Source organism: Neptunicoccus cionae, from assembly GCF_014643735.1.
Classification (GTDB): Bacteria; Pseudomonadota; Alphaproteobacteria; order Rhodobacterales; family Rhodobacteraceae; genus Amylibacter; species Amylibacter cionae.
Window position 1 is genome coordinate 1 of the sequence record NZ_BMKA01000010.1, and the last position, 81,796, is coordinate 81,796.

The following is an 81,796-nucleotide window of genomic DNA, read 5'->3' on the forward strand; positions in this document are numbered from 1 at the left end:
ATCCGAAGGTCGCCGAAACCTGTGGACATATCCTAAATAGAGGCACAGAAATCGCCAAAATAGGCCAGAAGCGGTAATTTCTCTTTTATTAGGGTACTACGACACAAGGAGACCAGATCGAAGCCGCCGTCACGGCGGCCAGGATTGCGAGCAGCAACGGAAACGGTGCTATATTTGCGCCGCTCGCCATGGGTGGAGCAGGGGGGCTGCGTGCATCTGGTTCTCCGGACGAACGATTGGCCCGTTGGTTGGCGGGGATGGAGAGCGCTGTTCTAACGGCGATGCGGCATCTGGATCAGACTGAGGCTTGGACGGTTCAGGCAGAGGCTGAAATGGCGCCACTATCCGGCAAAACCCCTCCCGCCTTACGAGCTCTCTTTGCAGAATGGCCCCTTGTGTCTGCTCCAATGGCTGAGTCCCAGATTGGTTCCAGCCGCGCAGCCGTGCAGCGAAACCTTGCCTTGATGGAGGAAAAGGACTTGGTTCGTGAGGTGACAGGGCTGGGGCGGTTTCGAATGTGGCGGATTGCAACTTAGTATTTGCCTGGAATGTGGGCAGAAACACGCATAAGCGCGCTTATGGCAAATAATGCGCAGGGACCCGCTGTATGTTGTAAAAGCGAATTTTACGTCCCAGCACTTTGTCGATTGTGTTTTAGAGCTAGCTCCATCCATTCGCTTCCAAATTATGGGTGTTTGCATCAACCAGCCATCTATTTGGTCGGTGCGTTGGGTTTCGGGATCACTTTTTGAAATTCAATTCATTGGCGAGCTTTGAGGTTTCTCGTAATTCTGCCAGAGCTTCCTCTCTTTCTTTTATCTCGGCGCGAAGCTTATTTTCGAGGATTTTTGATATCCTTGCCCATTCGCGAAGCTGCGCTCTTGAGCCCCTGTTTTTATATATTTCTAACCAAACTCTTATATCTTCAAGCTTCATTCCGAACCGACGACCTCGCAAGATCAGCTTGAACCGCGCGATCTGTTTGCGATCATAACTTCGTTCACGCCCTTGTAGCGTGGGTTTGAGAAGTTCGAGATATTCGTAATACCGCAGGGTTCGGGGGGTGACGTCGAATTTCCCGACCATCTCTTTGAAGGTGAGCGTTTCGTCATCGGACTTGTTCATGGCGTCACTCCGTTCTGATATATGGTCGTGTTAGCGTCTCGTCGTCTAATCCTAACGTGAACTGGCGAATAACCCTTTGCTGGTTTTTCGATATGCGGACGGCGAATCCCCTGAAACCCGCCGGAAAAATCGCGACAGGCTGGCAGTTTCCGAAAAACCGAGGCGATCTGCAACTTCAGCCAGCGGTAACTCGGATGTATCAAGAAGCTCCCGTGCGCGGCGCAAGCGCACGCTATCGATAATCTGGCGATAGCTCATCGACTGACTGGCAAGTTTTCGATGTAAAGAGCGTTCTGACAAATGAAGCGTTTCGGCCACTTCCGGCGCATTGGGAAAAACGCCGCGCACCTGCATCAACACCTGATAAACCGAATTTGCTGTTCCGGTATGCTTGGGGCCGGTTTCAAGCATATTCTCGCACAAAACACGATAGTTTACCGCAAGAAGGGCATTCGCCAGCGGCAGTTTCAGCGCGCCTGTTCCAGGATGAAAGTGAATGCAACTGCGCGGTGCGCGATACACGATTTCGGTTTGCCAGCGCGCTTCTAGGTTCATCCAGCCTTTCGGGCGGTCCAACGGGCATTCGATCAGACGGATGGGCAGGTTTTCTTGACGCAGGTCCCGGAAGAAGGTCGGGCCGGACCCAAGCAGCCGTTCATGAACAAAATCCAGAAGATCGGGCGGTACATACTGGTCGTCGGCAACAAACCCTGTTGCAAAACCTTCATCGTCCTCTGTGATGTCATATGCCAGCAGTGCGTATCCCAGCCCCTGCATTTGCGTGAAAACCCTCAGCCCCGCTGTCACATTCTCTGAAACTAGCGTGGCAAGCCCGATAGGGCCATACGAGATCAGGCTGTAACGCAGACCGGTGACAAAAGCGACACCTTCAATATGCGCTGTACTCCGGCAAAAGGCACGCAGGAATGTGAGTTCCTGAATACCGTCCAGCGTGCCCCATGGATCCGAGAGAAGGCTGAGCTGCAAACCTGCTTCTTTGAGCAATGGGTCAGGATCAATGCCGTGTTCGATCAGCACGTCACACATGAACTGGATGCTATGTTTGGGAAGACGCAGGTTTTGGAGCAAGCCCACCTTCATGACGATGACCTCAAAATTCTACTGATGGGTAAATAATATCGATTTGGCAGAAAATGTCAAATTTGTGGCGTTTTCGGACATTCCCTGCCAGTCCTAACCCTGCGATGCTTGATGCAAGAGATGGGGGAGGGTTAGGGACACGGTCGCGATCAGATGCACTTTTGCGCCATTTGCAAATCCATGATTTGTTACCGCCCGATTGCTGATCCGACGTATGATAAAACCCGCCAAACTTGCTGATAGTATTCTGCTTTTCCGGGAACGATTTATCCCGGGCAGCGCATCATTCGCCTTGCAGGAGAAACTTCTTGGGGCGTGAAACCGGGAGGAAAACTATGAAACGTCGGAATTTTCTACGCAGCGCCGGGGCGCTAACTTTGGCCAGTACCTTGCCTGCGCCAATGGTTCTGCGGGCCGCAACGCCCGAAGATTATCACATTGCGGGCATTCTGTCTTTCTCGGGCGCATACGGCTTGATCGGCAATGACATGCGCAAAGGCGCGGAACTTGCCGTGGCCATGCGGGGTGGCGAATTGTTGGGCAAAAAAGTCCGCTTCAGCTGGGAAGACGATGAAACCAAACCCCAGCCCGCCGTACAAAAAGCAAGCCGGCTGTTGGCGGAAGGCACGCAATTGATGTTTGGCGCGGTCAGCTCAGCGTCGACTCTGGCACTGCAAAGCCTGTCCACACAGCGCAAGGTGCCGCATCTGGTCACGATTTCCGCAGACGACAGCATTACCAAGATGGACGGTGCGCGTTACTCATTCCGTACGTCCAACACGTTGGCCATGGAAATGAACATGTGTGTTGAATTCGTAAAGAAACGCGGGATCAAGAGAGTATACGCGGTCACGGCTGATTATCAGGCCACGCGCAGCGCCTTTGACGACTTTGCCGCAAAAGCAAAAGCCGCCGGTGTCGAGATCGTCGGGAATGACTTTGCCCCGCTTGGCAACCGCGACTTTTCGGTCATCATCGACAAGATGGCGCGTTCGGACGCCGATGGTATTCTGGTTGTGGCAACGGGCAATGACGGCGTCACCTTCTGCAAGCAGGCAGGTCAGGTTGGGATGGGTCAGAACAAAGTGCTGTTCGGCCCCGTGCTTCAGGATGAAATCTTTGCAGCCGCGACAGGCGAGGCCGCATTGGGCGTGAACTCCGGCGTGCGTTATCACTTCTCGCTCGACAATCCGGCAAACGCCGAATTCGTGACGGCCTACCGTGACGCAAACGGTGACTACCCTTCGGCCTTCGCGGGCGAGGCATTTGACGGTCTTCGCTGGTGGATGGATGTCATCGAAGCGACTGACAGCTGGGATGTGGAAACCTGGGTCGATGCATTTGAAACATCGGTCTATGAAAATTCGGTCGAAGGGCGCAAGGAAATGCGCGCTTGTGACCATCAGGCCAAACAGGTCGGTCTTTGGGGTGAAGTTGTGAAGGGCGAGGCACCATTGCCGGACCTCACCATGAAAATCACCGAAGAGTTTTCGGCAAATAGCCTGTTTAGCGACTGTTAATCGATCCTCCCTGAACTGGGCGGCGCTGTTCCCTCGCGACATGCGTCGCCCGCTTTTTTGGGGTGAAACTGAGGAACCCTGAATATGTCCATTATCGTGATCGGGCTGAGTCTCAGCTTTCTGCTGTTTCTGCTGGCAGCGGGCTTGACCCTTATTTTTGGCATGTTGGGGGTGATCAACTTTGCCCATGGCGCGCTTTATATGCTTGGCGCGTTTGTCGGGTATCAAATTGTTCATATGACCGGATCGTTCTGGTTGGGACTGCTGTTTGCGCCGCTGATCGTCGCCTGTGTTGGTGCGCTGATCGAAATTTTGGCGCTGAAACAGGTCTATGACCGCGACCACATTTTTCAGCTTTTACTCACTTTCGGATTCATTCTGGTCATCGACGACGCGACAAAGATGATCTGGGGATTTGACTATAAGCAAGTGCCGACACCAGAAATCTTCATGGCACCGATTTCCATGTTTGGCAGTCAAATACCGTCATACCGGCTTTTTGTAATCGGTTTTGGTGCAGCGGTTTCTCTGGCACTGTTCTTGCTGCTGGACCGTAGCAAATGGGGCATGATTATTCGCGCCGCCAGTTCCGATCCGGAAATGGCTCAGACACTCGGTGTAAATGTAAACCGGGTTCGCACCGGCGTCTTTGCGCTTGGTGCGTATCTTGCGGCTCTTGGTGGCGTGGTTAGCGCACCGTTGGTGCCGATCGAACTGGGCATGGGATTCAGCGTTATCATCGACTGTTTTGTCGTGGTGATCATCGGCGGGCTTGGGAACATTCGCGGCGCAATCCTTGCGTCGTTGCTGTTGGGCATGACGCGGGCGGCCGGATATACCTACGCAACTGAATGGGTCGAACTACTTACCTTTGCCCTGTTGATCGGAACGCTGATGTTCCGGCCTGCGGGCTTGTTTAGCACAAAGGGGCGTTCGGCATGACACGCAGGATTATCGGTCAGGCCCTGATGGGCATTATTATCGCAGTTATGATTATCGTTCCGTTTTTTGTGCAGGATGAGCAATGGGTGAACCTTGTCAGCCTGATCCTGATCTGGGCCTTGTTCGCAATCGGCTTTGATCTGGTCTTCGGGGTGACAGGTATGCTGTCATTCGGCCATGCGGCGTTGTTCGGGGCAGGGGGTTATGCGCTCACAATCCTCACCCTCAGCTATGGCGTCGGTTTTATACCGGGCCTTTTTGCAGCGGCGATTGTCGGAGCGGTGCTGGCTTACCTGATGGGGCTTTTTGCGCTTCGGGTTTCGGGGCTTTTTTTTGCACTGCTGACACTGGCCCTGGCGCAGATGATGTACATCCTTGCGTCCAACAAGCTGCGCGCAATCACCGGCGGATTGGACGGTATTCCAGGCGTGCCGCGGCCTGACTTGTTCGGGATCAATTTCTACGACAACCACAACTATTATGGGTTTATCGTGGCGGTTTTCCTGATCGGACTGGCGCTGATGGCATTGCTGCGTGGGTCGCCATTCGGGCGGGCATTGCGCGCGGTACAGGCGAACGACGTGCGCGCCGCGCAACTCGGATACAACGTCCATAGCTTGCGCCAATCGGCGTTTATCGTTTCGGGTGCGTATGCAGGTGTTGCAGGAGCCCTGCTGGCATCGTTGATCTTCTACATCTCTCCGCAAATGCTGCATTGGTCCACATCGGGCGACGTTTTGATCATGACCGTGCTGGGCGGCAAAGGCACATTGCTAGGTCCGATTCTTGGCGTGGCCTTGTTTGAATTACTGAAAGAAGAACTGAGCCAAATCACCCAATATTGGTACGGCATCCTTGGTCTGGTGTTCATTTTTGCCACCATCTTCCTACGCAACGGTATTGCCGGAATGTTCCAAGGTGATCAGGACGAAGGAGACATGCAATGACTGCCGGATCATTGAGTTGCAACGATATTCAGGTCTCCTTCAGCGGGTTGAAAGCTGTCAACGGTGTGACGTTCGACTTCCAGCCGGGTCAGCTTTACGGGATTATCGGACCTAACGGTGCGGGCAAGACCACGTTGATGAATGCGCTTTCGGGTCATGCCAAGCTAAGCGGTGGTCAAGTGATGCTGGACGGGCGCGATGTAACGGGCCTGTCGGTGCATAAACGGACCCGCATCGGTCTGGGCCGCAGTTTCCAGATCACCAAGATCTTCGCCGGCATGTCGGTGCTTGAGAACCTTCAACTTGCTGCTTTTGCGCATCTGTACAGGTTGCAGCCCTTCTGGCTTCCGGCGGGCCGCTTTCCTGCAGTCAGGGAACGGGCCGAAAGCGTTCTCGAAGAGATCGGCCTGACGGTGATGGCGCACCGCCCCGCCGAAACCTTGTCTCACGGCGATCAACGCGCATTGGAAGTCGGGCTGGCATTGCTGAGCAACCCATCGGTCCTGTTGCTCGATGAACCATTGGCCGGTGTTGGACATGACCAGATCGGGCCTGCGATGGAGCTGATAAAACGGATCGTCAAGGGCCGCACCGTGCTGCTGATCGAACACAACATGGACGTTGTAATGCGGGTCTCCAGTGCTTTGGTCGTGATGGTTCAAGGGCAAATTCTGGCGTCTGGCAGCCCTGAAGAAATCCGCGCAAACGCCGAGGTGCGAGCGGCTTATCTGGGAGAAGAGGAATGAAGCTGCTTGCGTTGGAAAGCTGCAATGTCACTTATGGCAAGGCGCAGGCGTTGCATAGCGTGTCGATCGAAGTCGCACAGGGCGAAGTTGTTTCGCTGATCGGGCGCAATGGCGCAGGCAAAAGCACCATTCTCAAGACGATCATCGGTTTAAAGCAACCGGTTTCAGGGCGCAGAGTCTGGAAAGGGGACGACGTTACCGCGCGACTCCCGAACCAACTGGGCCGTCTGGGCATTGGGTATGTCCCCGAAGACAGGCGCATTTTTGACAATCTGACAGTGCATGAAAACCTGCGCATCGCAACCGTCATGGGACGCACTGGCGCATGGACCGAAACCCGGATTTTTGAAATGTTTCCGGTGCTGCTTGATCGCGCGTCACAGGCGGGAAACACGCTTTCGGGCGGCGAACAGCAAATGCTGGCGATTTCGCGCGCGCTTTTGACTAATCCGGAACTGTTGCTGCTGGACGAACCGACTGAAGGCCTTGCCCCGCTGATCGTTGATGAATTGGTCGATTCGATGCGGCGGATCAACGAAGAAGGTATGACGCTTTTGCTGGTTGAACAGAACCTGCGCGTGCCGATGAAATTGGCCCATCGACAGTACGTTGTCGACAACGGGACCGTCCAGTGGAGCGGCACGACAGCAGATTTGCTGGCCAACCGCGAAGAGATCGAAAAGCTCATCAGTGTATGAGTTCAGACTGGCAAGGCGGGAAAATCCCGGAAACCAAGATAGGAAACCGTTATGCGTGTGATCGATTTCTTCGACAGGGGTGTCGCAATCAACCCTAACGTGATCGCTTTGGAAGATGCTAAAATCGGCCGGAGTTACGGCGAAGTTCAGGAACGCACATATCGTTTCGCCAATGCCATCACTGCCGAAGGGTACGGACGCGACAAGATGGCCGGCGTTTACAGCCCCAACTGCGTGAGCGGCCTTGAAGTTATGCTGGGCTTGTTTCGTGCCGGCACGATCTGGGTTCCCGTCAATGCCAAGAACGGCGTAGAAGAAAACGCGTATATCCTGGATCATAATGATGTGGAGATTCTGTTTTATCACAGCGATCTTGCACCGGCGCTGGAACAATTGCGTGAACTTTGCCCAAAGATACAAAAATTCATCTGTCTGGATAAACAAGACGGCGCGGCACCATGGCTGGAAGACTGGATGGCCGCGGCCCCTTCAACCGATCCCGATGTGCCGCTTGGCCCTGATGATCTTGTCGGAATTTTATCCTCTGGTGGGACAACGGGGCGGCCCAAGGGGATCATGCTGACGCAGTTGAACTGGACCACGCTAATCGCGAACTATTATGCCAGTTTTGATGCCGGACCTGACCCTGTGCATTTGCTGATCACGCCTATGACCCACGCGTCAGGGGTGCTTGCCATTGCGTTGATGGCCGCTGGTGCGCGCAGCGTCATCCTGCCGGGATTTGATGCCGCCAACGTTCTAGACACAATTGAAAGCGAGGGAGTGACCCATCTGTTCCTGCCGCCGACCGCCGTTTACATGCTGTTGTCGCAACCGGAAGTTGCGCAACGTAGCTTTCCGTCATTGCGGTTCTTTCTTTATGCCGCCGCACCTATGGCCATTGACAAGCTGCGCCAATGCCTGAAGATTTTTGGGCCGGTCATGGCGCAGTGTTTCGGACAAGCAGAATCGCCGATGTTCTGCGCGCTGCTGACGGCAGAGGATCACAATGTTATCGGAGATCCGGCCCGCGAACACCGGCTTGCAAGTTGCGGCAGGCCCGCACTTTTGACACCGATGGCGATCATGGATGATGACGGTAACATTATGCCGCGTGGTGAGCATGGTGAAATTGTTGTGCGCGGAAATCTGGTGATGAAGGGGTATTACAAAAACCCCGAAGCAACCGCAGAGGTTTCCCAGTTCGGTTGGCACCATACCGGCGACATCGGGTATCTGGATGACGAGGGTTACCTTTATATCGTGGACCGCAAGAAAGACATGATCATTTCGGGCGGCTTCAACGTTTATCCCTCGGAAGTCGAGCAGGTGATCTGGTCGCATCCTGCCGTGCAGGATTGCGCGGTGATCGGTGTGCCTGACGAAAAATGGGGTGAAGCGATCAAGGCGGTGATCGAACTCAAACCCGATGCAACGGTGGAACCCGAAGCAATCATTGCATTGTGCAAGGAAAACCTTGGCAGCGTAAAGGCCCCCAAAACGGTTGACTTCTGGGATGAACTGCCGCGCAGCCCCGTTGGGAAAGTGCGCAAAAAGGACATCAGGGATACGTTCTGGCAGGGGCAAGCGCGCAGAATTTAGGGAGCAGAATTATGAACATCGCGTACATTTTGACACAGTCCGCGCGCGCCTATTGCGATCGACCTGCCGTCTGCTTGGGGTTGTCGACGTTCAGCACCTACACCCAATTACAGGACCGCAGCGCGGCCTTGGCCGCTGCGCTGAAACAGCGCAATCTGGTAAAAGGTGACCGTGTTCTGATCTTCATGGGCAACCGGCCCGAATATATCGAGATCCTGTTTGCCATCTGGACTGCCGGATGTGTTGCCGTTCCGTTGAATGCCAAACTGCACCCTAACGAAGTGACCTATATCCATGCTAACTGTGATGCCGCACTTGCCTTTACCGACCGGCCGGAAGACGTCGAAGGGTTTTCAGCAGTCATTGCGGTCGGTGGACCGGAATATAATGCGGCGTTACAAGCGTCAGCGGATTTGCAGCCTGCACACGCTGCGCAAACCGATCCGGCATGGATTTTTTATACCAGCGGCACGACGGGCCGCCCGAAAGGGGCGATACTGACCCACCGCAACCTCTGGACCATGACCACGAGTTTTCTGGCCGATATGTGTCCGGTTACGGAAATGTCGGCGGCGCTGCATCCGGCACCGCTGTCTCATGCGGCAGGGCTGTTTATGCTACCGTTTGCGCAGCGGGGCGCGGCGAATGTTGTGCCGCAAAGCGGTGGATTCGATCCGCATGAAATCGTGACGTTGCTGCATGAATATCCCCATTCATCTTTTTTTGTCGCACCCACGATGCTGACGCGTCTGACGGCCTGTCCTGCGCTTGACACGGCGGCCATCGAAAACCTTGATCTGTTGTTCTGCGGCGGTGCGCCGATTTATGTCGCAGACCTGCGCCGGGCGATGGCGCTGTTGGGCAACCGCATCTGGATCGGATACGGACAAGGCGAGGCACCATGTACGATCACTTATCTACCACCGCATATATTGAGCTGGGAAATTCCGGATAGTTGGCTGGGATCCGTCGGCATTCCACGCACCGGCGTCACGGTCTGTGTGGTGGATGAAACAGGCACACAATGCCCCCCAGATGTCGCGGGCGAAGTGATCGTCAGTGGCGATGTGGTGATGGCGGGATACTGGGGCAATGAAACGGCAACGGCGTCAGCCTTGCGGGACGGCTGGCTCCATACCGGCGACATTGGCAGCGTGGACGCCCACGGTTTCCTGACGCTCAAGGACCGGTCCAAGGACGTGATCATTTCTGGCGGGTCAAATATTTATCCGCGCGAGGTCGAAGAGGTGCTGCTGCGTCATTCCGGCGTGGTCGAAACTAATGTTGTTGGCCGCGAGGAGGCCGAATGGGGCGAGGAAGTCATCGCGTTTGTCGTGGCAGAGCCGGGCGTGACCGCACAGGCGCTGGACCGTTTTTGTCTGGATAACATAGCGCGGTTCAAGCGACCCAAGGCCTATTGCTTTGTTCTCGAACTGCCCAAAAGCAGCTACGGCAAAATACTTAAGACAGAGTTGCGCCAGATGCTGACCGACCCCGATACACAATTCGAAAAACCATAAAAAAGGAGACCCAAAATGACTGCCATTATTGCCGGTGTCGGCATGATCCCTTTTGCAAAACCGGGCGCATCGGCACCTTACGACGAGATGGGCGAGGTGGCGATCCGTCTTGCACTGGATGACGCCGGTATCGCGTTCGAAGACGTGCAACAGGCCTATGCCAGCTATGTTTACGGCGACAGCACAAGCGGGCAGCGTGTGATTTACCGCGTGGGCATGACGGGCATCCCGATTATCAACGTGAACAACAATTGTTCGAGCGGTTCAACAGCGCTTTTCCTCGCACGGCAGGCTGTCGAAAGCGGTGTGGCAGAATGTGTGCTGGCGGTGGGTTTTGAACAGATGGCCCCCGGTGCGTTGGGTGTTGTCTTTCCCGATCGCCCGTCACCGCTGGCGGAATTTGATGCCGCCACGGACCGGCTGATAGGGGACGTCGATCTGCCGATGACGCTTCGGTATTTCGGCGGTGCGGGCAAGGCGCATATGGAACGATTTGGTACGAAGATGGAGACATTCGCCAAAATTCGGGCCAAGGCTAGCCGCCATGCCGCGAACAACCCACTCTCGGTTTTCCGCAAGGAGATGACCACGCAGGATGTAATGGGTGCGCAGGTGATCTGGCCCGGTGTAATGACACGGCCAATGGCTTGTCCGCCCACCTGCGGCGCTGCGGCGGCGCTTGTGGTGTCCAAAGGGTTCGCTGAAAAAATGGGCCTTGATACAACTGTACAAATCCGCGCGCAGGCAATGACAACGGATAAACTGCTGGACCCTGAAACCGGCGACATGATCGAAGTGGTTGGCGCCAGGCTGAGCCGTGATGCCGCGCGCATGGTCTATGAAAAGGCGGGCGTGGGTCCTGACGATATCGACGTGATCGAATTGCATGACTGTTTCGCGCAGAACGAATTGATTTCCTACGAGGCCCTGGGGCTATGTGCCGAAGGTGATGGCGAAAAGTTGGTCGATGATGGCGACAACACCTTTGGCGGGAAATACGTCACGAACCCGTCTGGTGGTCTGCTGTCAAAGGGGCATCCACTGGGTGCTACGGGGCTGGCACAGTGTTTTGAGTTGACCAACCAACTGCGTGGAAAGGCAGAGAACCGGCAGGTCGATAATGCGCGGCTTGCCCTCCAGCATAACGTTGGGCTGGGCGGTGCGGCGGTTGTTACACTTTATGAAAGGATTACAGCATGACAAAACCACCAATGAGAGATCGTGACGATTTCGGCGTGGCACTTGTCACCGGTGCAGGTTCTGGCATCGGACAGGGGATTGCTTTGCGGCTGGCGGAGTTGGGCGCGAGGGTTGTTGTCACTGATATTGCCGAAACAGGCATAGCCGATACGGTCAAGCAGATCGAAGCGGCAGGTGGTACAGCGCTTGGGCAAAAGCTTGATGTGTCGGATCCGGCATCGGTGAATGCGGCATTTGACGAGACGGAACGCTGGGACAAATGCGTGGATGTGCTGGTGAACAATGCGGGTATCGTCGGGATTAATCCGTTCCTCGATTTTCCTTTGGAAGACTGGAACCGCGTTATGGCTATCAACCTGACAGGCAGCATGTTGTGCGCGCAACTTGCTGCGCGTGAAATGGTTCGTCAGCGATATGGCAGGATCATCAATATCACGTCGGTCAGCGGCATCCGCGCAGGGGTCGGGCGCACGGCTTACGGCACGTCCAAGGCGGCCTTGGTGGGGCTGACACGCCAGATTGCGCTTGAAGTTGCGGCGCATGGCGTCACGGCAAACGCGATTGCACCGGGCGCCATTACAACTCCGCTCACCGAAAGCACCTATACCGAAGAAACTGTTGCGCGCCTGTTGCCGATGATTCCGGCGGGTTACATGGCCGACCCTGCGGATATCGCGGCGGCAGTTGCCTATCTGGGCTCGCCTGATGCGCGATATGTGAACGGTGAAACACTGGTCGTTGATGGTGGATATGTCTGTGGCGGCATGATGCAGACTGGCTCGCTGGATCTGGGCACAAAAAGTTCGTCCTGAACACAAGGTGTCGCGCGGCGAGGCATTTTTTCATGTCGCGCGCATCATCGGGGAACGCACTATCTTGATGTCGCCGGATTGCTGATTCTCCGATCAAATCGGACGGGAGAAACCGACAACCTACAAGCCTATGTAACCTAACGTAAATTAGTTCTTGATTTGATTATATATTTTTGATTACTTACTGGTAAGTAAATAGAAAGACGCACGCATGACTCAAGCGAATGTACTGGTCGAATACCGTGGTCCGGTTGCGTGGCTGACGTTGAACAGGGCCAACAGTCTTAATGCACTTTCTGTCGACCTCATTGGGGAACTGCGCGCCGCGATAAGAGAGATCGCTGTGGCAAAACAGGTGCGCGCAATTGTGCTGACGGCTGCGGGGCGTGCGTTTTGCGCCGGTGCCAATCTGAAGGAAGTCCTCGCTGGTCTGGATGATGCCGATACGCAAAAGGGTGATTTTCTTGACGCTATCGGCGCGACGTTTCAAGCGCTGCGTGATTTGCCGAAACCGGTGATCGGCGGGCTGAATGGCATTACCGTTGCGGGCGGGCTGGAACTCGCGATGTGTTGCGATGTGCTGATTGCGGGCGAGAGCGCCAGAATTGGCGATGCTCATTCGAATTTTGGTGTGTTCCCTGGCGCAGGCGGCGCTGCTGTCTTGCCGTGCCGGATCGGACTCGCAAACGCGAAATACCTCTTGTTTTCGGGCCAAAGTCTACCAGCGCGCGAATTGATGCGCATGGGGCTGGTGCAGGAAGTGGTTGGTGATGACGCGCTTGAAGCGCGGCTGCACGAGTTCAGCCAGTTGCTGGCGACCAAAAGCCCGCTGGTCCTGTCGCAGATGAAGCGGGTAGCCAATGCATCCATCGAAATGACGCAGGTGGAGGCGCTGAAACAGGAACTTGCCGTGCTGCGCGAACATCTGAAATCCAACGATGCGGCCGAAGGACTTGCCGCATTCGGTGAAAAACGAAAGCCGGTTTTCACCGGCACATGAGCGGAGATTGAAATGACAAAAATTTACATTGCCGGGGTCGCGATGACCAAAATGGGACGCCTCGACGGGGCAACGGTAAAGTCGCTGACCTGCGAGGCTGTCGATGGCGCGATGGCGGACGCCGGCATTGGCAAGGATGACATTCAGGCTGCCTACTACGCGAACACAACACAGCGACATCTTGAGGCGCAGTTGATGATCCCGGGCCAGATCACCCTGCGCGAGATGGGATTTGAGGGCATCCCGATGGTAAACGTCGAAAATGCATGTGCCAGCGGGTCAACCGCGTTGAACCTTGCGGCTCAATTTCTCAAAGCAGGCGAGGGTGACGTGGCTTTGGCCGTTGGGGCCGAAAAAATGTGGACAGGTGACAAAGCTAAGATGTTCAGCTTTTTCGATGGCGCGTGGGATGTGTCCACCGTTGAGGAAAATACCGAAAAACTGATGGCGCTGGGCAAAGGCATCGACGTGCCGAATGACACCACTTCGGACAAGCCGTTTTCAGTCTTTATGGCGATTTACGGAGCGTTCGGGCTGGCGCATATGCGCACGTTCGGCACGACCCAAAAACAGATTGCTGCGATTGCAGCAAAGAACCACATGCATTCGGTTGAAAATGAAAAGGCGCAATTCCGCGCGCCTTATACCGTTGACGAAATATTAAGCGCACCACCGATCACTTATCCTTTGACCCTGCCAATGTGCGCCCCGATGAGCGATGGCGGTGCCGCTGCGGTTCTGATGACCGAGGCCGGATTGAAAAAGTTCGGGATCAGCCGGGATCGTGCCATCGAAGTGCGCGCCAGCGTGATCCAGACCGGATCAAACCGCGCGCCGGAGGATTATGAGAACCACCTGACCGCGATTGCGGCACGGCGGGCATATGAAATCGCCGGTATCGGTCCCCAAGACGTATCAGTTGCCGAAGTGCATGACGCAACAGCGGTGGGTGAGTTGATCCAGATCGAAAACCTTGGGCTGTTCCCATTTGGCGAAGGGGGTGCTGCATCCGAGCGCGGTGACACCTCCATCGGCGGGCGGGTGCCGGTGAACCCGTCGGGCGGGCTGGAATGCAAAGGCCACCCGATTGGCGCGACTGGGTTGGGCCAGGTTTACGAACTGGTATCGCAACTGCGCGGTGAATGTGGACCTAGACAGGTCGAAGGTGCGCGGATCGCCATCGCGGAAAATGGCGGCGGTTTGATCGGTATCGAAGAGGCCGTGGCCTCCATCCTTATTCTCGGGCGCTAGGAGCGAAAGATGTTCAAAACCGAAGAGCAGATAATGGCTTGCGATTCCTTGCGCCGGTTTCTGGATGACCAGATCGAACCGGAATACCTGAAGGTTAAGGATGCGCCGTTCGAAAAAGAAGTCATTCAGGGTTTCATGACGCGACTTGCCGAGTTCGGTCTGACATCGGCCCCGCATCCCGAAGAAGCGGGCGGTATGGGGCTGGATTGGACCACCCACCTGATGCTGTTCGAAGAGGTTGGTGTTACGGCAATAGATATCGCGCTGCCCATTCTGATCAACGTGGTGGCAGGTGAGATTCTGCTGAAGCTCGGGTCTGATGAGATTCGCAAAAAATATATCGGTCCGTTGCTTGCCGGTGAAATTACCGCGTCGATGGGCATATCGGAACCAAATGTCGGGTCCGATGTGGCCGCTGTCAAAACCCGAGCGCGGCGGGACGGCGATGACTGGGTGATCAATGGCGAAAAGACCTGGATCACCAATGGTCGCTTTTCGGATTTCCTGATATGCACCTGCGCCACCGATGAGGGCCTGACCCATATTCTAGTGGATCGCAAAGAGCATGGCTATGAAACCCGCGACATCAAAAAAATGGGTCTGAACGCACAATCCACGGCACAGATCTTTCTTGATGACGTGCGTGTGCCGATTGCAAACACGATAGGCGAGGTCGGCCGCGGCTTGCAGCAAACGCTTGTGGTGTTTGAACGGGCGCGCGTTCACATGGCCATGTGGGGAATCTCCCTGGCACGGCGCGCGTTGGAAGAGTCGATCAGATATGCGCAGGAACGCAACCAGCACGGCAAGCAGATAGCGGGTCACCAGCTCATCGCAGACAAGATCGCCGTAATGGCCACAGAGATTGATGCTGCGCGGCTTTTGACCCTCCGTGCCGCTGGCATGATCGACCGCGGCGAACGCTGCGACAAGGAATGTGCCATGGCCAAATGGTACGGCACGGAAATCGCAGTGAACGCAACGCGCCAAGCAGTGCAGATCCACGGTGGCAATGGTGTCACCACCGATTTTATCGTCGAACGGCTGGCGCGCGAGGCCATTATCGGGCCGATCCCGGACGGGACTACAGAAATACAAAAATTGCTGATCGCACGGACGCTTACCGGCGTGCAGGCATTCAAATAGGAGCGGTCATGGAAATCGAAGGCAAGACAATCATCGTCACCGGCGGGGCATCGGGTCTTGGCGCGGCGACGGCGAAATATCTGCGAGCACGCGGTGCCAAGATTGGTATTTTCGATATGTCGCAGGGCGCTGGCGATGCGCTGGTCAAGGAACTGGGTGCTTCAAACGCAATGTTCTGCAACGTCGATGTGACCGACGATGAAGGCGTGGACGCGGCAGTTGACGCCGTGGTTTCAAAATTCGGTGCGCTGCATGGGTGCATCAACTGCGCCGGGGTCGTCAGCCCGATGAAAGTGATCGACCGTGACGGCAAGGCCGCGTCGCTCGACACATTCCGCCGCACGGTTGATATCAATCTTGTCGGCACATTCAACGTAATGAGCAAAGCTGTTCAGCGGATGTTGTTGAATGAACCCGAAAACGGCGAAGAGCGCGGTGTTGTTGTCAACGTCTCCTCTGGTGCTGCGATGGAAGGGCAAATCGGCCAGCCGGCTTATTCGTCGTCAAAGGCGGGGGTGATGGGCCTTAACCTGCCTGCCGCGCGCGAACTGGGTGCCAAGGGCATTCGCGTCAACGCGATTGCACCCGGCCTGTTCGGCACGCCGATGGTCATGTCGCTGCCCGACAACGTGATCGCAAACCTCGAAGCCTCTGTCGAAGCGCCCAAGCGTGTCGGCCGGATGGAAGAATTCGCTCATTGCTGCGCCTTTCTGATCGAGAATTCATATATGAACGGCGAAACCGTGCGGCTTGATGCTGCCACGCGCCTGCAGGCGAGATAGGGCGATGCTGCAACGCTCAGGTCCCCTCAAAGGTGTACGCATTGTTGAAATGGCAGGTCTTGGCCCTGCGCCGTTTGCTGCGATGCATCTGGCTGATCTGGGCGCTGAAGTGGTGCGCATCGCGCGGCCCGGTCAGAAATTTCCGTTGCCGATTGATGCGAAATACAATCTGTTCAACCGCTCGCGCCGCAGCCTGACACTTGACCTGACAAAGGCCAGAGATGTCGACCGGCTCTGGCAGTTGATCGAACGTGCCGAGGTGCTGATCGAAGGGTTCAGGCCGGGCAAAATGGAAAAGCTGGGATTTGGTCCGGAACAGGTGCAGGCGCGCAATCCGGCCTTGGTCTATGGCCGATTGACCGGATGGGGACAGGAAGGGCCGCTGGCACATGCAGCGGGCCACGACATGAATTATGCCGCCATAACCGGTGCGGTTTGGGGTTTGGGCGATGCGGACCGCCCGCCACCTGCACCGATGAACCTGATCGCGGATCAGGGCGGCGGCGCGATGATGCTGAACGTTGGTATCCTTGCAGCCCTGACTCATGCGCGCGCCACGGGGCAGGGGCAGGTGGTCGATACGGCCATGACGGACGGGGTTAACCTGCTGATGACCATGCAGCACGGGTTGGTCGCATGTGGCGCTTGGTCTGATAAACGGTCTGGCGATTTTATCAACGGCGGCGTTGCGTGGTATCGTTGTTACGAAACGGGCGATGGCAAATATGTGTCCGTTGGATGTCTCGAACCGCAATTTTTTGCCGAACTTCTGGCACTTCTGGGCCTCACAGACGATCCGCGCTTTGCCGATCAATACGCACCCACCGCGCAGGCCAGTATGATGGACGCGCTTACGGAGATTTTCCTGACTGCGACCCAACAGGAATGGTGCGATATTCTGGAAGGCAGCGACGCGTGTTTCGCACCTGTGGTTTCTCTGGCTGACGCATCGGATCATGCGCATAATCGCGCCCGGGGCAGCTTTGTCACAGTAGGTGGCATCGAGATGCCGACGCCCGCACCGCGATTCTCGCGAACACAACCCGACACACCGACGACCGGAGATGCGGGAGAAATCAGCCTTGATGAAATCCTTGAACACTGGGGGAACAACGCATGACTGCCTTGTCTTTTGCCGATGCGATGCAGCTTTTTGTGGTCGGCCTGTCACAAGGGTGCCTTTATAGCCTGATCGCGATTGGTCTGGTGCTTGTGTATAAGGCGACTGAGCAGGTGAATTTTGCCCAAGGCGAATTCATGATGCTGGGGGCATTTGTCGGGTATCAGTTCATCGTGCTGATGGGGATGCCCTACTGGCTGGGTGCGATGTTGACATTGGTCTTCATGGGCGCATTCGGCTACGGCGTCGAAGCGCTTGTGGTGCGGCGCCTGACGGGCCAGCCGGTGTTCACTGTCTTTATCCTGACGCTGGCATTGGGTATCGCGCTCAGGGCGGTTGCAGGGATAATTTGGGGGTTTGGCAACTATTCGTTGCCTGCTCCGGTTGATGGCAATCTTACACTGGGCCCAGTGATCATTTCTTGGGCCAGCGTGTTGTCGATTGTTGTCACCGCGGTTGTCGCCAGCGCGCTGTACCTGTTTTTCCGTTACGCTCGGCAGGGTGTCGCCATGCAGGCGTTGTCCCTGAACCAGTTAGCAGCGTTCTACATGGGTATTCCTGTGAAACGGCTGACATCCTCGATCTGGGCAATGTCCGCGATCTTTGGCGGGATTGCCGGACTGCTCCTGGGGCCAATGACGTTGGTTTCGACGCAGATGGGTTTTATCGGGTTCAAGGCATTTGCAGGGGCAATTGTCGGTGGTTTCGGCTCCATCCCCGGTGCGGTGATCGGTTGCTTGCTGATCGGTGTGACGGAACCGTTTTTCGATATCATGTTCCCGACCCTCAAAGGAATTGGTGCCTACTTGATCATGTTCCTTGTGCTGTTGATCCGTCCGCAAGGCCTGCTGGCCCAAATTTATGCAAAGAAGGTCTAAGCCATGCGCGTAATTTTTCGCAAATCCTATGTTCAGGACATCCAGCTTTTCCGCGACCGTGGACAGGCATTCTGGTATCTGCTGTTTGCCGCGATCGCACTGGCCGCGCCGCTGTTTCTGGACGGCTATTTTCTGGATGAACTCTCATTCGTATTCATCTATGCTATCGCGGGTCTCGGGCTAATGGTGCTGACCGGATTTTCCGGGCAGGTGAGTTTCGGACAGGCGGCGTTTGTCGCAATCGGTGCCTACACTCACACGATCCTGCTGACCCGTTACAGCGTGCCGTGGCTTTTGTCGCTGCCGATAGCGGCATTGGTGGCTGGGCTGGTCGGGTTGGCCGTCGGACGGATCTGCGGAAAGATGCACGGGCTGTATCTGGCGATTGCCACGCTTTCGATTGCGATTGTGACCGAACGGCTCATCGGTGGTGCGGGCGATTTCACAGGCGGTCATCGTGGCCTTTCGGTGCCGGAAATCAATATTCTCGGGCTGGCCATCGACGAAAGCTGGAAAGTTTATCTGCTGAATTTTGTCATCTTCGTGGGTTGTATCCTGATCGTTCGCAACCTGACACGCACAAGGTCGGGTCGCGCCATGATTGCGATCCGCGACTCCGAAGTGTCGGCGCGGGCGTTGGGAACCAATGTGGCCTTCTTCAAGGCATATGCGTTCTTCATCTCGGCAGTTTTTGCGGGCCTCGCGGGCGGGCTGCTGGCGCACGCCTTCTTCTACATCACGCCGGAAACCTTCGGAATGGGGGAATCCATCCGTCTGCTGTTGATGATCGTCGTCGGCGGGATCGGAACCATCCACGGCGCGGTTTTTGGGGCGTTCTTTATCGTGCTGCTGCCAACCGTGTTGAGCTGGGTCAAGATCGTGCTGCCCAGTGCAGTCGCCACGTCCGGCGGTTTCGATAGTCTTGCATTCGGTCTGATCCTGCTGGGGTTCATCCTGTTCGAACCTGACGGACTTTATGGACGCTGGACCAAGATCCATCACTATTTCAACGTGTTCCCGATGTACAAGAAGCGCAGTTTCCAGCGTCAGAAGACATTCCTCAAAACGGAGCGTTTAAGATGAACGGGTTGGAGATAGATAACGTATCGCTTTCCTTTGGTGGTTTGAAAGCGGTGGATGGCTTGAGCTTTTCAGTTGAACCGGGGTCGGTGTTCACCATCATTGGCCCCAATGGCGCGGGCAAAAGCACGGTGTTCAACCTCATCTGCCGGATTTACGATCCGTCGCAAGGCGACATCCGGTTCAACGGCAAAAGCCTGCGAAAAGCGAAATCCCATGAGGTAATCAACCACGGCATTGCGCGGACGTTCCAGAATATCGAACTGTTCGAACATGCGTCATTGCTTGATAACTTGCTGATCGGGCGCATCCGTCACGGCAAATTCGGGCCTCTGAGTGAGCTGTTTTTTACCCGTTCGCAGATGCGTCAGGAACTGGCCCACCGCCGCAAAGCCGAAGAAATAATCGAGTTTCTTGATCTCGAAGGCTACCGTCATGCACGGGTTGCGGATTTGCCGTATGGCGTGCGCAAAAAGACCGAAATGGCCCGCGCGTTGGTGTCGGAGCCAAAGATCCTGTTGCTGGACGAACCGTCAAGCGGACTGACCAGCGAGGAAACCGACGATACTGCTTTTGTGATTGAAGATATCCGCGAGGTCCTGGGTGTCACCGTTGTTATGATCGAACACGACATGAAACTGGTGAACAAAGTTTCGGACATGGTGCTGGCCATCAACGAAGGCCGGTTTCTTGCAAGCGGCAGCGCATCCGAAGTTCAAAGCGATCCCGATGTTCAGGCGGCATATCTGGGAGGGCAGGCAGCATGACCGAGGTACTGCGCGCCAGCAACGTCGAAACGATGTATGGCAGGGTGATGGCCATTCGCGGCATCAGCCTGACGGTCAAGGAAGGGTCGGTCGTTACGGTCATGGGCTCCAATGGGGCGGGCAAAACGACGATTTTGAAAACCATCTCCGGCGCGCTTGATCCGTTCAAGGGGCAGGTGGAATTTGAAGGGCGCGATATCACCGCGCTTGACCCAGATGTCATCGCGCGCGTCGGCATCGCCCATTCACCCGAAGGGCGCGAAGTGTTTTCCCTCTTGTCGGTCAAGGACAACCTGATGATGGGTGCCTATTGCCGCAAGGATCGCGATGAAGTGGCGCGTGACTTGGAAAAGGTGCTGGGCTGGTTTCCCGTGCTGCGCACCTTTCTGGAAAAGCAGGCGATCTATCTATCTGGTGGGCAACAACAGATGTTGGCTTTGGGTCGCGCGTTTATGCAGCGTCCGCGCGTGATGTTGCTGGACGAGCCGTCGCTGGGCCTGTCACCGCTCCTGATTTCCGAGATTTTCCAGATCATCAAACGGATCAACGTCGAAGAAGGCGTGACCATGTTGCTGGTTGAACAGAACGCCAGTGTTGCGCTGCCGGCCGCCGATTTCGGGTACGTCCTTGAAACCGGCCGGATCGTTATGGAAGGTGAACGCGACGTTCTCATGAAAAGTGCTGACATTCGCGAATTCTACCTTGGCATCAAAGCAGAAAGTGCGCGCGGCGACCGCCGCTGGAAAGCAAGAAAGACGTGGCGATGAACACAATGCAAGACCAATCCACCGCAGGATGGACGCCGCCGCCGGTCCAGATTGACGGCTGTGACACGTTCTCCAAACTGTTCCGGCAGAACTGCAAGAAGTTCGGCAACAAAATCGCAATCCGCGAAAAGGATTTCGGCATCTGGAAAGAATTCAGCTGGCTGGACTATTACGCATCCGCGCGCAGGGTCGGGTGTTCACTTATGGCGTTGGGCTACCGTGAAGGTGACGTGGCCGCGATCATTAGTGAAGACAACAAGGAGTGGGTGTTTGCCGACCTTGGCATCCAGTGCATCGGGGCCACGACTCACGGGCTATATCCTACTTTGCAGGAAAAGCAAGTTGCCTATCAGTTGAACGATAGCGGAGCGAAGGTGCTATTCGTTGAGGATGAAGAGCAGCTAGATAAGTATCTGGGTGTGGAGGACCAGCTTGATCATCTCGAAAAAGTTATCGTATTTGATATGGAAGGGTTGCGCAGTTTCCAGCATGACAAAGTCATAGGCTGGGAAGAATTTCTCGCACTGTCGGACGCTAAAATCGAAGAACTGAGCGTTGAATTTGAGCGCCGCGTTGATGCGGGCGATCCCGAAGATATCGCAACGCTGATCTATACGTCCGGCACAACCGGTGCTCCCAAAGGTGCCGCGATGTCGCACCGCTTCTTTCTAGCGCAATCGGATAATTACCCCGAATTGCCGCTCGGACCGGGCGATGAAGTTTTGACGTTCCTGCCGCTGTGTCACGCGGCCGAACGGATCCTGTCTGTCTGCGTGCCGATCCGTCACGGCATAACCATCAACATCGCGGAAAGCGGCGATACATTTGCCGCTGACATTCAGGAAGTCGCGCCAACATTCATCTTTGCGGTGCCGCGCGTGTGGGAAAAATTCTATTCCCGTATCAATTTTGTGATGAATGATGCCACCGCATTTGGCCGGTTTGCCTATGACCAAGCCCTGAAAACGGCTGGACGCAGGGAGGCATTGATTGCTGCGGGAAAATCTGTGCCGACGATGCTTAGGCTTAGGCATAAGGTGCTGGACTTTCTGGTGCTTCGAAATATCAGGGTCGAACTGGGACTGGCGCGCGCGCATACGATCGTATCGGGTGCGGCACCGATTTCAGCCCGACTGCTCAGCTGGTTCAATGCCCTTGGGGTGACAGTACAAGAGGCATATGGCCAGACCGAAACCGGCATTGTGACTGCAACCATACCGGGCAGATCACCGATCGGTTCCATCGGCCGGGCAATGCGCAATGTCGAAGCGAAACTGGCCGATGACGGTGAAATCCTCATTCGCTCATCCAGCAATTTTTCGGGTTATCTGAACCAGCCTGAAAAGACGGCGGAAACCGTGGTCGATGGCTGGGTCTATACGGGTGATGTTGGGACGATGGATGCCAATGGTGACCTAACTATTCTGGACCGCAAGAAGGACATCATCATCACCGCAGGCGGCAAGAACATTACGCCTTCGCAGTTGGAAAACGAGCTCAAATTCTCGCCCTATATTTCTGATGCGGTGATCATCGGGGACAAGCGCAAATACCTGAGCGTGCTGATCATGATCGACCACGAAAACGTTGAAAAATACGCGCAGGAAAAGCGTATCCCGTTTTCCAACTACAAATCCCTGTGCGCAAACACCCAAATCCAGGACTTGATCGAAGGCGAGGTGGAACAGGCGAACAGCGGTTTCGCGCCGGTCGAGCAGGTAAAGAAATTCCGGCTGATCGACGTACTTTTGACAGCCGAAGACGACGAGCTGACTCCGACGATGAAGCTTAAGCGCAACGAGATCGAGCGCAAATACAAAGACCTGATCGAAACGATGTATTGAAACACCAAAGGGAGAGACCAATGAAGAAACTAGCAACAGCACTTGCGTTTACCGCAATGACAGCCACCGGCGCGATGGCCGAGGGGCTGCAGGGCGTGACCGACGACATGATCACGCTTGGCACCTATACGGACCTAAGCGGGCCGTTGGCAGTCTGGGGTGTGCCCGAGGCGAATGGCCTGCGCATGCGCGTGGACGAGATCAATGCGGCGGGCGGCATTCACGGTCGCCAGCTTGAGATTATAATCGAGGACACGCAATATCAGGTGCCCCGCGCGATTCAGGTTGCAAACAAACTGATGCGCCGCGACCAGATTTTTGCGATGGTTGGCGCGCTTGGCACACCGATGAACCTAGCGATCATGCCGCAACAAATTGAAGCGGGAATTCCCAACATGTTCCCGATGTCGGCCGAGGTCGAGATGTATGAACCATTGGATCCGATGAAATACGCATTTTTTCGCAGCTATACAGACCAGTTTCGCGCGGGCGTTGCATACTTCAAGGAAAATGGTGATTTCTCAACACCCTGCATTGCGCAACTCGCAAATGAAGCTGGTGAATCAATGGCGCTTGGCGTCACGCAGCAATTGGCAGAGTATGACATGAAAGTCGCGGCCAAAACGGAGCATTCGGCAACCGAATCCGATATGCTCTCGTCTGTAACCACATTGAAAAACGCCGGTTGCGATATCGTGTTTCTGGCGGGTGGGGTGCGCGATACAATTCTAGTTGTTGCAACATCTAAAAAGCTTGGTTTTGAACCGACTTTCGTGACTGGAATGGTGTCCTATATGGATGCAGTTGCGACTGCCGCTGATGGCGCGATGGATGGTCTATATCTGGTATCGCCTTTTGTTTTTGCGAACGCAGGAGACTCCGAAGGGGAAGCAAAACGTATCCTGGAGAGTTACAGCGAAATTTACGGTGAAAAGATGGCCCCACAAGCGCAGCTTGGTTACGTTTTCATCGACCTGATTGCCGTGGCGCTCGAAGCTGCTGGTCGCGATCTGACGACCGAAGGATTTCTGGCCGCAACCGAAGCGATCACTAGCTATGTTGATCCGATCGGCGGCCAGTCGGTCAGCTTTGGCCCGGAAGACCATCAGGGCATCGAAAGTCTGATTATGGCAAAAGTCGAAGACGGTAAATGGACTATTGCGGCCCGCGGGCTCGACTACTAATCTGTCAGTGATAAATGCGGGCGGTGCTTCGGTTCCGCCCGTTGGTTTTGAAAGAGTAGCTTTGACTAGAATCCATTGGCACAAAAAAACCAAAGATGCCAAAGGCCAGCAAAAGCTGAAACGGCGGGCCATGCTCAATCTGGCCGCGCATTCGTTTTCAACAGTCGGATACAAACAGACATCGATGGATGACATCGCAGCGGCACTCGCAGTCACCAAGCCCGCGCTTTATTATTACGCCAAAAACAAAGAAGATATCCTGATGCAATGCGCCCGCATCTCGCTGGAGCGGGTCGAGCTATGCTTCACATCGGCAAAGGAAGTTCAGGGTAACGGGCTTGATCGTATCCGCGTATTCTTTAGAGTCTATGCGAACATGGTTGTGAGCGAATTCGGCTCTGCCTTGATGCGCGAAGCGCGGCGCAATCTGACCGGAGAAAATCAGAAGAATTTGCGTCAGACAATGATAGACGGTCAGAATTTTCTTGAAAGTATTATCGCAGAAGGGATCAAAGACGGTTCTATCCGCGATTGCGACTCAAAGCGCCTCGCACATGTGCTTTTTTCGGCCTTCAACCAGATGCCGATCTGGTATAATCCGAAAGGGCCGCTTAACCCAGAGAGTATTGCAGATGAAATGCTGGAACTAATCATCCATGGCGTGGGTGCGAAGAATACTTGATTCTAAATTTGTTGCCTATTCAAACAGCGCCGATTTTATTAAAGATTTAACATAAGATGGACTCTCGGATTTTTGAAGGAGCACTTTCATAATTAACATAAACTTCATTATGCGAATCTATCATGTACGCGGGCACATTCTAATCTGGGTTGCGAATTTTCCCCTATCTTGCTGGAAAGCAAGGAGAATGAAAGATGGCGCATACTGAGCTAAACGTGCGTGAACGACGCAGGATCGAGGATATGCTGAATGCTAAGATGTCAGTCGGTGAAATTGCCGCTGATATTGGCAGGCATAGATCCACCGTCTATCGCGAGATCAAGCGGAACTATTACCACGATGAAGAGATCCCGTATCTGAATGGGTATTACGGATTGAACGCGCAAGACTACGCAACGGATCGACGCGCGCGGCGGCGCAAGCTAGTGCGTTTGGATGAACTTCGAAAAGCCGTCATCACGCAGCTTAAAGAAGGATGGTCGCCCGAACAAATCGCAGGCCGCCTTAAATTTGAAGGTCAAACAATCCGTGTGAGCCATGAGACGATCTATGCCTACGTTTACGGCCCCGATGGCCAATCCAGAGAACTTGCCCGTTACCTGCCAAACCGCCGCAAGAAACGAAGGCCGCATCATTCGCGTAAGCCACGTGGCCTTGTGTTTCCACCGGATCGATCCATCCATGAACGCCCAGACTACGTTGATGGCCGGGAGACGTTTGGCGAATGGGAAGGCGATCTGATGATCTTTGAACGCGCCCAAGGCAAAGCAAATGTTGCCTCTCTGGTAGAACGTAAGACCCGCTTTGCCGTCCTATTCCGCAACAACGACCGGAGCACGACGCACCTGATGAACCGGCTGATGAGCGTGATGGAACGCGTCCCCCAGCCCGCTCGCAAATCCATCACCTTTGATCGTGGGATTGAGTTCAGGAATTGGCGCAAACTGAAGCCAGGGATCGGAACGGAGGCTTGGTTCTGTGATCCTCAAGCCCCGTGGCAAAAGGGTTCTGTTGAGAACCTGAACAAACGTGCGCGCCGTTACTTGCCACGCGATGCGCCTGTAGCCGCGTTCTCAGATCGAGATATGAAGTCGATCTGTGACCGCTTGAACGGCACCCCCAGAAAGTGTCTGGGATGGCGCACACCAACCGAAGCCTTCAGAGAAGAACTAATGAAACTGAGATAGCGGAAACCGTCGCAACGACACTTGAGTATCCAGCGGGTGCGCGCTACCCCCGACTGCGACTCTTGTTAGAAAACAAAAGGCGCAAGATAGAAGGTTGGCGGTACGCTGGGGTGCCGGTGAACGTGATGGCGCTCGACCATATTCCGCGAGTTCAAGCGCAATCCTTCTCCGATCCATGCATCCCGCTGGTCGAGGTGCCATAGAGTGTCACGCAGCATCTATTGCGGCATCTCCCCCGAAATCCGTTTGAGTCCGGCAGCGCGGGGATCATAGTGATAGCCCGTTATTGTGCCGTCCCTGATCTTTTCGACAGCGTCGTTGATTACAAAGAGAGGAACGAGGAACCATTCTCGCGGGACCACAGGCCTTCCAAAGCGATCCATGATCTCGATCTCGAGCCGTGCAGGTTCGAAAATGCGGTGGATCAGGTTCTCCAACTTGGACCGATTGATGTTGTAGAGCTCGTATGTCGCGACCACCTCGACATTCGCCATCAGAAACGTCGGCTGCAACTGCGCGCCGGCGATCCGCTTCTCGACGCTCATATTGGTAACGCCGATCTTGTGCACCAGTTCCCGGTTTTCCGTGACGAGTGGATGATCGGATTTGCTGCGAAGCACATAAATGATCCCGCTCGCCTCATCACCATCGATTGTCTGGTCCGAAAAAAGTGGGCCTGCCGATGGGTCAGTGATTCGGCGTCCCGCGCCGTCCTTGTTCAACGCGCGCTGGAGCGAGCGCATCAGCATGTTGCTCTCGGTGCCGTTGTCAAAAATCACCCGCAGACGAGCATCGGTACGACCTTGCTCATTCGTGATGGTCTCACCCTTTTCAGTAACATAGGCTTTCTGACCGCCGACGATGAAAAAGCGGCCCTTCTCAATCTCGGCTTTCATCTCGAAAGGGCGGGTCTCCCGCAAACCGCTATCCAGTTCTTTCTGGACCATCTCGAACAATGGCTTGAACTTCGAAAAATCTTCGCATTTTTCGCGATTGGCGACCTCGTCGGCGGCCTTTTTCTCGGCTGTAGAGCGGACATGCTTCAATTCTGTGAGTGGTGACTTGGCTACTTCTACGCCCAACTCAGCGAGCAGGGCATCGTCTTCTAGATCTTCGGCGCCCGACGTTGAGGCCGCAAAGGTTTCTGCAAGAAGACCTTGCTCGTCCAGTGGGGCAAGGAGATCGCGGCACTCCTGCAAGTCGCGGATCCGATCAAGACGCACGGCGTAGAGGCGTTCAAAGATATCAAGATCCTCCCCGTGTTGGGGAGGCTGGCCATGCTCCTCTGCAAATCGCGAGATTCCCTCAAAACCTGCGACGATGCGTTCTTCGCGTGGTGTGCGGCTGAGCTGCTTCTTGACTTCGACCTCGACGCCAAGCTCAGCAAGGAGGGCATCATCTTCGTCGGTGAAACTCTTAGCCATTGGCAGCTTCCTGCTTCATGCGCGCGAGATAAGCCACACCTTCGGCCATTTTCTTTTCCCACGGGTCCGGTGAAGTAATCGACGGCAGGCGGCCTCGCTCTTGCTTGAACTTGACGGCTCGCTTCGCAAGATCGCGCGCCTCATCCGGTGACAGTTGCACTTTTTTCGCCGAGATGACGGCCTGGACCTGCCGAAGGCTTTCCTCGCTCATAGTCTTTGCCAGAATCGAGTAGGCTTCGCCGAACGGGTTGATGCGATCAATCAGGTCGATGTCGAGTTCGCGCACGTCCATTGCGAATTTGCGCACCCCGTCGATCAAGGCGGTATTGCCGGTTGTTTCTGTGTCATCGCGGTTCGACAGCGCGATCTCTTTTGCCTTTTGGGTCAGGTTCAGCGCAGCAACTGCGTGTTGGCGCACCGCTTCCTGATCCTCTGCATCTAGCTCTGGGAACCTAGCACCGACAATCTTGCCCATGCGGACCTGCGTCAGTTCCTCCGGCACCAGCTCTTCGTCGAAGAGACCCCGTTCGATCGTAGTCTTGTCCTGAACGAAAGCTGTGATGACCTCATTGAGGTCCTCTTGGCAGATGCGCTTGGCTTCCTTGCTCTTGGGTTCGACCAGGCCTTTGATTTCGATCTGGAACTGCCCGCTGGCCTCGTCGAAGCCGACGTTTTCCTTGTTGGGATCATAGCCGCCCTCACCGTAATCAAACCCTTCGACAGGGCCACTTTTCACGGTCTTGGGTGTGAAGTTGAAACGCGGGGCCAGCACCTGTTCCATCAGCAGGCTCGCTGCGATCGCTTTCAGTGTATCGTTGACTGCCTCGGTCACGGCTTCGGCCGCGGCGTCGGGCTCCGCGATAAGGTTGGTGAAGCGCGCGCGCATCTTGCCCTCGGCATCGCGGGTGGCACGGCCGATGATCTGCACGATCTCCGTCAGGCTGGCGCGATAACCCACCGTCAGGGCGTGTTCGCACCAGATCCAGTCAAACCCTTCTTTCGCCATCCCGAGGGCGATGATGATGTCGACATGGTCGCGGTTGTTCTTATGCGCAGGGTCCTTCAGTGCGTTGGACACCTTGTCCCGCTTGGCCGGTTCATCATCGACCAGATCGGCGATGCGCAGCACCCGCTCCTCGGGCGTCTTGACCAGCTGAAAGCCTGTGATGGGATCCGCTCCCTGCCAATCGCCCAGGGCGTCAATGATATGCTCGACCTCGCGATGCTTGTCCTTGGTGCTTTCGCGCGAGTTCACGTTCGGGATGTGAAGGATCGTCTTCTCGGTCGGATCCAAAACCTTGAGAATGTCGTCCGCATAGGACCCGGAATAGAAGAAATAACCGATGTCAAGCGTCTTGAGGTATTTGTAGCCATTCAATTGCTGATAGTAGGTATAGGTGAAGGTATCGAACTTTGCCTCATCTTCGGGCGACAGAACGGCTTCGGCATCGCCGCGGAAATAGGACCCGGTCATCGCAACCAGATGCACCTTGTCGCGCGCGACAAGGGCGCCCAGATGCGTGCCCAGCTTATTATCAGGGTTGGCAGAGACGTGGTGAAACTCGTCTACCGCGATGAGCCGATCGTCAAACGCTTCAATCCCGAACTTGTCCACGGCGAACCGAAAGGTCGCGTGGGTGCAGACCAGAACCTTGTCGTCGCTCGCCAAGAACTTGCCGACAGCGCCCACTTTGCCATCATCCCCGCCGGGAGCGTTGCACAGGTTCCATCGCGGTTGCACGGTCCAGTCTGCCCAGAAGCCGTACTTGCTCAGTGGCTCGTCGTTGAAGCTGGACCCGATGGATTTTTCTGGCACCACGACGATGGCCTGACGCAGGCCCTGGTTGTATAGCTTGTCGAGTGCTATGAACATGAGCGCGCGGCTTTTGCCAGATGCCGGCGGCGACTTGATCAGCAGGTATTGCTCGCCCCGCTTCTCATAGGCACCCTCTTGCATTTCGCGCATGCCAAGCTCGTTCGATTTGGTCGAGCTTCCATTGGCCGCGTAATTGACAGAGACGGAAGGAACTTGCTTTGTCATGATGTTTTCCTTCTGAGGGGCGCAGAATCATTCGCTTTAGGGCAGGCAATCAAAACCCGATCAAGTAGCGATACCGCACCACGCCTATCGTAACAGTATGATTTATATGTATTTTCCAATTTACGCCCTCTAGCCCACATACGCACAATCAAAACCCGATCAAATGTTATCCCTGTCACGCCCATGAGGGGACATAGCCAGCACGAGGGCGTTCAGCATCCGCAGGACGGATCAGACCAGCATCCAGCGTTGCGCGAATAACCCGCGACGCCTGCGCAGCGTTCTGGTCGTCGATGCCGAGCCGCTCCCGAAGTGTCGCGTTCGTCATCTTCTGACCGCCTACGTATTTGAGCGCGGCATGTTGGTAACACGCTCGCACGGCTTCTTCCGGTGTCATGTCCGCAAAGCGGCGTGGTGCAAACAGAACCACGCGCACGGCGTCTCCCTCCATGCGGAAATCCGGTGGGGGCAACTGGTGTAGCTCAACCGCCGAGATCACCTTGTCGATGCCGGTGCCTTGTTCTTCGCAAAGTTTCATGCGCCGCATCAAGGAAGCAAGAGCTTCATTTCGGGAACGCGGGGGCGAGTCCAAAAACCGGTCGGGGCTAACCAAGGGGGCGCCCGGGTTCGTGATCTCCATGCGATCGCTGAATAACTCGATGAGTGGACCGGCACCGGTGATCGTCATGTCCTGGTGGATCAATGCGTTGGCGATCAATTCGCGGATCGCTATCGACGGGTAGAGCGGACGCTCCTCGCGGAATGCTTTACCAATCAATTCGTTGCGGGGCAGAAGGCCGTCGATGTAATCCACCAGCCCCTGAAATCCCGCTGCATAGCCGCGCTGGCCGTCCTGGCGGTGGCTCACGTCATCTGCACGTCCGGTGCCAGCATAGGCCACGAAACGAACCCCTTTGCGCTCTACAGAGGGGCCGAAATCGGAAAGTTTCTTGGCATACAGGATTGCGCCCAGATTGGTAATGTTCCAGCGGTCGCTTACATCTTTCTGGATCAGACGATCTGCCAATAGCTTGTCGAAGATCCCCTGCCTGTTATCCGGCAAGGGCTGGCCCGTAAGATCGAAGTAGTTGGCGTAATTCAGCCGCGCAAGAACGTCGTCGCCGGACAGGAACTGCGCCGCGACGCCTGTCTCCCAAGCGTAGGGCTGCAACTTGCTCCAGAGGGCACGCAGGCGTTCCGGATGGTCGGACAGGCGCGGCGTGGCACTGCCGATGCGCAAATAGGCGGTCCGGTCAAACTCTACCGGAGCGGTTGCGGCGGCGGGGATAGTCAGCAGGATCAGGCGCTGCCCGTCATGATCGACCTCTTCGAACCGGAACTCGATGCCCGGCTGGAGGTGGTTGGCCACCCACAGTTCGAGCGGCTGCCCCTTCTCCTTTTTCACGGTCGGCTCGAAACTCGTGCCGACAACCGCATGATCGCCGTCTCGCACCCCCCAGACCACATAGGCATAGTGCTGATCGGCCAGCCGTGCAGCATTGGACAAGGCAGAGATCAGCTTGCCGATCAACGGCCCGTCGGCATTGTTTTCCTTGAACTCGATCCATGTGGTTTCCGCTGGTTTGGCACGCAGATCGTCCACCAACCTGCGGGTGCGTTCCGCGCTCATGACAGGGTCAAGGGTCATAGTGTGTCCACTTTCTGACCCACCACGCCTGGGTAGCGTTTGTCGTAGGGGCATTCCTGTATTGCTCGCCGGCCCAGGTCGTTCGGCTTGGCCGGGCTACCGTTGGTGGCATAAATAATCGAAATGGAGGGAAAACCTTTGATCATTGACCTCTCACCCGCTTATCAAAACGTCTTAAAAATATGCGGGCTGTGATCAGGATTATTTGAAACCGAAAAGCACAATCTTCTTCATCTGACAGGCCCGGATGGCTGCCGTGCGGATGCAATCTTGCCCACAACCCCAATACGTACGCAGGTTTGCCTCTGTCGTTCTCCCACTCATTGTATTCGTGAAGTAGGAACGGTCCCGATTTTGTATCTGCAAGATATTGCCTCTTTGCGTCATCGCTAACCTTAGGATCACATCCAAAATACTCCGCAATTTTGTCCAGCAGTTCCTGATAGAAATCTCTGATCATCGCGTTGGCGGAAGACCAGTTCCCTTGCGAAAAGTTCTGAATCGCTTGATCCAAATGCCCCTTGGCGGCGCCCAACCCGTGCCGACCAAGTAAGGCCTCAATTTCGCTGGTCGCCTCTCGAAAATCTGTCTCAGGTACATCCTCAGGCAGCATCCGCCTGAGAACAGTCTGTGTAATGACCCTTGGAGCGTCATCGAAAATGGAAGATCTGCCCATTGGGTCTGGAACCTCCTCTTCCACAAGTGTGAAGCCATCCATTTTCAGACCAGCAAGAAGACGCAACCAGACATCTGGCTTGTTGCGCTTGCTTTGCTCGGATGCCGTAATTGCATGCTCAATCATGGCTCTGCTTAGGTCACAGTTTCCGTTGACCGTCGGAACAGAACGTCCCCCCATACTGCTTCTTGCGAACCGAACCATTTCAATGGCCTTCGATGCTACCGATCCAGAACCACAGAATTCGTCAACACCCCACCCTAGGGTGAGAGACGAGAAAGCGGTTTGTGTCGACATTTCAGCAATCATCTCGCCCGCTGCCATCAACGTCATGCTGTTAAAGTCGCTCATGCGCTCACCTTCGTCGTCATCTTCGTGTACATCTCGAACAGTTTTTCCAGCCGTTCGGTGTCGTTGCGGAAACGGCGGCCGATGTAGATGCGTTCCAGCACCTCGTCGTTGTGGTCATGCGCTGCGCGGAGGTTGGCGGGCATTTTTTCGGGGTCGTAGAGGTCGGCGATGGTGGCGGGGAAATGCGCCTCGCGGGCCAGAAGGATACCTTCGGCCGCCGCTGTCAGGTCGGCGCGGTTCTTTTCGGTCAGTTTCGGGACGGGGAAGGTGTTCCAGCCCATGGTGTTAGAGTAGCGATATCGAGTTTCCAGCTTCCCGCAAACCGTGGCGATCCAGACCAGATGCAGGCGCGAGGCGATCAGCGCCATGTTCCAGAGCGGGGCATCGTATAATGCGAGAGCGAGATTGGATACGCGAACGTCACTGGGCATCAAGCCACACGGCAGGTATTCTCGACGTTCAGAGGATACGCTTGGAACGACGATGGAATTTACTTCTCCAATGATTGTTCGCTCGAACTTGTACGGCGTCAGCAAGCCCGCTTTGCCGCGCTCGCTCCCACCCTGTCGGTAGATTCGAATGCGCTCCAAACGTTCCGCAATCGGAGGTATTGAGAATGCAAGTTCTGCTTGGTGATCTTCAATCCAAAGACAATATCTTTGTTGCCCATTGATGAACTCGCTCGATCCTACAATTGGCTTCACGAGAGGAGATGCCTGAGGGAAACCTTCCAAGAGATCGTTCGCTTCGTCAGGCGACAGTAACAGGTTGCCCTGATCCCGCGGTATGTTGCCGCCGAACATTGTCGCTATCTCTGCAATTGGTTCAGAGGCACGTTCAACAATAATATTGGCCCCTTCGGTGAGGTATGCATTTATGGCTTCGACTGACTTCATGAAGTCAGCTCCATAAATAGCTTTGGACCGTTCACCAACAGCGGCGATCCCAACGATCACACAGGTGACCTGAGCATTCTTGCTCGCATTATTGCCCCAAAGAAAGTTCTGATGTCCGAAAAATATTTCTTGTCCGTTCTGAAAAATTCGGGGCCAGATCAACGGAACTTGGACACCTTGGCAAATCGAGTTTGTAGAAACAAACGCGAAACAGCCGCCATACTTGATGAAGTCCGATGCCTTCCAGAACCAACCCGCGATGTAGTCAATTGCACGTACTTTTTTGTTTCCTGGTAGCAGCGCGTTCAGATCGTCCTTTTGCTCCTTGGTCTGATATTTGTCGCCGACATAAGGCGGGTTTCCGCAAACATACGTCTCGCCTCCTTCATTCGCGAAATCGATCTGCGCCTGATCCAGCGGCGACATGAACAAGTCATCCGCTTGAAACTTCACCCCCGTCCCCGTGGGCGGGCAGACCGACAGCCAGTCCAGCCGCAGGGCGTTGCCACAGGTGATCCAGTTCTGCGCGTCTAGCGGCAGGAACTCGGCCAACGCCTCTTTCTGGCCGCGATAGGTCACGTCGCATTGATATTCCGCGATGATCAGCGCCAGCCGCGCGATCTCGGCCGAGAAGTCGCGTAGTTCGATCCCGCGATAGTTGGTCAGGGGAATGTCGGTGCGGCGCAGCGGCTCGCCCCGGCGCTTGTTGATCTCATACTCGATCGCGCGCATTTCCTTGTAGGCGATCACAAGGAAGTTGCCCGACCCGCAGGCGGGGTCGAACACGCGGATCTTGGCCATGCGGGCGCGCAGATTGGCCAGCTTGCGGGCGTTGTCGCCCGCCGCCTCCAGTTCTGCCCGCAGATCATCTAGGAAGAGCGGGTTCAGCACCTTCAGAATGTTCGGCACGGACGTGTAGTGCATGCCGAGGACCGAGCGTTCCACCTCATCCGCGACGGCCTGGATCATCGAGCCGAAAATATCGGGGTTGATCTGTGTCCAGTCGAGGCTGCCGATATGGGACAGGTAGCGCTGCGCGATCTTGGAAAAGCGCGGCACATCGGTGCTGCCCGAGAAGAGGCCACCGTTCACATAGGGAAAGGTGTCGGCCCAGCGGGGCAGCTTGGCCTCGGCCCGTTTGGGGATGGCGGTGTTCATCGCACGGAAGATCTCGCCGATGACTTCGTGCGTGTTCGACCCGTCGCGGTTCGCCATCTGGTCGATGGTGGCGGTGAACAGGTTGTCGCTGACGAAGATGTCGGTGTCTTCGGCGAAGAAGCAGAAGATCAGCCGCGCCATGAAATGGTTCATGTCGTGGCGTTTTTCGGCGCTGCCCCAGTCGGGGTTGTCCTTGATCAGCTCGACATAGAGCCGGTTGAGGCGGCTGGTGGCGCGGATGTCAAACGCACTTTCGCGGATCTGCTTGACGGTAGAGATGCCGGCGAGCGGCAGGAAGAAGCCGAAGTGATCGGGGAAATCGGTGTAGCGGCAGGCGATGGTCTCGCCGGTGGTGATGTCCTCGGCCTCGAGGTCGATGCCGTCAGTGGCGAGGATGAACTTCGCCTTGGCGCGGGAGGTGGCAGGGCTTTCGCGCAGGGCGGCGAGGGTTGCCGCGATTTCGCCCGGGACGCAGGTCGCAAGGTGGATGTTGTTGGTCTGCAGGACGCCGCCGATGTCGGACTTGTTCGATGCGCCGGTGCGCAGGCGCTTGATTGTCGTCTCCTTGTTTCCGAAGGCCATGAGGAAGGCATAGGGGAACTCTGCCGCATCAAAGGGCTGCTCGGCGAGTTCGGAAACGGCTTGTTCAATCTCAACGGCGTTCATGCGGTAGTCCAGGGGTTGATCAGGTCGATCTCGCAACCCTCGAAGTCAGGCGTGTTGCGCGTGGCGACGGAGGCACCACGGGTGTGGGCAATTGAGGCAATCTGGCAATCGGCCTGGGTGATCGGTCGCCCGGCGGACCGTCGTGCGGCGGAGATGGCGGCATAGGACTGCGCGGCGGCGCTGTCGAAAGGCAGAATGCGCCCCGCAAGGTCCTCACGCAGGATGCTGTCCACTGCATCAACCAGCGCGGCGCGCCGCTTGCCGTTCCCCATGATCGCGAGGCCGTAGCGCAGTTCCGCTTCCGATATCGAGGTCAGGTAGACGTTGAGCCCGTCCTGCGCCGACAGCCATTGCTCGACCCTCGGCTCGGGAGCCGGGCGCAACAGCTCAGAGAGGACATTCGTGTCGAGGATGATCATGCGTCAGGCCTGGTCGAACGCGGGCGGTTCACGCATGGCTTCACGCTGCGGAAGGTCGAGATCAACGCCACCCAGAGGCGCGACCCGCTCGCGGATGGCCGCGGCAAGATCGTGGGATGGCTTCGCTTCGCCGACAACATGGCGCAAGATCTCGCGCGCCTCCTCTTCCATCGAACGGCCGTGCTCAGCCGCACGGATGCGAAGGCGGCGCTTCACGTCATCGTCAAGGTTCCGGATGGTAATGCTTGCCATGATCTCCTCCTGATAGGAGTGTAATCATCGCAATCAATGCGATCAAGGCTAATCGCTGGAACGCATGGTTTCCTCAGGGTGGGCAAGCCGACGCTGTCAGCTCGCGATCTTGCTGATCACCGCAACTGTTATACGCATCATCAATGTTGCAATAGTATATTTTCGTATGTATGCTGGGTGAAGATTGTCAAGGGTCCTTGCCATGCGTTTCGAATTCAAAAACCTCGCTCTGGCGGCCTTTTTAGCTCTCGCCTTGTCCGGCCCAACAGTTCCCACGCAAGCCCGCGCCCAAACCTATCCGATCGACTGCGCCATCTTGCTGTGTTTGTCCGGTGGCTGGCCGGCTTCTGTGCCATGCGCACGCGCGCGGGCCGAGTTCATCCGGCGCATCACACCTTGGCCGGTGGAGCCGCCGCTTCAGATTTGGCGCTGCCCCATGGGTGCGTCTTACGATGGTCCTGCCAGGTCGCGCCCCACGGACCGGATCTTCGATGCCCTATATGGTGGTTCAGGAACCCCACCAAACTCTTCAACCCCGCTTTTTGATCAGGCAGCCGAGGCAGGCGGAATGCTCGGGCTGAAAGGCTCCAACGCGGCTTGGGACAACCTCGTAAGGGCTGATTACGCCCTCCAGCTCGTAGAAGACCGCGCCGACATCGATATCAGCGGGCCGGAATTCAATTTCGTGCGCTCTATTCGCGTCTTTGACGTTCGTTATGCTCGCCAGCACGAATCCGGGCGAGATGGCGACTGCAACCGCAGTGCCGTCGTTGTCCTCGGCACCTACGGGATCCAGGGCGATTTTTCCTGGAGGGCGTCGTCACCCGCAGCGCTGCCTGCTGCGCATGCCGGTCTCGAGCGATGGGGCGAGCACTGTCCGAGCATTTATCACAGATCCGTCTTCGCGGAGTGGCGTGACTATAGCGGGAATTACGGCTTCGAGCAGGTCAATTACTGACTGTTGAGGCGCCGCGACGTCGCACAGAGCCTTGTAAAGATTAAACCTGTAACGCAGGCACAAGCACACAATCGACGGCCATAAAGGCCATAGTCTTCCATGTCAGTCGTCGCGACAGGGCAGCTGCGTGAGAGACGCGAAGTCGATTTCAGCTTTATCGGCATCGCTAAGATCCGGGTAAATCCTTGAGACGCGCTGTGGGCCATGCATGTCCCACCGGATTGCCAGAGCACCTGTGTTCCAGCGATATACCCAGCCGACAATGGTTTTTTCATCGGCTGCGATCAAATTGGCGATCGCGACGCCTTCACCGTTATCATCGTTCACTGTTTACTGACTTCCTGCACTGTGGCGCTTAATTTGCGGCATGGTGTCATAAGGCGCTCACTTGCGCCGCAGGCCGCACATGGTGGATGTTGGCTAACTGCTATTCCTTGAGGAAGCTGATCTCACGAGGGCACACCCCAAAGCGGTACTCCTCAAAATGCATTGTTCTCAAATTCTATGGTCGGGCTCCGTGGCGGCTTCGACGATCGCCAGAACCTCGAACGGGTCAAAGCCGATGGCACGCGCCAAAACGACCAGCTCGACAACGTCGACCCGGCGTTCGCCGCTTTCGAGGCGGGCGATAAGGGACTGGTGGCATCTGAGCCTGTCTGCCAGGTTTTTCTGACCAAGGCCCGCTTTGACACGGGCGTCGACCAATGCCTGACAGAGTGCCACTTGTCCCTTGCTTCTGATTGTTTTCGACACGCGTCACATACCTTTTGTGACGTCGCTAGCGGATGAAATCCGTTATCTAAAAAGTAGATATTTGAGGGTGTTATCGGCGTCTGGTTTCCACGGGGTGCAAGTCTGGTGCATGCCCAGTGGCCCATCAATCCCCCACCAGCTCCAGAAACCGACCATAGTCCTGACTGACCTCACGGGCTTCCTCAAAAGCACGCGCACGCTCCTGCTCGAGGCAGCGGAAGTAGCTCTGGATATCCTGAATGTAATCTTCGAAGTCGCCGCGGATGATATCCGCATAGTCCCGCGCGGCCTGCGAATCGCTTGGCAGGAAAGGACGGGATGGCGCAAAGCAGGATTCCGCGAAAACCAGCTCGGGAACGCAGATTAGAAGGACCATAGCTTGCAATGGGAGCAGGCATGTCAACCTTGGGTTTCTCAAACCTGTTATCTCCTTGATCGCAGACACTGGCCGTGACTAGTGTTTGCGTGACCAAACTACAGCTAAAGCACGATATTACATCTTGCGGTTGATAGTATACTATCGTAACTCTGGGCTTCAAGTAGGAATGCCCGGGGTTGCGCCATTGGAGAAAGCGTGAGCCGGGCCATGAACTGGGACATCGAAGCACCAAATGTGGTTACGGAAGCCAGGTTCCGCGAGCTCGTGGAAAGCGGCTATAGCGCAGAAATCCTGTGCCAGGAGTCGGCACATAAGAAAGGCCCCAGCTATTACGGGGTCTGGATCATGCGCGTTGTCTCTGATGACGGCGTGGAAAAGCTCCTCGTCACCGCCCGCACGCGGACGACCTACAACGATATCAAGATCCGCGAGTTCAAGACGATCTCCGGCGTGGTGTCTTTCTTCATTGGCCTTGGCTTTGCGCATGTCGACCTGCCGCTTGAGGCGGGTACAAGCCGCACGCATAAACTCGCCCCGCCAGACAAAGCCCCATCAGACTTGGGCACTGGCAACTAACCTCGTCTGTCTCTGTCTGGTCGCAGCACCTGCCTCAGCGCAAATGGTCCTGATCATGGAGAGCGACGGCTCTCTGACCCCGTCGCGGTCTCAGAGCGGTTTTGCTCGAAACTACAATGACGGCGTTGGTCTGGGATCGGCGTCCGATGGTTTGGCCATTCTTGGTGAGACTGAAGCAGCTTCCGAACTTGACTCGCTGACGTTTGCGGCACTCGCCCAGCCAGTACCCCTGCCCCGCGCAGACGTTCTCTTGGGCATCGAGGCAACAGCCCTGCGCTATGTCGGCCATCCCGGCCTGCGCCGCGCGGGACTGTCCGTCACGGATTGGCTGGCTCTCTACCGGGCCAATATCGAGGTGGAAAGCGCCTACAGGCAGAATGCCGTCTCGAGCGCGGGCGCCATTGGTCTGGGCCAATTGATGCCTGCTACTGCCCGAGATCTCGGTGTGGATCCTCATGACGCGCTGCAGAACCTCGACGGCTCCGCCCGCTACCTGACAATGATGCTGGAAAGCTTCGGCGATCCACATCTGGCGCTGGCAGCCTACAACGCCGGGCCGGACGCCGTACGCCAGTACGGTGGCATTCCCCCTTACAGAGAAACCCAGAACCACGTAGCCCGCGTCATGGCTGTCGTGGCCCGATTGGAAGGATCAAATTCATGATGTCCCAACCTTTTTGGAAATCATTCCTCAAAACACTTATCGGCAATGTCACGAGAGCGCGCAGCGCGGCAGTGCATTGGCGATACCGCTTTTTCCAAACAAGTTGGTTTTCAATCCTCTTTGTCGCCTCGCTGGCGCTATTCCTGCTGATTGCCGAGCCCGCCCTCGCCCAGAGCATTGATCTCTCCCCGATCCAGAGCCTGTTACAGGGCATCGTCGATGCGCTGACCGGCCCACTTGGCGTTGTCATCGCGACGCTCGCCGTTCTCGGGGTCTTTCTCAGCTGGTTCTTCAACATCATCGATCTGCGCCAGGCGCTTTGGGTGCTTGTCGGGATCGCCGGTGTCGCCGCCGCCCCCACCATCGTTGCTGCGGTCTTTGCCGGTGGCTGAGCGCGCACCTCTCTTTCTCGGCCTCGTGCGCCCGCCCAAGCTTCTGGGCCTGCCCATCATGTATGCGATGGTCTGGCTCTTTGGCTCGGTGCTCTTGTTCGTCTGGGTCCAGCACATCGCGGTGCTGGGTTTCGCCGCCCTGCTCTATCCGGTGCTGTGGAAGGCCGCGGATTGGGACCCGCGTTTCATCGACGTGATGATGACGGCCCTGCAGGAGACACCGCCCACGCGCAACAGGTCCATCCATGGCGGGGACAGCTATGCGCCCTGATGAAGCTCGGGACGCTGCGCTCGATCCCCGAACAATGACGCCAGACTGGTATGCGCGCGAGACCCGCCTCGCGCATATGCTGCCCTATGTGAGCCTCGTTGACGACCAGACCGTGCGGACCCGGGTGAACGAACTCTTCCGCTGCATCCGGCTCGAGGGGATCAACAGCTACACGACCGAGGATGCCTATCTCGACAAGGTGACGGCGCTCTTTGCCCGCATCGTCGCGCAGCTCGGGCCGGAATTCAGCTATTACGTCCACAAGGTCTCCAAGGCCATCAGACCGGATCTGGACCCGATCCGTGAGGACAGCTTCGCAGGTGAGGTTGACCGGCGCTGGCGCGCGAAACTCGAGACCAGCGGGCTCCGCGACAAAACACTGACGCTCACCGTCATTCACCGCCCGCCCCCGAAAAGCCTCCTGCCGTTTCTGAGCCGCAGCGCCCCGGACCGCCTTAGAGAGGAGACCCGCAAACGCCTGCAGCGACTGGGCGAGGCCGTGAACGTCTTCCTCTCGGGCCTCACCGAGCTCAAGCCGCGGCTTCTCTCCGCCGCATCTGGGGAGTTGGTGGGATTTTTGGGCGCGCTCAATACGGGCACCGAGCTGCCGCTCTACCCGGCAAACACCTACGGCTTTCTGTCCTTCAACGTGGCCAATACCCGCGTGACGTTTCATGGCGATCATTTCGAGCTCTCTGAAGGCGTCGTGGGGCATCGCTACGGCAAGAGTTTCACCATCGGGGAATACTCGGAAGGCACCTCCTGCACCATGTTCGACATGCTGAACCTGCCGGTCGACATGATCGTCACGCAGTCCTTCACGCCGATCAATTCGAACCTCATGGCGGGCCGCATCAAGCGGCAAAAGCGCCAGATGCAGGCGAGCCAGGATGCGGCCCTCTCGCTCCTGGAAGCGCTCGACATCGCCGCCGATGATCTCGAGGCCAAGCGCCAGAGCTTTGGCGAGCACCACATGGTCGTGACGCTCTTCTGCGACACGCTCGAAGAGCTGCAAACCCTCAGCGCCGAGATCGTGAATGCCGCCGCGACCGAAGGCGTGAAGATGATTGGCGAGCGGGTCGCGGCCAAGGCGCATTACCTCAGCCAGCATCCCGGCAACCAGTCCAAGCGGGTGCGTGCCAGCGCCGTCACCAATCGCAACTTCGCGGATTTCGCGGCCTTTCACCGGACACAGCTCGGCAAACCCGCCGAGAAAACCCCATGGGGCCGGGTCGTCACTTATTTGCCCACGCCGGAGCAGAGCGCCTACCGGTTTTCTTATCACGAGCAGGGATCGCCCGACAAAGAACCGACCAGCGGTCATACGCTGATCATGGGACGGCCCGGGTCGGGCAAATCGGTGCTTTCGGCCTTCCTGATGACCCAGGTCCGTCGCGCAGGGGCGCGGATCTTCGTCTTCGATTACCGTCTTGGCATGGAGATGGCGGTCCGCGCGAATGGCGGGCGCTACGCGTCCCTGAACGCCGGTCAGCCCACGGGCCTCAACCCGCTCTGGACAGAGACCGATGCCCGCGGCACCGCCTGGCTCTCGGACTGGCTTGCCACCCTGCTCTACCGCGCTGACAAGCCCCTGACGCCCGCACAGACCAACCGCATCCAGGAAGTCGTGCGCCAGAATGCCCAGGCCTCCAATCCGGCCCTGCGGAACTGGCGGGATTTCGCGTCGCTTTTTGTGTCCACCGATGATGGCGGCGATCTGCACCAGCGCCTGCTCGAGTGGTCTGAAGACGGCCGCTATGGTTGGATCTTCGGGCAGAGCCTCGAGGACACGTTCTCGCTCAAAGGCGATGTGGTGGGCTTCGATCTGACCGGCATTCTCGACAGCGAGGCCGACAAGGAACGGATGGCGGTTCTCTCCTATCTTTTCCGCCGGGTCGAGCGCGAGATCGAGGACCGCCGCCCCACCATCATCGTGATCGACGAGGCCTGGAAGGCGCTCGACAACGCATATTTCGCCGAGCGGCTATCGAACTGGCTGGTGACCGCGCGCAAGCAGAACACCGTCGCGGTGATGATGACGCAATACGCAAGCCAGCTTGAGCGCACCCGGACCGGCAAGACCATCGTCGAAGCCGTTCCGACGCAGATCCTGCTGCCCAATATCCGCGCGCAGCCTGCGGATTACGCCATGCTGAACCTCACGGAGAAGGAACTCGACGTCCTTCTCAACACGGGCAGCAACAGCCGCTTGGCGCTGATCCGCGACGATCAGGGCTCAATCGTCGTCGATGCCGATCTGAGCGCCCTTGGACTCAATCTCACCATTCTTGGCGGCATGGAGAAAGGCGAAGCGCTTGTTGGGGCCGACTACCGCGACCGCCCAGACTTCTGGAGGCTTTCATGATTCGTATATGGCGTATCGAGATTTCACCAATAAATCCTGCATCGTTTTTCGCGTTCGAGCGAAGCGAGAGGCAGCGAACAAACGATTCAAGACAATCTCGAAACGCCAAATTGTTGGCTTTGGCTGCGCTCGGCGCGCTGGCCTCCTGCACCCAGTATCGGGAGCCGCAGGCCAATTGCTTTTCCTTTCTCGCCTCGACGGCAGCGACAGCCCAGGATTGCCACTTCGCACCGCTCGGCGCGCCGGAGGGCGACGTTGAAGTCTAGCCTGCCTCATATCCTCGCGTTTTGCCTGCTGCCCGGTCTCGCCTTGTCTCAAGGCGTGCCGACCAATGACAGTGGGCTGACCGCGCGTGACATCGTCGAGACTGGCGATCGCGAGGCTGACTTGGCCGTTCAGGCGGACAAGCTTGCCGTGCGCGAACTCATTGCCGAGATCGAACGGGAGCAGCTGGAAACCCTCCGACGCATCCTCGATGCGCAGACCAGCTTCGGCGGTCAGGGACTGCCCGCCATGGTCTCGGGGCTGGAAAACGGCAGCGGCGATCCCGACCGCGCCGTAGAAGCCGTTTATGGCACGGGCGAGATCGATCCCAATCCCGGCGGTGCGCAGATGTTCGGGGATGCGTCTGAGACCATCGAGCAACTCATCATCCGCGTGGCTCAGGAGACCAGCGGCTTTGCGGGTGTTGGCCGCGCAGGGCTCTCGCCCGTCCAGTGGCGCGCGTTGCTGCAAGCGCTGATCTGGCAGGAAAGCCGGTTTACGATTGGGGCACGGTCTCCCGTCGGCGCCTATGGTCTCACCCAGATCATGCCGGGCACCGCCAGCGATCTCGGCATCAACCCGGAATACTATGACAGCCCCTATCTGCAGGTGCATGGCGGCGCGCGCTATCTCGCGACTCAGCTCAACACATTCGATGGCAACATCATCAACGCCCTCGCGGCCTATAACGCCGGACCCGGCCGGGTTTTCGAGTATGGCGGCGTGCCACCCTTCCGCGAGACCCAGCACTACGTGTCGGTCATCCCTGAACGCTACAATCTCTATTTGACCCGTATCGGCGGGATCGATGCGCTTGGCACGATCGACCCCGCGCTTCTGGCCAATGCCAACCTCTCAATCACCGGGCACGGCGCGGCCTTCTATGGCAACAACTCGCCCGCCGCGATCAGGCAAGCCGCCCTGCGTATTGCGGATATCGTCGAACGGATTTCCGAAACGGAAGACGTGCAGGAAAGCATCGCACTCAACACCTATGCCCGCGCCGAACTCGGGCGCCTCGTCGCTGCCCGCATCCGGCTTCAGGCCGCCCGCACCCGCGTGCTCTCCGCCGGAGAGCTGGCCCAGGCCAGCGCCCGCATGGCCGAAGGCGCGTTCATGGATTTTACGATCAGGGAGATTGAATGATGAGACGGAAGTTTCTGAGAGCGGCCTTGGCCACAACGCTTGGAATTGGCCTGCATCTGGGAGCCCTCTCCCCTGCCGCAGCGCAGGGCGTGCCCGTCGTCGACACCCAGAACATCGCGCAAAGCATCCAGCAGCTCCGGCAGATGATCGAAGACGAGATCCTGCAAAACGAGCAGCTGGTCCAGCTTCGCGAACAGCTGGCCACCCTCACGGATCAACTCGCGGAGCTGCAAAGAACCTATGAAGCGCTCACCCGCCTCGCCGAGCTTCCAGAAATCATCCGCACCGAGATGGAAGACGAACTCAATGGCCTGCTCGACCAGGAGTTCGGGGACATCCTCGCCACGATTGAGGCGATCAAGACTGGGGATTTCTCCGGCCTGTCCGGTTCTGGCGCAGGCGAGATCGAAACCCAGATGGACCGGGTGCTGGCCGACCTCGGCTTTGACGAGGACACGCTCTCGGAAATGGCCACCAGCGGCAATCCCGGGGCCAACCGTGTGGCCACGCAGGCAACAACCGGCGCGCTCGTCTCAGCCGCCGCCCAGAACAGCTACGAGGACGCCGGCCAATCGCTCGAGCGGGTCGACCGCCTTGTCGGACTCATCGACGACATGGACGAACTCAAGGAAAGCATCGATCTCAACACGCGCGTGACCGCGGAGCTCGCCATTGCGCTGGTCGCCATGTGGCAACTCGAAGCGATTCAAACCGTGGGCGATGGCACCGGCGGCGTGATCGATGCCGCCACCATCGCCGAGGAGCAGCGCTTCATGGATTTCACGCTGCCCGAGCTGCGGGCCGAGTGAGTGCGGGGTGTGACGCGTGGCGAGTGAACAAGAGATCATCGAGGAAGAGCTGGTCTACGGTGCCCTGCGCCGTGAACGGCTTTGGCAGCGTCTTGGCCTGATAGGCCTTGTCTTCGGCATCATCGGCTGTCTGAGCGCGGCAGCTGTCTCGATCCTCGATGTCAATCCGCCCCCCGTCGTTGTCCCCTATGATCCCGCCACCGGCTTTGCACTCCCCGAAGCATCGGTGGGCGCTTCCTCGGTGACCGCCAACCAGGCGATCATCGAGGCGGAAGTGTTCCGCTATGTGACCGACCGCGAGGTCTACAACCAGCTCGACAACGACCTGCGCATCCGCAGCGTCCTGCGCCGCTCTGACGGGGCTGCCGAGAGCGGGCTACGCCAGATCTGGAACAGCGCAAATGAAAACTATCCGCCGACCGTCTATGGCCCCAATGCCCGGCTCGACGTGGAAATCCTCAGCATCAACCGGATCGGCACCAACCGCGCCACGGTGCGCCTGCGCAAGCGTCTGACCTCCATCAACGGCACCCAAACCGGGCTCTTCACCGCGACCCTTCTCTTCGAGTTCCGTCCCGAAACCCGTCGCTCCATCGACGAGGTCTGGACCAATCCATTTGGGTTTACCGTGCGCGAATATTCCATCCGCTCCGACAGATTGGAGAATTAGTTTGATCAATAAGTTCTTTGTTGCTGCCATATTTGTTTTGCTGCCCGGCCTTGCCTTTGCCGAAGCGATCCCGCGCGGTGGTCCAAATGACAGTCGTGTGCGGCTGGCCACCTACCAGGAAGGCCAGGTCTACCGCCTCAGCGTCTCGCTCACCCATGTCACCACCATCGAGTTTGGAGAGGGTGAAAGCATCCGCTCGATTATCGCGGGCGACACGGAAGGGTTTGAGATCGATGGCGTCCCCGGTGGTCAGGCATTCGCGATCAAGCCCGTCGCGCGCGGTGTCCATACCAATGTGACCGTCTACACGAACCGGCGCAGCTACTATTTCAACGTCGAGGAGGTCCGCAGCCCCACCTTCTATGTGGTGCAGTTCCGCTATCCTGACGACGCTGCGCGCCCGACCCGGGCCATCGCGGCCCAAGCGCCGAACTACAACTACGGTGCCAGCGCGCGGACCGAGTTCACACCAACCCGCATCTGGGATGACGGGACGTTCACGTATTTCGCCTTTCCAAGAAACGCGCCTGTGCCCGCGATCTTCCGCTACGCGGGCGGCCGCGAGCGCACGGTCAACACGCAAACCCCTGAAGACGGCGTGATCCGCGTCAGCGGCGTAAATCGCCAATGGGTCCTGCGACTTGGCGAAGAGGTGGTCTGCATCGAGGCGATCCCGCCCGCGGAGGCCACCTCATGAGCGATACCGGGAACACCGAGCTGGAAAAACGCCTCGCCGCCCTTGAGAAAGGCAGTGCCCGCGCCCCCACGGCGGCGCAGCGCCGGTCGCCCCTTCTCGCGCTGATCGTGGTCCTCCTCATCGGCGCGGGTAGTGCCCTGCTTTATCTCCTCTCACAGCCCGACGAAGAGGTAGCCTTGCCAACGGCCACCCCAGACGTCTTCCAAAACGAGGGGGACGGCTTTGGCGCCATCGAGACCTTGCCCCCGCCCGAGCCCGAGGTTGTTTTCGTCGCACCTGATCCGGTTGAGCCCAACACCGAGCTTCTGGCGCAGATCACCGCCCTGCAGGCTCAGATCGAGGAATTGCGCAACGCGCCCGAACCGGTCGTCGAGGAAGACACCGCCGCCGCAGAGGCGATCGACGCGCTGACCGCTCAGATCGCGGCGCTGCAAGCTGCCTCGGAAGCCGCACAGCAACGGTTCCAGGACGAACTGACGGCGCGGGATCGCAGCCTTGAGCAACTCCGCATGGATCTGGAACTGGCCCAACTCGAGGCCAGCCGACCCCAACCCGCCCCAGCGGGCCCCACGGAAGATGAGCTGCGCGCACGCGAGCAAGAGCGACTGCGCCGGGAGGAAGAAGCCCGGCGCATGGCCGAGCTGGAGCGCCGCGCCGCGGAGGAACGCGCCTTCCAGGAGCGGCGCATCGCCTCGCCCACCATCGCGTTTGGCGGTGCCTCCGGAGCGAATGAAACGGCTCTGACCGAACGCACTTTTGGCGAGGTGACGGATTTCGTGCTGAATGGTGCGTTGCCCTCCACCGTGACGCAGGCCCAGGTGATCGCCAATCCCTCCAACACGATTTTACAGGGCACCATGATCCAGGCCGTCATGGAAACCGCCCTCGACAGCTCCCTTCCCGGCCAGACCCGTGCCGTGGTGTCCGAGGATGTTTACAGCGTCGATGGCGCGCGCCTCCTAATCCCGCGCGGATCCCGTCTCATCGGGCGCTACCGCGCCGGCGTCGATATCGCGCAGCGCCGCGTCACGATCGCCTGGGACCGGATTATCCTGCCTGACAATCAGACCGTCCAGATCAGCTCCTTCGGGGGCGATGAACTGGGCCGTTCCGGTGTCACAGGTTTCGTGGACACGCGCTTTGCCGAGCGTTTCGGGTCGGCCGCCCTGATCTCGCTGATTTCGGCTGCACCCAGTGCCGCCGCCTCCGAGGTCCAGGATGAGACTGCCGCCGACGCTCTCGAAGACGTTGGCGATGATCTGGCAGATGCCACGGACAGCGTCATAGGCGATTACCTCTCCATCGGCCCCGTCATCTATGTCGACCAGGGCGCCCGCGTCACGGTCATGGTCGACCGCGATCTGGAGATATTCTGAGCCCATGTCGCTGAGCTATCTCGAAACCTCGCTCGACCGGATCGACGCCGCCGCCCGCGACGACGTCATCGAGATCTGCATCAACCCTGATGGCACCTGCTGGGGCGAATTCCAGGGTGATCACTTCATGCGCGCGCTGGACCAGAGGCTGACGGGCGTTCAGGTCAGGGACCTCGGCAACCAGATCGCGTCCTCTGCCAACACCACGATGAGCAAGGACCGCCCCATCGTCTCGGTCTCGATCACCTATAAGGGGCGCCCGATCCGCGCACAGGTCATCACCCCGCCCGCCGTGCTCTCGGCCATGTCGATCAGCCTGAGGTTCTTCTCAAGCCTGCCACTCGAGGGCATTGCGCTCGATTTCCTCTACGGAAAAGAGCGCAAGCTTGAAGACCTGCGCGTGGAAAAGAAGCGCGCCTTGCGCGCTGTGGTGGCCGCGGGTTTGATTGATGATGCGCTTGCCTTCTGCGTCGAGAACAAACTCAACATGATCGTCTCGGGTGGCACCTCCACCGGCAAGACCGTAGCCGCGCGCAAGATCCTTTCTCACGTGCTAGCCGAGGAACGCATCGTCACCATCGAAGAAGCCGCCGAGCTTCTGCCGACCCAGCCAAATGCCGTGACCCTCATCGCCAATCGCGATGCGGAATTCCAGACCGCCGATGTGCTTCTCACCGCCACGCTGCGCATGCGCCCCGACCGGATCATCCTGGGCGAGGTCCGCGGCAAAGAGGCCATGACCTTTCTGGAAGCCATCAACACCGGCCATGGCGGCTCGATGACCACGCTGCATGCCGAAACCCCGCAATTGGCCGTGCAGCGCCTCGCGATTGCGGCCCTCAAGACCGAGATCCCGATGACCTATGCCGACATGATCCAATACATCGAGAATTCCATCGACGTGATCATCCAGGCCGGTCGCCATGACGGCAAACGCGGCATCACGGAATTCTACCTCCCCGGCGCAACTGAGATTGGAGCTTCCCCATGAAGACGTTTGAATACGATATCCTGTCCTTTCCGGTGAAGAAGCAAAAGGACTACGACGAGATGCGACGTGTCTTGAATCAGCGCGGCGCGGAAGGGTGGGAGGTCATCACCGCCGAAGTCGGCGATTACGGCTACACCACTTTCTTGAAGCGTGAGACTGGTACAATGAAGGCGGCATCGGAATGACACAGACTATTGCAGTCGCTGGCCTGCTCTTGATCTTTGGCACAACTGCTGGCGTAGCAGAGTGGAACCTGATCCCAACGCTCGACAACCACCCAAATGTTTGCCCAGACCAACCACCCGAGCCGGAATGGATGCAGAACATCAATGTGCGCGAATCCTACAAGCGCCTTTTGATCCAACAGATATATCGGGCTCAAAGCATGGAGCGCGTCGTAGACTCGCAAAACTGCGACTGTCCCACACGGTATCCAACTTGGGAGGACGCCGTACGCTTCTACACCGAGCGCTATGCTTCATCTGAATACTGGGACGTTGTCGAAGCGACGTCCGAATACCGACGGCAGGCAAATGAACTGCGCCGCGCCGCCATGCCAATCTGCGTAGCAGCTGGCAACTGGTAGCAATCCATGAGTGTCGTCACCTACTTCGTGGAAACGTCCGAAGGGTATCTAGATACCGCTGCCGAAACTCAGTTTGGTGCGGTCGCAGCAACGGTCGGTACGTTGCTGGTTCTGGGCACAACACTAGTTGTCATTCTGGTCTTCATCAACATGATCTACCAGTATCGCGCCATGGACGGCCGAACTGCCTTTTGGCTGGCCGTAAAGGTCGGACTGATAGGGGTCTTCGCGGCCAACTGGGTCCAGTTCAATGCGCTTGCCTCAGCAATACTGAACGGAATCGACAGCATTGCCGGGGCCCTTGTGGCTTCTGTCGGCGGCGGATCACCTGGCCCGTCCGGTACCTTTGCAGAGGAATTTGACGAATTGATTGCAGCGCTCGGGGACTATCTGAATGCTGCGGGGTCCGAGCTGAACTGGATGGCCGGTGCCTTGTTGGACACACTCGGGGTTCTGCTGCTCTCGATTCTTGGCGGGTTGGCGGCGTTCATTGTTGTGGCGTCCCGGCTCATGATCGCTCTGCTAATTGGCATTGCGCCAGTGATGATTTTCTTGACCCTGTTCGAGGTGACCAAGGATTATTTCGCGCGCTGGTTATCCGCGTTCATTTCATTCGCGATGTATCCGATCGTCGTCGCCGGAGTGTTCGCGACGATCACGGGGGTCTCTCGGGCGCTTCTTGCCGAGCTTGGCGACCCGGAGGGAGCCTCGAACATAGGGGCCCTTATCCCATTTTTCATGATGGTGCTGATGGCAAAGGGTTTCATCATAGCAACGCCTTTCTTGGTTCGTGCGATTTCCGGAAACATCATGATGCCAGCGCTCTCTGCCGGGTTCGGTGGCAGCTATGCATTTGCCCGAGGGCTGGCAGGTAGCCAACAGGTTTACAACCGTTACGCCATCGGTGGTGCGACGGGGGCGGAATACGCAGCCCTGCGCGCGCGCCAATTCTTCGGTGTGCAAGCGTTGCCAAGCCGACCCAATACTGCCGGAGGACCAACTGCGGCTCGTCCGGGTGACGCAAACGGAACAGGTGCCCGAATGCTGGCACAGCTTTCAAGACTTGGTAGATTGGGCAAGCGGTGACAGACCGGTGCTAAAAACTTGCCAAAACAGCAAAGGGTTTGCCTGGGGCTTTTGTCATAGCTAACTGCTTGATCCTTCTCGACGCAAGGCGAGCGGCCAGAAACGACATCGTGTGATTGCGGCGGTCGGTTTTCTCGGACCTGACAGGACCACAGGCGGATCAACATAATAGGGAAAATGTCAAGGTAGGGGTGGGCCGGCGTCAGCCCGTCGATCCCCTGCCCTACCTATGCTCAAAGCGAACTCGGCATAGACGTTGGGGTTGCGGGATTTCTATAGCTACTTCATTTCTATAAAATGAAGCTGACTTAAGCGACGAAAATCAACATTACCGGCCATACGCAAATCTAGGTGTCCAGCTTGCAACAAGCTTCTCTTCCTCATCCTCAACTTCATAGGGATCCTCGGGGAGCATGTCACTCGACAGGACTGTCAACGTATAGCCATAACTCCCCAGACCTACGATCTCTTCCTCAAGCGCAATCGTCTTCTCTCCACCAAACCATTCGGCCAGGCGCGTTGAACCACAGATGGACTTCCGATTTGAGATGTTTGCTGCCTCGGAATTGAAATTCCGCGTCGCAGTGTAGGGAAGGGGATCACCCTTCTTAAGAAAACGCAGGCGATCCAGTCGCTTGAAGCTTTCTGACATAAACCCGTAGGCAATCTGAGTGCCTTGGCTCACAACAACAGCCATAGGATATGGCGCGCACTCGGCAGCTCGAATTGCTGCCGATGTAAGCGACGTTTCAGCTTCCCCTGCCAAGTGCAGAATTCCTTCAAGACCAACCGACGCCCCGTAAAGGGCTTCGCGTGTAAGGCGCGTGGGCATAAGCAATCCTGATGCAAAATGATCAGCTTCTATCTCAATGGAATTGTGCCCCTGCGTGAATCCCGCCTTGGAAAAGTGAACCGGGGCTGTTTTCAGTATCTCTTCGGGATGTCCTTCAAGGAAATAGTGCCCAAGTTCATGCGCTACGGTGAAGCGCCGAAAGCCCTCACTGCGAATGTGAGTAGCATATATAATGCCAACACCATCATCGTTAAAAACAATGCAGCCACTCATGCCTTCACGGTCAGGCTTCTTTGCCTCTACTACAATGGCCTCATCTTCTGCTACCTTGAAAGGATCAATGGGAAGCGTCTCGAACCCGAACTGGCTTGCTACCTGTTCGCCTTTCAGTCGAGACATCTTGAGTCTGAACTTACTCACTTCTCGCGATCCTCCCGCCGCCTCGCAAGTGTGTCGATCATCAGTTGAATGCTTTCACGATCAGCATGATTTAGGCTCTCTTCATTCCTGAATGCTGTCGTAGACCCCTTGATGGTGTCCGCCCTGCCCAAGAGGTAGTCGGATGACACCTCAAGTGCTTTGGCCAGCGCGCGAATGTTAGCAAAGGACGGCTTCCGGCGGTTCGCTTCAAAGTGACCAATAGCAGCGGGCTGAAGGCCAGCTATCTTTGCAAGTTCTGTCTGGTTCAGTTCCCGTTGCTCGCGAGCGGTACGCAATCGGGCAGCAAAAACGCCGTCAGTTTCATCGGCAGTTGACACTACGATTATAAATCCTATATTATGACGATATCGTAGGAAGTCTTGTTGGGCCGTTTGGCCCTTTTCTTTGGCGGAATGTCCTACGTTTTCGTCATAAAAACTATAACGGACTGGGATTTTGGTCAAGAGAGAATCGACCATTTCGGCAAAGTCCAGAGAGAAGAGGAAAGGAAGGAGGTGAACAACATGGCAAAATCGAACAGCGAAGTAACGAGCGCGAAGGCTGCATCGGCAGCTTCAAAAGTGCTCAGAAATCCGAAGTCCAGCCCGGCGGCAAAGACAGCGGCGGCTTCTGCGCTTACGCAGCGTCCGAACAAAAAATGACTCTGAAAAATTGGGGTGCCTGGTGATACCCGGCACTCCTCCAAACAGGGATGGCACAAGCCATACTGAAATTTTTCTTACCAAGGAGTGCCTCGAATGGCCGACAGACAAGTAACCGCATCAGGAAAAGACAAGGACGGCGACATCACCAAGCTTTGCAAATCAGGCGAAGCATGGTCCCCGCGCCAGAAGACTGATGCGATCCGCGATATCGAAAACGGCACGCATACCTACTACGTCCAGCAGGCTGGCACGTCTCGTGTCAACATCACCGTGGTGAACGGAACGACCGGCAAATACCTTCGCTCGACCGCCGATAAATCTTCGAGCAACAACTTGGACAATCTCCCTGATTGCTAAGCCTATGACCCTACAACATCAGGGCTCGCAGATAGCATCTACCTCTGCGGGCCCGTTTCAACCCGGCGTCCTTGAATGTCATAAAAAGAAGGATATTACCTCATGCCACAGGATCATCAGATCACCTGTATTATCCCAGACGGCGCGGACTCTGACCGGCGTATTGACAGCATCGGTGGGGCCACTGGTTCCAAGAGTGGTGGTCCTTGGTGCATTAAGCTCGACGCTGCCATCAAAGGTATCGAAGACGGCACTTGGCGTTTTTGGACCAGCGTAAATGGCAACTCGGTTTGGGTCATCATCGCTACGCGGAACGGAAAGAAATACCTGAAAACCGAGGCCGATGGAGCCGAACCGAATAACCTCTTGAGTCTGCCGCACTGTAACTAGGCCTCGATTCAGTCCAAGAGAGGCGGTCGAGGCGTCACCGCCTCGGTATGTATCAATGGCCCCCCGATCACAGGGTCAGAGGCTGCGCCTTCGGCTTCTGATCGAACAGAATCACACGCCGCATGAGCCATGCGGCAGGAGATCGGATCCGACTTTTTTGACAGAAGCGTTGACGCTTTGAACCGAGTATTAAATATTGAAACAAATAACGAACGAGCCGCAACCGAGCATGCCCAAGAACATCCTAATATTTTCCGACGGGACCGGCCAAGTCGGTGGGCTACGACCCGACCAGCGACTATCGAACGTTTACAAGATGTATCGCGCGATGCGTCCCGGACCATCTTCGCCAATCGACCCGAAAGAACAGGTCTGTTTCTATTCCGCCGGTCTCGGTGCGGGTGAGGTTGGGGGCTTAACGCTCCGGCGGATTAGGAACATCCTGTCGGCGGCGGTTGGGACCGGGATCGACGAAAACGTAATCGATTGCTACGAGAAGATCATCTCCTACTACGAGCCCGGTGACCATATCCTTCTCTTCGGATTTTCGAGAGGCGCCTACACCGTCCGTGCCGTTGCCAACGTGATGAACCTCTGCGGTGTCCCGACAAGGATGCCGGACGGATCGCCGGTTCCGCGCTTCGGACCGCGGCTGAGGAAGATCGCCAGCGATGCCGTGAATTTCGTCTACAACCATGGAAATGGCTACCCACGCGGGCAGAAGCCCTATTACGAAAGGCGTGAAGAGCTGGGTCGGCGGTTCCGGCAGAAGTACGAAAGTTTCGTGCCGGATGCGGACGAGGACGTCCAAGGCAACGTCCAGCCGACGTTCATCGGCGTTTTCGACACAGTCGCCGCACTTGGAAACGCGCAGGTAAGCCTGCTGGCTGGCGTCGTCGCCTTTACGCTCTTTGCCGCGTTCGGTGCGGCACTTTGGTTCTCTTGGCCCTGGTACGTCTGGCTTCCCCTTCTCGGCTTCCTTGGTCTCATCGGATTCTGGTATGCGAAGCTGAAGTGGTCGCAGTGGAAGTACTTCTCACCGGACGAGACGAAGCCACTCAGACTGACCCGTCTCGCCGACTGGCCTGCGATCTGGAAACACGGCCACTACGCTAAGTGGAGTCTTGAAAACTATGACCAGTGGCTCGATTCCGATGTCGGCCACGCCCGTCATGCCCTAGCGATAGACGAGCATCGCAAGAACTTTCCCCGCGTGAAATGGGCAATGGCGGCTGAAGCTAGGAAGACCGAAGGCCGTGACCCACCTTGGTTGAAGCAAGTCTGGTTCGCTGGCTGCCACAGTGACGTTGGCGGCAGCTATCCCGAACCAGAGTCCCGTCTCAGCGACATCGCGCTCAGCTGGATGCTTGAAGAACTGAAAGCATGCGTGCCTGATGTCCAAATCAACGATAACAAGATCTACGTCATGTCCGATCCGAGGGGCATGCAGCACGAGGAAACATTCATGTTCGCGTACGGTCCGATCCGGCGGCGGTGGCCGGTTGCGCCGCGCGTAGTAAGCGCCGCTTTCCAGCTCCATCCATCGGTCTTCGAGCGCCTTGAAGCTGGGCCGGTTTCACACGTAGGAGAGATGCGACCTTACAGACCCGAGCAACTCCGTGACCATCCCTCTACGAAGTCTTACTTCGATGATGGAGAGTGACCAGATTGGTCGTCATATCGGCGTGGAAAGGTTGGCCAGTATCGTAACCGCTGTGAGCGGCCGGCCCCTAGCTGAGCTTTTGGTCGACGCGCAACCAGCGGCAGCTTCAAGGCCACAGCCGCGGACCAACATCACATGTCTTGATTGCACTTCTTATTCATCTCCGATCAGAGTGCCGGAACCAATCCACCAACCTATTTCCTTGGAGATGCCGGTTTGAAACACAAGCGCCTAGATCTAGCATCAGAGATCAAAAGAGCATCGCTTCCGGCTGGCCTTCCGGGCTTTCTATATCCGGTCTTCGAAGCAGTCTCCAATGCACTTCATTCGATAGAAGACAAATATACCTTGAGCGCTCACGAAGATGGCTTCATCAGGGTTGAAATTGACATCGATGCGAAAACCATTGTGGTGGAGGATAACGGAGAGGGATTCAGCGCTGCCAATCTGGACGCTTTTCTGACGCCGTTTACTGGGAACAAGTTACGCCGGAACGGAAAAGGGTTTGGGCGTTTTGTTTCCTTCAAGATATTTGACAGTGTATTCTACGCTTCGCCGACGAAATTCTTAGACGGAAGGGTTGCCAATGCCGTTTTCGAGTACTTGCCGCTTGATCAAGACGACAACCTTAAAGAGTTGAACAGCAGCGAACATCTAGCACCACACAAACACGACACAGGACTTACCGTCAAGTTTTGCAATCCGAAAGACGAGTACCTCAAATATTTCGATTTTGCCAATGAGGCAAAAGAGGATGACTATACTGAAGAGGAAATATTGATCGCTCTTCTGGATCATTTTCTTCTGGAGTTCGTCCAGAAAAAGACGCCTCAGAACTTCTTGTGTGTAATCGGCGGCGCGACTTTCAACCTCTCCGATTATTTCACGGAAAGCGTGACACAGCGTGACCAGGACACCGTTTTGTTTGAGATAGACGGCGAGCATGTCGAATTTCATCTCCGCTACATGCAGATCGATGCTAAGAAATCGAAACGTCACAGCCTTTACTTCTATGCGGACAATAGAGCGACAAGTGACCTTGAAAACATTGCCAAAGGGCTCCGGGACACGCCTTTCAATGACCAGAAGCGGCGGTACAACTATCTCGTTTCAGTAACCAGTCCCTATTTCAAAGCCACTCAGTCTCGTGATCGAATTGAGAACCTTGGGATTGAGATTCAGCATCAAGGCAAGCAAAGATCACTGAAAGACGCACTTGCTGTCGAAGCAAAGGCTCGTATTTTAGAACTTGAGCCAATATATACGGGTACAAGGCGTGCGACGATAAAGTCGAACGTCGAGGAGCTGATTGCGCTCGACCCTGTCCTTCGACGAGGTCTTGGAGGAAAAACTCTTGATGAATTCGTCAGTGAGAGAGGTATCACAGAATCAAAAGAGCAGTTGGCGCAAGACCTGTTCGTCGAGCGGCTGCGAAGCAAATTCGACTTTCGGAAGATAAACTCAAAGACGCCGCTAGAGGAACTCCAGAGGGTAGTCAGAGATAACATCCCAGCCGATGCAAAAGAGGCGTTGGCCGTTTACGTGGCCTATCGGAATGACGTAATCAAAGTGCTTACGGAAATGCTTGATCGCAGGTCTGACGGGTCTGTGGCCAAAGAAGATGCCGTCCACGAGTTGATTTACCCCAGGTATAAGGACAGCGACGAGATCGACTACTCTTCGCACAACCTGTGGCTAATCGATGACGACCTAGCGTACGCGGAGTATATCTCCAGTGACCGGACCCCAAAGGGCAAGCAACGCGAAAAAGGATCGTTTGCTCACGACATATTGGTGAACAACGAAAAAGAACTTCTTATTGTTGAAATGAAACGACCACATAAGAAGGGATTTGCCGCCGTCGAAAACGCAGCCAAACCAACTGACAATCCGGTGCAACAACTCATTTCACAGATCGGAGAAATACGCGATTTTGGTGGCGTGACGACGAGCGGTGACCGAAAAGTTGAGGTCTCTCAAGATAATATGGTGCGGGGCTACGTCATAGCCGACTGGAACGACGATCTAGAAACATACCTTAAAGACAATGACTTCAAGATCACGAATTTCGGAGGCCCAATGGCCTACAAGTACTTTGACACGCGTAACATGATTATCGAAGTATTGGCTTTCGACCGACTGAAAGACCGTGCCGCCAAAAGAAACATGGTGTTTGTCGATATCTTGGAGGGTAAGACAAATTATGCTGGGCTTCGGATCAGTCGCTTGGCAGGCGAGTAAGCAATGTCACTTGGCCTCGTAGACCTTTGCGTCGAGCTTAGCAAATGTCCAGACGCCGCCCCGTCCGACAGACACGCCATGCCCGCCACCCTATCGGGCAACCAGCTTTTCACCACCGTCCTCTCGCAGCATCGCTTCCATTTCATCCAATCCATCGACAGCAGAGCGCATCTGCGCCTCATCATCCACGCCCACTGTCTCGGCATCCACAACCTGGCCCCCAAAGTCCATTTCTATCTGTCGCTGTTCCTCGGCGATAACGGCTTGAACGACGGGCGCGGTTTTCTTTGCGTCGATGTCGGTTTGCCCTGAAGATTGGCCGCGGCCCGCAACGTGGCTTGCGCTGTCCACAACCGCGTCAGTTTCAGGTCCACTTGGTCCGTTCGCAGGCGGTGTCATCGGCATGGCACGCACACTCAGTGGGAGATTCCCCTGCGGGCCACCTCCCCCCGGCTTCGGAAACGGCAGCTCCCCCGTCTGTGCCGCGTGGATCGCCTTGAACAGCCGATCGTCGAAGTACTGGATCCGCTTTGCCCGGACCGGCATCTGGGCATCGATCACCATGACAATCTCGTCGAGGGGCAGACGGCGCGCTTCATCTTCGGGCAACAAAGAGCTTTCTTCGGTCCGTGTGGATTGGCTGCGGCCCTCGAAGGGGTTCTTACCGATGGACTGCGAACGCGTGATTACCGTCTTGGTGGTCTTGCCAACCGCCTTGCTCAGCTCCTCGACGGTTTTTTCATCCGAAGGCGTCAGGTAGAGCTTCACGCCCGCGTTGCCCTGCAGCGCACGGCGGGTGTTCTCGCCATAGATTTCATCGAGGGCGGGGATCGTCTGCGTGACCACGGCAAGGTGACCGCGATAGGTTCGCAGGGTCTCGATGCTCTCGACCACGATGGGCATCTTGCCGAGACGGTTGAACTCGTCGAGCATGATCATCACTGGCCACGGCTCGTCTGGCCCGGGATCCTTTTCCTGCATGGCCGAGAGCAGGTCGGAGAAAAACAGCCGGATCAGCGGCGCGAGGGGTTTGACCATCAGCGGCTGGACCACGAGATAGACCGAAAAGGGCTTCTTGCGGATTGTCCGGAAATCAAAGTCCGACACCGCCGTCGCCTCATCGATGGCCGGGTTCTGCCACTGGTCCAGCCCCGAGGTCATCAGGAGCGAGACGTAAGAGGTCAGCGTATCGTTGTTGGTCGAGGCCAGCCGGGTGAAGATCAGCTTGGCGGCCCGGTTATCCACCTCGTGGCCGCGCGCGAAGTATTCCTTCTGCTTGTTCCCGCCCGACGCCGCGATGCGGTAGATCTCGCCCAAGGTGGGGCGCTTGCGCTGGAACGCCAGCAGGCCTGCTGCCACGAAGAGATCGATGCCGCCCTTGAGGAGGCCCTGCACCCGGTCATTGTCGCTCTGCAGGAACAGCGTCGCGAGAAGCTGCAATTCCATCTGCTGGCGCGCGGGATCTTTCAGTTGATAGATGCGCAGGAGCGGGTTGTAACGATGCGTGCGCTTGCCCTCCCAATCGGTGGGGGCAAAGCGATAGACCTTGTCGCCTTGGGCTGCGCGATGCCGGGCCGTGGCCTCAAAGCACTCGCCCTTCACATCGAGCGTCACGGCAGAGCCTTGCCAGGTCAGCAGGTTCGGAATAACGAAGCCCGTGGTCTTGCCGCGGCCCGTGGGCGCCACAATCAGCGCATGGGGGAAGACCTTGGAGCAAATGTAATTGGCGCGGGAGCCGGGCGGCCCAAGTTTGCCGAGGATGAACCCGGTCCCGGGCGCCCCGAAGAACCCATTGGCCTTCATCTCGCGCGCGGTCTGCCAATGGGTCTGGCCAAAGCGTGTCAGGGCGGACCCCGAGAGGGCGAGGCTCAGCATCAGGCCGGCGGCGGCAAAGCTGCCGATGATCAGGTGAATAAGTTGTGCGTCCTCCGGGCGGCGATCGAGGATCGCCAGATAGTTATGCGCGATATAGGCAAAGTCGATCTCGGCCCCGAAGCCGATATCCTGGTAGGTCAGCACCGCGGAGGCGATGGTATAGCCCATGGCGGCGGTCACCAGCGTCACAAGCAGGACGCCCGTGGCGATCCGCGCTTTTCCCATGGAGGCGCTCAATGGACCTGACCCCGCTCGGTCTCGCCATCCACGTCTGTGGTGCGGTGTTTTTCGTATTCGGTGTCGGCAAGATCATCGACCACCTGGCGCAAGGCCTCCGTGTTGGCCGTCGCGGCATCCGATTGCAGGTAAACCTTGGCGACATAGAGCCGGTCGAGGCGGTCCTCGAGAACCTTTTCCAGCGCATCGGCATCGCCGGATGTGAGGCGGCCCAATTGGCGGTCATCCAGCACCCGCGCGATCTCCTCGCGGAAGGCGTCCCGCTCCGCCTCGGTCTCGAAGGGCGCGGACAACTCTCCCGCCCGCTCATGGTCCAGGACGCGCGCAATCTCGCCTGCGAGGCGGTCGGACCGGTCAAACTGCGGTGCAGTTTCACCGCGGGCTGCGAGGAGTGCGTCGCGCGTGCCAGACCCAAGCCCCTCGCGCAACTCGTTTTCGCGGCGGACCTGATTGATGACCTCCGTGTCGCGGATCTCGACGACGGCCGCATAGGTCGCGCCGAGCCCGCGGGCGAGGTGGGACGGCATGTCCGGATAGCGCGCGCGCAAGTCATCCGTGACAGCATCTGCAACGGGCGTGCGGAGGTCGCGTCCCTCCATGATCCGGTCGACTTCTCGGGTGATCTCGCTGGCGCGGGCCGCATCGGTGATGGTCTCCCTGTAGGGCTCAGACCGGTCCATCACATCGCCAGGGCGTGCAAGCAGCTCCGGGTGTGCTTCGAGATACGCGCGCTGCTCCGTCTCGATCCGGCGCTCCGCTCGCGATACAACCTCCCAATCCCGGTCCTCAATCTGCTGCGCTGTCAGGCCGTCTGCGCGCATCTCCTGACGGATTGTCCCTTCCATCGCCCGGACCGCGCCCTCATGATAATGGAACCGCTCGCTGTCCGGTTCCGCTTCCATGACACCATCCCGGCGCAGCACCTGTTCGCGTTCCAGCAGCGTGCCGAGCGCGACATGCACATCGTTGAGAATGTCGCGCGCCTGTTCCAGATCGGCGCGGCGCTCGAGGTTCAGATCGCGCGCCTCGGCCACCTTAGAGAGATCATCTGCGATCCATTGATGCTCCAGCGCGGCGCTCGAGGCCCCGGTTTCGATCCGGGCCACCACTTCCGATGTGCTGATCCCGGTGCCCCGTAGTGCTACGTCAATGCGCGATCTCAGATCGGGCTCTGCCAGACGCTCGCGCTGGCTGGCGTCGATATTGGCTTCGGAATAGATCCCGCCCTCCGAGGGAGTCTCTGACAGCGTGGATGATCGCAAACCGAGAGGCTGCATGTGCTGGACCTGCGTCTGGATGTCGATGAGGCGTTTTTCCAGCACGGGACGTTCCGCGTCAGACTTCTCGGCGATCATGCCCTGCACTCGCGCGAGCTTTTCCGCATAGAGGCTTCTCAGATCCTCGAAGCTTTGATCCTCGGCCATATACACATCTCCTGTTCGGTCCATCTGTCCGCCATGCGCCAGCACCTCGCCCGCGCGGAAGAGTGCCGCGGCGATGTCTGCCCGGGCCTCCCGGGAGGCCTCTGCGGCAAGCGAATGGTAGACGGTTCTGGTGTTGGCGATCTCCGCCAGCGTCCGGGTCAGGTCGGCCCCCACACGTTCCCGCTCGCGGGGTGCCCGCCCCTCTTCTTTCGCCGCATAAACCTCGCTGGTGCGGGCCGGGTAATGCACGACGCCGCGATCCACCCGCCGCGTGGCCTCCAGCCGCACACCATACTTCTCGGCCTCCTCGACCATGGCGAGGCGGAAGTCGTCATAGTTGAAGCGGTGGTTGCGCCCCAGAAAGAAGAACTCGCCTTCCTGCGAGCGGCGGTTCAGCACCAGATGCGCATGGGGGTGATCCCGGTCCTCATGCACCGCGATGATGTAGTCGAAATGCCCCGCGTCGGTCTGGAAGAACCGCTCGGCCACATCCGTTGCGATGTCGCGCACATCCTCCCCGCGCGTGCCGATGGGGAAGGACATGAGCATGTGTGTGGTCTGGCCCAGCTTGGGCTTGAAGCCCGCATCCCACCGCTTGGCAAAGCGCTCGGTCAGGTCCTTGATGTCGCCCGCCTCGAGCTTCGCCTTGCCATCGAGGAACCCGCTACTGTCCACGATATGGGTGGACTTGGTCGTGAGGTAATCGAGCTGGTTTGCGAGCTGCGATTTGGTATGCGTGCCGCCGCCCCGGATCGCCTTGAAGACCGCTGGCCGGTGCCCTGCAGCCGCGCGCACAAGCTGGCTCTGCTTGGCGACATGCAGCCCCTGCATCGAGCCCCGGATCCGGCTCCAGCCGTCCCGGAAGACCTCGCCTGTGACAGCGTCAACCGCATCATTCAGCCGCATGGGCAAACTCCCTCAGCGCGGCCGTGGCCTGCAGCTGCATCGCGTCTCGACGGCGGCGCAGGAGCAGATCGATCTCGTCTGCAGAATCCAGAATGAACCTCGCCAGCCCGCGCATCTGCGCAAGACGCAGTTCCGTGAACTCGGCACTCGTGCCTCCCATGGCCCCCTGCCCTTGCCGGTTGGCCTGCGTCATCTGCTTGGCGATCTGCGCGACCCCATTGCCGACCTCGTGCAGCGAGGCGCGGTAGCGCGCCATCTCGGCCGCCATCTGCGCGTCCGGAACGAACACCCCACCCGCCGCCTGAATGAGCCGCCGCAGCCCCTCGGCCCGGCTCTCGATCCCCGCCTTCGCCAACACCGCGTCGAGGACTGCGAGCTCTGCAGTGGTCACCTTCACACTGACAGCGGAGACCGGGATCGCAGCATCCACTTGGCGCTCGGCATCGGCTTTGAGCGTGTACTGGATCGCCCGCACCGAAACGCCAAACCGTTCCGCCAGCACTGAAGTGGAAACGCCTTCCGCAGCTTCGCGAACGATCTCCATGCGGTCCGCATCTGTGAGACGTTTTGAGCGCGACATGCGAAGAAAGACCCCCTATTTCCTGCCACCTTCATACAAGGCTGCCCCACCATACGATACTATATCCGACTGTCAATAATATACTTACGTTGCTTCTGGTCTCCGCAGCCTTGTATTCCGCTTCAGGCCGCGGCCCGCAGGGACGCGGCCCTTCTGCCCTCACCACCGGGCAACCCACCTGACCCAAGGGTACCGTCCGCCTGTACCGCCCGAGGGTCTGGCCGAACACGCATGTGTTCGGACGGAAACGCGGGCGGGCGCAAACCCCACCGACAGGGCGGACAGGCAGGGTCAAGGAGGGCCAGATTTGGCTTGCCAAATCTCCGCCGCAAAAACCGGCAGGCCCCGGCCTGACTGTTTTTGCGGATGGCCCCCTTGAGGCTGGCTGGACGGTCTGTCGCGATCTCTTTGATCTTGGCGGCGTTCGACCCACGAACGCGCAGCGACCGACACCTGGGGGTCGCCACCGGCAATCAACCCCGCCGGTGACGGCGTCCCTGGAACAGGGACAGGGCCGCCTGACGGCGGCCCATCCTCGTCAGAGGATTTAGTCCTGCGGTTCCTTCGAACTCGGCGGGAACATCACCAGCTCCGAAACCGCGACCGGAAAGTCGAGCTTGAGGCTGAAGAACTCCGAGCCGTCCCCGTTGCGGGTGTTGCGGAACATGGCACCCACGCGTTGGAAGCGAGTGCGTTCCTGGCCGTCATTGTCGGTGAACTTGACGGGAACGGTGGCGACGTAGTGGTTGGTCATTTGGGTATCTCCTTTTTGCGATGGGGATCTCACAGCACGGGGGCAAGAGGCCCGGTCGCAAGCGCAAATGCGGAGGGTCCGCGCCAAAGGCGTGGAAGCCGTATTTGTGCTTGCCGGAGCGAAGCGGAGGGCACGGCCGGACCGACCCCGTGCGATCCACATCAGTGAGCAAAAAGGTGTGACTCGGATGGCCAGTCCCATCACGCAGACGCCACTGGCCTCGTTCATGTCGAGGCGACGCGCCCGGTGGGTTCACACCGCCACATACGGGGGCCATGTTCCGGATTGCCATCGATCTGGAGGGGCTGCTCTTCTGCCTCAAGCTCGGCTTTTAGAGCGAGGTATGACTGCGTGGTGAAGGTCCCTCTTTGCGATGACCCCAAGCCAATCCACCGGGTATGGGTTGCTGGCAGGGGACCCGGAAACAAGGGTTCAGGAGTAAAGGACAGTGTCGGGCAGTGGTCAGTTCAAGAATTCTGCGAGCGGTCTGCCAGTAGCACGAAGCAGAGCAACGATCATCGCCTCGACTATTACGCGCCCAAGCTTTCGAGGATGGACTTCGTCTCCGGCATGCGCTTCAGCGAATTGTCGATGTGTGCGCGCCAGCGCGGGCCGACCTCTAGTGCGGTGGCATAAGCCTGGGCCAGATCATCAGGGCGGTCCTCGGCCATTGCCTCGATCAGGAAGGCCGCTTGCTCTCGATCCTTGGCCGACTTGAGGCTGCCGGCCCCGTCACGCCGCCGATCGGCGATGATCAGCTTGTGGATCGCATAGCGCTCTGGACGCGGGACCTGCACGAGAATGCCGGATCGATAGATCGCCGCCGCATGGATCGGCTCGGCGATCAGGAAGTTGAGATAGTTCAATCCTTGGGCGTTAACGCCCAATGCTGGCAGATCCCGGATGGTCTCATCTCCGAACGCCGGAGTGAGAAACTCGACCAACTGGCCACTGCCACCCTGGGCCCATCGCCAAGTCCGACCTTGGTCAAGAGCCGGTAAGGGATCAAATTTGAGTGCCGCGAAGGTCTCGGCCAAACCCGGATCGGCCTGATCCTGCAAGGCGACGCTGAGCTTCTCGAATTGCGCGATGTCGATATCGCCGGTGTTGGCCATGCCGCCCAGGGGCAGGCGGACGCCAAGCTCGCCTTCATAGAGCCGGAACGCATTCGTCCCGACAATCGTACCGCCCAGCCGGAAGGTCCCGGCACCTGCCATTGCGGAGAGGATCGAGCCGGTCGCCCGGTCGGTCGGCGTCATGCCTTCGGCGCGCAAGAGTCGGACCAGCCGCGACCGCTCAGCCTGTCGGTCCTTGGCAGTCGCGCGCAGCTCCTCGATACGCTCGATGCGCGCGCGCGTCTCATCACTGTTTTCGCCGATATAGATGAAGCGCATCTCGGTTCCGACACGGCGGGCCGCGTACCAGTAGGCCTTGTCGCCGCGCTCTTTAAGCGTTGGTTTGCCCTCCACACCGGATAGGGCGTCATCCTTCAGGAGCCGCACCAGATCGGTGTAGGCGCTCATCGCGATACTGCTAAGAGGGGTCATGCCTATCATTTCCAAATTTTGCTTGGCACACATATACCTATCAAAACAGGAAATTGCTAGGCAAGGCGAAAAATAGACTTCAGCGATGCGCGCTCCGCACCTCAAGACCACCCCGAAACCGGACACCAGGAAACGCAAAGGCCAGGCCCCCACTGACACGTCTCTTGATCAGCGTTGAGCGATGAAGCAGCGACACCCGCCTCTGAGAAACGAAAAAGGGCCGCGCCACGCGCGACCCTCTCAGTTCATGTCTCCGAAGTCTTCTTCGCCGGATCGGCGACCCGCATGACCGTCAGCCCTTTCGCCTCGGCCTTCTGCCCGAGGTTCAGCGCCACGCCATTGCCGCCGAAGAGAACAACCCCCGTCGCGGCAAACTTGTCGTCCAGCAACTCGTCGTTGCACTTGAAGGGTGCCGCCCGCCCGTGTGCAGACCAGCGCGGATCGAACCGGGCCTGCGCGACCCCACGCGCCCGGGCCCACCGGGCCGCGATCATCTCCGCCCCATGCTTGCCACCCTTGTGGCAGAGGAAGATTTCCTGATTGCGGTTCTGTTTGATCCGCTCGCGAACCTTGTCGAGCGTGTTGAAGATCACATCGATATCGGTCCAGTCGGTCGCGCCCGAGACGATCAAGGGGACCCCCTCGACCTTCGACTTCGCAGCCGTCTCGCGATCATGCTGCTCCAGGAGCTGACGGGCCTCGAAGACGGCCCCGGTCTCTTGCGCCCGAGCGCTGGCGCGTGACCCTGCCGCCGGGATGAAGGCATGGCCCGTCTCGATCTCGTAGCATTCCGCCGCCGCCTCGCTCATCACCTCGATGGCGCTGACGATCTCCCGCAGGTGCAGGAAGCGGGCTTGCGCTTCTTCGAGAGCAGTTTCAGCAATCTCCGATCCATCGTGGGATTTTGCCAGGGCACCGATCTTGTCGGCGGTGCGATCCACTTCCTTGCCAAGCGCCACCTTGCGCCGCTGCAGGATCGTGGCGAGCCCGTGGGCCAGCGGTTCGATTTCTGCCTCGAGGCCGGTGCTGCGCAACTGCCCGAGCAAGGTCTCGAAGGTTTCGCGGATGATGCTGTCCTTCAGGATGTGATCTTCCGGGATCGGCAGATGGGCGTCCTTCTCGGTCAGCCCGAAAAGCTCGATGGTCTCGTAGGTGTTCGCTTGATCGTAAGCCATGTTCATTCTCCAGATATTGGGTTCGACCACCACGTGAGTGTGGTGGCATGGCCGAATGTCTGGTTTCCGAATCTGCCCGGGTCAGGGACGGCGCAGCCGCCGGCTTGCCGGGCGCAAAAGTTTTCCGAGCGCAGCACCCGACACATGCGCGCGCTCACGCACGGGTTCACTCCGCGCCACAGGCCCCGCCCTCGTCGAAAAGTTTTGCGATCCTTGAGGCGGGCTGATTTGGGGGCCATCCGGAGGATATGCTTCCGCGCTCATGTGTGTGTGTTTTGACGGTAGGTTTGCCCGACACGAGCAGGCAAACGGCGCGAGCGGACGCGGAAGACGGATGGAGCGGCGGGATCGTTTTGCCCAGCAAAACAGACCGCAGCGCAATCCGGCGGAGCGGCCGGGGAGCGACGTGCTCGCGAGACGGGCAAACCGGGATGCCGGGTGCTGCGCCGCGGTGAGGCCGCATGGCCGAATGCGCGACGGACCGAAGGGCCGTTCTCACCTGCGACACGCGAAGCCGAACAGGGGAGGCCGCAAGGCTAAACCAAAGAAAAACTTGGCAACAAGTTCCTTCAAGCAAGCCGAATAAACAAGTTAGTGTCTCGCAAGGCGCCTATTGATCTCCCTGATGGGAAGTCTGCATCTTGGGTGATCACGAACCGCTTCGAGACCCGACATGAGGAGGGCGGTCGAACAAACCTCGTGACGTTCCATCTCATCGAAGACCCACAAGACGCCGTGCATCGCGATTTCTTGGCGCTCGGCCTCAGCCCTGAGCGCACCGTCTCCGGTAAGGAGAACCCAATCCCTTCCAGCCGCCAGGCAAAATGCAAAGACATCTGGCGTCGATAACATAGCTTTCGCCCGCTTCAGCTCTGTCGCACGTGCGGTTTCTTCTGGCGTGAGCTCTTCCACTCTCAGACCCAGATCGATCAGATCAGGACCCATCCAGTCGAGGAGTTCCGCTTCATAAAGAATATCTGGGACAACAAAATCATAGGGGAGATCAAAGAGCCTCGCCGTCAGCGAGGCTCTTTCAATGTCGATCAGGACGGAGGTATCAGAAACAAGAACTTGCACATGGGCACTATGCCATGTGGTCCAACCGTTCTTCCAGTTCTTTTACTCGTATTTCGAGAAGCTCAGCCGCGCGAGACAACCCAATCAATCCCTCGGAGAGGGCACGAAAACACAACCTCTGAAAGCGGTCCGGTTCTTCTCGCTCCCACGGAATGGAATTTGGCTCCTCGAACGGCTCATCCCGCCAACCACGTTGCTTATAGACCTTGAACAGGCGCGCAAAGGTTGCCTGGTTGATAATCTCCAAATCCTTGCATCGATACGTCAGCGCTTGAATGCTGACGCCAAACCGATCCTTCAGACTAATGAGCTCACCAATGCTTATGTCCGTTCTGCGGGCACCAATCTCCTGCCGTAGCACTTCTGCCGGAACGAGGAATGCACCAGCAAATCGATTTGCGGCGCGTTCTGAATCGCACCCTTCGGCGACTTTAAGAACCATGTGGCCCAATTCGTGAGCTAAACTGAAGCGCTTCCGCTCAGACCAGGTCTTCTTCTTGATCATGATAACACGGGCGGAGTGATGCTCTTTTCGACGCACTTTCGCCGCAAGCCCGTCAATCCGATCGACATCCAAAGATAGCACTTTGATCCCGTGCTCCTCGAGGAGTTCGGCAAGCATTGGAATCGGGTCATGACCCAGCTGCCAAGAAGCACGCATGTTGCGAGCCGCGTCCTCGGCATCACGAACATCGGCCACCCAATAGGGTGCTTCGTGCGGGGCATCCCATTCCTGGCTCGAAAGATTCAGCAAGCTTTCGACAGCTAGGTACTTTTCAACCATATTGAGCGTCTTGGCTTCGATCGTCGCGATCTCTTTGGCTGACGAGCTGGCTGACTTGCGAAACTCAACGCCCTCCAACTCAAGCTCATCATCGCTGAGCAGGAAATCCACAGAGACGCCGAGTGCTCGGGCAAGACTCAGCAGCACGCCCGATCCAGGCATGCCTTCATTGCGCTCGTACTTGCCTATGGCTTGAGCGGACACCTTGTTCTCCATGGCATCGGAAAGTGCACGTAGCGAGAGGCCAGATGCCGCCCGGGCTCCTTTGAGTCTCTTGCCAATCATAACGTCCTCCCAGTGGGTGGTTTACATTTCACCCATATGATTGATATTTTGTAAACTACAACGCTTGAAAGCGCGGCAGATTGTCCCTAAGTTGTAACACGAAGCCAAAACGAAGGCAAATTTGTAAACCGCCAAGTCGCCCCAAGAGGCGCTGAACAGGCAAAGAACCGAGGAAGCAGCCATGAACGCACCGTTTGCGGGCGACCTGCCGAAAGGAATTCAGAAGATTACGGCACTGCCGGACCCCGGTCTGGCAGAACTCTGGGACTCAATCATCGTCGAAGCCGAGATGAAGGAGCGCCTGCTCTCTCAGGCGGTGCTAAATTTCACAATGCGACCAAAGATGAGCCGAGCCGTGTTGCCGCTCCATGGCGTCCTTCTCCTGGTTGGCGCACCCGGGACGGGCAAGACTTCGCTCGCGCGAGGGTTGGCCAACCGAACAGCGGCGGCTTTCAAGGGTGGAAGCTTTCAACTGGTTGAGGTGGAAGCGCATGGATTGACGAGTTCCGCCATGGGGAAAACGCAACGGGCGGTTTCTGACCTTTTTGCGCAGACCCTCTCAGAACTTGCTAATGCAGGTCCGACGATTGTGCTGCTGGATGAGGTGGAAACACTTGCGGTCGACCGGTCTAGGCTCAGCCTTGATGCCAACCCTGTTGACATTCATCGAGCCACGGACGCCGTACTGGTACAGCTCGACCTGCTGGCAGAATCTCACAAAAACCTGCTATTTGTGGCGACCAGTAACTACCCGGAAGCCGTGGACGATGCCTTCGTTTCCCGATGCGATCTGGTACTTGAAGTACCTCTTCCAGGGAAAGAAGCCTGCAAGACGATTTTGCGGGAGTGTCTCTTGGGGCTTGGCAGCACCTATCCTGAGATTGAAGAGCTGACCAAGGACCATGGCTTCGATACATGCGCCGGCGAATTCGTCGGTCTTGACGGAAGGGCGATCCGAAAAACGGTTGCGAACGCGCTCGCCTCGAACACTCAGGTGGCACTGAACCCCGGCTCGGTAACACTGTCTCAGTTGGTAAAAGCCGCGAAATCAGCCCAAATCAACAAAAAAGCAAATCGGGGGAAGTGATGGCAACTGTAACCCGCAGAACATTCCGGAGCTCACCGCATCGCGACGCCGTGGCCACATGGGCGACCATCAGCGACTTGCTCACCCGGACAAATACCGGCGCGCAACAGGAACTCGGCATTGTCGCTGGCATTGCAAGCAGCGTTATCGCGGACAAAGCCTGCGAAAACTCACCAATCATTGTCAGCTGTGAGGGACCGCAAACGCGCATCTACTGCATTTACGACGACGATGCGATCGATGGGTCGGATGCAAACGAAGACGTGCTCGGTTTTGATCCGCTGAAAGGTGATTGGTCGATTTCACTGCCATGTGAACCCGATGACCTCGATTGGGTCCAATCAGCTCTGAAACAGAAGGGTGAGCGCATCACGGCCCGCGACAAAACTGAAACCAAGAAGCAAGACACCATGAACAGTTCGCAAGGTGCGGCGCTCGAAATTGATCTCGAGGGGTTGTTGAAACCATGACATCGGTCATCACGTATTCCCGCACCCAGTCCGTCACGTATGTGGCCGACAACGTCCTAAAAAGTCTGAAGGATATCATTAGGCTAAGCGGCATGAACCCGGCCAACCTTATGGACACGGCCGAGAGCAAAATGCGGGCACTGAAGACCTGGCTAGGCACTGGTGATCTCGAACGGATTACGCTGGAAATCTACGATCCCAGAACTGACAAGCTAGTTCGCAAGTGGGATATCGAGGTGACATACAGCTGGTCGGCCGGAGACGGATCGTTTTACACCGACACGGATCAGTTGAGGTTTGCAATCAAGAAAGCGGGGCTTGCGCCAGAAAACGCCGCATATCGCGTGCTCCTTTACACCAGAGATGGCAGGCCAGACGTCGAAGGTTGGAGCCCCACGACAGCCCGCTCCACCGATGGCATGGTTCGCCAAAGTCTCGGGTCCACAATTGAACACAATGGATTGGGCGCTTCGGCGTCCTATTGGAGGCAGGCATCATGATTTCACTCCCGGACGCATTCAAGAAATTCAAAAGCCGAATGGAGTTGAACGAAAAGGAGCGGCAGAACGCATCCAAGCGTCAGAAAGAAGTCCGCGAACACCTGGATGCCGCCTTTCGGATTGACCGCAGCTTTTTGACAGGAAGCTATGCCCGCTGGACCAAAACCAAGCCACTGAAGGATGTCGATATCTTCTTCGTTCTCGGAGAGGATGAAGAACACTATCGAGACAAACACCCCGACAAGATACTGACCGCGTTCCACGACACGCTGGTTGACGTTTATGGAAGAAGCGCCGTCAAAAAACAGGGCCGCTCCGTGGGTGTGGACTTTGGTGTTGTCGTCGATTCCGACGACAACACAGATTATCGGGTTGTAAGCGTGGATACTGTGCCCGCATTCGCAAAGGGAGACGACTACGAAATCCCAAACAACACAACCGGGAAGTGGATGGGCACAAACCCCGAAATTCATGCACAGAAAGCCGTCGAAGCCCACCAAGCCTATGGCAATGAGTGGAAGGGCTTGGTGCGCATGGTCAAGTACTGGAACCAGAACAGCCGCCACGGAGAAAAACCCATCAAGCCGTCCTTTCTGATCGAGGTGATGGCGATGGAATGCCTTCATGGTGGTTGGGGAGGTTCACACGACCGCGAAATCCAAGCGTTCTTCGCGACGCTGCGCGACCGAATTCACGAGGATTGGCCAGATCCGGCCGGGCTCGGGTCTCCTGTTAGCGATCGAATGGACGCGGCGATGGTAAAGCGCGCCCAGACAATTCTGGATCAGGCAAACCGCGACATCGCTGCCGCAATCCACTTGGCGCGCCAGGGAAAGAACGGAGACGCTCTGAAAGCGTGGCGCGCTTTCTTCGGACCAAAATTCCCGCTGTCTTAGAAGGAAAAATTAATGGCTGAATGGTCGCTATCACAACTTCTATCGTCGTTGCACGAGGATATTCAGCATCGGCTGTCGACAGCGCGAAAGTCGTTCAAGCATCCTGTTGCGAAAGGAGATGCCAGCGAAGCCATATGGATGGGCATGCTCGCCCAGTACCTGCCCGAAAGGTATCAGGTCGCAAGCGCACACGTGGTGGACAGCCAGGGAAACTTCAGCGACCAGATTGATGCCGTGGTCTTTGACCGCCAGTATTCGCCATTCATCTTCACGTACGAAGAACAACTCATCGTTCCAGCTGAGAGCGTCTATGCAGTATTCGAGGCAAAGCAGACGGCAGATGCCGGTCTTGTGAAGTATGCCCAAGACAAGGTCGCATCTGTCCGAAACCTGCATCGGACCAGCCTACCAATCCCGCATGCTGGCGGGGTCTACCCACCAAAACAACTCATTCCCATCATTGGCGGGCTTCTGACATTCGAGAGCGAGTGGAAACCTCCCTTGGGTGCATCGTTCGAAAGGGTCCTAAACGAAGGCGAAGATGATAGACGGTTGGACATCGGGTGTGTTGCCTCCCACGGGCATTTTGTGTTCGACGAAGACAAGGGTTACGACCTGGTTGAGGGTGCGAAACCGGCAACTGCCTTCTTGTTCGCGTTGATCTCGCACCTCCAGTTCAGCGGCACTGTGCCGATGATCGATATCGACGCCTATGGAGATTGGCTGACCAAATAGTTGCCGCAAAGGTTCTCTATCTGCGGCCGTCAATTCAAGGGCGTATTTCGGTCTCATCGGGTTCATGGTTCTCTCCGAGGTCGGTGTTGCCGCCTCATAGTGGCGTCGGGGACTGGTGCCTCAAAACGGTCCGCTGCGAGGTCGCCTGGGGTCAGGCGCATCGACATTCGACAGCGAGGTCATCCTGCCACCGTCCCGATGGGACGTCTTTACACCCGGACGGGCGTATTCGGTTTTGAGCTATCTCATGCGGGCAGCTCCTCTTTGGTCCAGGCGAAGGTCGTCCCGTCGCGCCAGATGCGTGTCAAGATGACAGCCAGCTTTCTGGCCGTTGCGACGATGGCTTTCTTCATTCCCTTCCGCGCGACAAGCCGCATGGCCCAGGCTTTGAGGGGTGAGAAGCGCGACACTCGTTGGATCAGGATGTTGGCCGCTTCGTAAAGCAGCTTGCGCATTGTGCCGTCACCGCGTTTGGAGATGCGCCCCGACCAATCCATTTCGCCGGATTGATATCGCCTCGGGGTCAGTCCCAAATAAGCTCCAACGTCTGTTGCTTTGCGGAAGCGTGTCACATCATCAATCGTCGCGATGAAGCGCAGGCTCACGATCGGCCCAACGCCGGGAATGCTGGTCAGCCGCCGCGCCAGTGGGACGTCCTTCGCAAGCTGCTGCACCTTTGCGTCAATCGCTGTGGCTTCAAGACAGACAGTTTCATGCACGGTGATCAATGAGGCGAAGATCATCTCCAAGCTTGGTTCGCCCTTTATTGCCGCCCCAAGCTGGTCGCGGAAGCTCTGTCGGCTATACCCGGCATTTACCGGCCCAAGTCGGATCCCATAAGCCTTCAAAAGTCCACGCACTTGGCCTTCAATATCCATCCGGATGCGGATCAACCGCTCTCGTGCCGAAAGTATGAGGCGCAACTGATCGCTCGCCTCGCTCTTTACATGAACTTCACCATACCAACCCGTGCGGGCCAGTTGCGCCAGACCGACAGCATCCGATTTGTCAGACTTGTTCATCCGCGCTGAGAGCACTTTGTGGGCGGCGCGCGCATCAATGCAGACAACCGGCGCCCCCCGTTTGGCCAATTCCCGCGTCAACCAGGTCGACAGCGGGCCAGACTCGTGCACGATCTTCTCAACATCACCAACCGCTGTAGCGATGGTTCGAACAATCTCATCCGGATCGGTCGGGCAAGTGCTCTCAAGAATGATCGCGCCCGTATCATCCACAATACAAAGCGCACTTTGCTCTTGCGCGACATCAATTCCAACGTACCGTTTCATGGTGGTTCTCCTGTGGCTCTGAAGTTTCATCATCGACACTAACGATGTTCGAAACCTCGAAGCCGGATTCGCCGCAGATACGCCATGTCCGCTAACGTGTGCCGCATCGCAGTGGGCCAATCGCTGCTGAGTGGCAGATTCGAGCCGTCCATGATCTGACGATCCGACCGCAGATGATGGCTCCCGGTTCCGCAAAGGACACCTCCTGCGCATCGCTGTTGCCTGCATATCCCCGGCGATTTGCGATTTTGACCCAATTCCCTCGCCAGCTGAATCAACTCACGAATTACCAAAACGGGGAGCCGGTTTATCGTGATCTTACACGGTGTTGCCAGGCCGCAGGGGCATGGTTTCTCGCTCGGGGCGCTTCAAGGCTTCGGCAAGTTTGCGAGCATTGTCGTCAATCGTGCCGTGCCAGAGCTTCGAGACAAACGCCCGGGCGTCTTGCACCTTCATGTCGTTCAGCGAAGAGGACAGCGCCATGAAGAGCTCGTCCTCGCTGATGGTGGACGCACGGTGCATGGCGTCCGCGTAAAATGACGGATCGTTCAGGACCTGCTCGCTCAGCGGCATCAGCGCGAGGTTCTCTTCCGGTATCGCCATGAAGATCGTGTCCTGCAGGTCGGTCAGATAAGCACGCCGCGATGTGGACACCGGCTTGCCCGCCGCCTTGGCCTCTCTGTATGCCAGCCTTGTCGTCTCGAGCTTCGACTTGGCAAAAGACATGATAACATCGCGCTTTCGGGCGGGTAGCGCGAATTCGGTCCAGCGCTCGATATGGGCGGTGAGGATCTCAACCTCGGCCGCGACATCAAAGTTGTCAAACCATGGAACCGTCCCTGATCTCGCCGCCACGCGCCCGCCCCCGATACTACGTTAATATATTATTGTATAGCAATCGCACCAGATTGCAAGCGGGTGGGCTCCTTCACGCAAACGGACATGGAAAAAGGGAAACCGTGATCCCACGGCTCCCCTTGCTACTCGAATGTTCAAGCCTCGTGATATGATCAGGCGACCAGCGACAGCCCCGCGCCTCCATCCTGCGGCTGCTCACCACCGTCGATGAACGGGATGATCGAGAAGGTCTTGCCGCCGCGCTGTTCTTCGTTCTGCACGGCGTTGACCCGCAGATCGCCATCGGGCGTGTTGATCAGCAGCGACAGGTAGTCATTGCCCGTGCGGCTGCTCTTGGCCATCCAGGCAGACCCGACGCGGATCGGCTTGCCGCGGGGCGAGCTGACCTCGACCCGGTAATCGGGATGGGTGTCCTCGGACTTGTAGTCGTTCTCGATCAGCATGAAATCGAGGTCGAACATCATGTTGGCGATGTAACCCGCGAAGGCGTTGTCGGCGTCCATCGCGGTCAACTCGCCCGAGATTGAGCCGGATTTCATGAGGCCGTTCGAGACAAGCGGGATGATCTCGAATTCGCCGCTCTGCGCCGCACGCGCCTCCTGGGTCTGCACCGCATTGACACGGAACGGGCCGAGACCCACGTCGATCTGCATCGAGATGTAGGGGTTGCCACTGGTATTGCCGGTCTCGTTCCAGGCCGTACCGATGCGCACCTTGCGGCCCGACTTGTTGACCGCGGTCACGTCGTAATCCGGGCTGCGCGCGGACATCTTCGGGCGTTTTTCAAGCTGGATGGCGATATCGAAACGCGTCGAATGGATCACGCCAGAGTATTGAGCGGCTGCGGTCTCGACATTGCGGGTGAGGGTTCCTGCGAACATGGGATGGTTCCTTTTGGATTGGCCGGTGCCTGACGTCCTTGCCAGCGCATCCGGGATTGCTTTTTCGACCCCTCCTGGGATCACAAACCAGAAAGCTCGCTTTCCTTTCTTCCCAACCTTCAGTTCAGCGCTGGTGCCTGAGAGATTGTGCCACCTCCCCGCCGTGTACGACGCCCCTCCCCTGCCCGTCTGGTCTCAAATGGCTGTCCTGGGTATTCTCGTCGCCCTCCTCCGGTCCCGCGATGAAGAACTCTGCCTCATCCCCGTTCAACCGCTGCCCGCTGCGGTCGGTCAGCCCGATGGTGCTGCCGTTCGGCTCAAACGTGATCAGGTACTGGCCGAATCTGTCCTTGTGCACGCGGTAGCCGGTGTTGGCCCAATGTACGGTCTGACCTGCATCGATGGCGGCTTTAATCTCTTCGAGTGTCATGATCGTCCCCTCGCCTATTCTGCTGCCACTGAAGTTACGTCCCGCGTGGCGTCTGGTCCGGTTCCAACAATCCGGGAGAGGATGCCCAATATGTCGACACCGTCCCCATGCGGCAGGAACACACGAAGCTGGAAGGCGATGATCTCCGTGAAACACCCCATGGCCTTGAGACCCTCGATCATGCCCTTGTCGGCGCCGCACAGCTCGAGGCGCACCTCGCCTGCCACCCGACGGCGGGTCAGGGTCAGGCCGTGGCCCAAATCGACCTGGGCAGTGGTGCCCAGGGCGGCGGTCAGCATTTCTTCTGGGGTTTGTGGGTTGGAGACGAGGAAGCGTGCGCGCAGCGCTGCCGCCCCTTCCTCGCTCAGCGTGCGGCCGATCATGCTGGTTCCGCCGTCGGGCGTGACCCGGTAGATGCGCTCATTGGTGGTCGGGATGTCCTTCCAGATCGGCAAGAGCAGCCCGGTCAGCAGGTAGAGCTTGGTCGTGGTGGTTTTTGGCAGAGCAGCTGCTTCATCATCCCAGAGCCGGATGAATTCGGACTTCCCGATCTTTTCCCAGGCGGAGGCTTCAAACCGGGTCTCCTCGAGATAACTGGACCCGTTGGGCCGCACCGCCTTGCGCATCAGTGTGACGATATCCTCGTCATACATCTGCATGGGCCGCGCCGAGACGAGCGCCGCGCGGCCAGACGCGCGGTTGACCATCGGCTGTTTGTCCGGATCGCGCGAGAGCGCTTCATCCGCGGACAGCACATGCACCGGGTCCGTCACCTCGAGCCCGATGATCCGCGTCACCGCGCCGGATTTCGGGCAGGTCCAGAGGTCCTCCGCCCCGACCTGTTCGATCTTTTCGCCGCGCAGGGTTTCGACGCCGAGATCGAGCGTACCCGCCGCCCGCGCCCGTTCGGTCTGATCGGCGATCCGCCTCATGAACTCTGTAAAGAGCGCGTTCTGCATGTGGATCGGCAGCGCCAGCACCCGGTTGAGGAACCGTTGGATCGGGGGAAGCTCTTCGAGCAGCACCCCGTCCTTGTCGATCAGCCGCAGGGCTGTCCAGTCGGTGAAGCTCTCGTAGCTCATCGCGGCGGCGCGTCCGGCGGCAAGATCGGCGTAGTAGCCGCGCAGCGCCGCCCGCGCGATCGGGCTTTCGAGATTGTCCTCCTCGCGGAACATGCCTTGCGAGCCGGTTTCTCGCTGGCCCTTGGTGAGCGCCCCCAGCTGGTCGAGCCGTTTGCTGATCGTCGAAGTAAAACGCTTCTCGCCATGCACATCCGAGGTGCAGACCCGGAAGAAGGGCGCGCTGACCTGGGCCGAGCGATGCGTGCGGCCCAGCCCCTGGATGGCGGCATCCGCGCGCCAGCCGGGCTCAAGCAGGTAGTGCCGTCGCCGCTTCTGGTTCTTCGCGGTCTGAGCTGCATGATAGGACCGGCCCGTGCCGCCCGCATCGGAGAAGATCAGGACATCCTTCTCGCCGTCCATGAAGGCTTGGGTCTCGGAGGAATTGCTGCTGGCGGCGCGCTTCTCGATGAAGAGATGACCGTCCTCGGCCTTCAGTGGCCGGATCGATCGGCCCGTGACTTCCGCCACGGCCTCGTCGCCGAAGGCCCAGAGGATCTGATCGAGCGCCGAGGGGATCGGCGCCAGCGTCATCAGTTCCATCATTGCCGCATCGCGCAGGGCGAGCGCCTCGCGCGAGACGACCAGCGCGCCGGTCTCGTCGCGCAAGGGTTCCGCAACCATGTTGCCGTCGATCTCGACCAGCTTTTGCGCATGGATCGGGAAGGCCTGCTCAAGATAACCCAGCACGTAGTCGCGAGGCGTCAGGGCACCCTCAACGAGTTCATCCTCCGGATCCATGGTCTCAAGTCGCCGCTTCAACAGGCTCTCACCCGTCGAGACCACCTGGATGACGCAAGCCTTGCCTGCCGACAGATCTTCCTCGATGGCACGGACGATGCTCGGGGCCTTCATGCCCATTAGGAGATGATTGAAGAACCGTTGTTTCGTGCCCTCGAAGCGGGACTTAGCCGAGGCGCGTGCGGCGGAGGCATTGGTCTCGCCCGAGGCGTCATTGACGCCGGTGGCAGTCAGGGCTGCCTCGAGATTTCGGTGGATCGTGCGAAACGCACCCGCATAGGCGTCGTAGATCTCGGTTTGGGCCGGGGTCAGCGCATGTTCCAGCACGTCATATTCCACCCCGTCAAAGCTGAGCGCGCGGGCCGTGTAGAGCCCGAGCGTCTTGAGATCGCGTGCGACCACCTCCATGGCAGCCACGCCGCCGGCTTCCATCGCCGAGACGAAACTCTCGCGGCTCGGGAAGGGGTATTCGGGACCCTGACCCCAGAGCCCCAGCCGCGCGGCATAGGCGAGGTTGTGCACGCTCGTCGCCCCCGTGGCCGATATGTAGAAGACGCGGACGCGGGGCGCGGCAAGTTGCAACCGCAGCCCGGCGAGGCCCTGCTGGGAGGGTTTGACCCCCCTGCCCTGCTCGGACCCGGCCGCGTTCTGCATGGCATGCGCCTCATCAAAAGCCAGCACGCCCTCGAACCCGTCACCCATCCAGTCGAGGATCTGGCTGAGCCGTGTGGTACCGCATTTGCCCGCCGAACGCAGCGTGGCGTAGGTCACGAAAAGGATGCCGTCACCCATCGGGATGGGCTGATCCGGTTTCCATTTCGACAGCGGCTGAATGTCGGCGGGCGAGCCGCCGAGATCGGTCCAGTCGCGGATGGCGTCCTCGATGAGCGTGGCGGACTTCGAGACCCAGACGGCCTTACGGCGTCCGGCGAGCCATCCCGCGAGGATCAGCCCCGCACATTCGCGGCCCTTGCCGCAGCCGGTGCCGTCACCGAGAAAGTAGCCGAGGCGATAGGAGCGCGCATCCGGGTCATGATCGGCACGCGTCAGCTTGGTCTGGTCGTCATCGATGGTGAAACGCCCTGGCAGATCGCACCCATGGGCATCATTGGCCATGATGATGGTCTCAAGCTGCGCCTCGGAGAGGTGGCCCTCTTCGATAAGGCGGGCGGGCAGCCGCAACGGCTCGGTGGCCTCATAGGATGGCACCGGCGGCGCGACCGAGGCCATGGCGATGCTTTCAACGAGCGGCGTGGGGTGTTCCCGTGCGCCCATGATCTCGATCCGCTGCGGACGGTAGCGCGCATAGATGTCCGAGACCGGCGTGTTGTCGCGCGGGGCCTCAAGGCTTGTGAAGTTGAGCGGGATAGCGGCATTGGCCCGGGGTTTGGAGGCGGCGACAGCACCGGCGGCGGTCTTGCGCGCGACAGATGCTGGAACGACCGGCCGCCCGTGAGAGATCGCTGCCGCCCGTTGGGCGGGGCGCATCTCGGGCCGGCTCGCAGCCACGGCGTCGACATATGGCAAGGCCTCTTGGAGATCGTGCACTTCGGTGCGGATCAGCTCATCCTCTTCCTGCACCTTGTCGAAGACCAAGAGCTGGGTCTCCACTGAGGTGCCGAGCTTGCGATACACCTGCCCCGGGAGGGTCAGCGCGAGGCGTGGGGTCAGGAGCCCACAGGCGCGCGACCAATGCGCGGCATCACGGTCGGGTGTGAACCCAGGCGGCATAATCGCCACCAGCCGCCCCCCGGGCGCGAGGCGCTTCGCGGCAGCGATGAGATGCTTGGCGGCGATGTGCTTGTCCCTTGAGCGATCGACCGAAGAGGCAAAGGGCGGGTTCATGACCACGACATCGGGCAGGCTCGGGGTCTGCAGAATATCGTCGATATGCTCGCCGTCATGACCCGTCACGTCGCCCCCGAAGACGGCCCGCAGCAGGCGCTGGCGAAAGGGATCGATCTCGTTGAGCAGAAGCTTGGCACCGGCGCGGGTGGCGAAAGCGGCCAGGGCGCCAGTTCCGGCGGATGGTTCGAGCACGGTCTCGCCCTTGCGGACCGCAGCCGCCCGCACGGCCAGGGACGCGAATGGCAACGGCGTGGAGAATTGCTGCAACCGGATCTGCTGCTCTGACCGGCGGGTTTCCGTCAGGAGCCGCGAGGCGAGCAGCTTTGCAGCGGCAATACCACCCTCGGTGCCGTCACCACGCAGCAACCCCTGAACAGCCGCAGCCTGCATCATGTCATAGGCCATGCGCCAGTCCCACGCGCCACTGGCATCGCTGCCATGAAACGCCTCCCGCATGATACGGGCAAGCGCCGAACTGCGCAGGGGCTGGTGATCAATCTCCGCTCCAATCTGCCTCAGAGCGGTGGAAAGATCGGGATCGGAGAAGGTAAGAACTGGGTTTGTTGGGGTTGGCTTGGCCATGGGGTTTGTCCTTTGGATCAGGGTCTGAGTTCCAAAAGACAAAAAGCCCCCTCTACACTTTGTAAGAGCAGAGAGGGCTCGAAGGAAGCGCCGGTGCCTGATGGTCTAGTCGTTCAATCCTCCTGCCCCGCCAGGAACTCCGCCAACACCGGGCTGGCCGCGCCCTTTGCGGAGCTGAGGAGCACCGATCCAGTAAGCGAGGCTTTCGACAGGCGCACGAGACCGCGCGTTTCTTCGATGCGGTAACAGCGGCGTTTCTGCCGACCGCGCCTGTAGTGGGTCACGGTGACGATCTGGCAGGTGCTGCCATCGGTGAGCGTCACAGGGGCGGCGAGCTTGATCCTGTCACCTTCCTCGTAGTCCGGGATCGCAGCCCAGTCCCGGCAGCGCCGGCGCCAGGCATGGGCATAGCTGTCGGGGTCCTTGAGTTCGGACAGCAGGGCGAGGAGGTTGAGCGGCGCGCGGGACTCGATGGGACCAACGCTTTCCTCCATGTCCTTGTAGCCCCAGCAGCCGTCATCGTATCGGGTGAGGAATACGGCACCGAAGGTGATGGAGCCGTCAGGGTCTGTGACATAGGTCGCATCCTCGACCGGAGATCCGTGGGGGTTTGTGACCCTCGCTGCCGCGTACCAGGTTGAACCCACCTTGCAGGCCTTGAGCAGTTCTGTCTTTCGGATGTCGGTCTCGAAGGTACAGAGCCGTGTCATTTCCGCTTTCTCATCCGCGTAGGTCTGGACTCGGCGGTCGGTGTAAAAGAGCCATCCCACTATGCCGCCCTCCGATCATCGAGCTCCATCAGCGCATCGAGCGGCACGCGATAGGGCTGCATCGTGTCGAAATCCTCGCAATTGCCGCAGTTCTGGACGATCGCGAAGGTGTCACAGGCATCCTTGAGGATGACTCGGAAGGTACCCCCGAGACCCGAGGGCACATCATAGGCTCCGCCGATGAGATAGTCCGAGGCCCGGCGCACGAAGACGCGGATGCTGTGACCATCCGTGGCGAGCCGGATCGTGCCCTGCCCCCGGTCGATGAGCACCTGCACGTCGTCCAGGATGTCCGTGTAGAACTGCCCGGTCAGGTCGCGAAACGCCATGCGGCGCTGCGCCATCCAGTCGGTGTCCCGAAACGGGTTCATGCCATCGGCAAAGGCGAAGGAGGGATCCGCCTGCTCGGTGGTGACAATGCGCGTGGTCGTGCCGTCGATGCCGTTCGAGCGCAGATGCACGCCATTGCCGACGATGAGGATCAGGGCGGGCCTGTCCACGGGTCCGTTCCAGTTGGGAAGGAAGGTCTTGCAGGCGCGCGCATGGGCGATCTGCGCCGCGACGGCGGAGGCGGAGAACTTGAGAATAGCCATGGGGATGTCTTTCTGTTCGGTGTGGGAAAGGGTCGACCCGCGCGGTGGTTGAGCCTTGCGCGGGTCGAGGGGGTCGCTCAGGCCGCTTTCGCGACGTCAGTGTCAGGCTCCGAGGTTTCTACCGTGGGCGCTTCGTCCGTCGCGCTTCCGACGGTCTGCATCATCGGCGGGCACCAGGCGGCCACCGCGGCGCGCTGCGCGTAGGTGAGCGTGGCGAAGGGCTCGGCGAAGAGCTTGTCGCAGAAGGCGACGATCTCCTTCTTGCTCGACGAGGCCAGCGTCACCGCCTCCTGGGCAAGGCCCAGATCTTCTCCGAGGATTTTCAGGAGCCAGGCCTTCTTGAAGCGGTTGAACAGAGCCGCGTTCGGCGTCCAGTGGGCGCGGATGTCGGGCATGATCTCGATCTCGAAGTCATGCATGAGGCTGTCGCGCCGAGGATCCCGCGCGAAGCAGGATTGCGTGGTGCTTGCGGTGGCATAGGCGACAAGCTTGGCCTTCTCGCCTGCCTCCAGCGCGCGGAACGCCGCGAACTGATCGGCGGGCGCGCGGGTGTCATCGAGCCAGGACAGATCAAGCGCATCATGCGCCGCGGCCGCCTGCTCGAGCGAGGTGCCATCGATGTCGTCCATCTTGGCATGGCTGCGGTATTCCTTGCGGGCTTCGACCTTGATCGCCTGCGTGACATTCATGCCGCTGCCCAGAACGTCGCTCACCAGCTTGAAGAGGGTCAGATCGAGCGTGGCCTCGGGCTGCAACGCCATCGCGGCGCCAAGGGCCATCGCACGTTCGGTCTTGAGATCCTCGGCCAGCGACACCGGATAGGTGATCTCGCTTGGGTCGGGCTCGTCCTTGCCGGTCTGGTTCCCGGAAGGGCTGCGAGACGCCTCCTGCTTGTCCTCAGGGCGCACGAGGCCCACATGCAGCGTCACCTGTCCACTCGACCACGACGCAACCACGCCTGCGCGGGCGAGATCATCGGCGCTGTATGCCTCCTGAAGATCGCGTGCTTCGTCTTCCAAAGCGTCCACGCGTTCGTAGAGGGCGTTGTAGGCATCGTCCTCGAGGCCCTCATCCTCCATTTCGCGCTGCAGTTTCTCGAGCTCGGCGGTGATCTCATCCACGCGTTTCTGGACGGCCTCATCCGGCTCGACGGGGCCGGGGTAGACCCGGCCATACTCGGCCATCGTCGCGTAGTCATAGCGGATCATCGCATCGGCCCAGGCGAAGCCCATCTTCGCGCGCGCCTCCTCGGCGGCGACACCGAGCTTCTCGAGCAGGATCGTCTCGACCAGCGCGGCATCCTCGAGCACCGAATGCTCTTCCAGAAGGTCAGCCGCAACGGCGCCACCCCGTGCCTCGTAGTCCGCGCGCACGAAGGCCCCGATATCGTCGCTGACCTGCACGCCGCGGGATTTGAGAGCCTGACGGACGGTGTAGGCCTGCAGATAGCTGTCTTCCGTCGTGAGCGCCTCGAAGACCTCCTTCTGCACCTCCTGACTCGGATGCTCGGCAAAGGCCTTCATCGTATCGAGCGTGATCGCTTTGGCCCGGGCTGCGGCGCGGATGTCAGGGTGAATGAGGCCGTAGCGCAGCCGCCCCTTCACGGCGGCAACGGTGGTACCGAAGGTCTTGGCGATGGTCTCAGGCGTCTGGCCGTCGACCTCCATCATCCGGGCGAAGGCCTCGAACTCGTCGATCGCGTTCATCGGCGCCTGGGTGATGTTTTCGGCGAGCGACAGGGCCGTGGTCACGTCGCAATCCTCCGGCACAAGGCGGCAGTCGACCTTGGTTTTCGCGGTGACCCCTTTGGCGGCCTTGTCCGCGACCAGCTCCTTCAGCGCGGCATGGCGTCGGCCGCCGGCAAGCACAGCGTATTTGCCGTCGATCTTCTGGACCAGGAGCGGCTGCAGGAGACCCAGAACGGCGATACTGGCTTTCAGATGCGCGATGTTCTCGGAGTCATAGGTTTCCGGGGAGTTACTGCGCACGTTGGCGGGGTGGGCAGTCAGATCGCCAATAGCGACGGAGACGGGTTTGAAGCTTGCGGTCATGGGATGTCCTTTTCGATGGGTAGGGTGCGGCCAGCGCGACCTGCTGCGCGACCAATCCCCGGGTTCGGGGATCAAAAGGACAAAAGGCCCGCTTTGCCTTTTGAGGGGGCAGCGGGCCTTAGGAGGCTGAGAAATAGGTCTTGAGGCTACCCCTCGCCTACCAGTCGCGCGCCATCATGATGGTCAGCACACGCATGGTGGTTTCCGGGTTATCCGGGGCCTCGGCACCGTAGCGAAAATCGGAATCTGACTCATAGAAGTTTCCATGCAGGAGGTCGCGCTTAGCGGATAGGTTTGGCGCACAATCAAAAGAGAGGAGATTTCCAAGATGATGACACCATCTATTGCGGCGACCTGCT

At 58.1% G+C, this 81,796-nt stretch carries 79 protein-coding genes and 1 pseudogene; 49 read left to right on the forward strand and 31 right to left on the reverse strand.

Annotation, left to right across the window (positions count from 1 at the left end):
- Positions 1–92: 92 nt before the first annotated feature.
- Positions 93–536 (forward strand): annotated as a pseudogene (locus IEX10_RS18725) (helix-turn-helix domain-containing protein); the annotation flags it as partial.
- A gap of 205 nt (positions 537–741) precedes the next feature.
- Here IEX10_RS18725 and IEX10_RS18730 read toward each other — a convergent pair.
- The gene (locus tag IEX10_RS18730) at positions 742–1,125 is read right to left on the reverse strand and encodes a MerR family transcriptional regulator (protein WP_064223622.1); all 384 of its coding nucleotides are present in this window, start codon (positions 1,123–1,125) and stop codon (positions 742–744) included.
- Between the two features lie 51 nt (positions 1,126–1,176).
- Positions 1,177–2,226, reverse strand: coding sequence for an AraC family transcriptional regulator (locus IEX10_RS18735; RefSeq protein ID WP_064223623.1), 1,050 nt, complete (start codon positions 2,224–2,226; stop codon positions 1,177–1,179).
- Positions 2,227–2,561: 335 nt separating this feature from the next.
- Between IEX10_RS18735 and IEX10_RS18740 the strand changes: the two genes are divergently transcribed.
- From IEX10_RS18740 to IEX10_RS18845, 22 genes are all read left to right on the forward strand, one after another.
- Positions 2,562–3,746 carry an ABC transporter substrate-binding protein gene (locus IEX10_RS18740; RefSeq protein WP_067296557.1) on the forward strand — a complete coding sequence of 395 codons (1,185 nt, stop codon included), beginning with the start codon at positions 2,562–2,564 and terminating at the stop codon, positions 3,744–3,746.
- A gap of 84 nt (positions 3,747–3,830) precedes the next feature.
- Positions 3,831–4,688: a branched-chain amino acid ABC transporter permease gene (locus tag IEX10_RS18745; RefSeq protein WP_064223625.1), complete on the forward strand. Its 858-nt coding sequence runs from the start codon at positions 3,831–3,833 to the stop codon at positions 4,686–4,688.
- Positions 4,685–5,635 carry a branched-chain amino acid ABC transporter permease gene (locus IEX10_RS18750; protein WP_082894733.1) on the forward strand — a complete coding sequence of 317 codons (951 nt, stop codon included), beginning with the start codon at positions 4,685–4,687 and terminating at the stop codon, positions 5,633–5,635. Before IEX10_RS18745 ends, IEX10_RS18750 begins: the two co-directional genes overlap by 4 nt.
- On the forward strand, positions 5,632–6,381 hold the full coding sequence (locus tag IEX10_RS18755) for an ABC transporter ATP-binding protein (RefSeq protein ID WP_064223626.1): 750 nt from the start codon (positions 5,632–5,634) through the stop codon (positions 6,379–6,381). The genes IEX10_RS18750 and IEX10_RS18755 overlap by 4 nt, the downstream gene beginning before the upstream one ends.
- Positions 6,378–7,079 carry an ABC transporter ATP-binding protein gene (locus IEX10_RS18760; protein WP_176832926.1) on the forward strand — a complete coding sequence of 234 codons (702 nt, stop codon included), beginning with the start codon at positions 6,378–6,380 and terminating at the stop codon, positions 7,077–7,079. The genes IEX10_RS18755 and IEX10_RS18760 overlap by 4 nt, the downstream gene beginning before the upstream one ends.
- 51 nt (positions 7,080–7,130) lie before the next feature.
- Positions 7,131–8,681: an AMP-binding protein gene (locus tag IEX10_RS18765; RefSeq protein WP_067296559.1), complete on the forward strand. Its 1,551-nt coding sequence runs from the start codon at positions 7,131–7,133 to the stop codon at positions 8,679–8,681.
- 11 nt (positions 8,682–8,692) lie between these two features.
- On the forward strand, positions 8,693–10,201 hold the full coding sequence (locus IEX10_RS18770; protein WP_074647007.1) for a class I adenylate-forming enzyme family protein: 1,509 nt from the start codon (positions 8,693–8,695) through the stop codon (positions 10,199–10,201).
- A gap of 15 nt (positions 10,202–10,216) precedes the next feature.
- A complete protein-coding gene (locus IEX10_RS18775) occupies positions 10,217–11,401 on the forward strand; it encodes a lipid-transfer protein (protein ID WP_009808028.1) in 1,185 nt (394 codons plus the stop codon).
- Complete coding sequence (locus IEX10_RS18780) at positions 11,398–12,213, forward strand: SDR family NAD(P)-dependent oxidoreductase (protein WP_229678646.1); 816 nt, start codon at positions 11,398–11,400, stop codon at positions 12,211–12,213. The genes IEX10_RS18775 and IEX10_RS18780 overlap by 4 nt, the downstream gene beginning before the upstream one ends.
- Before the next feature lie 211 nt (positions 12,214–12,424).
- Positions 12,425–13,213, forward strand: a complete 789-nt coding sequence (locus tag IEX10_RS18785; RefSeq protein WP_009808030.1) for an enoyl-CoA hydratase/isomerase family protein — start codon at positions 12,425–12,427, stop codon at positions 13,211–13,213.
- 12 nt (positions 13,214–13,225) lie between these two features.
- Positions 13,226–14,464 (forward strand): thiolase family protein, encoded by a 1,239-nt coding sequence (locus IEX10_RS18790; protein WP_009808031.1) that lies wholly within the window; start codon positions 13,226–13,228, stop codon positions 14,462–14,464.
- A gap of 9 nt (positions 14,465–14,473) precedes the next feature.
- Entirely contained in the window at positions 14,474–15,610 is a 1,137-nt protein-coding gene (locus IEX10_RS18795) for an acyl-CoA dehydrogenase family protein (RefSeq protein WP_009808032.1), read from the forward strand.
- An 8-nt stretch (positions 15,611–15,618) separates the two neighbouring features.
- The gene (locus IEX10_RS18800) at positions 15,619–16,392 is read left to right on the forward strand and encodes an SDR family NAD(P)-dependent oxidoreductase (protein ID WP_009808033.1); all 774 of its coding nucleotides are present in this window, start codon (positions 15,619–15,621) and stop codon (positions 16,390–16,392) included.
- Positions 16,393–16,396: 4 nt separating this feature from the next.
- The gene (locus IEX10_RS18805) at positions 16,397–17,512 is read left to right on the forward strand and encodes a CaiB/BaiF CoA transferase family protein (protein ID WP_009808034.1); all 1,116 of its coding nucleotides are present in this window, start codon (positions 16,397–16,399) and stop codon (positions 17,510–17,512) included.
- Positions 17,509–18,390 carry a branched-chain amino acid ABC transporter permease gene (locus IEX10_RS18810; protein WP_009808035.1) on the forward strand — a complete coding sequence of 294 codons (882 nt, stop codon included), beginning with the start codon at positions 17,509–17,511 and terminating at the stop codon, positions 18,388–18,390. Before IEX10_RS18805 ends, IEX10_RS18810 begins: the two co-directional genes overlap by 4 nt.
- A 3-nt stretch (positions 18,391–18,393) precedes the next feature.
- Positions 18,394–19,473 carry a branched-chain amino acid ABC transporter permease gene (locus IEX10_RS18815; RefSeq protein ID WP_009808036.1) on the forward strand — a complete coding sequence of 360 codons (1,080 nt, stop codon included), beginning with the start codon at positions 18,394–18,396 and terminating at the stop codon, positions 19,471–19,473.
- Positions 19,470–20,237: an ABC transporter ATP-binding protein gene (locus IEX10_RS18820; protein ID WP_009808037.1), complete on the forward strand. Its 768-nt coding sequence runs from the start codon at positions 19,470–19,472 to the stop codon at positions 20,235–20,237. Before IEX10_RS18815 ends, IEX10_RS18820 begins: the two co-directional genes overlap by 4 nt.
- Complete coding sequence (locus IEX10_RS18825; protein ID WP_009808038.1) at positions 20,234–21,004, forward strand: ABC transporter ATP-binding protein; 771 nt, start codon at positions 20,234–20,236, stop codon at positions 21,002–21,004. Before IEX10_RS18820 ends, IEX10_RS18825 begins: the two co-directional genes overlap by 4 nt.
- Entirely contained in the window at positions 21,001–22,848 is a 1,848-nt protein-coding gene (locus IEX10_RS18830) for an AMP-dependent synthetase/ligase (protein WP_009808039.1), read from the forward strand. The genes IEX10_RS18825 and IEX10_RS18830 overlap by 4 nt, the downstream gene beginning before the upstream one ends.
- A 20-nt stretch (positions 22,849–22,868) precedes the next feature.
- Entirely contained in the window at positions 22,869–24,032 is a 1,164-nt protein-coding gene (locus IEX10_RS18835; protein WP_039965744.1) for an ABC transporter substrate-binding protein, read from the forward strand.
- A gap of 61 nt (positions 24,033–24,093) precedes the next feature.
- A complete protein-coding gene (locus IEX10_RS18840) occupies positions 24,094–24,714 on the forward strand; it encodes a TetR/AcrR family transcriptional regulator (RefSeq protein ID WP_074647008.1) in 621 nt (206 codons plus the stop codon).
- Between the two features lie 194 nt (positions 24,715–24,908).
- Positions 24,909–25,901 carry an IS30 family transposase gene (locus tag IEX10_RS18845; protein ID WP_188678785.1) on the forward strand — a complete coding sequence of 331 codons (993 nt, stop codon included), beginning with the start codon at positions 24,909–24,911 and terminating at the stop codon, positions 25,899–25,901.
- 218 nt (positions 25,902–26,119) lie between these two features.
- Here IEX10_RS18845 and IEX10_RS18850 read toward each other — a convergent pair whose 3' ends face one another.
- The 7 genes from IEX10_RS18850 to IEX10_RS18880 all read right to left on the reverse strand — a co-directional run bounded on the left by IEX10_RS18850 (position 26,120) and on the right by IEX10_RS18880 (position 35,432).
- Complete coding sequence (locus tag IEX10_RS18850; RefSeq protein WP_188678787.1) at positions 26,120–27,325, reverse strand: GIY-YIG nuclease family protein; 1,206 nt, start codon at positions 27,323–27,325, stop codon at positions 26,120–26,122.
- Positions 27,318–29,366, reverse strand: a complete 2,049-nt coding sequence (locus IEX10_RS18855; protein WP_074647012.1) for a pseudomurein-binding repeat-containing protein — start codon at positions 29,364–29,366, stop codon at positions 27,318–27,320. The genes IEX10_RS18850 and IEX10_RS18855 overlap by 8 nt, the downstream gene beginning before the upstream one ends.
- 175 nt (positions 29,367–29,541) lie before the next feature.
- Positions 29,542–31,014 carry an ATP-binding protein gene (locus tag IEX10_RS18860; RefSeq protein ID WP_083351912.1) on the reverse strand — a complete coding sequence of 491 codons (1,473 nt, stop codon included), beginning with the start codon at positions 31,012–31,014 and terminating at the stop codon, positions 29,542–29,544.
- A 142-nt stretch (positions 31,015–31,156) separates the two neighbouring features.
- The gene (locus tag IEX10_RS18865; RefSeq protein WP_064223261.1) at positions 31,157–32,041 is read right to left on the reverse strand and encodes a hypothetical protein; all 885 of its coding nucleotides are present in this window, start codon (positions 32,039–32,041) and stop codon (positions 31,157–31,159) included.
- Positions 32,038–34,761 carry a class I SAM-dependent DNA methyltransferase gene (locus IEX10_RS18870; protein ID WP_074647014.1) on the reverse strand — a complete coding sequence of 908 codons (2,724 nt, stop codon included), beginning with the start codon at positions 34,759–34,761 and terminating at the stop codon, positions 32,038–32,040. The genes IEX10_RS18865 and IEX10_RS18870 overlap by 4 nt, the downstream gene beginning before the upstream one ends.
- Positions 34,758–35,180 (reverse strand): type II toxin-antitoxin system VapC family toxin, encoded by a 423-nt coding sequence (locus tag IEX10_RS18875; RefSeq protein WP_074647016.1) that lies wholly within the window; start codon positions 35,178–35,180, stop codon positions 34,758–34,760. Before IEX10_RS18875 ends, IEX10_RS18870 begins: the two co-directional genes overlap by 4 nt.
- Before the next feature lie 3 nt (positions 35,181–35,183).
- Entirely contained in the window at positions 35,184–35,432 is a 249-nt protein-coding gene (locus IEX10_RS18880; RefSeq protein ID WP_064223258.1) for a FitA-like ribbon-helix-helix domain-containing protein, read from the reverse strand.
- Between the two features lie 202 nt (positions 35,433–35,634).
- Between IEX10_RS18880 and IEX10_RS20065 the strand changes: the two genes are divergently transcribed.
- Positions 35,635–36,390, forward strand: coding sequence for a hypothetical protein (locus IEX10_RS20065; protein ID WP_229678647.1), 756 nt, complete (start codon positions 35,635–35,637; stop codon positions 36,388–36,390).
- 102 nt (positions 36,391–36,492) lie between these two features.
- Here IEX10_RS20065 and IEX10_RS18890 read toward each other — a convergent pair whose 3' ends face one another.
- From IEX10_RS18890 to IEX10_RS18900, 3 genes are all read right to left on the reverse strand, one after another.
- Positions 36,493–36,717 carry a hypothetical protein gene (locus IEX10_RS18890; RefSeq protein WP_188678789.1) on the reverse strand — a complete coding sequence of 75 codons (225 nt, stop codon included), beginning with the start codon at positions 36,715–36,717 and terminating at the stop codon, positions 36,493–36,495.
- A 168-nt stretch (positions 36,718–36,885) separates the two neighbouring features.
- A complete protein-coding gene (locus tag IEX10_RS18895) occupies positions 36,886–37,143 on the reverse strand; it encodes a helix-turn-helix domain-containing protein (protein WP_188678791.1) in 258 nt (85 codons plus the stop codon).
- Between the two features lie 124 nt (positions 37,144–37,267).
- Positions 37,268–37,519 (reverse strand): hypothetical protein, encoded by a 252-nt coding sequence (locus tag IEX10_RS18900; RefSeq protein ID WP_188678793.1) that lies wholly within the window; start codon positions 37,517–37,519, stop codon positions 37,268–37,270.
- A 210-nt stretch (positions 37,520–37,729) separates the two neighbouring features.
- Here IEX10_RS18900 and IEX10_RS18905 point away from each other — a divergent pair, with 210 nt between their 5' ends.
- The 15 genes from IEX10_RS18905 to IEX10_RS18975 all read left to right on the forward strand — a co-directional run bounded on the left by IEX10_RS18905 (position 37,730) and on the right by IEX10_RS18975 (position 49,415).
- The gene (locus IEX10_RS18905; protein WP_047997960.1) at positions 37,730–38,098 is read left to right on the forward strand and encodes a hypothetical protein; all 369 of its coding nucleotides are present in this window, start codon (positions 37,730–37,732) and stop codon (positions 38,096–38,098) included.
- A 43-nt stretch (positions 38,099–38,141) separates the two neighbouring features.
- Positions 38,142–38,762 (forward strand): lytic transglycosylase domain-containing protein, encoded by a 621-nt coding sequence (locus IEX10_RS18910; RefSeq protein WP_188678856.1) that lies wholly within the window; start codon positions 38,142–38,144, stop codon positions 38,760–38,762.
- Between the two features lie 71 nt (positions 38,763–38,833).
- The gene (locus IEX10_RS18915) at positions 38,834–39,154 is read left to right on the forward strand and encodes a TrbC/VirB2 family protein (RefSeq protein WP_373287561.1); all 321 of its coding nucleotides are present in this window, start codon (positions 38,834–38,836) and stop codon (positions 39,152–39,154) included.
- Entirely contained in the window at positions 39,147–39,425 is a 279-nt protein-coding gene (locus tag IEX10_RS18920) for a VirB3 family type IV secretion system protein (RefSeq protein WP_040104433.1), read from the forward strand. Before IEX10_RS18915 ends, IEX10_RS18920 begins: the two co-directional genes overlap by 8 nt.
- Positions 39,415–41,790, forward strand: coding sequence for a VirB4 family type IV secretion/conjugal transfer ATPase (locus tag IEX10_RS18925; RefSeq protein WP_188678795.1), 2,376 nt, complete (start codon positions 39,415–39,417; stop codon positions 41,788–41,790). The genes IEX10_RS18920 and IEX10_RS18925 overlap by 11 nt, the downstream gene beginning before the upstream one ends.
- Complete coding sequence (locus tag IEX10_RS18930; RefSeq protein WP_082135414.1) at positions 41,787–42,056, forward strand: hypothetical protein; 270 nt, start codon at positions 41,787–41,789, stop codon at positions 42,054–42,056. The genes IEX10_RS18925 and IEX10_RS18930 overlap by 4 nt, the downstream gene beginning before the upstream one ends.
- Positions 42,046–43,200: a lytic transglycosylase domain-containing protein gene (locus IEX10_RS18935; protein ID WP_188678797.1), complete on the forward strand. Its 1,155-nt coding sequence runs from the start codon at positions 42,046–42,048 to the stop codon at positions 43,198–43,200. The genes IEX10_RS18930 and IEX10_RS18935 overlap by 11 nt, the downstream gene beginning before the upstream one ends.
- Entirely contained in the window at positions 43,200–44,009 is an 810-nt protein-coding gene (locus IEX10_RS18940; protein WP_188678860.1) for a type IV secretion system protein, read from the forward strand. Before IEX10_RS18935 ends, IEX10_RS18940 begins: the two co-directional genes overlap by 1 nt.
- A 16-nt stretch (positions 44,010–44,025) precedes the next feature.
- Positions 44,026–44,679, forward strand: coding sequence for a VirB8 family type IV secretion system protein (locus IEX10_RS18945; RefSeq protein WP_188678798.1), 654 nt, complete (start codon positions 44,026–44,028; stop codon positions 44,677–44,679).
- A gap of 1 nt (position 44,680) precedes the next feature.
- Positions 44,681–45,376: a TrbG/VirB9 family P-type conjugative transfer protein gene (locus tag IEX10_RS18950; RefSeq protein WP_188678800.1), complete on the forward strand. Its 696-nt coding sequence runs from the start codon at positions 44,681–44,683 to the stop codon at positions 45,374–45,376.
- A complete protein-coding gene (locus IEX10_RS18955) occupies positions 45,373–46,752 on the forward strand; it encodes a TraB/TrbI/VirB10 family type IV secretion system protein (protein ID WP_188678802.1) in 1,380 nt (459 codons plus the stop codon). Before IEX10_RS18950 ends, IEX10_RS18955 begins: the two co-directional genes overlap by 4 nt.
- Positions 46,753–46,756: 4 nt before the next feature.
- Positions 46,757–47,743, forward strand: a complete 987-nt coding sequence (locus tag IEX10_RS18960; RefSeq protein WP_188678804.1) for an ATPase, T2SS/T4P/T4SS family — start codon at positions 46,757–46,759, stop codon at positions 47,741–47,743.
- Positions 47,740–47,928, forward strand: a complete 189-nt coding sequence (locus tag IEX10_RS18965; RefSeq protein ID WP_188678806.1) for a hypothetical protein — start codon at positions 47,740–47,742, stop codon at positions 47,926–47,928. Before IEX10_RS18960 ends, IEX10_RS18965 begins: the two co-directional genes overlap by 4 nt.
- Complete coding sequence (locus IEX10_RS18970; RefSeq protein WP_188678807.1) at positions 47,925–48,329, forward strand: hypothetical protein; 405 nt, start codon at positions 47,925–47,927, stop codon at positions 48,327–48,329. Before IEX10_RS18965 ends, IEX10_RS18970 begins: the two co-directional genes overlap by 4 nt.
- A 6-nt stretch (positions 48,330–48,335) precedes the next feature.
- The gene (locus IEX10_RS18975) at positions 48,336–49,415 is read left to right on the forward strand and encodes a TrbL/VirB6 family protein (protein ID WP_188678808.1); all 1,080 of its coding nucleotides are present in this window, start codon (positions 48,336–48,338) and stop codon (positions 49,413–49,415) included.
- A gap of 328 nt (positions 49,416–49,743) precedes the next feature.
- On the opposite strand, the gene IEX10_RS18980 is transcribed toward IEX10_RS18975, so the two are convergent.
- Together IEX10_RS18980 and IEX10_RS18985 are read right to left on the reverse strand one after the other, a co-directional pair.
- A complete protein-coding gene (locus tag IEX10_RS18980; protein ID WP_229678648.1) occupies positions 49,744–50,607 on the reverse strand; it encodes an ImmA/IrrE family metallo-endopeptidase in 864 nt (287 codons plus the stop codon).
- Positions 50,608–50,624: 17 nt separating this feature from the next.
- Positions 50,625–50,966, reverse strand: coding sequence for a helix-turn-helix domain-containing protein (locus IEX10_RS18985; RefSeq protein ID WP_229678649.1), 342 nt, complete (start codon positions 50,964–50,966; stop codon positions 50,625–50,627).
- A gap of 45 nt (positions 50,967–51,011) precedes the next feature.
- On the opposite strand from IEX10_RS18985, the gene IEX10_RS18990 reads away from it, so the two are divergent.
- The 5 genes from IEX10_RS18990 (at position 51,012) to IEX10_RS19010 (ending at position 55,944) form a co-directional block, all read left to right on the forward strand.
- Positions 51,012–51,290 (forward strand): hypothetical protein, encoded by a 279-nt coding sequence (locus IEX10_RS18990; protein WP_188678864.1) that lies wholly within the window; start codon positions 51,012–51,014, stop codon positions 51,288–51,290.
- Positions 51,291–51,386: 96 nt separating this feature from the next.
- Complete coding sequence (locus IEX10_RS18995; RefSeq protein ID WP_188678811.1) at positions 51,387–51,650, forward strand: DUF3892 domain-containing protein; 264 nt, start codon at positions 51,387–51,389, stop codon at positions 51,648–51,650.
- Between the two features lie 102 nt (positions 51,651–51,752).
- Complete coding sequence (locus IEX10_RS19000; RefSeq protein ID WP_188678812.1) at positions 51,753–52,040, forward strand: DUF3892 domain-containing protein; 288 nt, start codon at positions 51,753–51,755, stop codon at positions 52,038–52,040.
- Positions 52,041–52,269: 229 nt separating this feature from the next.
- Positions 52,270–53,703 carry a phospholipase effector Tle1 domain-containing protein gene (locus IEX10_RS19005; RefSeq protein ID WP_188678814.1) on the forward strand — a complete coding sequence of 478 codons (1,434 nt, stop codon included), beginning with the start codon at positions 52,270–52,272 and terminating at the stop codon, positions 53,701–53,703.
- Between the two features lie 216 nt (positions 53,704–53,919).
- The gene (locus IEX10_RS19010; RefSeq protein ID WP_188678816.1) at positions 53,920–55,944 is read left to right on the forward strand and encodes an ATP-binding protein; all 2,025 of its coding nucleotides are present in this window, start codon (positions 53,920–53,922) and stop codon (positions 55,942–55,944) included.
- A 90-nt stretch (positions 55,945–56,034) separates the two neighbouring features.
- Here IEX10_RS19010 and IEX10_RS19015 read toward each other — a convergent pair whose 3' ends face one another.
- The 8 genes from IEX10_RS19015 to IEX10_RS19050 form a co-directional block, all read right to left on the reverse strand.
- Entirely contained in the window at positions 56,035–58,044 is a 2,010-nt protein-coding gene (locus IEX10_RS19015) for a type IV secretory system conjugative DNA transfer family protein (protein WP_188678818.1), read from the reverse strand.
- Positions 58,045–58,052: 8 nt separating this feature from the next.
- Entirely contained in the window at positions 58,053–60,386 is a 2,334-nt protein-coding gene (locus IEX10_RS19020) for a relaxase/mobilization nuclease domain-containing protein (RefSeq protein WP_188678820.1), read from the reverse strand.
- Positions 60,373–60,966, reverse strand: a complete 594-nt coding sequence (locus IEX10_RS19025; RefSeq protein ID WP_188678822.1) for a helix-turn-helix domain-containing protein — start codon at positions 60,964–60,966, stop codon at positions 60,373–60,375. The genes IEX10_RS19020 and IEX10_RS19025 overlap by 14 nt, the downstream gene beginning before the upstream one ends.
- Positions 60,967–61,513: 547 nt before the next feature.
- Entirely contained in the window at positions 61,514–61,720 is a 207-nt protein-coding gene (locus tag IEX10_RS19030) for a hypothetical protein (RefSeq protein ID WP_188678824.1), read from the reverse strand.
- Positions 61,721–62,250: 530 nt separating this feature from the next.
- The gene (locus IEX10_RS19035) at positions 62,251–63,243 is read right to left on the reverse strand and encodes a nucleotidyltransferase family protein (RefSeq protein ID WP_268237055.1); all 993 of its coding nucleotides are present in this window, start codon (positions 63,241–63,243) and stop codon (positions 62,251–62,253) included.
- 269 nt (positions 63,244–63,512) lie between these two features.
- Positions 63,513–64,442 carry a DUF2493 domain-containing protein gene (locus IEX10_RS19040; protein WP_188678828.1) on the reverse strand — a complete coding sequence of 310 codons (930 nt, stop codon included), beginning with the start codon at positions 64,440–64,442 and terminating at the stop codon, positions 63,513–63,515.
- 591 nt (positions 64,443–65,033) lie between these two features.
- Positions 65,034–65,519, reverse strand: a complete 486-nt coding sequence (locus IEX10_RS19045) for a PIN domain-containing protein (RefSeq protein ID WP_188678830.1) — start codon at positions 65,517–65,519, stop codon at positions 65,034–65,036.
- Between the two features lie 7 nt (positions 65,520–65,526).
- Entirely contained in the window at positions 65,527–66,588 is a 1,062-nt protein-coding gene (locus IEX10_RS19050) for a helix-turn-helix domain-containing protein (protein WP_188678832.1), read from the reverse strand.
- Between the two features lie 181 nt (positions 66,589–66,769).
- Here IEX10_RS19050 and IEX10_RS19055 point away from each other — a divergent pair, with 181 nt between their 5' ends.
- Genes IEX10_RS19055 through IEX10_RS19075 form a run of 5 tightly spaced genes read left to right on the forward strand, consistent with a single transcriptional unit; the run spans position 66,770 to position 70,276 of the window.
- On the forward strand, positions 66,770–67,675 hold the full coding sequence (locus IEX10_RS19055) for an AAA family ATPase (protein ID WP_099249429.1): 906 nt from the start codon (positions 66,770–66,772) through the stop codon (positions 67,673–67,675).
- Entirely contained in the window at positions 67,675–68,145 is a 471-nt protein-coding gene (locus tag IEX10_RS19060) for a CBASS system Cap8 protein (protein WP_188678834.1), read from the forward strand. Before IEX10_RS19055 ends, IEX10_RS19060 begins: the two co-directional genes overlap by 1 nt.
- Positions 68,142–68,645, forward strand: a complete 504-nt coding sequence (locus tag IEX10_RS19065) for an HORMA domain containing protein (protein ID WP_188678836.1) — start codon at positions 68,142–68,144, stop codon at positions 68,643–68,645. Before IEX10_RS19060 ends, IEX10_RS19065 begins: the two co-directional genes overlap by 4 nt.
- A complete protein-coding gene (locus tag IEX10_RS19070; RefSeq protein WP_188678838.1) occupies positions 68,642–69,541 on the forward strand; it encodes a CBASS oligonucleotide cyclase in 900 nt (299 codons plus the stop codon). Before IEX10_RS19065 ends, IEX10_RS19070 begins: the two co-directional genes overlap by 4 nt.
- 12 nt (positions 69,542–69,553) lie before the next feature.
- Entirely contained in the window at positions 69,554–70,276 is a 723-nt protein-coding gene (locus IEX10_RS19075; RefSeq protein ID WP_099249422.1) for a DUF6602 domain-containing protein, read from the forward strand.
- Between the two features lie 245 nt (positions 70,277–70,521).
- On the opposite strand, the gene IEX10_RS19080 is transcribed toward IEX10_RS19075, so the two are convergent.
- From IEX10_RS19080 to IEX10_RS19120, 9 genes are all read right to left on the reverse strand, one after another.
- Complete coding sequence (locus tag IEX10_RS19080; protein ID WP_188678840.1) at positions 70,522–71,565, reverse strand: IS110 family RNA-guided transposase; 1,044 nt, start codon at positions 71,563–71,565, stop codon at positions 70,522–70,524.
- Between the two features lie 318 nt (positions 71,566–71,883).
- Positions 71,884–72,420, reverse strand: coding sequence for a hypothetical protein (locus IEX10_RS19085; RefSeq protein ID WP_229678650.1), 537 nt, complete (start codon positions 72,418–72,420; stop codon positions 71,884–71,886).
- Positions 72,421–72,575: 155 nt separating this feature from the next.
- A complete protein-coding gene (locus tag IEX10_RS19090) occupies positions 72,576–73,304 on the reverse strand; it encodes a DUF736 family protein (RefSeq protein ID WP_188678842.1) in 729 nt (242 codons plus the stop codon).
- A 124-nt stretch (positions 73,305–73,428) separates the two neighbouring features.
- The gene (locus IEX10_RS19095) at positions 73,429–73,734 is read right to left on the reverse strand and encodes a hypothetical protein (protein ID WP_188678844.1); all 306 of its coding nucleotides are present in this window, start codon (positions 73,732–73,734) and stop codon (positions 73,429–73,431) included.
- A gap of 14 nt (positions 73,735–73,748) precedes the next feature.
- Positions 73,749–78,023: a strawberry notch family protein gene (locus IEX10_RS19100; RefSeq protein ID WP_188678846.1), complete on the reverse strand. Its 4,275-nt coding sequence runs from the start codon at positions 78,021–78,023 to the stop codon at positions 73,749–73,751.
- A gap of 113 nt (positions 78,024–78,136) precedes the next feature.
- Positions 78,137–78,793 (reverse strand): DUF6927 domain-containing protein, encoded by a 657-nt coding sequence (locus IEX10_RS19105; RefSeq protein WP_188678848.1) that lies wholly within the window; start codon positions 78,791–78,793, stop codon positions 78,137–78,139.
- Entirely contained in the window at positions 78,793–79,386 is a 594-nt protein-coding gene (locus tag IEX10_RS19110; protein WP_188678850.1) for a regulator, read from the reverse strand. Before IEX10_RS19110 ends, IEX10_RS19105 begins: the two co-directional genes overlap by 1 nt.
- A gap of 77 nt (positions 79,387–79,463) precedes the next feature.
- Positions 79,464–81,437 carry a ParB/RepB/Spo0J family partition protein gene (locus IEX10_RS19115; RefSeq protein ID WP_188678852.1) on the reverse strand — a complete coding sequence of 658 codons (1,974 nt, stop codon included), beginning with the start codon at positions 81,435–81,437 and terminating at the stop codon, positions 79,464–79,466.
- Positions 81,438–81,594: 157 nt separating this feature from the next.
- The coding region (locus tag IEX10_RS19120; RefSeq protein WP_188678854.1) for a DUF3768 domain-containing protein at positions 81,595–81,796 on the reverse strand (202 nt) is incomplete at its 5' end.

Excerpts from the sequence above, each read along its gene's own strand:
- IEX10_RS18730 (WP_064223622.1), bottom strand. The coding sequence starts at position 1,125 with ATGAACAAGTCCGATGACGAAACGCTCACCTTCAAAGAGATGGTCGGG.
- IEX10_RS18735 (WP_064223623.1), bottom strand. The coding sequence starts at position 2,226 with ATGAAGGTGGGCTTGCTCCAAAACCTGCGTCTTCCCAAACATAGCATC.
- IEX10_RS18740 (WP_067296557.1), top strand. The coding sequence starts at position 2,562 with ATGAAACGTCGGAATTTTCTACGCAGCGCCGGGGCGCTAACTTTGGCC.
- IEX10_RS18745 (WP_064223625.1), top strand. The coding sequence starts at position 3,831 with ATGTCCATTATCGTGATCGGGCTGAGTCTCAGCTTTCTGCTGTTTCTG.
- IEX10_RS18750 (WP_082894733.1), top strand. The coding sequence starts at position 4,685 with ATGACACGCAGGATTATCGGTCAGGCCCTGATGGGCATTATTATCGCA.
- IEX10_RS18755 (WP_064223626.1), top strand. The coding sequence starts at position 5,632 with ATGACTGCCGGATCATTGAGTTGCAACGATATTCAGGTCTCCTTCAGC.
- IEX10_RS18760 (WP_176832926.1), top strand. The coding sequence starts at position 6,378 with ATGAAGCTGCTTGCGTTGGAAAGCTGCAATGTCACTTATGGCAAGGCG.
- IEX10_RS18765 (WP_067296559.1), top strand. The coding sequence starts at position 7,131 with ATGCGTGTGATCGATTTCTTCGACAGGGGTGTCGCAATCAACCCTAAC.
- IEX10_RS18770 (WP_074647007.1), top strand. The coding sequence starts at position 8,693 with ATGAACATCGCGTACATTTTGACACAGTCCGCGCGCGCCTATTGCGAT.
- IEX10_RS18775 (WP_009808028.1), top strand. The coding sequence starts at position 10,217 with ATGACTGCCATTATTGCCGGTGTCGGCATGATCCCTTTTGCAAAACCG.
- IEX10_RS18780 (WP_229678646.1), top strand. The coding sequence starts at position 11,398 with ATGACAAAACCACCAATGAGAGATCGTGACGATTTCGGCGTGGCACTT.
- IEX10_RS18785 (WP_009808030.1), top strand. The coding sequence starts at position 12,425 with ATGACTCAAGCGAATGTACTGGTCGAATACCGTGGTCCGGTTGCGTGG.
- IEX10_RS18790 (WP_009808031.1), top strand. The coding sequence starts at position 13,226 with ATGACAAAAATTTACATTGCCGGGGTCGCGATGACCAAAATGGGACGC.
- IEX10_RS18795 (WP_009808032.1), top strand. The coding sequence starts at position 14,474 with ATGTTCAAAACCGAAGAGCAGATAATGGCTTGCGATTCCTTGCGCCGG.
- IEX10_RS18800 (WP_009808033.1), top strand. The coding sequence starts at position 15,619 with ATGGAAATCGAAGGCAAGACAATCATCGTCACCGGCGGGGCATCGGGT.
- IEX10_RS18805 (WP_009808034.1), top strand. The coding sequence starts at position 16,397 with ATGCTGCAACGCTCAGGTCCCCTCAAAGGTGTACGCATTGTTGAAATG.
- IEX10_RS18810 (WP_009808035.1), top strand. The coding sequence starts at position 17,509 with ATGACTGCCTTGTCTTTTGCCGATGCGATGCAGCTTTTTGTGGTCGGC.
- IEX10_RS18815 (WP_009808036.1), top strand. The coding sequence starts at position 18,394 with ATGCGCGTAATTTTTCGCAAATCCTATGTTCAGGACATCCAGCTTTTC.
- IEX10_RS18820 (WP_009808037.1), top strand. The coding sequence starts at position 19,470 with ATGAACGGGTTGGAGATAGATAACGTATCGCTTTCCTTTGGTGGTTTG.
- IEX10_RS18825 (WP_009808038.1), top strand. The coding sequence starts at position 20,234 with ATGACCGAGGTACTGCGCGCCAGCAACGTCGAAACGATGTATGGCAGG.
- IEX10_RS18830 (WP_009808039.1), top strand. The coding sequence starts at position 21,001 with ATGAACACAATGCAAGACCAATCCACCGCAGGATGGACGCCGCCGCCG.
- IEX10_RS18835 (WP_039965744.1), top strand. The coding sequence starts at position 22,869 with ATGAAGAAACTAGCAACAGCACTTGCGTTTACCGCAATGACAGCCACC.
- IEX10_RS18845 (WP_188678785.1), top strand. The coding sequence starts at position 24,909 with ATGGCGCATACTGAGCTAAACGTGCGTGAACGACGCAGGATCGAGGAT.
- IEX10_RS18850 (WP_188678787.1), bottom strand. The coding sequence starts at position 27,325 with ATGGCTAAGAGTTTCACCGACGAAGATGATGCCCTCCTTGCTGAGCTT.
- IEX10_RS18855 (WP_074647012.1), bottom strand. The coding sequence starts at position 29,366 with ATGACAAAGCAAGTTCCTTCCGTCTCTGTCAATTACGCGGCCAATGGA.
- IEX10_RS18860 (WP_083351912.1), bottom strand. The coding sequence starts at position 31,014 with ATGACCCTTGACCCTGTCATGAGCGCGGAACGCACCCGCAGGTTGGTG.
- IEX10_RS18865 (WP_064223261.1), bottom strand. The coding sequence starts at position 32,041 with ATGAGCGACTTTAACAGCATGACGTTGATGGCAGCGGGCGAGATGATT.
- IEX10_RS18870 (WP_074647014.1), bottom strand. The coding sequence starts at position 34,761 with ATGAACGCCGTTGAGATTGAACAAGCCGTTTCCGAACTCGCCGAGCAG.
- IEX10_RS18875 (WP_074647016.1), bottom strand. The coding sequence starts at position 35,180 with ATGATCATCCTCGACACGAATGTCCTCTCTGAGCTGTTGCGCCCGGCT.
- IEX10_RS18880 (WP_064223258.1), bottom strand. The coding sequence starts at position 35,432 with ATGGCAAGCATTACCATCCGGAACCTTGACGATGACGTGAAGCGCCGC.
- IEX10_RS20065 (WP_229678647.1), top strand. The coding sequence starts at position 35,635 with ATGCGTTTCGAATTCAAAAACCTCGCTCTGGCGGCCTTTTTAGCTCTC.
- IEX10_RS18900 (WP_188678793.1), bottom strand. The coding sequence starts at position 37,519 with ATGGTCCTTCTAATCTGCGTTCCCGAGCTGGTTTTCGCGGAATCCTGC.
- IEX10_RS18905 (WP_047997960.1), top strand. The coding sequence starts at position 37,730 with ATGAACTGGGACATCGAAGCACCAAATGTGGTTACGGAAGCCAGGTTC.
- IEX10_RS18910 (WP_188678856.1), top strand. The coding sequence starts at position 38,142 with ATGGTCCTGATCATGGAGAGCGACGGCTCTCTGACCCCGTCGCGGTCT.
- IEX10_RS18925 (WP_188678795.1), top strand. The coding sequence starts at position 39,415 with ATGCGCCCTGATGAAGCTCGGGACGCTGCGCTCGATCCCCGAACAATG.
- IEX10_RS18930 (WP_082135414.1), top strand. The coding sequence starts at position 41,787 with ATGATTCGTATATGGCGTATCGAGATTTCACCAATAAATCCTGCATCG.
- IEX10_RS18940 (WP_188678860.1), top strand. The coding sequence starts at position 43,200 with ATGAGACGGAAGTTTCTGAGAGCGGCCTTGGCCACAACGCTTGGAATT.
- IEX10_RS18955 (WP_188678802.1), top strand. The coding sequence starts at position 45,373 with ATGAGCGATACCGGGAACACCGAGCTGGAAAAACGCCTCGCCGCCCTT.
- IEX10_RS18960 (WP_188678804.1), top strand. The coding sequence starts at position 46,757 with ATGTCGCTGAGCTATCTCGAAACCTCGCTCGACCGGATCGACGCCGCC.
- IEX10_RS18965 (WP_188678806.1), top strand. The coding sequence starts at position 47,740 with ATGAAGACGTTTGAATACGATATCCTGTCCTTTCCGGTGAAGAAGCAA.
- IEX10_RS18970 (WP_188678807.1), top strand. The coding sequence starts at position 47,925 with ATGACACAGACTATTGCAGTCGCTGGCCTGCTCTTGATCTTTGGCACA.
- IEX10_RS18975 (WP_188678808.1), top strand. The coding sequence starts at position 48,336 with ATGAGTGTCGTCACCTACTTCGTGGAAACGTCCGAAGGGTATCTAGAT.
- IEX10_RS18980 (WP_229678648.1), bottom strand. The coding sequence starts at position 50,607 with ATGTCTCGACTGAAAGGCGAACAGGTAGCAAGCCAGTTCGGGTTCGAG.
- IEX10_RS18995 (WP_188678811.1), top strand. The coding sequence starts at position 51,387 with ATGGCCGACAGACAAGTAACCGCATCAGGAAAAGACAAGGACGGCGAC.
- IEX10_RS19000 (WP_188678812.1), top strand. The coding sequence starts at position 51,753 with ATGCCACAGGATCATCAGATCACCTGTATTATCCCAGACGGCGCGGAC.
- IEX10_RS19005 (WP_188678814.1), top strand. The coding sequence starts at position 52,270 with ATGCCCAAGAACATCCTAATATTTTCCGACGGGACCGGCCAAGTCGGT.
- IEX10_RS19015 (WP_188678818.1), bottom strand. The coding sequence starts at position 58,044 with ATGGGAAAAGCGCGGATCGCCACGGGCGTCCTGCTTGTGACGCTGGTG.
- IEX10_RS19020 (WP_188678820.1), bottom strand. The coding sequence starts at position 60,386 with ATGCGGCTGAATGATGCGGTTGACGCTGTCACAGGCGAGGTCTTCCGG.
- IEX10_RS19025 (WP_188678822.1), bottom strand. The coding sequence starts at position 60,966 with ATGTCGCGCTCAAAACGTCTCACAGATGCGGACCGCATGGAGATCGTT.
- IEX10_RS19030 (WP_188678824.1), bottom strand. The coding sequence starts at position 61,720 with ATGACCAACCACTACGTCGCCACCGTTCCCGTCAAGTTCACCGACAAT.
- IEX10_RS19035 (WP_268237055.1), bottom strand. The coding sequence starts at position 63,243 with ATGAGCGCCTACACCGATCTGGTGCGGCTCCTGAAGGATGACGCCCTA.
- IEX10_RS19040 (WP_188678828.1), bottom strand. The coding sequence starts at position 64,442 with ATGGCTTACGATCAAGCGAACACCTACGAGACCATCGAGCTTTTCGGG.
- IEX10_RS19050 (WP_188678832.1), bottom strand. The coding sequence starts at position 66,588 with ATGATTGGCAAGAGACTCAAAGGAGCCCGGGCGGCATCTGGCCTCTCG.
- IEX10_RS19055 (WP_099249429.1), top strand. The coding sequence starts at position 66,770 with ATGAACGCACCGTTTGCGGGCGACCTGCCGAAAGGAATTCAGAAGATT.
- IEX10_RS19060 (WP_188678834.1), top strand. The coding sequence starts at position 67,675 with ATGGCAACTGTAACCCGCAGAACATTCCGGAGCTCACCGCATCGCGAC.
- IEX10_RS19065 (WP_188678836.1), top strand. The coding sequence starts at position 68,142 with ATGACATCGGTCATCACGTATTCCCGCACCCAGTCCGTCACGTATGTG.
- IEX10_RS19070 (WP_188678838.1), top strand. The coding sequence starts at position 68,642 with ATGATTTCACTCCCGGACGCATTCAAGAAATTCAAAAGCCGAATGGAG.
- IEX10_RS19075 (WP_099249422.1), top strand. The coding sequence starts at position 69,554 with ATGGCTGAATGGTCGCTATCACAACTTCTATCGTCGTTGCACGAGGAT.
- IEX10_RS19080 (WP_188678840.1), bottom strand. The coding sequence starts at position 71,565 with ATGAAACGGTACGTTGGAATTGATGTCGCGCAAGAGCAAAGTGCGCTT.
- IEX10_RS19090 (WP_188678842.1), bottom strand. The coding sequence starts at position 73,304 with ATGTTCGCAGGAACCCTCACCCGCAATGTCGAGACCGCAGCCGCTCAA.
- IEX10_RS19095 (WP_188678844.1), bottom strand. The coding sequence starts at position 73,734 with ATGACACTCGAAGAGATTAAAGCCGCCATCGATGCAGGTCAGACCGTA.
- IEX10_RS19100 (WP_188678846.1), bottom strand. The coding sequence starts at position 78,023 with ATGGCCAAGCCAACCCCAACAAACCCAGTTCTTACCTTCTCCGATCCC.
- IEX10_RS19110 (WP_188678850.1), bottom strand. The coding sequence starts at position 79,386 with ATGGCTATTCTCAAGTTCTCCGCCTCCGCCGTCGCGGCGCAGATCGCC.
- IEX10_RS19115 (WP_188678852.1), bottom strand. The coding sequence starts at position 81,437 with ATGACCGCAAGCTTCAAACCCGTCTCCGTCGCTATTGGCGATCTGACT.